At 59.8% G+C, this 113,756-nt stretch carries 109 protein-coding genes, 3 tRNA genes, 3 rRNA genes and 1 riboswitch (2 of these 116 only partly in view); of the genes, 37 read left to right on the forward strand and 78 right to left on the reverse strand.

Annotated features, from left to right (window positions below; genetic code table 11):
* Positions 1-1,089, reverse strand: partial view of a murein transglycosylase A gene (gene mltA / locus ACSOSP_RS10735; RefSeq protein ID WP_455306388.1) — the 5' portion only. Its footprint begins 78 nt before the window's first position; only the first 1,089 of its 1,167 coding nucleotides appear in the window; its start codon is at positions 1,087-1,089; its stop codon lies beyond the left edge, outside the window.
* On the opposite strand from mltA, the gene ACSOSP_RS10740 reads away from it, so the two are divergent.
* Positions 1,088-1,210: a hypothetical protein gene (locus ACSOSP_RS10740; protein ID WP_455306390.1), complete on the forward strand. Its 123-nt coding sequence runs from the start codon at positions 1,088-1,090 to the stop codon at positions 1,208-1,210. The genes mltA and ACSOSP_RS10740 overlap by 2 nt on opposite strands.
* A gap of 46 nt (positions 1,211-1,256) precedes the next feature.
* On the opposite strand, the gene apaG is transcribed toward ACSOSP_RS10740, so the two are convergent.
* Positions 1,257-1,631 (reverse strand): Co2+/Mg2+ efflux protein ApaG, encoded by a 375-nt coding sequence (gene apaG / locus ACSOSP_RS10745; RefSeq protein WP_455306392.1) that lies wholly within the window; start codon positions 1,629-1,631, stop codon positions 1,257-1,259.
* 279 nt (positions 1,632-1,910) lie between these two features.
* Between apaG and rpe the strand changes: the two genes are divergently transcribed.
* The 8 genes from rpe to ACSOSP_RS10785 all read left to right on the forward strand — a co-directional run bounded on the left by rpe (position 1,911) and on the right by ACSOSP_RS10785 (position 9,148).
* Positions 1,911-2,606, forward strand: coding sequence for a ribulose-phosphate 3-epimerase (rpe, locus tag ACSOSP_RS10750; RefSeq protein WP_455306394.1), 696 nt, complete (start codon positions 1,911-1,913; stop codon positions 2,604-2,606).
* Entirely contained in the window at positions 2,603-3,352 is a 750-nt protein-coding gene (locus ACSOSP_RS10755; RefSeq protein ID WP_455306396.1) for a phosphoglycolate phosphatase, read from the forward strand. The genes rpe and ACSOSP_RS10755 overlap by 4 nt, the downstream gene beginning before the upstream one ends.
* A 399-nt stretch (positions 3,353-3,751) precedes the next feature.
* Positions 3,752-5,248 carry an anthranilate synthase component I gene (gene trpE / locus ACSOSP_RS10760; RefSeq protein ID WP_455306397.1) on the forward strand — a complete coding sequence of 499 codons (1,497 nt, stop codon included), beginning with the start codon at positions 3,752-3,754 and terminating at the stop codon, positions 5,246-5,248.
* A gap of 14 nt (positions 5,249-5,262) precedes the next feature.
* Positions 5,263-5,847: an aminodeoxychorismate/anthranilate synthase component II gene (locus ACSOSP_RS10765; protein ID WP_455306399.1), complete on the forward strand. Its 585-nt coding sequence runs from the start codon at positions 5,263-5,265 to the stop codon at positions 5,845-5,847.
* Positions 5,848-5,861: 14 nt separating this feature from the next.
* Positions 5,862-6,893, forward strand: a complete 1,032-nt coding sequence (gene trpD, locus ACSOSP_RS10770) for an anthranilate phosphoribosyltransferase (protein ID WP_455306401.1) — start codon at positions 5,862-5,864, stop codon at positions 6,891-6,893.
* Positions 6,894-6,905: 12 nt separating this feature from the next.
* Positions 6,906-7,691, forward strand: a complete 786-nt coding sequence (trpC, locus tag ACSOSP_RS10775) for an indole-3-glycerol phosphate synthase TrpC (protein ID WP_455306403.1) — start codon at positions 6,906-6,908, stop codon at positions 7,689-7,691.
* A gap of 21 nt (positions 7,692-7,712) precedes the next feature.
* Complete coding sequence (locus ACSOSP_RS10780) at positions 7,713-8,369, forward strand: CYTH domain-containing protein (RefSeq protein WP_455306404.1); 657 nt, start codon at positions 7,713-7,715, stop codon at positions 8,367-8,369.
* Positions 8,366-9,148 (forward strand): uracil-DNA glycosylase, encoded by a 783-nt coding sequence (locus ACSOSP_RS10785; RefSeq protein ID WP_455306406.1) that lies wholly within the window; start codon positions 8,366-8,368, stop codon positions 9,146-9,148. Before ACSOSP_RS10780 ends, ACSOSP_RS10785 begins: the two co-directional genes overlap by 4 nt.
* 54 nt (positions 9,149-9,202) lie before the next feature.
* Here ACSOSP_RS10785 and ACSOSP_RS10790 read toward each other — a convergent pair whose 3' ends face one another.
* From ACSOSP_RS10790 to ACSOSP_RS10805, 4 genes are all read right to left on the reverse strand, one after another.
* Positions 9,203-9,799, reverse strand: coding sequence for an FMN-dependent NADH-azoreductase (locus tag ACSOSP_RS10790; protein WP_455306408.1), 597 nt, complete (start codon positions 9,797-9,799; stop codon positions 9,203-9,205).
* A 148-nt stretch (positions 9,800-9,947) separates the two neighbouring features.
* Complete coding sequence (locus ACSOSP_RS10795) at positions 9,948-11,747, reverse strand: M61 family metallopeptidase (protein WP_455306410.1); 1,800 nt, start codon at positions 11,745-11,747, stop codon at positions 9,948-9,950.
* 178 nt (positions 11,748-11,925) lie between these two features.
* Positions 11,926-12,657 (reverse strand): DsbC family protein, encoded by a 732-nt coding sequence (locus ACSOSP_RS10800; RefSeq protein WP_455306412.1) that lies wholly within the window; start codon positions 12,655-12,657, stop codon positions 11,926-11,928.
* Between the two features lie 47 nt (positions 12,658-12,704).
* Positions 12,705-13,877 carry a UbiH/UbiF family hydroxylase gene (locus tag ACSOSP_RS10805; protein WP_455306413.1) on the reverse strand — a complete coding sequence of 391 codons (1,173 nt, stop codon included), beginning with the start codon at positions 13,875-13,877 and terminating at the stop codon, positions 12,705-12,707.
* A 273-nt stretch (positions 13,878-14,150) separates the two neighbouring features.
* Here ACSOSP_RS10805 and ychF point away from each other — a divergent pair, with 273 nt between their 5' ends.
* From ychF to ACSOSP_RS10830, 5 genes are all read left to right on the forward strand, one after another.
* On the forward strand, positions 14,151-15,245 hold the full coding sequence (gene ychF, locus ACSOSP_RS10810; protein WP_455306415.1) for a redox-regulated ATPase YchF: 1,095 nt from the start codon (positions 14,151-14,153) through the stop codon (positions 15,243-15,245).
* Positions 15,246-15,393: 148 nt separating this feature from the next.
* Positions 15,394-16,236 (forward strand): DNA damage-inducible protein D, encoded by an 843-nt coding sequence (dinD, locus tag ACSOSP_RS10815; protein ID WP_455306417.1) that lies wholly within the window; start codon positions 15,394-15,396, stop codon positions 16,234-16,236.
* Between the two features lie 63 nt (positions 16,237-16,299).
* Positions 16,300-16,614 (forward strand): DUF3761 domain-containing protein, encoded by a 315-nt coding sequence (locus ACSOSP_RS10820; protein ID WP_455306419.1) that lies wholly within the window; start codon positions 16,300-16,302, stop codon positions 16,612-16,614.
* A gap of 209 nt (positions 16,615-16,823) precedes the next feature.
* Positions 16,824-18,491, forward strand: a complete 1,668-nt coding sequence (gene ettA, locus ACSOSP_RS10825) for an energy-dependent translational throttle protein EttA (protein ID WP_455306421.1) — start codon at positions 16,824-16,826, stop codon at positions 18,489-18,491.
* A 68-nt stretch (positions 18,492-18,559) separates the two neighbouring features.
* Positions 18,560-19,678: a DUF748 domain-containing protein gene (locus ACSOSP_RS10830; RefSeq protein ID WP_455306422.1), complete on the forward strand. Its 1,119-nt coding sequence runs from the start codon at positions 18,560-18,562 to the stop codon at positions 19,676-19,678.
* Here ACSOSP_RS10830 and ACSOSP_RS10835 read toward each other — a convergent pair whose 3' ends face one another.
* From ACSOSP_RS10835 to ACSOSP_RS10845, 3 genes are all read right to left on the reverse strand, one after another.
* Complete coding sequence (locus ACSOSP_RS10835; protein ID WP_455306424.1) at positions 19,679-20,302, reverse strand: HAD family hydrolase; 624 nt, start codon at positions 20,300-20,302, stop codon at positions 19,679-19,681.
* 16 nt (positions 20,303-20,318) lie between these two features.
* On the reverse strand, positions 20,319-22,139 hold the full coding sequence (locus ACSOSP_RS10840) for an aminopeptidase P family protein (protein WP_455306426.1): 1,821 nt from the start codon (positions 22,137-22,139) through the stop codon (positions 20,319-20,321).
* Between the two features lie 72 nt (positions 22,140-22,211).
* On the reverse strand, positions 22,212-22,475 hold the full coding sequence (locus ACSOSP_RS10845) for a hypothetical protein (RefSeq protein WP_455306428.1): 264 nt from the start codon (positions 22,473-22,475) through the stop codon (positions 22,212-22,214).
* Between the two features lie 203 nt (positions 22,476-22,678).
* Here ACSOSP_RS10845 and ACSOSP_RS10850 point away from each other — a divergent pair, with 203 nt between their 5' ends.
* The 7 genes from ACSOSP_RS10850 to ACSOSP_RS10880 all read left to right on the forward strand — a co-directional run bounded on the left by ACSOSP_RS10850 (position 22,679) and on the right by ACSOSP_RS10880 (position 28,801).
* The gene (locus ACSOSP_RS10850; protein WP_455306430.1) at positions 22,679-23,428 is read left to right on the forward strand and encodes a response regulator transcription factor; all 750 of its coding nucleotides are present in this window, start codon (positions 22,679-22,681) and stop codon (positions 23,426-23,428) included.
* Between the two features lie 51 nt (positions 23,429-23,479).
* Complete coding sequence (gene hemA / locus ACSOSP_RS10855) at positions 23,480-24,793, forward strand: glutamyl-tRNA reductase (RefSeq protein ID WP_455306432.1); 1,314 nt, start codon at positions 23,480-23,482, stop codon at positions 24,791-24,793.
* A 99-nt stretch (positions 24,794-24,892) separates the two neighbouring features.
* Positions 24,893-25,975 carry a peptide chain release factor 1 gene (gene prfA / locus ACSOSP_RS10860; protein WP_455306434.1) on the forward strand — a complete coding sequence of 361 codons (1,083 nt, stop codon included), beginning with the start codon at positions 24,893-24,895 and terminating at the stop codon, positions 25,973-25,975.
* Positions 25,972-26,808: a peptide chain release factor N(5)-glutamine methyltransferase gene (prmC, locus tag ACSOSP_RS10865; protein ID WP_455306435.1), complete on the forward strand. Its 837-nt coding sequence runs from the start codon at positions 25,972-25,974 to the stop codon at positions 26,806-26,808. Before prfA ends, prmC begins: the two co-directional genes overlap by 4 nt.
* A 182-nt stretch (positions 26,809-26,990) precedes the next feature.
* On the forward strand, positions 26,991-27,302 hold the full coding sequence (gene grxD / locus ACSOSP_RS10870; protein WP_455306437.1) for a Grx4 family monothiol glutaredoxin: 312 nt from the start codon (positions 26,991-26,993) through the stop codon (positions 27,300-27,302).
* Between the two features lie 35 nt (positions 27,303-27,337).
* Positions 27,338-27,919: a UbiX family flavin prenyltransferase gene (locus tag ACSOSP_RS10875; protein WP_455306439.1), complete on the forward strand. Its 582-nt coding sequence runs from the start codon at positions 27,338-27,340 to the stop codon at positions 27,917-27,919.
* Positions 27,920-28,015: 96 nt separating this feature from the next.
* Positions 28,016-28,801, forward strand: a complete 786-nt coding sequence (locus tag ACSOSP_RS10880) for a DODA-type extradiol aromatic ring-opening family dioxygenase (protein WP_455306441.1) — start codon at positions 28,016-28,018, stop codon at positions 28,799-28,801.
* Between the two features lie 119 nt (positions 28,802-28,920).
* Here ACSOSP_RS10880 and ACSOSP_RS10885 read toward each other — a convergent pair whose 3' ends face one another.
* Positions 28,921-30,513 carry an APC family permease gene (locus ACSOSP_RS10885; protein WP_455306443.1) on the reverse strand — a complete coding sequence of 531 codons (1,593 nt, stop codon included), beginning with the start codon at positions 30,511-30,513 and terminating at the stop codon, positions 28,921-28,923.
* Positions 30,514-30,936: 423 nt separating this feature from the next.
* Here ACSOSP_RS10885 and ACSOSP_RS10890 point away from each other — a divergent pair, with 423 nt between their 5' ends.
* Positions 30,937-31,140 carry a cold-shock protein gene (locus tag ACSOSP_RS10890; protein ID WP_455306445.1) on the forward strand — a complete coding sequence of 68 codons (204 nt, stop codon included), beginning with the start codon at positions 30,937-30,939 and terminating at the stop codon, positions 31,138-31,140.
* A gap of 131 nt (positions 31,141-31,271) precedes the next feature.
* Here the strand turns inward: ACSOSP_RS10890 and ACSOSP_RS10895 are convergent, their stop codons facing one another.
* Positions 31,272-32,522 carry an Hsp70 family protein gene (locus tag ACSOSP_RS10895; protein WP_455306446.1) on the reverse strand — a complete coding sequence of 417 codons (1,251 nt, stop codon included), beginning with the start codon at positions 32,520-32,522 and terminating at the stop codon, positions 31,272-31,274.
* Positions 32,523-32,719: 197 nt separating this feature from the next.
* On the opposite strand from ACSOSP_RS10895, the gene ACSOSP_RS10900 reads away from it, so the two are divergent.
* Positions 32,720-34,201 carry an MFS transporter gene (locus ACSOSP_RS10900; protein ID WP_455306448.1) on the forward strand — a complete coding sequence of 494 codons (1,482 nt, stop codon included), beginning with the start codon at positions 32,720-32,722 and terminating at the stop codon, positions 34,199-34,201.
* Positions 34,202-34,310: 109 nt separating this feature from the next.
* Here the strand turns inward: ACSOSP_RS10900 and ACSOSP_RS10905 are convergent, their stop codons facing one another.
* Positions 34,311-34,907: a nitroreductase family protein gene (locus tag ACSOSP_RS10905; RefSeq protein ID WP_455306450.1), complete on the reverse strand. Its 597-nt coding sequence runs from the start codon at positions 34,905-34,907 to the stop codon at positions 34,311-34,313.
* A 140-nt stretch (positions 34,908-35,047) separates the two neighbouring features.
* Entirely contained in the window at positions 35,048-36,331 is a 1,284-nt protein-coding gene (locus ACSOSP_RS10910) for an MFS transporter (RefSeq protein WP_455306452.1), read from the reverse strand.
* Between the two features lie 118 nt (positions 36,332-36,449).
* Between ACSOSP_RS10910 and ACSOSP_RS10915 the strand changes: the two genes are divergently transcribed.
* Positions 36,450-37,100, forward strand: coding sequence for a TetR/AcrR family transcriptional regulator (locus ACSOSP_RS10915; protein ID WP_455306454.1), 651 nt, complete (start codon positions 36,450-36,452; stop codon positions 37,098-37,100).
* The gene (locus ACSOSP_RS10920; RefSeq protein WP_455306456.1) at positions 37,097-37,651 is read left to right on the forward strand and encodes a DUF1415 domain-containing protein; all 555 of its coding nucleotides are present in this window, start codon (positions 37,097-37,099) and stop codon (positions 37,649-37,651) included. Before ACSOSP_RS10915 ends, ACSOSP_RS10920 begins: the two co-directional genes overlap by 4 nt.
* On the opposite strand, the gene ACSOSP_RS10925 is transcribed toward ACSOSP_RS10920, so the two are convergent.
* Entirely contained in the window at positions 37,641-38,573 is a 933-nt protein-coding gene (locus ACSOSP_RS10925) for a class I SAM-dependent methyltransferase (RefSeq protein ID WP_455306458.1), read from the reverse strand. The two genes, ACSOSP_RS10920 and ACSOSP_RS10925, sit on opposite strands and share 11 nt — an antisense overlap.
* Before the next feature lie 414 nt (positions 38,574-38,987).
* Between ACSOSP_RS10925 and ACSOSP_RS10930 the strand changes: the two genes are divergently transcribed.
* Positions 38,988-39,308 carry a DNA-binding protein gene (locus tag ACSOSP_RS10930; protein ID WP_455306460.1) on the forward strand — a complete coding sequence of 107 codons (321 nt, stop codon included), beginning with the start codon at positions 38,988-38,990 and terminating at the stop codon, positions 39,306-39,308.
* A gap of 66 nt (positions 39,309-39,374) precedes the next feature.
* On the opposite strand, the gene ACSOSP_RS10935 is transcribed toward ACSOSP_RS10930, so the two are convergent.
* Entirely contained in the window at positions 39,375-40,067 is a 693-nt protein-coding gene (locus tag ACSOSP_RS10935) for a FadR/GntR family transcriptional regulator (RefSeq protein ID WP_455310925.1), read from the reverse strand.
* A gap of 208 nt (positions 40,068-40,275) precedes the next feature.
* Here ACSOSP_RS10935 and ACSOSP_RS10940 point away from each other — a divergent pair, with 208 nt between their 5' ends.
* The 3 genes from ACSOSP_RS10940 to ACSOSP_RS10950 are packed head-to-tail and all read left to right on the forward strand — an operon-like array spanning position 40,276 to position 43,987.
* Positions 40,276-41,298: a zinc-binding alcohol dehydrogenase family protein gene (locus tag ACSOSP_RS10940; RefSeq protein WP_455306462.1), complete on the forward strand. Its 1,023-nt coding sequence runs from the start codon at positions 40,276-40,278 to the stop codon at positions 41,296-41,298.
* 16 nt (positions 41,299-41,314) lie between these two features.
* Positions 41,315-42,433, forward strand: a complete 1,119-nt coding sequence (locus ACSOSP_RS10945; RefSeq protein ID WP_455306464.1) for a mannitol dehydrogenase family protein — start codon at positions 41,315-41,317, stop codon at positions 42,431-42,433.
* 12 nt (positions 42,434-42,445) lie between these two features.
* On the forward strand, positions 42,446-43,987 hold the full coding sequence (locus tag ACSOSP_RS10950; protein WP_455306466.1) for a UxaA family hydrolase: 1,542 nt from the start codon (positions 42,446-42,448) through the stop codon (positions 43,985-43,987).
* 147 nt (positions 43,988-44,134) lie between these two features.
* Here ACSOSP_RS10950 and ACSOSP_RS10955 read toward each other — a convergent pair whose 3' ends face one another.
* The 13 genes from ACSOSP_RS10955 to ACSOSP_RS11015 all read right to left on the reverse strand — a co-directional run bounded on the left by ACSOSP_RS10955 (position 44,135) and on the right by ACSOSP_RS11015 (position 57,411).
* A complete protein-coding gene (locus ACSOSP_RS10955) occupies positions 44,135-45,748 on the reverse strand; it encodes an NAD(P)/FAD-dependent oxidoreductase (protein WP_455306468.1) in 1,614 nt (537 codons plus the stop codon).
* Between the two features lie 189 nt (positions 45,749-45,937).
* Positions 45,938-46,050: ribosomal RNA gene (gene rrf / locus ACSOSP_RS10960) — 5S ribosomal RNA — on the reverse strand.
* Between the two features lie 232 nt (positions 46,051-46,282).
* Positions 46,283-49,163: ribosomal RNA gene (locus ACSOSP_RS10965) — 23S ribosomal RNA — on the reverse strand.
* A gap of 323 nt (positions 49,164-49,486) precedes the next feature.
* A tRNA-Ala gene (locus ACSOSP_RS10970) sits at positions 49,487-49,562 on the reverse strand.
* Positions 49,563-49,640: 78 nt separating this feature from the next.
* A tRNA-Ile gene (locus ACSOSP_RS10975) sits at positions 49,641-49,717 on the reverse strand.
* 70 nt (positions 49,718-49,787) lie between these two features.
* A 16S ribosomal RNA gene (locus tag ACSOSP_RS10980) occupies positions 49,788-51,320 on the reverse strand.
* Together the 16S, 23S and 5S rRNA genes with 2 tRNA genes alongside form the textbook arrangement of a ribosomal RNA operon.
* Positions 51,321-52,292: 972 nt before the next feature.
* A tRNA-Thr gene (locus ACSOSP_RS10985) sits at positions 52,293-52,368 on the reverse strand.
* An 18-nt stretch (positions 52,369-52,386) separates the two neighbouring features.
* Positions 52,387-52,905, reverse strand: coding sequence for a ClpXP protease specificity-enhancing factor (locus ACSOSP_RS10990; RefSeq protein ID WP_455306469.1), 519 nt, complete (start codon positions 52,903-52,905; stop codon positions 52,387-52,389).
* A 64-nt stretch (positions 52,906-52,969) separates the two neighbouring features.
* On the reverse strand, positions 52,970-53,581 hold the full coding sequence (locus ACSOSP_RS10995) for a glutathione S-transferase N-terminal domain-containing protein (RefSeq protein WP_031362199.1): 612 nt from the start codon (positions 53,579-53,581) through the stop codon (positions 52,970-52,972).
* A gap of 97 nt (positions 53,582-53,678) precedes the next feature.
* Positions 53,679-54,431, reverse strand: a complete 753-nt coding sequence (locus ACSOSP_RS11000) for a cytochrome c1 (RefSeq protein ID WP_455306472.1) — start codon at positions 54,429-54,431, stop codon at positions 53,679-53,681.
* Between the two features lie 26 nt (positions 54,432-54,457).
* Positions 54,458-55,840: a cytochrome b gene (locus ACSOSP_RS11005; RefSeq protein WP_455306473.1), complete on the reverse strand. Its 1,383-nt coding sequence runs from the start codon at positions 55,838-55,840 to the stop codon at positions 54,458-54,460.
* Positions 55,840-56,460 (reverse strand): ubiquinol-cytochrome c reductase iron-sulfur subunit, encoded by a 621-nt coding sequence (gene petA, locus ACSOSP_RS11010; protein WP_455306475.1) that lies wholly within the window; start codon positions 56,458-56,460, stop codon positions 55,840-55,842. The genes ACSOSP_RS11005 and petA overlap by 1 nt, the downstream gene beginning before the upstream one ends.
* A gap of 204 nt (positions 56,461-56,664) precedes the next feature.
* On the reverse strand, positions 56,665-57,411 hold the full coding sequence (locus ACSOSP_RS11015) for a Nif3-like dinuclear metal center hexameric protein (protein WP_455306477.1): 747 nt from the start codon (positions 57,409-57,411) through the stop codon (positions 56,665-56,667).
* Between the two features lie 20 nt (positions 57,412-57,431).
* On the opposite strand from ACSOSP_RS11015, the gene ACSOSP_RS11020 reads away from it, so the two are divergent.
* Entirely contained in the window at positions 57,432-58,655 is a 1,224-nt protein-coding gene (locus ACSOSP_RS11020) for a Do family serine endopeptidase (protein ID WP_455306479.1), read from the forward strand.
* 106 nt (positions 58,656-58,761) lie between these two features.
* On the opposite strand, the gene tatC is transcribed toward ACSOSP_RS11020, so the two are convergent.
* The 29 genes from tatC to ACSOSP_RS11165 all read right to left on the reverse strand — a co-directional run bounded on the left by tatC (position 58,762) and on the right by ACSOSP_RS11165 (position 80,715).
* On the reverse strand, positions 58,762-59,562 hold the full coding sequence (tatC, locus tag ACSOSP_RS11025) for a twin-arginine translocase subunit TatC (protein ID WP_455306481.1): 801 nt from the start codon (positions 59,560-59,562) through the stop codon (positions 58,762-58,764).
* Positions 59,563-59,631: 69 nt separating this feature from the next.
* Complete coding sequence (gene tatB, locus ACSOSP_RS11030) at positions 59,632-60,177, reverse strand: Sec-independent protein translocase protein TatB (RefSeq protein ID WP_455306483.1); 546 nt, start codon at positions 60,175-60,177, stop codon at positions 59,632-59,634.
* A gap of 59 nt (positions 60,178-60,236) precedes the next feature.
* A complete protein-coding gene (gene tatA / locus ACSOSP_RS11035) occupies positions 60,237-60,467 on the reverse strand; it encodes a Sec-independent protein translocase subunit TatA (protein ID WP_455306485.1) in 231 nt (76 codons plus the stop codon).
* 171 nt (positions 60,468-60,638) lie between these two features.
* Positions 60,639-61,001 carry a histidine triad nucleotide-binding protein gene (locus ACSOSP_RS11040; protein WP_455306487.1) on the reverse strand — a complete coding sequence of 121 codons (363 nt, stop codon included), beginning with the start codon at positions 60,999-61,001 and terminating at the stop codon, positions 60,639-60,641.
* A 44-nt stretch (positions 61,002-61,045) separates the two neighbouring features.
* Positions 61,046-61,438, reverse strand: coding sequence for a DUF4870 family protein (locus ACSOSP_RS11045; RefSeq protein WP_455306489.1), 393 nt, complete (start codon positions 61,436-61,438; stop codon positions 61,046-61,048).
* A 47-nt stretch (positions 61,439-61,485) separates the two neighbouring features.
* The gene (locus ACSOSP_RS11050) at positions 61,486-61,866 is read right to left on the reverse strand and encodes a phosphoribosyl-ATP diphosphatase (RefSeq protein ID WP_031362187.1); all 381 of its coding nucleotides are present in this window, start codon (positions 61,864-61,866) and stop codon (positions 61,486-61,488) included.
* Positions 61,866-62,279, reverse strand: coding sequence for a phosphoribosyl-AMP cyclohydrolase (hisI, locus tag ACSOSP_RS11055; protein WP_455306491.1), 414 nt, complete (start codon positions 62,277-62,279; stop codon positions 61,866-61,868). The genes ACSOSP_RS11050 and hisI overlap by 1 nt, the downstream gene beginning before the upstream one ends.
* 3 nt (positions 62,280-62,282) lie before the next feature.
* The gene (hisF, locus tag ACSOSP_RS11060; RefSeq protein ID WP_455306493.1) at positions 62,283-63,056 is read right to left on the reverse strand and encodes an imidazole glycerol phosphate synthase subunit HisF; all 774 of its coding nucleotides are present in this window, start codon (positions 63,054-63,056) and stop codon (positions 62,283-62,285) included.
* Between the two features lie 244 nt (positions 63,057-63,300).
* Positions 63,301-64,053 (reverse strand): 1-(5-phosphoribosyl)-5-[(5-phosphoribosylamino)methylideneamino]imidazole-4-carboxamide isomerase, encoded by a 753-nt coding sequence (hisA, locus tag ACSOSP_RS11065; protein ID WP_455306495.1) that lies wholly within the window; start codon positions 64,051-64,053, stop codon positions 63,301-63,303.
* A 174-nt stretch (positions 64,054-64,227) separates the two neighbouring features.
* Positions 64,228-64,878, reverse strand: coding sequence for an imidazole glycerol phosphate synthase subunit HisH (gene hisH, locus ACSOSP_RS11070; protein WP_455306497.1), 651 nt, complete (start codon positions 64,876-64,878; stop codon positions 64,228-64,230).
* 31 nt (positions 64,879-64,909) lie between these two features.
* Positions 64,910-65,530 carry a MarC family protein gene (locus tag ACSOSP_RS11075; RefSeq protein WP_455306499.1) on the reverse strand — a complete coding sequence of 207 codons (621 nt, stop codon included), beginning with the start codon at positions 65,528-65,530 and terminating at the stop codon, positions 64,910-64,912.
* Positions 65,531-65,623: 93 nt separating this feature from the next.
* Positions 65,624-66,211, reverse strand: a complete 588-nt coding sequence (gene hisB, locus ACSOSP_RS11080; protein WP_455306501.1) for an imidazoleglycerol-phosphate dehydratase HisB — start codon at positions 66,209-66,211, stop codon at positions 65,624-65,626.
* A gap of 29 nt (positions 66,212-66,240) precedes the next feature.
* A complete protein-coding gene (gene hisC / locus ACSOSP_RS11085) occupies positions 66,241-67,311 on the reverse strand; it encodes a histidinol-phosphate transaminase (protein ID WP_455306503.1) in 1,071 nt (356 codons plus the stop codon).
* Between the two features lie 81 nt (positions 67,312-67,392).
* Positions 67,393-68,718: a histidinol dehydrogenase gene (gene hisD / locus ACSOSP_RS11090; RefSeq protein WP_455306505.1), complete on the reverse strand. Its 1,326-nt coding sequence runs from the start codon at positions 68,716-68,718 to the stop codon at positions 67,393-67,395.
* Between the two features lie 43 nt (positions 68,719-68,761).
* Entirely contained in the window at positions 68,762-69,454 is a 693-nt protein-coding gene (hisG, locus tag ACSOSP_RS11095) for an ATP phosphoribosyltransferase (RefSeq protein ID WP_455306507.1), read from the reverse strand.
* On the reverse strand, positions 69,451-70,719 hold the full coding sequence (murA, locus tag ACSOSP_RS11100) for a UDP-N-acetylglucosamine 1-carboxyvinyltransferase (RefSeq protein WP_455306509.1): 1,269 nt from the start codon (positions 70,717-70,719) through the stop codon (positions 69,451-69,453). Before murA ends, hisG begins: the two co-directional genes overlap by 4 nt.
* 135 nt (positions 70,720-70,854) lie before the next feature.
* Positions 70,855-71,094 carry a BolA family protein gene (locus ACSOSP_RS11105; protein WP_455306511.1) on the reverse strand — a complete coding sequence of 80 codons (240 nt, stop codon included), beginning with the start codon at positions 71,092-71,094 and terminating at the stop codon, positions 70,855-70,857.
* 53 nt (positions 71,095-71,147) lie between these two features.
* A complete protein-coding gene (locus tag ACSOSP_RS11110; RefSeq protein ID WP_455306513.1) occupies positions 71,148-71,903 on the reverse strand; it encodes an ABC transporter permease in 756 nt (251 codons plus the stop codon).
* Positions 71,900-72,826, reverse strand: coding sequence for an ABC transporter ATP-binding protein (locus ACSOSP_RS11115; RefSeq protein ID WP_455306515.1), 927 nt, complete (start codon positions 72,824-72,826; stop codon positions 71,900-71,902). The genes ACSOSP_RS11110 and ACSOSP_RS11115 overlap by 4 nt, the downstream gene beginning before the upstream one ends.
* Positions 72,827-73,045: 219 nt before the next feature.
* Positions 73,046-73,315: an STAS domain-containing protein gene (locus tag ACSOSP_RS11120; protein WP_455306517.1), complete on the reverse strand. Its 270-nt coding sequence runs from the start codon at positions 73,313-73,315 to the stop codon at positions 73,046-73,048.
* Complete coding sequence (locus tag ACSOSP_RS11125) at positions 73,312-73,941, reverse strand: MlaC/ttg2D family ABC transporter substrate-binding protein (protein ID WP_455306519.1); 630 nt, start codon at positions 73,939-73,941, stop codon at positions 73,312-73,314. The genes ACSOSP_RS11120 and ACSOSP_RS11125 overlap by 4 nt, the downstream gene beginning before the upstream one ends.
* Before the next feature lie 123 nt (positions 73,942-74,064).
* Positions 74,065-74,967, reverse strand: a complete 903-nt coding sequence (locus ACSOSP_RS11130) for an MlaA family lipoprotein (RefSeq protein WP_455306521.1) — start codon at positions 74,965-74,967, stop codon at positions 74,065-74,067.
* A 109-nt stretch (positions 74,968-75,076) separates the two neighbouring features.
* Positions 75,077-75,634 (reverse strand): outer membrane lipid asymmetry maintenance protein MlaD, encoded by a 558-nt coding sequence (gene mlaD, locus ACSOSP_RS11135; RefSeq protein ID WP_455306523.1) that lies wholly within the window; start codon positions 75,632-75,634, stop codon positions 75,077-75,079.
* Positions 75,635-75,752: 118 nt separating this feature from the next.
* Complete coding sequence (mlaE, locus tag ACSOSP_RS11140; RefSeq protein WP_455306525.1) at positions 75,753-76,520, reverse strand: lipid asymmetry maintenance ABC transporter permease subunit MlaE; 768 nt, start codon at positions 76,518-76,520, stop codon at positions 75,753-75,755.
* Entirely contained in the window at positions 76,517-77,335 is an 819-nt protein-coding gene (locus ACSOSP_RS11145; protein WP_455306527.1) for an ABC transporter ATP-binding protein, read from the reverse strand. Before ACSOSP_RS11145 ends, mlaE begins: the two co-directional genes overlap by 4 nt.
* 117 nt (positions 77,336-77,452) lie before the next feature.
* Positions 77,453-78,520 carry a thiamine phosphate synthase gene (gene thiE / locus ACSOSP_RS11150; RefSeq protein WP_455306529.1) on the reverse strand — a complete coding sequence of 356 codons (1,068 nt, stop codon included), beginning with the start codon at positions 78,518-78,520 and terminating at the stop codon, positions 77,453-77,455.
* A complete protein-coding gene (locus ACSOSP_RS11155) occupies positions 78,517-79,329 on the reverse strand; it encodes a thiazole synthase (protein WP_455306531.1) in 813 nt (270 codons plus the stop codon). Before ACSOSP_RS11155 ends, thiE begins: the two co-directional genes overlap by 4 nt.
* Positions 79,330-79,351: 22 nt before the next feature.
* Positions 79,352-79,549, reverse strand: a complete 198-nt coding sequence (thiS, locus tag ACSOSP_RS11160) for a sulfur carrier protein ThiS (RefSeq protein WP_455306533.1) — start codon at positions 79,547-79,549, stop codon at positions 79,352-79,354.
* 8 nt (positions 79,550-79,557) lie between these two features.
* Positions 79,558-80,715: an FAD-dependent oxidoreductase gene (locus ACSOSP_RS11165; protein ID WP_455306534.1), complete on the reverse strand. Its 1,158-nt coding sequence runs from the start codon at positions 80,713-80,715 to the stop codon at positions 79,558-79,560.
* Between the two features lie 212 nt (positions 80,716-80,927).
* Positions 80,928-81,058, reverse strand: a riboswitch (TPP riboswitch).
* Positions 81,059-81,449: 391 nt separating this feature from the next.
* On the opposite strand from ACSOSP_RS11165, the gene ACSOSP_RS11170 reads away from it, so the two are divergent.
* Together ACSOSP_RS11170 and ACSOSP_RS11175 are read left to right on the forward strand one after the other, a co-directional pair.
* Positions 81,450-83,201 (forward strand): ABC transporter ATP-binding protein/permease, encoded by a 1,752-nt coding sequence (locus ACSOSP_RS11170; RefSeq protein WP_455306536.1) that lies wholly within the window; start codon positions 81,450-81,452, stop codon positions 83,199-83,201.
* Positions 83,202-83,334: 133 nt separating this feature from the next.
* Positions 83,335-84,588 carry an MFS transporter gene (locus ACSOSP_RS11175; protein ID WP_455306538.1) on the forward strand — a complete coding sequence of 418 codons (1,254 nt, stop codon included), beginning with the start codon at positions 83,335-83,337 and terminating at the stop codon, positions 84,586-84,588.
* A 101-nt stretch (positions 84,589-84,689) separates the two neighbouring features.
* Here ACSOSP_RS11175 and ACSOSP_RS11180 read toward each other — a convergent pair whose 3' ends face one another.
* The 6 genes from ACSOSP_RS11180 to ACSOSP_RS11205 all read right to left on the reverse strand — a co-directional run bounded on the left by ACSOSP_RS11180 (position 84,690) and on the right by ACSOSP_RS11205 (position 93,867).
* On the reverse strand, positions 84,690-85,460 hold the full coding sequence (locus tag ACSOSP_RS11180; RefSeq protein WP_455306540.1) for a carbonic anhydrase: 771 nt from the start codon (positions 85,458-85,460) through the stop codon (positions 84,690-84,692).
* Positions 85,461-85,603: 143 nt separating this feature from the next.
* Entirely contained in the window at positions 85,604-86,104 is a 501-nt protein-coding gene (locus ACSOSP_RS11185) for a GNAT family N-acetyltransferase (protein WP_455306542.1), read from the reverse strand.
* Complete coding sequence (locus tag ACSOSP_RS11190; protein WP_455306544.1) at positions 86,101-86,382, reverse strand: type II toxin-antitoxin system TacA family antitoxin; 282 nt, start codon at positions 86,380-86,382, stop codon at positions 86,101-86,103. The genes ACSOSP_RS11185 and ACSOSP_RS11190 overlap by 4 nt, the downstream gene beginning before the upstream one ends.
* Positions 86,383-86,552: 170 nt before the next feature.
* Complete coding sequence (locus ACSOSP_RS11195; protein WP_455306546.1) at positions 86,553-88,019, reverse strand: glutamate synthase subunit beta; 1,467 nt, start codon at positions 88,017-88,019, stop codon at positions 86,553-86,555.
* Positions 88,020-88,106: 87 nt separating this feature from the next.
* Positions 88,107-92,810: a glutamate synthase-related protein gene (locus ACSOSP_RS11200; protein ID WP_455306548.1), complete on the reverse strand. Its 4,704-nt coding sequence runs from the start codon at positions 92,808-92,810 to the stop codon at positions 88,107-88,109.
* Positions 92,811-93,159: 349 nt separating this feature from the next.
* Positions 93,160-93,867 (reverse strand): transposase, encoded by a 708-nt coding sequence (locus ACSOSP_RS11205; RefSeq protein WP_299713393.1) that lies wholly within the window; start codon positions 93,865-93,867, stop codon positions 93,160-93,162.
* Between the two features lie 274 nt (positions 93,868-94,141).
* On the opposite strand from ACSOSP_RS11205, the gene ACSOSP_RS11210 reads away from it, so the two are divergent.
* Both ACSOSP_RS11210 and ACSOSP_RS11215 read left to right on the forward strand, forming a co-directional pair.
* Positions 94,142-94,867 (forward strand): OmpW/AlkL family protein, encoded by a 726-nt coding sequence (locus ACSOSP_RS11210; RefSeq protein WP_455306550.1) that lies wholly within the window; start codon positions 94,142-94,144, stop codon positions 94,865-94,867.
* Between the two features lie 338 nt (positions 94,868-95,205).
* Positions 95,206-95,583: a DUF883 family protein gene (locus tag ACSOSP_RS11215; protein WP_455306552.1), complete on the forward strand. Its 378-nt coding sequence runs from the start codon at positions 95,206-95,208 to the stop codon at positions 95,581-95,583.
* Positions 95,584-95,668: 85 nt separating this feature from the next.
* Here ACSOSP_RS11215 and ugpQ read toward each other — a convergent pair whose 3' ends face one another.
* The 13 genes from ugpQ to pilM form a co-directional block, all read right to left on the reverse strand.
* On the reverse strand, positions 95,669-96,412 hold the full coding sequence (gene ugpQ / locus ACSOSP_RS11220; RefSeq protein WP_455306554.1) for a glycerophosphodiester phosphodiesterase: 744 nt from the start codon (positions 96,410-96,412) through the stop codon (positions 95,669-95,671).
* A 23-nt stretch (positions 96,413-96,435) separates the two neighbouring features.
* Positions 96,436-97,518, reverse strand: a complete 1,083-nt coding sequence (locus tag ACSOSP_RS11225; RefSeq protein WP_455306556.1) for a sn-glycerol-3-phosphate import ATP-binding protein UgpC — start codon at positions 97,516-97,518, stop codon at positions 96,436-96,438.
* 10 nt (positions 97,519-97,528) lie between these two features.
* Positions 97,529-97,837 carry an antibiotic biosynthesis monooxygenase family protein gene (locus tag ACSOSP_RS11230; RefSeq protein ID WP_455306558.1) on the reverse strand — a complete coding sequence of 103 codons (309 nt, stop codon included), beginning with the start codon at positions 97,835-97,837 and terminating at the stop codon, positions 97,529-97,531.
* A 14-nt stretch (positions 97,838-97,851) separates the two neighbouring features.
* Positions 97,852-98,697, reverse strand: a complete 846-nt coding sequence (gene ugpE, locus ACSOSP_RS11235) for a sn-glycerol-3-phosphate ABC transporter permease UgpE (protein ID WP_455306560.1) — start codon at positions 98,695-98,697, stop codon at positions 97,852-97,854.
* Positions 98,694-99,578, reverse strand: coding sequence for a sn-glycerol-3-phosphate ABC transporter permease UgpA (ugpA, locus tag ACSOSP_RS11240; protein ID WP_455306562.1), 885 nt, complete (start codon positions 99,576-99,578; stop codon positions 98,694-98,696). The genes ugpE and ugpA overlap by 4 nt, the downstream gene beginning before the upstream one ends.
* A gap of 7 nt (positions 99,579-99,585) precedes the next feature.
* On the reverse strand, positions 99,586-100,908 hold the full coding sequence (gene ugpB, locus ACSOSP_RS11245) for a sn-glycerol-3-phosphate ABC transporter substrate-binding protein UgpB (RefSeq protein ID WP_455306564.1): 1,323 nt from the start codon (positions 100,906-100,908) through the stop codon (positions 99,586-99,588).
* A 75-nt stretch (positions 100,909-100,983) separates the two neighbouring features.
* On the reverse strand, positions 100,984-102,231 hold the full coding sequence (locus ACSOSP_RS11250) for a deoxyguanosinetriphosphate triphosphohydrolase (protein WP_455310927.1): 1,248 nt from the start codon (positions 102,229-102,231) through the stop codon (positions 100,984-100,986).
* Positions 102,232-102,591: 360 nt separating this feature from the next.
* Positions 102,592-103,668 (reverse strand): 3-dehydroquinate synthase, encoded by a 1,077-nt coding sequence (gene aroB, locus ACSOSP_RS11255; RefSeq protein WP_455310928.1) that lies wholly within the window; start codon positions 103,666-103,668, stop codon positions 102,592-102,594.
* Between the two features lie 8 nt (positions 103,669-103,676).
* Positions 103,677-104,183 carry a shikimate kinase gene (locus ACSOSP_RS11260; RefSeq protein WP_455310930.1) on the reverse strand — a complete coding sequence of 169 codons (507 nt, stop codon included), beginning with the start codon at positions 104,181-104,183 and terminating at the stop codon, positions 103,677-103,679.
* Between the two features lie 152 nt (positions 104,184-104,335).
* Positions 104,336-105,931 carry a type IV pilus secretin PilQ gene (locus ACSOSP_RS11265; RefSeq protein ID WP_455310931.1) on the reverse strand — a complete coding sequence of 532 codons (1,596 nt, stop codon included), beginning with the start codon at positions 105,929-105,931 and terminating at the stop codon, positions 104,336-104,338.
* A 35-nt stretch (positions 105,932-105,966) separates the two neighbouring features.
* Positions 105,967-106,809, reverse strand: coding sequence for a type 4a pilus biogenesis protein PilO (locus ACSOSP_RS11270; RefSeq protein ID WP_455306565.1), 843 nt, complete (start codon positions 106,807-106,809; stop codon positions 105,967-105,969).
* Positions 106,806-107,507 (reverse strand): fimbrial assembly family protein, encoded by a 702-nt coding sequence (locus ACSOSP_RS11275; RefSeq protein ID WP_455306566.1) that lies wholly within the window; start codon positions 107,505-107,507, stop codon positions 106,806-106,808. Before ACSOSP_RS11275 ends, ACSOSP_RS11270 begins: the two co-directional genes overlap by 4 nt.
* A complete protein-coding gene (gene pilM, locus ACSOSP_RS11280; protein WP_455306568.1) occupies positions 107,504-108,508 on the reverse strand; it encodes a type IV pilus biogenesis protein PilM in 1,005 nt (334 codons plus the stop codon). The genes ACSOSP_RS11275 and pilM overlap by 4 nt, the downstream gene beginning before the upstream one ends.
* Before the next feature lie 325 nt (positions 108,509-108,833).
* On the opposite strand from pilM, the gene ACSOSP_RS11285 reads away from it, so the two are divergent.
* Positions 108,834-111,242: a penicillin-binding protein 1A gene (locus ACSOSP_RS11285; RefSeq protein ID WP_455306570.1), complete on the forward strand. Its 2,409-nt coding sequence runs from the start codon at positions 108,834-108,836 to the stop codon at positions 111,240-111,242.
* A gap of 42 nt (positions 111,243-111,284) precedes the next feature.
* On the opposite strand, the gene cyaY is transcribed toward ACSOSP_RS11285, so the two are convergent.
* A complete protein-coding gene (gene cyaY / locus ACSOSP_RS11290) occupies positions 111,285-111,602 on the reverse strand; it encodes an iron donor protein CyaY (RefSeq protein WP_455306572.1) in 318 nt (105 codons plus the stop codon).
* A 35-nt stretch (positions 111,603-111,637) separates the two neighbouring features.
* On the opposite strand from cyaY, the gene lptM reads away from it, so the two are divergent.
* Together lptM and lysA are read left to right on the forward strand one after the other, a co-directional pair.
* Positions 111,638-111,952: an LPS translocon maturation chaperone LptM gene (gene lptM, locus ACSOSP_RS11295; protein WP_455306574.1), complete on the forward strand. Its 315-nt coding sequence runs from the start codon at positions 111,638-111,640 to the stop codon at positions 111,950-111,952.
* 70 nt (positions 111,953-112,022) lie between these two features.
* The gene (gene lysA, locus ACSOSP_RS11300) at positions 112,023-113,285 is read left to right on the forward strand and encodes a diaminopimelate decarboxylase (RefSeq protein ID WP_455306576.1); all 1,263 of its coding nucleotides are present in this window, start codon (positions 112,023-112,025) and stop codon (positions 113,283-113,285) included.
* Positions 113,286-113,361: 76 nt separating this feature from the next.
* Here lysA and msrQ read toward each other — a convergent pair whose 3' ends face one another.
* On the reverse strand, positions 113,362-113,756 hold the 3' portion of the coding sequence (msrQ, locus tag ACSOSP_RS11305) for a protein-methionine-sulfoxide reductase heme-binding subunit MsrQ (RefSeq protein ID WP_455306578.1). The gene runs 271 nt beyond the window's last position; the window shows 395 of its 666 coding nt (coding positions 272-666); its start codon lies off the right edge, out of view; it ends in the stop codon at positions 113,362-113,364.

Consider the following 113,756-nt stretch of genomic DNA (forward strand, 5'->3'; position numbering starts at 1 on the left):
ACCCCAGAAATAATCCGCACGCACGCCGCCCTTGATCGCGCTGCCGGTGTCCTGGGCGAACACCAGCCGGTTCATCGGCGCATTGCTCAACGGTCGAGTGGTCTGCAAGAAAACCGGCGTGCCGAGCGGGATGGAGGATGGATCCACGGCGATCGAACGTTCGGGCGTAAGCGGAACACCCAGCGCGCCTACCGGCCCGGCTCCCACACCAGCCGCCAGCGTTTCCGTGCCGGGCATCTCGCGGAAGAACACAAAGCGCGGATTGACGTCGAGCAATGCATCGACACGCGATGGATTCGCTTTCGCCCACGCCTTGATACCTTGCATCGTCGCCTGTGCGGGTGTGAGCTCACGCCGATCCAGCAACTCACGCCCAATCGATTTGTACGGCTGGTTGTTCGTCCCGCCAAACCCAACGCGCATCGTGGTCCCGTCTTCCATCACGACTTGTCCCGAGCCCTGGATCTGCAGGAAGAACGCTTCGATAGGGTCGTCAACCCACACCAGTTCGTTGCCGTTCAACACGCCCGAACTTTCGAGCTGGGCGCGCGTTGGTAGCGCGGTGCCGGCTTTGAACCGATACGGCCATCGATACAACGCGTACTGATAAGGCCCGTGACGCGTGCGCGAACCGCGCAACAGCGGCTCGTAGTAGCCGGTCACGAGACCGTCGAGCGTGCCGTCGGTGTTGGCCAACTGGAATGGCGTGAAGTACGCCTCAAAAAATTCGCGGGCGGCGTTCATGTCGAGATCGTCGAGCCTCAGCGCCGCCGCGCACGCCCGGCGCCACGCGGGCTGTTGCGCGAGACGGCTGCAGTTCTGGCGCATTGCGGCAGCCGCGCCGAGCAGCGAATCGTCCTGCCAACCAGGCACCTGCTGCCAGCTCACAGCAGTCAGGCGGTTCGCCGCGCGCTGTCCCGTGATGATCGGCGCACCGGTCGGCGGCGCAAGACTCCCGGACTTGAGAGCGCCGCCCCCACCGCACGAAGCGAGCAGGACCGCTGCTGTGATCGACGCCGCCCAACCCGCCAATCTGGCGAGCGAACGAGTGAAACGCATACAATGTTCTTTCTTGATGAGAACCGCCATGTCTGATCTATTCGACGAATACCCAATGCTTATTTTTGCGCTCGAGTCTTTCCTGGCGCTGTTTCTGCTGATCTTTATCGTCGTGTGGACGGCTTCGGGCAAGAAGAAAAACAGGCGCTAGGAGCACTTCGAGCGCCATGATCGCACGTGCTCCCAACGCCGCCAGTTCAATGCAGCGTACGCGGCATGTGCAACGAAAACTCGGCGATTGGCGCGTCGAAACGTTCGCCGTCTTCGGCGACGCAAAAATACGAGCCGCGCATGGTGCCGACGGGCGTCGCAATCACGGCCCAGCTCGTGTACTCGAATTTCTCACCCGGCGGCAGCAACGGCTGGTTACCGACCACGCCAAGCCCCTTTACTTCCTGAACCACGTCGTCGCTGTCGGTGATGATCCAGTGCCGCGAGATCAGTTGTGCCGCGACCTGGCCGGTGTTCCGGATGGTCAGGGTGTAGGCGAACGCAAACTGGTGGGCGTCCGGATCCGATTGTTCAGGGAGATATTGCGTCTGAACAGCTACGCTGAATTCATACTGGCTCATCGCTTTTCCAATTCAAAAATGTGCGGCGCGGGTTCGAACTCCTAACCCCCTCAAGGACCTAGGTCCGGCGCGGGTTGCGCGAATTTGCGTGAACGTCAGGTGACGCATTCTGCTTGATGCAGCCGGTGCCCGCAACAGAACGTCACTATGTGCAGGGGCTTTGTCGAACACGCGAAACGCCCGTGGAAGGCTGCTGGACGGGACGTAGGCCATTCGGTCAGCGGTCAAAAATGTCGTCACGCTGTAAAATGCATTTTCCGCTCGCAACCGGCCGACGTCATGACGCAATTTCGCCTGTCCCCCAGTATTTTGTCCGCCGACTTCGCCATTCTCGGCGAAGAGGTCCGCAATGTAGTCGCCGCTGGAGCAGACTGGATCCATTTCGACGTGATGGACAACCATTACGTCCCGAACCTGACAATCGGCCCCATGGTCTGCGAGGCATTGCGGCCGCATACGGATGTTCCCATCGACGTGCATCTGATGGTGCGCCCGGTTGATCGTATCGTGCCGGATTTCGCGAAAGCCGGCGCCAATGTGATCAGCTTCCATCCGCAAGGTTCGGATCATATCGATCGCACGCTTTCACTGATCCGCGATCACGGCTGCAAGGCCGGTCTTGTTTTTAATCCTGCCACGTCGCTAAATCATCTCGACCACGTGATGGACAAGGTCGACCTGGTGCTGATCATGTCGGTGAATCCGGGCTTTGGCGGACAGTCGTTCATTCCCGAAGCGCTTAACAAACTGCGCGAGGCGCGTCGGCGTATCGACGAATACAAGGAGCGGACCGGACGCGAGATTCATCTCGAAGTGGACGGCGGCGTCAAGATCGACAACATCCGCGAAATTGCGGAAGCGGGCGCGGATACGTTCGTGGCCGGGTCGGCCATTTTCGGCCACCACAATTACCACGACGTAATCGCCCAAATGCGCGCAGAGCTGGCCAAAGTGAATACCGGGGAAGCACGATGAGCGAACTCGCGGCGCAGCTTCCGGCATTCACGAACAAGACGCTGCGCGCGGCGATCATCGATCTCGACGGCACAATGATCGACACCGCCGACGATTTCGTCGCGGCGCTAAATGGCATGCTGGCGCGGATTGGCACGAAGGCCACCGATCGGGACGAAGTCATTGGCTACATAGGAAAGGGTTCGGAGAACCTGATCCGCAGCGTGCTGGCCGTGCGATTTTCAGCACTGGAAGCAACCACGAAGTTCGAGGACGCGCTGGCTATCTACCAAACCGAATATGCACGCATCAATGGACAACGCGCCACGCTCTTTCCGGAAGTCACGGAGGGCCTGAAAGCGCTGCGGGATCTCGGTTTGCCCCTGGCGTGCGTGACGAACAAGCCGCACCGGTTCGCCGTTGAACTGCTGACCAAGTTCGGTTTGGCGGAATATTTCAAGGTTGTGCTCGGCGGCGACTCGGTTGCGCAAAAGAAACCCGATCCGGCGCCTATGCTGATTGCCTGCGAGCGGCTGGACGTGCTGCCGCGCGAAGCGGTGGCCATCGGGGATTCGGAGAATGACGCGCTCGCGGGTCGCGCAGCGGGCATGGCAACGCTTACGGTACCTTACGGTTACAACCACGGCAAACCCGTGCACCTGGTGAAATCCGATGGTATAGTTTCTTCCCTGCTAGGTGCCGCACAGGCAATAGCAGCAACCATGGCCGCGCCTGTTGCACCCGGCGCGACAACATCGACTGACTAATTCAATCCTCATGTTTCTGAACAAAAAACGGAGTCTGAGCAGCATCGACCGGGGAGCTTGGCCCTGGCGTCGCTGGTCGCGCTAACCTCGCCCGAGGGTCGCTGAAGCTCGTCTTCGGCAACCGTTTTTTGTTTCGCTGCGCATGCCGCGCGCCGATCCCGCCGACTTGTTTTACCTTGATGCCTGGCCTGATCCGCATCAATCGTTGCGCCCGAAATTCGTTTTGCGGCCGTGCCGTTTCACCAAATGGCTAGCGCCCCTTACGATTGGGACAGCGTTTGACGCATCAGGCGACGTACAAACGAGAGCGAGATTCGCGCCGTGCGGTAAATTATCCGCAGCGCCCCGTGTGTGCTCGATGTCGCCAAATCCAACAAGCGGCACGTAAAGGATCAGAACATGACTGAACTCGAATTCCAATCGCTGGCGAATGAAGGTTTCAACCGCATTCCGCTGATCGCCGAGGCGCTGGCCGACCTCGAAACGCCGCTTTCGCTTTATCTCAAGCTGGCTCAAACCGAGCGCAATGGCGCCAACTCGTTCCTGCTGGAATCGGTGGTGGGTGGCGAGCGCTTCGGGCGCTACTCGTTTATCGGCTTGCCGGCCCGCACCATGATTCGGGTGCAGAACGGCGTGTCGGAAGTGGTGAAGGACGGCAATGTCATTGAAACGAGCCAAGCCGATCCGCTGACGTTTATCGAAGAATTTCAGAAGCGCTTCAAGATTGCGCAGCGTCCGGGACTACCGCGCTTTTGCGGCGGTCTGGCAGGGTATTTCGGATATGACGCTGTGCGTTATATCGAAAAGAAGCTGGCGCATACGGCTCCGCGTGACGATCTCGGCTTGCCCGACATTCAGTTATTGCTGACCGAGGAAATGGCGGTTATCGATAACCTCGCCGGCAAGCTTTATCTGATTGTCTACGCCGACCCGACCACACCCGAAGCCTATACAAAAGCCAAGCAGCGCCTGCGCGAACTGCGCGCCCGTTTGCGCACGACCGTGCAACCGCCGGTGACATCGGCGAGCGTGCGTACGGAGACGTATCGAGAGTTTGCGAAGGACGATTACCTGAACGCGGTGCGCAAGGCGAAGGAATACATCGCGGCTGGTGAATTGATGCAGGTTCAGGTCGGCCAGCGGCTCATAAAGCCGTTCCGCGATAATCCGCTCTCGCTGTATCGCGCGCTGCGTTCGCTGAATCCATCGCCGTATATGTATTACTACAACTTCGGCGGTGAGTTTCATGTGGTGGGCGCATCGCCGGAAATTCTCGTGCGGCAGGAAAAACGTGGCGACGAAAGGATCGTGACCATTCGTCCGCTCGCCGGAACGCGGCCGCGCGGCAACACGCCCGAACGCGATGCCGAACTCGCGACCGAATTGCTGAACGATCCGAAGGAAGTGGCCGAACACGTGATGCTGATCGATCTTGCGCGTAACGACGTTGGCCGGATTGCGCAGACGGGATCGGTGGTGGTGACGGACAAGCTGGCGATCGAAAAGTATTCGCATGTTCAGCACATCGTGAGTTCGGTGGAGGGCAAGCTGAAGCCCGGCACGACCAATTTCGACGTGCTGCGCGCCACCTTCCCCGCCGGCACGCTGTCGGGTGCGCCGAAAGTGCGGGCGATGGAAATCATCGACGAGTTGGAGCCGGTGAAACGCGGATTGTACGGCGGGGCTTGCGGTTATCTGTCGTTCACGGGCGAGATGGATCTCGCCATCGCGATCCGCACCGGTCTCATCCACAAGGGCAATTTGTATGTGCAGGCGGCGGCGGGTGTCGTCGCGGATTCAGTGCCCGAATCCGAATGGCAGGAGACGGAGAACAAGGCGCGAGCAGTCTTGCGCGCCGCCGAGCAAGTGCAAGACGGCCTCGATAGCGACTTCTGATCCGGAGACAGACCATGCTGTTAATGATCGACAACTACGATTCGTTCACCTATAACCTGGTCCAGTATTTCGGTGAACTGGGCGAGGACGTGCAGACGTACCGCAACGACGAAATTACCCTCGATCGAATCGCGAAGCTGAATCCCGAGCGGATTTGCCTGTCGCCGGGGCCAAGCAATCCGCAACACGCGGGCATCACGCTCGACGTGCTGCGTGAATTTTCCGGAAAGATCCCGATTCTCGGTGTTTGCCTCGGCCATCAGGCTATCGGCGAGGCGTTCGGCGGACGCGTCGTGCGGGCGCAGACCATCATGCACGGCAAGGTCAGCACGATCGAAACGGATTGCCGTGGGGTGTTTTCCGACCTGCCGAAGCATTTCAGCGTGACGCGTTATCACTCGCTTGCCATCGAGCGCGAATCGTTGCCGGATTGCCTGGAAATATCCGCGTGGACACCCGACGGCGAAATCATGGGCGTGCGTCATAAGGAACTCGCGGTCGAGGGCGTGCAATTCCACCCGGAATCGATTCTGTCCGAGCACGGCCACGCGCTGCTCGAAAACTTCGTCAAGAGCCCGGCGCAAGGCATTCGCGCGTGAACCGAGATCCAATCATGACAATTACGGCCCAGGAAGCGTTGCAACGGACGATTGAGCATCGCGAGATTTTCCACGACGAAATGCTGCACCTGATGCGCATGATCATGCGCGGGGAGATGTCGCCGGTGATGTCCTCCGCGATCATCACGGGATTGCGGGTGAAGAAGGAAACCATTGGCGAGATCGCGGCGGCGGCTACCGTAATGCGGGAGTTTGCGAATCACGTGAACGTGCCGGATAGCGAGAATCTCGTCGATATCGTCGGTACCGGTGGCGACGGTTCGCACACCTTCAACATCTCGACGGCCACCATGTTTGTTACGGCGGCCGCCGGGGCGAAGGTTGCAAAGCACGGTGGTCGCGGGGTATCGAGCAAATCGGGCAGCGCGGACGTGCTCGAGGCGCTGGGCGTGAATATCGACCTGAAGCCGGAACAAGTGGCGCTGTCCATTGCCGAAACGGGCATGGGTTTCATGTTCGCGCCGAACCATCATCCGGCGATGAAAAACATCGCGCCGGTGCGCCGCGAACTCGGCGTGCGGACGATTTTCAACATCCTCGGTCCGCTGACCAACCCGGCCGGCGCGCCGAACCAGTTGATGGGCGTGTTCCATGAGGATCTCGTCGGCATTCAGGTGCGCGTGATGCAGCGCCTTGGAGCCAAGCACGTGCTCGTGGTGTACGGCAAGGACGGCATGGACGAAGTATCGCTGGGCGCGGCAACGGTGGTCGGCGAGCTGCGCAATGGCGAAGTGCGCGAGTATGAAATTCATCCGGAGGATTTCGGGCTGCAGATGGTGTCGAACCGGACGCTGAAGGTGGCCGACGCGCAGGAATCGAAGACCATGTTGCTCGGCGCGCTGAATAACAAGCCATGTGTCGCGCGCGAAATCGTGACGCTGAACGCAGGCACGGCGCTGTACGCGGCCAACGTGGTCGAATCCATCGAAGCCGGCATGGCGCTGGCGAAAGAGGTGATCGCGAGCGGACAAGCGCGCGAAAAAGTCGATGAACTCGTGCGCTTCACGCAGCAATTCGCCAATTAACGAGGTCAGGACATGAGTGACATTCTCGATCGCATCATCGAAGTCAAACGTGGCGAAGTTCGCATCGCGCAGGAAAGCGTATCGCTCGAGGAACTGCGTTTGCAGGCAAGCACGCGCGACTCGCGCGACTTCGTCGGCGCATTGCGCGCGAAGCACGCTGAAGGGAAGCCGGCGATCATCGCGGAAGTGAAGAAAGCGAGCCCGTCGAAAGGCGTGATACGCGAGAACTTTGTCCCCGCCGATATCGCGCAATCGTATGAACGAGGCGGCGCCGCGTGTTTGTCAGTGCTGACCGACGTGCAGTTCTTCAAGGGCAGCATTGCGTATCTCGAGCAAGCGCGCGCCGCGTGCAGCCTGCCGGTTCTGCGCAAGGACTTTATCGTCGATCCTTATCAGGTCCTCGAAGCCCGTGCGATGGGCGCCGACTGCATTCTGCTGATCGCCGCCGCACTCGAGCCCTTGCAAATGCGCGATCTGGAAGCGTACGCGCACTCGCTCGGGCTGGCGGTGCTGGTCGAGGTTCACGATCGCGACGAACTCGAACAATCGCTCACCTTGAAGACGCCGTTGATCGGCGTTAATAACCGCAACCTTCGCACGTTCGAGACATCGATTGAAACGACGATCGGCATGCTGGACATGGTTCCCGAAGACCGTATAGTGGTGACCGAATCGGGCATTCTGAGCCGTGTGGATGTCGAGCGTCTGCGTGCCATGGACGTGCAGACGTTCCTGGTCGGCGAGGCGTTCATGCGCGCCGACGACCCCGGTACCGAACTGGCGCGAATGTTCTTCTGACGCTGCTGCACGGAGTTTATTTTGAGTATTGAACGCGAGATCAAGCTGGCGCTGCCGACATCGAAACATGGCGAAATAGCGAAGGACCTGACGCAACGCACCGGTCAGGAAGGCCGCAAGATTCAGCTCACCAATGTGTACTTCGATACCCCGGGTCGCGCGCTCGCCAAGGCCAAAAGCGCGGTGCGCCTGCGTGGCACGCCGGATCAGTGGCTGCAAACGTACAAGACAGCGGGTGAATCGCAGGAAGGTTTGCACAATCGGCACGAGTGGGAATTGCCGGTTGCAGGCGAGGCGCTGGAAATCCCCACCTTGCTTGCGATCTGCGACGACGAACACGCCGCCAATGCGCTCAGCAACGCCGCACCCGAATTGATCGCCCTGTTTCGCACTGATTTTTCGCGCGTGATCTGGGACGTCGAGATTGACGGAGCGAAAATCGAAGCGGCGCTGGATCTCGGCGAAGTGGCGACCGACGTGGACGGCGAGCGCCGCACTACACCGATCAGCGAACTCGAACTCGAGCTGAAATCCGGCAACGAGGAGGCACTGAACTCCCTTGCCGCGCAAATGCGGGGCGCGTTTCTCTATCTCCAGCCCGAAGACGCCAGCAAGGCACGGCGGGGCTACGATCTGTGCGAACCCAAAGTGGGTGGCCCCAACGGTGGCGTGAAATGAGTCAGGCGTCTCTGTTTGAAGCTGAGGCTGTCAAAGCGCAGTCGCATACTTCGCTGGAAAGTCAGTTCGCCGCGTTGCCGGCGGACTGGCGCAAACATCTGAAGGCTTTTGTCGAGAGCCCGCATTACGCAGCGCTGTGCGCGTTCGTCGATGCAGAACGCGCCGCCGGCAAAACCGTGTATCCCGCCGATGTCTTCCGCGCGCTGCGCCTGACTCGTTCCGGCGATGTGAAGGTCGTGATCCTCGGCCAAGATCCGTATCACGGCGAGGATCGCGGTGCGCCACAGGCTCACGGCTTGGCGTTTTCGGTGCCGGCGCCGGTTCGGCCGCCGCCATCGCTGAAAAATATCTTCAAGGAAATCAATGCGAGCCTTGGTTTTACTGCGCCCGCTCACGGTTGCCTCGACGCGTGGGCGCAGCAAGGCGTGCTGCTGTTGAACACGTCGCTAACGGTGGAACGCGATAAAGCCGGCAGTCATGCCAAACGTGGCTGGGAGCATTGCACCGACACCCTGATTCACGAACTCGCCCTTCGACACGAACATCTCGTGTTCATGCTGTGGGGAGCGCATGCACAGGCAAAACGCGGGTTGATTGCGTCGGCGGTGGCGGCTGGAAAATCACATTGCGTGCTGGAGGCGCCCCACCCCTCGCCGCTGTCAGCGCATCGCGGCTTTCTGGGCTGCGGGCATTTTGTGTCGGCGAATACGTATCTGGAACAACACGGGCGAGCGGCCATCGATTGGCGTTTGCCTGATCTGGCCGACACGCCGACGTAAAAAACCCGCCGATGTCTTCCGACACGGCGGGTTTTTTACAGCTACTTCACAAGCTTACAGCGCGGCGATCGAGTCGCGAGCGGTAGCCAAGGCGGCGCCGGCAGCGTCCGGGCCCATCGCCAGACCTTCGGCGAAGATGAAGCTGACGTCGGTCATGCCCAGGAAGCCCAGGAACGACTTCAGATACGGTGTTTGCGAGTCGTTCGGCGTGCCGCTGTATTTGCCGCCACGCGCGGACACCACGATCACCTTCTTGCCCGTCACAAGGCCTTCAGGGCCGTTCGCGCCGTACTTGAACGTGATGCCGGCGCGGGCGATCCAGTCGAAGTACGCCTTCAATTGCGACGAAATGCCGAAGTTGTACATCGGCGCTGCGATCACGACTACGTCAGCCGCTTGCAGTTCGGCGATCAGCGCTTCGCTCTTGGCGTGGATCGCGTTCTGTTCAGCAGTGCGCTGCTCGGCAGGCGTGAAGAATGCGCCGAGGGTGGCATCGTCGAGATGGGGAAGGTTGTCGGAGAGAAGGCTACGCACGACAAGCTTCGCACCCGGGTGCGCTTGCTGCAGCTTCGCCGACACTTCGTCAGCCAGCAACGTGGATTGGGCGCCTTGCGAGCGGGCTGCGGAATTGATTTGAAGAATGGTCGTCATGATGATTCCTGTGTCTAGTTGAGTTCGAGCACGGATCGCGCTCTGACAAGACGCATTCTTCATTTTTGCGACGCCGGGAACAAGCTGTGCACTTGTGAAGGATTGTTGCAACAGTAGAACAATCCGACTTTGGGCCTGCTTTAACCCCTTAACCTTTCAGCCAGCGTTCACGCCATTGCTTCGACGGGCCGCGCCCATCGGCAGTGGAAAGCACATAACGCGATACTTCCGGCGGATCGAGTTTGACCTGCGCGACGCGCAGCTCGTCGCGCCTGAATGCGTGCACTTCCACCTTCGCGCCGGGCAAATAGCGCGCAAGCAGCGTGTCCAGATTCGATCCGGTTACGCGCAGGCCATCGATAGCAACCAGCACGTCACCCGCCGATAACCCCGCCTTCTGCGCCGCGCTGTTCTCGTGCACGGCCGCGAGCACGCAATCCGCGCCATTGCGAATCCGCGCACCAAATGATGGTTTCGCCGCCGTGCCATTGGTGGCTACATCGGGCGCGAACTTGATGCCGAAGGGCTCGAACAAAGTATCGAGCGGTAGATCTCGCGTGCCGTGAACACCCTCGCGAAACAGTTTTTTCAAATCGGCGCCGGTCGCCTCGGCAAACAGCGCTTCCACTTCGCTTTCTTCGATACCTCGCGCTTTACCGTGATAAAAATCGCGGCCGTAGCGTTGCCACAGAAGCCGCATGACGTCGTCGAGTGACTTCTTGCCTTCGGTTTGCGCGCGAATCGACAGGTCGAAAGCGAGCGCGACGAGCGAACCCTTCTGGTAATAACTGACGATTGCATTCGCCGCGTTTTCGTCCTGCCGATAATATTTGACCCACGCATCGAACGAGCTTTCAGCCACGGTCTGTTTGAGCCGTCCCGACCCGCGCAATACACCGCCAAGCGTCTTGCCCAGCAGCGAAAAATACTCGCTCGCGTTGATCAGGCCGCTGCGCACGAGCATCAAATCGTCGTAGTACGACGTAAAACCTTCGAACAACCACAGCAGCGACGTGTAGTTTTCCTGCGATAAATCGTACGGCGCGAACGCAGCGGGCTTGATCCGCTTCACGTTCCAGGTATGGAAATATTCGTGGCTGCACAGGCCCAGATACGTGCGATAACCCTCCGTCACATCCGGGCGCCCAGCAACAGGCAGATCCGAGCGATTGCAGATCAGCGCAGTCGATGCACGATGTTCGAGGCCGCCGTAACCATCAGCGACGGCGACCGTCATGAACACATATCGCTCAACTGGCGCCTTCTTCGTACGCGGCTCGAACAACGCAATTTGCGCTTCGCAAACACGCTTGAGGTCAGCTTCCAGGCGGTGCATATCGAGACCGGTCACACGGCCTGAAATCACGATGTCGTGCTTCACGCCGTGGGCATCGAAGGAACCAAGCGCGAACTCGCCCAGCGTCACGGGATGATCAATCAGCGCATCGTAGTTCGGCGATTCATACACGCCAAACCCGTAGCGCTTCGTGCCGCGCGCTTCGGGCAATGCCGTCGCCACGCGCCAGTTTGCGTATTGCGTGCCGGCAGGCTTTTGAATGTCGACGATGCAGGGCGCATCCGCCTGCCCTTCCACCGCGAGGAACACGCTCGTGCCGTTGAAAAAGCCGATGGTGTCGTCGAGATGCGCGGCACGCACCGACAAGTCCCAGCCGTAGACCTCGTAGCGCAGCGTGATCGGGCCTTCGTGCGGCGCGGTTTGCCACGCGTGCTTGTCGGTTTTATCGATGGCGAGCTTGCGGCCAGCTGCGTTGAACGCCTGCAACGTGACGATATTGCGGGCAAATTCGCGAATCATGTAACTGCCCGGAATCCACACAGGCAGCACAAAACGCTGACCTGACGGGTCGGGTTGCGCGACGGTCAATGTCACTTCGAACAAATGCGCAGCGGGATTTTTCGGAACGATGGTGTAACGGATGGCGTTCATGCTTCGAGGTCCTTTTGTTCTTGTCGCCGGATCTGGCCTTTTGGCCGTGTCAGCGAGGCTTTTCGCGGTTGAACCGCTCTTTGCAGAATCAGGCAAGTGGAGGTTCATGAAAGCGAAAGAGGCGCTTCGCGCGCCTCCTTCGTCGTTGGTCGACTTATCGTCAACACAGTCAAGTCAATCAGTGAACCGCCGACAATTCCTTCTCCAGCCGATCTGCAGGCACGGCGCCAGGCAGACGGCGTCCGTCGGCTAAGAAAACGGTCGGCGTACCGGTCACGTTCATCGACTGGCCGAGCTTCAGGTTTTTGTCGATAGCGGTCGTATCGCAGCTGGCGGCCGCGGTGGGCGCGGTGTGGTCGAGCATCCAGCCTTCCCAAGCGCCAGAGCGGTCCTTCGAGCACCAGATCGACTTCGACTTGACCGACGAATCCGGCGACAAGACCGGGTACAGGAAGGTGTAGACGGTGACGTTATCGACGGACTTGAGCGTGGTTTCCAACTGCTTGCAGTACGGGCAATTCGGATCGGAGAACACCGCGATCTTGCGCGCGCCCGTGCCCTTCACCACCTTCACCGCGTTCTCGAACGGCAGCTTCGCGAAATCGATCTTGTTCGTTTCCGCCAGACGCGCTTCGGTGATGTTCGTGCGCGTGCGGGTATCGACGAGATCGCCCATCAGCAGATAGTTGCCGGTCGCGTCGGTGTAGACGATCTGCGACCCGAGGTTGACTTCGTATAGCCCCGGAACCGGCGACTTTTCCACGCTTTTGATGTCGGCGTCACCGATGCGCGTTTGCAGCGTGGCCTTGATCTTGTCGGTGGTCTGATCGGCTTGCGCCGCGATGCCGATGCCAAACACCGCGGCCAGCGTGGCAGCAGCGACCAGGGCGCGGCGAAGAGTGATTTTCATTCGAGTTTCCGTCAATCTGAAGTAGGTGGGGTGTTCTTAACCAAGTCTCATCCAAGCGCCGCGGACACAAGCCAGCGTTTGACAAGCGGTTGTGCACCCACGAGCGCCATGCCTGTGTTGCGCAGCCCGCGAGCGAGCGTGCCGGGCATGGCGAAGAGTTTCTGCAGGCCATCGCAGGCGAGCGTCAGTTTCTGGATGTCTTCGCGACGGGCGCGTTCGTATCGGCGCAATAAAACCGGGTCGCCGGCCGTTCGGAACGCTTCCTTGTTGGCGAGGGTTTCGGCCAGCGCGGCCACATCGCGCAGACCCAGGTTCATGCCTTGTCCCGCCAGCGGGTGGATCAGATGTGCAGCGTCGCCGACCAGCGCCACGCGTGGACCAATCAGCCGGTCCACGGTTTGCAGCGCGAGCGGAAAACCCTGCGCCGGCGTTACGCATTCGAGCGCGCCGAGCATGTTTTGCGTGGCCTTTTCAACTTCCGCCGCGAGTTGGGCGGGATCGAGTTTCAGGAGGGCATCGGCGTGCTCGGTTTTAGCCGACCACACGAGCGAGGCGTGATCGCCGGGCAACGGCAATAACGCGATGATCTCGCCATCGCGAAACCATTGATAAGCCGTCTCGCCATGCGCCTTTTCGCACTTGAAGTTCGCGACAACACCCGTTTGCCGATAATCCCGGCGCTGCATCTTAGCGCCCGTCTGCGCTCGGACCCACGAATGGGCGCCGTCCGCGCCGACCACCAGGTCAGCTTCGAGCGTGTCGCCGTTTGCGAGGGTCAGGTGCGCTGCGTCATCGTGAATGGTCAGGCCCTGGGCGCGCGAATCGATCCACGTGAGGTTCGGCTGAAAACGCAGCGCGGCATCGAGCGATCGTTCAATCAACGACGACTCCACGATCCAAGCCAATTGCGGCACGGCAGCCTGGAATGCGGAGAAATGCAGCTCGGCGAAAGCATCGCCGAAAACGCGCATGTCCAGCACCGGTCCAAGCTTGTCGTGCTCGAGTGCCTGCCAGACGCGCAGCCGTTCCAGCAGCGCCTGCGAGCTCGACGACAGCGCGTAGATGCGGGAATCGAAGCTGTCGGCGGCGGGCGCTGCCGCAGCGGGCGTGGCCAGCAGCGCCGTGCGCAGGCCGGATTGCGTCAGCGCAAGCGCCGCCGTCTTGCCGACGAGTCCGCCGCCAACCACAACCGCGTGAAAATTTCGTGAGTGGAAAGTCATACGTCCATTATAGCTGTCGGGGTATGTCGAGATTCGATGTGCATGCGGCATTCCAGCGGGTGCGACGCCCTGAAGCGACCCTGCAGCGGACTTGTAGCTACCCTCCCGCCCGCCCAGCCGACCCGGCCGTGGCGCTACAATAGCGGTTTTTCCGGCCCCGTACGACGTGGCCGCCCGCTCAGCGCGTGGCTCCCGGGGGTTGTGAAACCCGCGACACGCGCATCCAGCGTTGACCCACGCGGCGCACGCCGTTTCACCAGTTCGAAGGATTCCATGAGCCTCCAATGCGGCATCGTCGGCTTGCCTAACGTCGGCAAGTCCACACTGTTCAATGCACTGACCAAGGCCGGCATCGCCGCCGAAAACTACCCGTTCTGCACGATCGAGCCGAATGTCGGTGTGGTCGAAGTGCCGGACCCGCGGCTGGCGGCGCTCTCGGGAATCGTCACGCCCGAGCGCGTGGTTCCGGCCATTGTTGAATTCGTCGATATCGCGGGCCTCGTCGCCGGTGCGAGCAAGGGCGAAGGGCTGGGCAACAAGTTCCTCGCGAACATTCGCGAAACCGATGCCATCACGCACGTCGTGCGCTGCTTCGAAGACGAAAACGTGATCCACGTTGCGAACAAGATCGACCCGCTCGCCGACATCGAAGTCATCAACACGGAACTGGCGCTGGCGGATCTGGCTACGGTAGAAAAGGCTCACCATCGTTACGCCAAGTCGGCGCGCTCGGGCAACGACAAGGAAGCGGCGAAGCTCGTCCCCTTGCTGGAAAAGATCCAGGCGCAACTCGATCAGGCGAAGCCTGTGCGCGCGCTGGACCTGAGCGAAGACGAACTCGCGCTGATCAAGCCGCTGTGCCTGATCACGGCCAAGCCGACCATGTACGTGGCAAACGTGAAGGACGACGGGTTCGAGAACAATCCCCATCTGGACGCGGTGCGCAAGCACGCGGACGCCGAGGGCGCGCCGGTGGTCGCGGTATGCGCGGCGATCGAAGCGGAAATCGCGGATCTCGACGATGCCGACAAGCAGGAGTTTCTCGCCGATATCGGCATGGAAGAGCCGGGCCTGGATCGCGTGATTCGCGCAGGGTACAAGCTGCTCGGCTTGCAGACGTATTTCACGGCGGGCGTGAAGGAAGTGCGGGCGTGGACGATTCATATCGGCGACACCGCGCCTCAGGCCGCCGGCGCCATTCACACGGACTTCGAGCGCGGCTTTATTCGCGCGCAAACCATTGCCTTCGATGACTTCGTCGCGTTCAAGGGCGAGCAAGGCGCGAAGGAAGCCGGGAAGATGCGGGCGGAAGGGAAGGAATATGTCGTGCACGACGGCGACGTGATGAATTTCCTGTTTAACGTCTGATGTAATATTTTGTCGTCCTAGGCTGTTCGGTGATTGTCATTAAAAGCGGAGTCCCTGATAAAGGAGATTCCGCTTTTTTTATTGCACCGTACTGGCGGTGCCGGCCGCGCTGCTTGCCCATCGCGCGCCACCACCTTGGACGCCGACCATGAAGACCGAACTGATTTACTCGTTGACCGAGCATTTCGAAGCGCACGCTCAGCAGACCAGCAGCGGTGTCGAATTCTGGCTTGCCCGCGACTTGCAGCACCTGCTTGGCTATGCGAAGTGGGAGAACTTCGTCAAAGTGGTGAACAAAGCCGAGATTGCCTGCGAAACATCGGGGCATGCAGCAGCAGACCATTTTCCTGACGTCAGGAAAATGGTCGACCTCGGTTCAGGCAGCCAGCGCGAAGTCGATGACATCATGCTCACCCGCTACGCCTGCTATCTGGTCGCGCAAAATGGAGACCCCAAAAAGCACGAGATTGCGTTTGCACAGACCTATTTCGCCGTCCAGACCCGGCGCGCCGAGTTGATCGAGCAACGGCTGCTCGACTCGGAACGTCTGGTCGCCCGCATGAAACTGACAAGTACAGAGAAGGAGCTATCCGAAGTGATTTTCGAACAAACCGGTGGAAACGATGATTTCGGCATGATTCGCAGCAAAGGCGATCACGCCTTGTTCGAAAAAACGACCCAGCAAATGAAGTCGCATTGGAAGGTCCCAGCCAAGCGCCCGTTGGCCGACTTCGCGCCCACGATCATTCTCAAGGCAAAGGACTTCGCGGCGGAAATCACCATCTTCAATTCCCGCGAAAACAAGCTTGGAAGCGAAGAAGAGATCTCGAAGGAACATATCAACAACAATCGCGCGGTTCGTAAGACCCTGCTTGAACGCGGCATCCGGCCGGAAACACTTCCTGCGGCGGAGGACGTAAAAAAGGTCGCGCGCCGGCTGGCATCGGAAGATAAAACGCACGCGAAGAATCCGGCAGCGCTTGATTCCTGATTGCTCCGAGATGACAGCCGCGACCGGTGGTGCGGCGACCCGAAACGACCTGCGCAAGCTTTCATGTTCCTCGCGCCCAAAGCAAAAACAATGACGACACGTTTGTATCGCCGCATCGCCTCGATCCTCCTCGCCGCCCTCGCGCTCCATTGCTCCAGCTCATTCGCTTACAGCTATTCCGCCCCGAACGAAGCCGACCTCGATAACCACCAGACCTACCGCAATCACGACGGCGAAACCGTCCACTCGCCCGCGCATTCACGTTCGGGCGAAGCCCCCGACGGCGCCACCGCCCAATGCCGCGACGGCACGTGGAGCTTCAGCCGGCATCGCAGCGGCACGTGTTCGCGCCACGGCGGCGTCGCGGCCTGGCGCTGAGAATGCTTGGGGCGCCGGCATCGAAGCAGATAAACGGCCGCCGAACAGCCATATTCATCGAAGTACAATGTCGTCACTTCCCGCGCGCTGCGGGAGACGCACCTTCGCGTACTGAATCCATGGGCTTCCCGGCAGAGGCTTAAAAACCGACGTCCGCCCGGCCGAAGCCCGCCGTAAAACCGAAAACCTCAAGACAACCAAATCCGCAAATGGCCCAATACGTCTTCACCATGAACCGCGTCGGCAAGATCGTGCCGCCCAAGCGCCAGATCCTGAAAGACATCTCGCTGTCGTTTTTCCCCGGCGCCAAAATCGGCCTGCTCGGCCTGAACGGCTCCGGCAAGTCGACCCTGATCCGCATCATGGCGGGCGTCGACAAGGAAATCGAAGGCGAAGCCACGCCGATGCCGAACCTGAACATCGGCTATCTGCCGCAAGAACCGCAACTCGATCCGCAGCAAACCGTGCGCGAAGCCGTTGAAGACGGCCTCGGCGAAGTCTTCAGCGCGCAGAAAAAGCTCGATGCCATCTACGCGGCCTACGCGGAACCGGACGCCGACTTCGACGCCCTCGCCGCCGAGCAAGCCAAATACGAAGCCATCCTCGCGACCAGCGACGGCGGCACGCCCGAACAACAGCTCGAAGTCGCCGCCGACGCGCTGCGCCTGCCTGCATGGGACGCGAAGATAGAACACTTGTCGGGCGGCGAAAAGCGTCGCGTGGCGCTGTGCAAATTGCTGCTGCAAAAACCCGACATGCTGCTGCTCGACGAACCGACCAACCACCTGGACGCGGAATCGGTGGACTGGCTTGAACAGTTCCTGACGCGCTATCCGGGCACGGTCGTGGCGGTCACCCACGATCGTTATTTCCTCGATAACGCCGCCGAATGGATTCTCGAGCTTGATCGCGGCCACGGCATTCCGTGGAAGGGCAACTACAGCAGCTGGCTTGACCAGAAGCAGGATCGGCTGAAGCAGGAAGAATCGACGGAATCCGCGCGTCAGAAAGCGCTGAAGAAAGAACTGGAATGGGTGCGCCAGAATCCGAAGGGACGCCAGGCGAAGTCGAAGGCGCGGATTGCGCGCTTCGAGGAACTCAACAGCCAGGAATATCAGAAGCGCAATGAAACGCAGGAAATCTTCATCCCTGTCGGCGACCGGCTGGGCAATGAAGTGATCGAGTTCAAGAACGTAAGCAAGGCTTACGGCGACCGCCTCTTGATCGATAACCTCAACATGAAGATCCCGGCAGGCGCGATTGTCGGAATTATCGGGCCAAATGGCGCGGGGAAATCCACGCTATTCCGCATGCTGACGGGTAAGGAACAACCGGATACGGGCGAGATAGTCACCGGTCCGACGGTGAAGCTGGCGTACGTGGATCAAAGCCGCGACGCGCTCAACGCCGGCAAGACCGTGTTCGAAGAGATTTCGGGCGGCGCGGACGTGCTGACGGTCGGCAAGTACGAAACGCCGTCCCGGGCGTATATCGGCCGCTTCAACTTCAAGGGCGGCGATCAGCAAAAGACTGTCGGCGCGTTGTCAGGCGGTGAACGTGGCCGGCTGCATCTGGCGAAGACGCTGATTGAAGGCGGCAACGTGCTACTGCTGGACGAACCGTCGAACGACCTGGATGTTGAAACGCTGCGCGCGCTGGAAGACGCGTTGCTGGAATTCGCGGGATCGGTGATGGTGATTTCGCACGATCGCTGGTTCCTCGACCGGATCGCAACGCACATCATTGCGTTTGAAGGCGATTCCCAAGTGACGTTCTTCGACGGCAACTATCAAGAGTACGAAGCCGACAAGCGCAATCGTCTCGGCGAGGAAGCGGCGAAGCCTAAACGCCTGCGCTACAAGCCGATCGTCCGGTAAGCACGGCGAGGGCCGACAACAACAGACCGGATCGCCGCCCGCGCGCGGCTTGGATGGGGGACATCGGGATGGCGGGTACAAGGGCGCGACGCGTGGCGCTGTGGGCGGGCGCAGTCATCGTGGTGCTGGTGGCGGCGGCTGTCGGCGGCGGCTATTTCGTAGCGCACGAAATGAAGGCGCGCGTGCTCGAAGCGCTCGGGCCGCTTGGCTCGGTGGAAGATATCGATGTGGGTTATGCACGCATCACGCTGAGCCACCTGCGTCTGCGGGGACCGCAAGGCTGGCCGACCGAAGACACGCTGCGCGCCGAGCGCGTGACACTGAATGTTGATATGCGCGCCATGCTGAGCAACCGCGTGCATCTGCAACACGTGACGGTGGATGGTTTTTATCTCTCCGTTGCCCGTTTCGCCGATGGCCGCATCGAATTGCTACCCAATCTCCAGCAGTCGACGCGCGAGGCTCAGGCCGCCTCGAGCGAAGCCGCGGCGCACGCGCAAGAAGACCGGCGGATCGATCACGTCACATTTGAGCGCGGCGCGATGGAATTCTTCGATCAATCCGTGCAAACGCCGCCCTACAGGATTCTGATCGCTGACGCGCGTGCCAACGTCGACAACCTGCACCTTCCCGCGCTCACCGATCCGACCAAGCTCGACATGACCGGGACGATCAAGGGGCCGTCCCACACAGGCACGGTCGCATTCAACGGGTGGATGAAAATAGCGAACAAGGATTCGCAGACGCACACGACCTTGCGCAATGTCGACATCGCTACGCTCGATCCGTATCTGCTGAGGAAAGCGGGCGCCAAGACAAGCATTTCGGGCGGCACGCTCGACCTGACGCTAGACGCCACCGTGCGCGACTACCATATCCACGCGCCAGGTTCGGTCGTGCTGAACCACCTGCAGTTAGCGGATAACGGCAACGCGCTCGACACCTTCCTCACCATTCCGACCAAGATCGCGATTGCCGCACTGAAGAATCACGATCAAATCAAACTGGACTTCGAACTCGACGGCGATCTGCGCGACCCGAAATTCTCGCTCAACGAGAGCTTGATGAAAAAGCTCGCGACGGGCTTCGCGAAAGTGGTTGGCGTGAACACCGAAGGCGTGGCTAAAAACGCCGGAGGCGTGGTGAAAAGCATCGGCGACACGCTCAAGAATCTGTTCGGAAAGTGATCACACAGGCAAACCGAGCGTCCTCAAGCGCGCTTCGGTTTGCTTGGCATTCGTGTGATGTACGGCGTTCCAGCCAAGTACCGTAGCGGCCTGGATGTTCTTCGCGTTGTCATCGATAAAAACAACTTCCTCCGGCTGAATGCCCGGAAGATGCTTTTCAATCTCAGTCCACATCAACGCGAAAATCGCCGGATCGGGTTTCGCGACCAGCACGCGCCCCGACACCACCACTTCGCGGAACCGCTGCAGCACCGGAAACCGCTCCCACGCCCAGGGGAACGTTTCAGCCGACCAGTTGGTGAGGCCGAAGAGCGGCACTTGCGCGGCTTCGAGCTTGTCGACCAGGGCGACGCCGTCTTCCAGCACGCCTCCCAACATTTCCTGCCAGCGCTCGTAAAACGCCCGGATCAGCGCTTCGTGTTCAGGGAATCTGGCGATCAGTTCAGCGGTGCCGTCGGCGATGGTTTGCCCTGCGTCCTGCTGCAGCACCCAGTCGCCCGCGACGACGTTCTCCATGAACCAGCGCCGCTCGGTGGCATCGGGAATCAGCTGGCTGTACACGTACTCGGGATTCCAGTCGATCAGCACGCCACCGAAATCGAATACCACCGCCTTGATCGCCATTCGTTTAGATCTCCACTCAGATTGCTTGAGTGCGTTTTTCGAGCCACGTTTTCGCCGCGCCGGACACATGCGGCGAGACGCGTTCGAGGACCATTGCGTGATAGCCGTTGAGCCACGCGCGTTCGTCGTCGCGCAGTAGAGCCAGGTCGATACAGCGCGCATCGATAGGACACAGCGTCAGCGTTTCGAACTTGAGGAAATCGCCGAATTCGGTTTTGCCGGCGGGCTCGTTCATGACCAGGTTTTCGATCCGGATGCCCCATTTCCCCGGCCGATAAAGCCCCGGCTCAATCGACGTGATCATGCCGTCCTCCATTGCCGTGTACGGCTCGGCCGGCGCGTAGTGCGAGATGACCTGCGGGCCTTCGTGCACGTTGAGGAAATAACCGACGCCATGCCCCGTGCCATGTCCGTAATCCGCGCCGGCTTCCCAGATTGGCGCGCGAGCGATGGCATCGAGCATGGGTGAGCGAATGCCGCGCGGGAAATGCGCCCGCGACAACGCGATCGTCCCTTTCAGCACGATGGTGAAATCGCGTTTGTGCTCGGCCGTAATCGTGCCGATGGGTACAACGCGCGTGATGTCCGTCGTGCCGCTCAGGTATTGGCCGCCGGAATCGATCAGCAGCAAACCATTGCCTTCGATCACCGAATGCGACGCTTCGGTTGCGCGGTAATGCGGCATCGCACCGTTCGAGTTGAAGCCGGCGATGGTCGCGAAACTCAGCGTCACGAAACCCGGCCGGCGCGCACGCGCAGCGGTCAGTTTTTCATCGATGGTGAGTTCCGTGATCGTCTCGCGCCCAAGTGCGTCTTCGAACCACGCGAAGAACTCGGCGAGCGCCGCGCCGTCCTGTTCCATGGTCGCGCGGATGTGCGCGGCGTCGGCGGCGGTCTTGCGCGACTTGGCGAACGTCGACGGGTTCACCGCTTCCACGATCTTCACTTCGGCCGGCACTTTCTCGAGCGAGCCGAACGTGATTCGACGCGGATCGATAAGCAGCGTAGAACCGGCGGGCAACGCGGCAAGCGCATTGGCAACGGCGGAGTACGGCTCGACCCGCACGTCCTCCTTCGCCAGCGACGCCTTGAGATCGGCGGAAATCTTGCCATCGCCGACGAACAATGCGGCGTCGTCCAGACCGATCAACGCATGTGCGACGAATACGGGGTTATAGGTGACATCGGCGCCGCGCAAGTTGAACAGCCACGCGAGATCGTCGAGCGTCGAGATGAAATGCCACTGCGCGCCTTTCTCGCGCATCACGCGGCGCACTTCAGCCAGCTTTTCGGGACGCGTGACGCTCGCCTGAGGCGCGACGTGTTCGTACACACTCTCCGATGGCAAACCCGGCCGCTCCGGCCAGACGGCATCGAGCAAGTCCAGGTCCGTGCGCAAGACGATCCCGCGCTCCGTCAGCGCATCCTTCAGCGTCCGGGCCGCCGCCACGCCGAGCACGGCGCCATCGACGGCCACCGTGTCGCCGGCCGCCGCGTTCTCCGCGAGCCAGTCCACGTGCGGCGCGGATTGCTGCCCCGCCATCATCTTCATCAATTCGATGCCCGTTCCGGCCAGTTGCGCCTCGGCCATCGTCCAGTAACGGCTGTCGACCCACACGCCGGCGAAATCGGCGGTCACGACAAGCGTTCCGACCGAGCCGGTAAATCCCGACAGCCACTGCCTGCCCTGCCAGTGCTCCGGCAGGTATTCGGAGATGTGCGGATCCGACGACGGCACCAGCACGGCAGCGAGCGCCTCGCGCGCCATCGCGCCACGCAGCAATTCGATGCGCCGGGCGAAAGTCTGGCCATTTGGGGTATTCAATCGATCGTTCATGGAATCACCTGCAGAATTTTTTTGTTACGTAGAACCAGTCGAACCATAAGGTCAGCAGCGGTCAACGGCGAGTCAGCGCCGCGCCGCCATCCCTACCGTCACGGTCACCGCGACCAGCGCCAACAGCGCACAAGAGAGCCATTCGAGGGAGTCACCATCATGGAATGCCGCGGTGATATTGCCGAGCATTTTCGCGACTGCGGCCGCCACGATACCTACGAGACCCGCCGCCCATAGCCGGCCGAAAGGCTTTGAGACCGAACGCCTCAACGGATGTAACCACCCGCCGGCCAGCCCGATCACCAAACCGAGAAACACAATCCCTGGCCACCCCATTAGCGGGGCATTCCAGCGAAATTAAGACTAAACCTATGGGTTGAATCGGATTGGTCAACTAGCATTTTCGATTCTGTAAACCTATAGAAGGTCTGGAAGGCGCTTGCAGCGTAGCGAAGGAGTTTAGGGGGCCGCAAAGGCGATGGCAAGCAAGCGCCGCGCCGCCCGGCCAGCTCTCAGCGCGCGTGAAGGCGTCGGAAATCATGCGAATCGCCATTATCGACGCGGACGTCCAGCACGCCGCACTCATCCGCCGGACGCTCGTCCTGGACGGCCATTTCTGCCATTTCTTCCCAACGGCGCCCGTGTTGCTGGATCGAATGAGGTACGACACATTTGACTTGCTGATTGCCGCCAATGAAACGCGCGACATGATCGGCGCGGAAATCATCGAACGTGTGAGGCAACTGGCGCCGCAACTTCCCATCGTGTTGATCGCCGCGAGCCAGAGCGAGTCCGATATGGTCGCGTGCCTGAAAGCGGGTGCCGATGATTGCGTCGCCAAACCCGTCCGCTGCACCGAACTGGCCGCCCGTGTGGAAGTGCTGGCGCGCCGAAGCGCGGTTCGTACGCCCGCTGCCGAGCATTTCGGCGAGTATCGGTTCAATATGTCGGAATTGAGCGTCAGTTTTTTGGATCAGCGGGTTTTGCTCACGCCGAAGGAATTCCGCTTCGCCCGCTTGCTGTTCACGAATCTGTCGCGCGCCGTGTCCCGTGCGCACATCATGGAAGTGGTGTGGCCGCGCGGGAGCGACATGGCGTCGCGGACTTTGGACACCCACGCGTCTCGCCTGCGCACGAAATTGCTTCTGCGGCCGGACAACGGTTATCGGCTGACGCCGCTGTACGGTTACGGCTACCAACTGGACCGGATTGAAACGGATTTCATGCCGGGGGGCTTGTCTGGCATGGGTTTGCCAGCTGGAACTGAAGAAATTCACGAAAGGCTATAATATCGGGCTAAATTCAAAGGCATCTCAAGGCCATCGGATCAGGCCCAAAACATGCAGCTCCTCGCGATCGGAATCAATCACCACACTGCGCCTGTCGCCTTGCGCGAACGCGTGGCGTTTCCGCTCGAACAGATCAAACCAGCGCTCGGCGCGCTGAAGGATCTGTGGCTGGGGCCGCTGGGGAAGGCTGCGCCGGAAGCCGCGATCCTGTCCACGTGCAACCGCACGGAGCTGTATTGCGCTACCGACGACAAAGCCGCTCGGGACGCCGCGATCCATTGGCTGTCCAAGTATCACAACCTGCCGGTCTCCGAGCTCGCGCCTCACGTCTACGCGCTGCCGCAGTCCGAAGCGGTGCGGCATGCGTTTCGGGTCGCGTCCGGGCTTGATTCCATGGTGCTTGGCGAGACGCAGATCGTAGGTCAGATGAAAGATGCGGTGCGCACCGCGTCCGAAGCCGGCGCGCTCGGCACGTATCTCAACCAGTTGTTCCAGCGGACCTTCGCCGTCGCGAAGGAAGTCCGCACCACCACCGAAATTGGGGCTCAATCTGTTTCCATGGCCGCTGCTGCCGTGCGTCTAGCGCAGCGCATATTCGAAAACATTTCAGGCCAGCGCGTGCTGTTCATTGGCGCGGGCGAGATGATCGAGTTGTGCGCGACGCATTTTGCCGCGCAGAAGCCGCGGGAACTCGTAGTCGCAAATCGCACTGCGGAACGCGGTGAAAAGCTCGCCGAACGCTTCAACGGCCGCTCCATTCCCCTCTCCGAGCTGCCCGCGCGCATGCACGAGTTCGACATCATCGTGTCGTGCACGGCATCCACCTTGCCAATCATCGGGCTTGGCGCGGTCGAGCGGGCCGTCAAGGCGCGCCGCCATCGGCCGATTTTCATGGTCGATCTCGCCGTGCCGCGCGATATCGAACCCGAAGTGGGCAAGCTGCAGGACGTATTCCTCTATACCGTCGATGACCTCGGCGCCATCGTGCGCGAAGGCAGCGCGTCCCGGCAAGCGGCGGTGGCGCAGGCGGAATCGATCATCGACACGCGGGTGCAGAACTTCATGCAATGGCTCGATGCACGCAGCATCGTGCCGGTGATCCGTCACATGCACACGCAAGCCGACGCCATGCGCCGCGCCGAAGTCGAACGCGCCCGCAAGATGCTCGCGCGCGGCGACGACCCGGCGGCGGTGCTCGAAGCGCTGTCGCAGTCGCTGACCAACAAGCTGATCCACGGCCCCACGCACGCGCTCAGCCGTGCCAGCCGCGAGAATCGCGACCAGCTTATCGACCTGATGGGCGGGCTTTACAAGCACGGCCATCCGTCGGGATCGAACGATCCGACCGATCCGTCGGAAACTTAGCGCCCCTCTCTCGTCTTTTCTTCAGTTGCGCCGCATGCGAGCATCTTTGCGGTCGCGTTCCTGATCGCTGTCCACTCCGGAGCTTCGCTCCAGCCTTCCATGAAAACGAGCATGCAAAACAAGCTCGACCAGCTGACTACCCGGCTGGCCGAACTCAATGACCTGATGAGCCGCGAAGATGTGACCGCCGATATGGACCAGTATCGGAAGATCACGCGGGAAAACGCCGAAATCGGGCCGGTCGTGGAGCAATACGCGTTGTGGCGGCAAGCGTCGAACGACGAAACCACCGCCATGGAGCTGCTCGCCGATCCCTCCATGCGCGATTTCGCCGAAGAAGAAATTGGCGAGGCGCGCGAGCGGATGCTGGCTATCGAGCGTGATCTGCAAGCCATGTTGCTGCCGAAAGATCCGAACGATGACCGCAATATCTTCATCGAAATTCGCGCGGGTACGGGTGGAGATGAATCCGCGCTGTTCGCGGGCGACCTGCTGCGCATGTATCTTCGATACGCCGAGCGCAATCGCTGGACGGTCGAGATGATGTCGGAAAGTGTCTCCGACCTTGGCGGTTATAAGGAAGTGATCGTGCGGATCGCGGGCCTGAACGTGTACTCGAAGCTGAAGTTCGAGTCGGGCGGGCATCGGGTGCAGCGGGTGCCGGCGACTGAGACGCAGGGGCGTATCCACACGTCGGCGTGCACGGTCGCGGTGATGCCCGAAGCCGATGAAATTGGCGAGGTGGTGATCAATCCGGCAGATTTGCGTATCGATACTTTCCGCGCTTCCGGCGCCGGCGGCCAGCACATCAACAAAACCGATTCGGCCGTGCGCGTCACGCATTTGCCGACGGGAATTGTCGTGGAGTGCCAGGACGATCGCTCGCAGCACAAGAACAAGGATCGTGCGCTGAAGGTGCTCGCCGCGCGGATCATGGACAAGCAGTATCACGAGCAGCACGCGAAGGAAGCGGCCACGCGCAAGAGTCTGATCGGCTCGGGCGATCGGTCGGAACGGATTCGCACGTATAACTTTCCGCAGGGGCGGATGACCGATCACCGGATCAACCTGACGCTGTACAAACTCGACGCGATCATGGATGGCGATATCGACGATCTGGTTGGCGCGCTCGTCAGCGAACATCAGGCCGAGTTGCTGGCCGCGCTGGGCGATTCGGAATGACGACAGTTGCCGGATTGTTGCGCGCGTCTACGCTGCCCGCGCTCGAAACGCGCATTCTGCTCGAACATGTGCTCGGCTGGCGGCGCACCGAATTGATCACGCGCGACGACGAGGAGCTGGCGGTGGAAAGTGTCGATCGCTTCGACGCGCTGGCGCAACGGCGCGCGGCGGGTGAACCGATTGCGCAGCTCGTGGGAACGCGGGAGTTTTTTGGTCTCGCGTTCGAGGTCACGCCGGATGTGCTGATTCCACGGCCGGAGACTGAATTGCTCGTGGAAATCGCGCTTGAACAACTGGCGGGAATTGGAGCGCCGCGGGTGCTCGATCTGGGCACGGGCACCGGTGCAATCGCGGTGGGAATCGCTTTCGCTACTCCGAACGCGCGTGTCTGGGCAGTCGACCGCTCCGCACAAGCGCTGGCGGTTGCCGCGCGAAACGCAGCGAAACTCCTTGACGCAGGCAGGCCGAGCGGTGAAATCGCGCTGCTGGAAAGCGACTGGACAGCCGCTCTCGATCCCGAGCTGCGCTTCGACGTGATCGTGAGCAATCCGCCGTACATCGCGCAGAACGATCCTCATCTTTCGGAAGGCGATCTGCGATTCGAACCGCGCACCGCCCTCACCGATGAAGCCGATGGGCTCGCCGCGATCCGCACAATCGTCCAGACGGCGCCATTTTTCCTCGCAACCGGCGGCTCACTCTGGCTGGAGCACGGCTACGATCAGGCCGCAGACGTACGCGCCCTGTTGAGCGCGCGCGGCTTTTCCGACGTACGCTCGGAGCGCGATCTGGCTGGTATCGAACGTGTCAGTGGCGGGTTTTTCACGGCTTGATAACCCTTGGCGTCCACGACAACCGGCCATAAGCCATCCCGGCCGGCTCAAGCCGCTCCGATTGAAATCCGCTATCATTTCACATCATTAGCGTGTGAAATTTCGCTTGAAGTAGAAGTGGCGCGTGCCTCACCGCTCGACCCAAAATTAACCCCGCATTACAACGCCTCGCAGGAAAGACCATGGATACGCAAGAACGCATCAAGCAAATTGTCGACGGAGCACCGGTCGTGCTGTTCATGAAGGGCACCGCTCAGTTCCCCATGTGCGGTTTTTCCGGTCGCGCCATCCAGGTGCTGAAGGCGTGCGGCGTGACCGAGATCAAGACGGTCAACGTCCTCGAAGACGATGGCGTGCGCCAGGGCATCAAGGAATTTTCCAACTGGCCGACCATTCCGCAGCTTTACGTGAACGGCGAGTTCATCGGCGGCTCGGACATCATGATGGAAATGTACGAATCGGGTGAACTGCAACAATTGTTCGCCGCTGCCTGAGATTGTCCGCCGCACGTTCTTCGCCTCCAGCGCCCGTGCCGCGACGGTTGATCGTCGCCATTACGGGTGCATCGGGTTCAATCTACGGCGTCCGGCTGCTGGAAACGCTGCGCCGCCTGGGTGGCGTTGAAACGCACTTGCTGATCTCAAGCGCCGGCTGGCTGAACATCCAGCATGAACTGGATCTCGATAAAACCGCCGTCCAGGCGCTTGCCGATGTCGTGCATAACGTACGCGATGTCGGTTCGAGCATTGCATCGGGATCCTTTGCCACCGACGGCATGATCGTCGCCCCTTGTTCGATGAAAACGCTGGCGAGCATCGCGCTCGGGCTATCGGACAATCTGATTACCCGCGCCGCCGATGTCGTGCTGAAAGAACGTCGCCGCCTGGTGTTAATGGTGCGCGAAACGCCGCTCAACCTCGCGCATCTTCGCAATATGACCTCGGTCACCGAGATGGGCGGGATCATTTTTCCGGCACTGCCGGCGTTTTATCATCGCCCTGCGTCCATCGATGAAATGGTGGATCAGACGGTCGATCGCGTGATCGACATGTTTGCGCTCGGAAGCCCGACCGCCGCCGCTTGGTCAGGGTTGAGAGACACGGATAATTAACAACACTGGCGACACAATTCATTGCCTCGCCGGCTGTTTATTAACCGGTCGACTATCTCTATATTCGTGGTAACTACTCTTTCCGAGGTTGCTGCGATGTCCCGCCTTCCGTCTGTTTTCATTTCCCACGGCGCTCCGACGCTGCCCATCGATCCATCGATGCCGTCCGCCGAATTCGCCTCCTTCGCCACGCGCTTCGAACGCCCGCGTTCGATACTCATGCTTTCCGCACACTGGGGCACGGCCCAACCCGTTGCGAGTGTGGCCGAGCAACCAGAGACCATCCACGATTTCTACGGTTTTCCGCGTGCGCTTTACGAGATCCACTACCGCGCGCCGGGTGCGCCGGAACTCGGTAAGCAAGCCGCGACGCTGCTGACCCAGGCGGGCATTCCGTCGGCGATCACCGAACACGGTCTTGACCACGGCGCCTGGGTGCCGCTGCTGCTGATGTTTCCGGATGCGGGGATTCCGGTCGCTCAATTGTCCATACAGCCACATCTGGACCCGGCTCACCACTATCGCGTAGGCCATGCGCTGCGAGCGCTAAGGGACGATGGCGTGATGATCGTGGGCTCGGGGCAGATCACGCATAACCTGCGGACAGCGGATTTCAGCGCACGGCCGGAAGATGGGGACCCCCGCGTGACTGAATTCACGGATTGGTTCGAAGACAAGCTGGCGAAAAGGGACATCGAAGCGTTACTCGACTACCGGAAACAGGCGCCGCACGCCGTATTAATGCATCCGACCGATGAACATTTGCTGCCGATTTTCGGTGCGCTGGGCGCCGCCGACGATGATTTTGAACTCGGGATTCAATCGCTCGGTACATTTCAGAAAACGTTGGCCATGACAAATTACGTTTTCGGCGATGCCTAAATCCCCACAAAATGCGGCGATTTGCCACGGGCGGTATGCCACGAACGGAAACAAAAAACCCGCTTGATTGCTCAAGCGGGTTTTTTTAATTGAAATAGCGGAGTTTTACGAGCGGGTTATCACGCGCCAACTTCGGCGAGGATATCGTCGTGGCTTTCGCGTTCATCGAGATATTGCGACCGATATCCGGTTTGCACGCCCCAAAAATAAAACGCCAGCGCCATGACGGCCACCAACGCCATATCCCAGCCGTACGGCAATAATCCGCGTCCGCCAAATTCCTTGCTGCCGATGAGCGAAACAACGGCCATCGCCGGCAAATATACGATTAGCCACCACGCCGCCCTCAGGTCGTCGCTCCACTCGTGAAAACCGGTCTTGGACTGATAGTAGAAATACACCGGCAACGCGACCACCATCAGCAGGATGATTTCGCCGGTCAGCGGCCACTTTGCCCAGTACAACACCTCGGATGCACACACGAATGCGAACGGCGCGATGATCGACATGCCTTTGATCATCAACGGCCGATGCAGGTCCGTGGCCGCGCGGCGCAACGCCATCAGGCTCACGGGGCCAGTGAGGTAAGAAATCACTGTGGCTACCGAAATCACGGCCGCCAGCGAGCTCCAGCCGCGGAAGAAGAACATGAAGACGAACGCGACGCCCAGGTTGAAGAACATGGCCGGACGCGGCACGCCGTAGAGCGGATGAACGTGGCCGAGGATCTTCGGCAGCGTGTTGTTGCGCTCCATTGCGTAGATCATGCGTGACGTCGTGGCCATGTAGGTCGTGCCGGTACCGCTCGGGCTGACGAATGCATCGACGTAAAGCAGGAACGCGAGCCAGTTCAGGTTAAGCGCCAGCGCGAGTTCGGCGAAGGGTGATGCAAAGTTGAAGTTGCTCCAGCCTTTCAGCACATCGCCGGGACTCACTGCGCCGATATAAGCCACTTGCAACAGCACGTAAATGACGAGTGCCATGAGAATTGAGCCGATCACCGCAAATGGAATACTTTTCGACGGATTACGCGCCTCTCCGGCCAGATTAACAGGGCTCTGAAACCCGTTAAAACTGAATACGATACCGCTAGTAGCAACCGCGGTCAGGACTGCGGACCAGCCATAAGGTGCAAAACTCGAACTCGTACCAAAGTTCTCACTATGAAATCCGGTCAGCATAAGGCCGAGAATGGTTGCACCGGGAATAATGAACTTGAATACGGTAATGGCGGAATTGGCGCGGGCAAATAATTTAACACCCCAGTAATTCAGCAGGAAATACACGATCACCAATAAAGCCGATAAACCTAGTCCGACGGGCGTAAGTGATCCGTCGACAAAAAGTGCATGGGCCCATGAATATGGCCAGGTACTCATATATTGAATCGATGCTTCCGCTTCAATTGGTATCACCGAGACAATCGCAATCCAGTTTGCCCATGCACTGACGAATCCGACCAGCGCGCCATGTGAATAGCGTGCGTACCGGACCATTCCGCCAGACTCCGGGAACATGGCGCCGAGTTCAGCATAAGTCAGCGCGATGGCCAGTATGACGACCGCGCCAATAACCCACGCGACGATAGCCGCAGGACCTGCAATCTTGGCCGCTTTCCAGGCGCCGAACAGCCAGCCCGAGCCGATGATCGAACCCAGGCCTGTCAGCAGAAGCGCCACTGGCCCAATGTTCCGTTGAATAGAACTTTTCACTACGTCTCCTTCAGTCAGAAAACTTTCAAATACCTTATGCGGATTAATGCACAACCTTCAGATCAATTCATGCCGTGCCCCAACATGGCGCGTAGTTTAACGGGTGTGCCCGCTTCACGCTCCAACTGTTACGACTGAGCTTTGGACCGGTTCGACTGATGTAAAAAATATTAATCGAAAGATTTGTAATGTGACGATTGATGTCACTAAATCGCCTCAAAAAAACCCCTGTTTACAGTCGGATATTATTTGACCTCCAGTTTGATTCGCCGTATAAACCTTCTTGCAGGAATTCAAGTGGCGAGTGAATTGGTCTTTCGTAGTTCGCCCATCACGGTACTCCGGTTGGTCCCATTGCCCCTTCCTTGATTTTCATGCACATTCGGGCTTCGGCCTTATTCAACATCTTTAGGAACACGTAACATGGAAACCGGTACCGTCAAGTGGTTCAATGACGCAAAGGGCTTTGGCTTCATCACGCCGGACGGCGGTGGCGAAGACCTTTTCGCACATTTCTCTGAAATCCGCGTGGAAGGCTTCAAGACGCTTCAGGAAAACCAGAAAGTTACCTTCGAAGTGAAGACCGGCCCGAAGGGTAAGCAAGCTGCAGACATCAAGCCGGCTTAAGTTTATTGCCCGTTTGAATACAGAAAAACCCCGCACTCGCGGGGTTTTTCTTTTTGTGTCACGGATTTATCAGCAGTTAATGAGAAATTACTTTAAATGATTGGTCGAATGATAATTGCAATTAATACCGGTCAACCGAATAGCCGGCGCGCATAAATACCGAGTCCGGTCGCCACGCTGGCCAGCCGGTCGCCAAACACCGGTTCAGCCTCCGGGAACGCGTCGGAGAGCGATTGCGACAGAAAACCGAGTCCGGTCGATCCGCCCGTGAAATAGATCGCGCCTACGTCCTGCGGCGTAACCCCCGCGCGGTGCACTGTTTCCCGCGCGGCCGCCACGATCCGCCGCGTCTCTTCCAGCCCCGCGTCGATGAGCTGCTGCTCGCTGAAGCCGATACGCAGCGCGTCTTCCACCTCCTCCATGCCAATAGTGGTCTCACCGCCCGCAGCCACTTCGATCTTGGCGGTCTCCGCGTGCGAAGCCAGCGCGTGTCCGAGACGGCGTTCGACCACTCGCATCAGGCGATCGTGGTGCTTCGAGTCGCTGTAGAGATGCCGCATCAACTGGAGTTCGTTGACGCGTTTCGGCCCGTAGACGGTGTTGATCAGATGCCAGGTGGCCAGGTCGAAATAGACGCGATTGGGCACTTCGCGGCCTTCCGGCGCCATCGACTGGTAGCCGAGTTCGCGCAGGATTGTCGCGAGCTCCACACGCCGGTCGAAATCCGTTCCGGCCACGTGGACGCCGTAATGCGCGAGCACGTCGTCTTTTCGCGACAACAGCTTGGCGCGCGCTGGCCCGACCCGCACCAGCGAGAAGTCCGACGTGCCGCCGCCAATATCCGCGACGAGCACCAGCCCCTCTTCCGTCAGACGTGCTTCATAGTCGAAAGCGGCGGCGATCGGTTCGTATTGGAAATGAATATCTGTCAGACCAATGGCCTGGGCTGCGGCCTGAAGCTGGTTCTGGGCGAGCTGATCGGCACGCGGATCGTCATCGACGAAAAATACCGGGCGGCCCAGCACCGCCCGAGTGATGGGCGTGCTGGACACTGCCTGCGCCTTCTGCTTCAGATGCTGCAGGAACAGCGTGATGACGTCGACGTAGCGGATCGCGGAACCGTCGCCCAGGTCCGTGCTCGTCTCAGCCAGCGGCGAGCCGAGGATGCTCTTCATGGAGCGCATCAGACGGCCGTCGAAGCCGTCGATGTAAGACTCGAGCGCAGCCCGCCCGTAGGCTTGCTCGTCCTCGTCCGTGTTGAAAAAGACAGCGGTCGGCAGCGTGGTGGCGGTGCCTTCGACCGGTGCGAGCCGGATCGACGCCCCGTCGGGCAATGCGACCGCTGAATTCGACGTGCCGAAATCGATCGCGCAATAGGTCATGAGGTGAGCGTCGGCAGCGTAAACGCCGACGACGTCGCAAACAAAAAGTGGAGCGCGTTTTTAGCACGTAACGCGCAGTACATCAACAGCGAATCAAAAACAACGCCGGGGGAACGGATTTTGCTCGAAAACCCGGTAATTAATGCTCTCTGCCGGAGGCGCGTGCAGCCGGTTATTCCCAATTACCGGCCGAACGTATGAACAACACCACGACGATCCGCGCTGTTGAAGCAGAGAAGGAGGCGCCAGCGAGGATCATTGAAACCGATCTGCCGGGAAGGCTCGACAGGCTGCCGTGGGGCCGCTTTCATACGCTGATCGTGCTGGCGCTCGGGATCACGTGGCTGCTCGACGGGCTCGAAGTGACGCTCGCCGGCGCGGTGGCCAGCGCGTTGAAAACCAGTCACGTGCTCAAGTTTTCGAACGCCGACGTGGGTTTTGCGGGCAGCGCCTACATTGCGGGCGCTGTGATCGGCGCGTTGGGCTTCGGCTGGCTTACGGACCGGCTCGGGCGCCGCAAGCTCTTTTTCATCACCCTGTTTTTGTACGTGGTGGCCACGGCGGCGACGGCTTTTTCATGGAATCTCGCGAGTTTTGTGCTGTTTCGCTTCCTGACCGGCGCGGGGATCGGGGGCGAATACACCGCCATCAATTCCACGATCCAGGAGTTCACCCCCGCCCGCGTGCGCGGCTGGACCGACCTCGCGATCAACGGCACATTCTGGGTGGGCGCGGGGCTGGGGGCAGCGGGTTCGATCGTGCTGCTCGATCCGGGCTTGCTGCCGCCCGATTACGGCTGGCGCGCGTGTTTTCTGATCGGCGCAATTTTGGGTTTGCTGATCCTGTTCATGCGCATGTGGGTGCCGGAAAGTCCGCGCTGGCTGATTACGCATGACCGTGTGGACGAGGCGAAGGAAATTGTGGAGGGCATCGAAGGGAAGTTTCGCGAACATGGCGTGACATTGCCTACCGATCCCGTCAAACCGCTGCGCCTCCACGCCCGCGATCACACAAAGCTCAGCGAAGTGTTCCACTCGCTGTTTCATTCGCATCGCCGGCGCTCGCTGGTCGGGTTGACGCTGATGACCGCCCAGGCGTTCTTCTATAACGCGATCTTTTTCACCTACGCGCTGGTGCTGACCGATTTCTACGGCGTGCCGGGGGATCATATCGGCTGGTATGTATTACCGTTCGCCGCGGGCAATTTCCTCGGGCCGATCATGCTAGGCAAGCTCTTCGATGTCCTCGGCCGGCGCAAGATGATCGCCTTCACTTACGCCATGTCGGGGGTGTTGCTGACCATCAGCGGGTACATGTTCGAGCAGGGTTGGCTGACGAGCACCACGCAGACTATTTCCTGGATGGTGATCTTCTTCTTTGCATCGTCGGCGGCGAGTTCAGCGTATCTCACCGTCAGCGAAACCTTTCCGCTCGAGATTCGAGCACTGGCCATCGCGATTTTCTATGCCTTTGGGACGGCGCTAGGCGGCATTGCGGGGCCTGCGCTGTTCGGCCGACTCATAGACACACATGAGCGCGGCGCGGTGTTTACGGGCTATCTGATCGGTTCTGCGCTCATGCTGCTGGCGGCGGTCGTCGCCGGCATATGGGGGGTATCGGCAGAACGCAAGTCGCTGGAGGACGTGGCACGGCCGTTGTCATCGGCGGAGGGGGATTGAGCGTTTCCTGCGCGATTCCTACGCGGTTTCAGCCGCGCATGGAAAAATCCCCGAAACCTTCAGCTCCGGGGATTCAGGTCAAGGATTTTCTCGCAGACAGTCAAAACCCTTACTTAAACGCCTTGCCCCAAGCGCCATCGAACGCAATTTCACCGATCGCCGAGCGCGAGCGCGGTGCGTTTTCGCGTTCCAGCAGAGTTCCGTTGAGCGAAGCCGGATCGCCATGATGTCCGAGCGAGATCATCGCGATCACCTCGACATCGTCCGGCAACGAGAACGCCTCACGGAACGCGTTCGTGTCGAAACCAGCCATTTGATGGGCCAACAGACCGAGCGCATGCGCCTGAAGCACCAGCGACATCGCCGCGGCGCCCGTATCGTACAGAGCCAGGCGGTTCACTTCGCCCTTAGGCGTCACAGTCGACGCCAGCGCACAAATCAGCACGGGCACGTTGGCATTCCAGCCTTGGTTGAACGGCACCAGCGTAGCGAAAGCCTTCTGGAAAGCGGCTTCGTCATGGTTCCGATCAAAGGTCAGGAAACGCCACGGCTGCAGGTTCGACGCAGACGGCGCCCAACGTGCGGCTTCCAGCACGCTATGCAATTGCTCGCGGCTCACCGCCTTGTTCGATATCGCCCGCGGGCTCCAGCGGCCGGCCAGCAGCGCATCGATTTCGATTTCAGTAGGTGCGATTTTTTTGGTCATGCAGCAGTCCCTGGTTGGTTGATCCGGACAGCGTGCATCCACAGGCACGCTGCAAGACCATAAGAATAACCAAGGCTGCAAACCCTCGCTGCGGTAACACGTTCGCTGCTTGGCCGGCACGCCGGCGAGCGGGTGTTCTGTCAGGTCGCCACGGCCTGCATGGCACGCGGCGCCTTGTTGATCCGCAGGACCATTACCGCGGCGAGAATACACAGGCTCCCGGAAATCATCGTCGCGACGGTGTAGGTGCCGAGACTCGCGCGCAGCATGCCCCCGCCAAGCGCCGCGAACGCGGCTCCGAACTGATGCGCCGCCACGACCCAGCCAAAGACGATGGGCGCCGACTCCTTGCCATAGACGTCTGTAGCGAGCCGGACGGTCGGCGGCACGGTCGCCACCCAATCCAGCCCGTAGAAAACCGCGAAGACCGGCAAGCCATAGAAATCGATACCAAACGCGTGCGGCAGGAACATCAGCGACAACCCGCGCAAGCCGTAGTACCAGAACAGCAGCACGCGCGCGTTGAAGCGGTCGGACAGCCAACCGGACAGCGTCGTGCCAAAGAGATCGAAAATACCCATGGCAGCAAGAAGACCCGCGCCCTGCACTTCGGTCATGCCGTGATCGGCGCACATGGCGATCAGATGCGTACCGATATAACCATTCGTGCTCGCGCCGCAGATAAAAAAACTGCCCGCCAGCAACCAGAAATCGCGCGTCTTGCTCGCCATGCCCAGCGTGCCGAACGCGAGCGCGATCGGATTCTTCTGTGCAACGGGAATGGGCTGCGGCGAGTCGGGCGCTTCGCCAAACGGACGCAGCACGAGATCGGCGGGACGCTCGGGCAGCAGCCACGCTACCAAGGGCAACACGACAGCCGCAGCCGCCGCGACCACCAGCACCATGGGACGCCAGCCGAAGCGCTCGGTGATCGCCGCGAGCATGGGCAGGAACACTAGCTGACCGGTGGCCGAACTGGCTGTAAGAATCCCCATCGCCAATCCGCGATGCGACGTGAACCAGCGATTCACCACCGTCGCCGCCAGCGTGATGGCGGCCACGCCGGTGGCTCCGCCGACCAGCACGCCCCACACCAGGATCATCTGCCACGGTGCGCTCATCAGCGTCGACAACCCCACGCCTGTCGCCAGCGCCCCCAGCGCGACAAGCAGCGTGGGACGCACGCCGAAACGCTGCATCGCGGCCGCAGCGAACGGGCCAGTCAGGCCATATAGCGCCAAATTGATGGAGATCGCGAGCGAGATGGTCGCGCGGCTCCAGCCGAACTCCTGTTCAAGCGGCAACATCATGACGCTGGGCGTCGCACGCGTGCCGGCCGCCGCGAGCAATACAAGAAACACAACGCCTACCGATAACCACGCGTAATGCACGCGGCCCGAAAGCCGCCTGGCTGCCCAATTCATCCTTCGCTCCGATTTCTTCTGATTATCTTTCGACGAACGTTACCGCTCAGTCACATTTAGGTTGCGAGCTTAGTGACTGCTCGGTAACATGTCAAGAATCCCTTCGAAAATTAAGGACATGGCCGTGGTACGCGTATCGAATGAAGACCCCGTTGCCGATAAAAAACCCGTCCGCCGGCACATGGACGGCGCCACCGCGCAGGAGCAACTGCTCGACGCCGCGGAACAGCTGTTTTATCGCGATGGGATTCGGGCGATCAGCGTGGACGCGGTCGTCGAACGCGCGGGCGTGAACAAGATGAGCGTGTACCGGCAGTTTTCGTCGAAGGACGATCTGGTGGTGGCGTATCTCACGCGCATGGACGCGCGCTTCCGGGAGCGGATCGAACGCAGTATCGCGAAACATCCGGATCAACCGGCGAAGGCGCTCGTGCAGAGCATGACTGATCTTGTCGAACGGGCGTCGAACCCGGATTATCGCGGCTGTCCGTTCGTGAATGTGGCCTGCGAATTCGCGGATCGGGAACATCCGGCGCGGGTATCGGTGGCGAACAACAAGCAGTATCTGATCAGCCGGTTGCTGGAATTGTCGACCGCGGCGGGCGCGGCCGATCCTCAACTTCTCGCCGATTCCCTCGTGTTGCTGGTCGAGGGCGTATATGCCGCGAGCCAGACCTTCGGCCCAGGCTGCGGACCGATGCGTACGGCGCCCGCCACGGCCGCGCTGCTCGTGAAAGCGGCGTGCGGTGAAGACAGGATTGAACTGTGAACGAAGAGATTATCAATTCAACGCGACACTGGCTTACGCGCGCCGTCATTGGCCTGAACCTGTGCCCGTTCGCCAAAGCCGTGTATGTGAAGGACCAGATCCGCTACGCCGTCAGCGAAGCGCGCACGTTTGAAGACGTGCTCGCGGATATCGAAACCGAACTGAAACACCTGGCCGATACCGATCCGGAACAAACCGACACCACGCTGCTGATCGTCCCGCACGCACTCGCTGATTTCGCCGACTACAACGACGCTCTGCATTTCGCCGATACCCTGCTGAAACAGTTGAAGCTGGAAGGTGAACTACAAATAGCGAGCTTTCATCCGAACTATCAATTTGATGACGCCGATCCCGACGACATCGAAAATTTCACGAACCGCGCGCCGTACCCGATCTTCCATTTGTTGCGCGAGGCGAGCATTGAACGGGCGGCAGAAGCGTTCCCCGACGCCGCCGATATCTACGAGCGCAACATGGCCACGCTGCGCCGTCTCGGCCACGCCGGCTGGATCGATCACATGAAGCGTGACGCCGGGGTCAAGCCGTAAAGAAGCGCTCGCGCATCTCTTCCAGACCGAGCGTTTCCAGCACATCGGACAAACGCTGCGCGGGTTTCCCACGCGGCAAGTCCTTGAACTGCGCGATGATCAACTCGTTTTTCATCGAGTGCTCCCAGCCGACGAGCTCCGTCACGCTGACCTGATACCCGTGCGATTCCAGTTGCATGCAACGCAGCACATTCGTGATCTGGCTGCCGAATTCGCGCGTGTGCAGCGGATGCCGCCACATTTCCGTCAGCACATTCTTCGACAACGAATGCCCTTTGTTCTTGCGTAGAACCGACGCCACTTCGGCCTGGCAACACGGCACCACCACAATGGTTTTCGCTTTCTTCTGCAAAGCGAAATGAATCGCGTCGTCGGTGGCGGTATTGCACGCATGCAATGCCGTGACGACATCAACGGTGTCCGGCAAACGGTCTGACGTAGTCGATTCAGCCACCGACAGATTCAGGAACGACATGCCCTCGAATCCCAACCGCGCGGCCAATTCCTCGGATTTTTCAACCAGCTCCGATCGTGTCTCAATACCAAAGATATGTGACCGATCGCGCAGAGCTTTGAAGTAGAGATCGTAGAGAATGAACCCAAGGTAAGACTTGCCCGCTCCATGATCGACCAGCGTCACCGAACCCTCTTTTGCATGGATTTCCGCAAGCAAGGGCTCGATGAACTGAAACAGGTGATAGACCTGTTTCAACTTTCGGCGGCTGTCTTGATTCATCTTGCCGTCGCGCGTCAAGATGTGCAGTTCCTTCAGGAGTTCGAGGGACTGGCCGGGACGGATGTCGTGCTTGGCCGAGGTTTCAGGCGTTTTATCGGACGAATCCGTTGATGCAATGGGCGCGTTCGGCGCCCGGGACTTCTTGGCCATCGTCTGGATACCGTAGTGATTCTGTAGGCGGGTCATGCGGAATTTTTCGGCGCGAAGTGTGCGCTAACCGCTGGTTCTATCGACTGTAAATGGGCAAGTTTACCCAAAAGCGCATAGACGCTCCCGCATGACGCAGCATCGGGAACTGTCAGAGGGTTCGGGTCTCCTCGATGCAGCACTGAGGAACACGGGTTTCAGATGGAATATTTCGTGCACCGAGGACGGGAAAATCAACGGGATGGACGCAAATTACGGCGGCAGTAGGCCGCGGCCTTTATAGCAGGACGCCTTGGTAGCAAAGCCCAAGCGCGACGAATTGATGACCTCGGCGGCACGTGAGGTTATGGCGGGTGAAGCGCACCAGCCGACGTCGACGCAAGGTCTGTTACGCAATACCTAACGAACACGGCGTTTTCCCGCGGGGAATACGCAAACAAAATGAGGACGGCGATGGACCCAATCCGAGACAGTAAAGCCGAACAGCAATTTCAGGAAATGCTTGCAAAGCTCACGTCAATGCCTGAGTGGAGCGAAAAACAGCAACTTGAACTCGAAATGGCTAGAGAGATTTCCGGCGAAATGTTGCGGCTCGCGGAAGTCATGCGCGATGGCAGCACCGACATGGAAACGTGCCTGACCATGCTCAAGTACGCGAAAGTGATGGATTTCGTGTTGACCACCCTCGCCTCGCGGCGCGAGATTGCACCGCAGACGCTGCGCGTGATCTTCAAGCTCGCCGGGCTGAAAGTGGACGAGGCTTATCCCGGTTGAACGCTGCTTGTACGCTCTTCGACAGACCAGTCCGGATTGATCGCGGGCTGGCCTGAAGATCCCTGTTCAATGCTTGCGGCGCGTCATCAGCCGCTCGTACGACGCCTTCAAATGGCGCTGCATGGAAGCCTGGGCCTGAATGGCATCGCGCGCTTCGAGCGCGTCCAGTATGTCTTTGTGCTCGCTCAACGCGGCCGCCCACGTTTCATCCCCCTCAAAATGCACCCGCAGTTTGGATGACAGCGGGCTATGCCGTTCGTCGAAAAGACTCGTTACCGTGCGCACCAGCACATCGTTTCCTGACATCTGAGCAACGGCCAAGTGAAACGCGCGATCCGCCGCCAGCGGAATTTGCCCGTTCGCCACTTCCCGCGCCATGCTTTCGTAGATCTCGCGCAACGCCTTGAGCGCCTTCGGCTTGCCGAACGCAGCCACATTCGCCGCGATAGCCCCCTCGATCACCATTCGCGCAGTCATGATTTCCAGCAGGCTGTCGCCGAATTCCGCTTCGGGCGGGAGATTCGGACGTGATCCGGCCGCGGACGGTGCGCAGATATAAACGCCCGATCCCATCCGGATTTCGACACGCCCCTCCAACTCCAGTGCGACCAGCGCCTCTCTCACCGACGGCCGCGATACCCCGAGCATCAGCGCCAACTCACGCTCCGACGGCAAGCGGCTGTTCGGCGCGAAGCCTTGTTCTTCGATCAACGCGCGCAGTTTGTCGGCGATCTGAAGGTAGAGACGACGCGTCTCCATGGGTTTTACGGCCACAAAGGCTCCTTGGTTAGGCAGGATGGTTGCATTGGCAGCACGTTTGCCGAAATGCTCGCGGGAGCCTAAATTCTATACAACGATGTCGCCAGTGGTCAGGCCAAACCCCTACCAGAGGCAAATTGGCTTGACCAGTTGCGTTTTAGGAAACTAACATGCGTTCTGGTAAGGCCAAAAAATCAATCCTATCCCCATGAAAACTGTCATCTGCGAACAACCCGGCTCGCTCGTTCTGATTGATCGCCCGTCACCCGAACCCGGTGTCGACGATGTCCTGATCCGCATCAAGCGTGTTGGAGTGTGCGGTACGGACCTGCATATCTACACCGGGAATCAGCCGTATCTATCGTATCCGCGGGTGATGGGGCACGAGTTGTCGGGAATCGTGGAATCGGCGCCGGCCGGCGCACGCGTTGCGAAAGGCGATCAGGTGTACGTGATGCCCTATCTTGCGTGTGGGAAATGTATCGCGTGCAGGGCCAGGAAGCCGAATTGCTGCATGAATATTCGCGTCCTGGGCGTGCATACCGACGGCGGCCTGGTCGAGCAACTCGCCGTGCCGCAGGAATTTGTGTTCAAAGCCGATGGCGTGACCCTCGATCAAGCCGCGATGATCGAATTTCTGGCGATCGGCGCGCACGCTGTCGCGCGAGCCGATGTGCAACCGAAGCAGCGAGCGCTGGTGGTGGGCGCCGGGCCGATCGGAATGGCGGCGGCGATCTTCGCCAAACTGCGCGGCGCGGCAGTAACGGTGCTGGACGGCCGCGAGGACCGGTTGCGGTTCTGTGAAACGCTGCTGGACGTGGACCATGTCGTACGTCTGGATACGACCGGCGCCGCAGCGGATGCAAAACAGCTCGCGGAACTCACCGGCAATGAGTTTTTCGATATCGTCTTCGACGCCACCGGCAACGTGAAAGCAATGGAACGCGGCTTGGAGTTCGTCGCACATGGCGGAAAATATGTGCTGATATCGATTGTTGCCGACCGGATCTCGTTCGCCGATCCTGAGTTTCACAAGCGCGAGACCACGCTGCTTGCAAGCCGCAACGCTACGCCGGACGACTTTGAAACCGTGCTTTCCGCGATGCGCGCGGGTCTCATTCCTACGGCGGCGCTCAATACGCACACACTCAAGTTAAGCGATTTGCCGAGCGAATTTGCCAAGCTGCTCGACCCGTCTGCGGGCGTGATCAAGGCACTGGTCGAGTGCTGACACGCCCATATCGACGATGAGCAATCCGATTCTCCAGTTCGGCACGAGCCGCTTTCTCCAGGCGCATGTTGATTTCTTCGTCGCCGAGGCCGCGCGACATGACCCGTCGAAAGCGCTTGGACGGATTACCGTCGTGCAAAGCACATCGAATGCGCAAAGCCGTGCGCGAATCGACGCATTGCGCGCCTCGAGCGCGTACCCGGTGCGCATCCGTGGCCGGCGAGGCGATGCGACCATCGATGTCACCGTTCAATGCGACGCGATCACCGAAGCCCTCAACGCCACCGATGACTGGTCAACGCTACGTGAGCGCGTGCGGCGCGACGTCAAGGTGATCGTGTCGAACACGGGTGACACGGGCTACACCTGCTTTGATGACGACCTTGCTCGAAGCCTTGAGGAAGACTCCGTCCCGCGCAGTTTTCCCGCCAAGTTGGCGGTCTTGCTGCATGACCGGTTTCGCGCGGATGCCGAACCGATAACCCTGCTCCCCTGCGAACTGGTATCGCGTAATGGCGACACATTGCGCGACCTGGTCATCGGCATGGCGAAGGCGTGGCAAGCAGACGACGCTTTCATCCGCTATCTGCAGCGCGATTGCATATGGGTGAACTCTCTGGTCGACCGTATTGTCTCCGAGCCGATTCATCCTGTTGGCGCCATCGCCGAGCCTTACGCGTTGTGGGCAATCGAGCGTCAAGCCGGCATGGTCCTGCCGTGTGAACACGAGGACATCGTGCTCACCGACAACCTCGCCCGCTACGAGCGCCTCAAACTTCTGCTGCTCAACCTCGGCCATACGATGCTCGCCGAACTCTGGCTCGCCGACCAGGCCCCCGCCGACACCAACGTCCGCGACGCCATGCGCAACGAAACCTGGCGTGCGACACTGGAATCGACATGGCGTGACGAAGTGCTGCCCGTCTTCGATGCTTTAGGAGAGCAAGACGCCGCGCGCGCGTATCTCGTCGATGTCCGCGACCGCTTCGAGAATCCGTTTCTGGATCATCGGCTCTCCGACATCGCGCATAACCACGCAGAGAAAAAACAACGCCGCTTTAAACCGGCTGTCGAGCTGGCGCATCAACTCGGCTTGAATATTGAACAGCGACGGCTTGTCTCGGCGCTATCCTGAGGAATACTTGCCATGCCTATCGATCACACCGTTATCCGCCTTCATCCCAACGACGACGTCGTGATCGCGACGCGCCAACTGATGTCGGGCGCGCGCATTACCTCCGAAGTCGAGCCGCTTGTGGTGAGCGGGCTCATTCCGCCGGGCCACAAGATCGCCACGCGCGACATCGCCAAAGGTGAACCCGTGCGGCGCTACAATCAGATTATCGGCGTGGCGCTGGATGCCATCTCGCGCGGTCAGCACGTTCATGTCCACAACCTTGGCATGGCGAATTTCGAGCGCGAACATGAGTTCGGCGTCGATATACGTGAAACCCATTTCGCCGATAAACCCGCCACATTCATGGGTATTCGTCGCGACGATGGTCGCGTGGCGACGCGCAATTACATCGGCATCCTGACGAGCGTGAATTGCTCGGCGACGGTGGCGCGTGCCATCGCCGATTACTTTCGCCACGATGTTCGTCCTGAAGCGCTCGCCGATTATCCGAACGTGGATGGCGTGATCGCATTGACGCATGGACTGGGCTGCGGCATCGACTCTCTCGGCGACGGCATCGCAATCCTGCGTCGCACCCTCGCGGGTTACGCGGTCCATCCGAATTTTCATTCGGTGCTGTTTATCGGTTTGGGCTGCGAGACGAATCAGATTTCGGGCATCCTCGGTTCGGCTGGCTTGAAAGATAACGGCGCGAAACTGCGCAGCTTCACGATCCAGGACAGCGGCGGCACGCGCAAGACGATCGAACGCGGCATCGCGATGGTGAAAGAACTGCTCGCCGATGCCAACCGCGTCAAACGCGAACCCGTGCCGGCGTCGCACCTGGTGGTTGGATTGCAATGCGGAGGCTCGGATGGTTATTCGGGGATCTCGGCGAATCCCGCGCTAGGTGCCGCTGTCGACCGTTTGGTTCAGCATGGCGGTACAGCGATTCTCTCCGAGACACCCGAGGTCTACGGCGCGGAGCATCTGCTGACGCGACGCGCAGTAAGCCGGGAAGTCGGCGAAAAACTACTGACACGTATCAAGTGGTGGGAAGACTATTGCGCGCGAAACGGTGCGGCGATGGACAACAATCCATCGGCCGGAAACAAGGTCGGCGGCCTCACGACGATTCTCGAAAAGTCGCTGGGCGCGGTGGCGAAAGGTGGCACGACGAAACTCGTGGAAGTCTATGAGTACGCTCAACCTATCGACGCGAAGGGGTTTGTGTTCATGGACTCGCCTGGGTACGACCCTGTCTCGGCGACAGGCCAGGTTGCGTCCGGTGCGAATTTGATCTGCTTCACGACCGGGCGCGGCTCGGCTTACGGCTGTGCGCCCTCGCCCTCGTTGAAGCTTGCCACGAACACAGCGCTGTGGGAGCGGCAGGAAGAAGACATAGATATCAACTGCGGAGGGGTTATCGATGGAACCGCATCAATCGATCAGCTCGGAGAAGCGATTTTCCAGATGATGCTGGACTGCGCGTCGGGAGTGGCGTCGAAGAGCGAAGCGCACGGTTACGGGCAGAACGAGTTCGTGCCGTGGCAGGTGGGGGTGATTACTTGAAGCGGTGAAGCGGTAATTGTTTAGTTGGTTGGCAGCGGCAGTTCTGTTTGGCAGCGGCATCTCAGCTTTTGACACCTCGGCTGCCGATCGCGAGCGAAAAACTGCCGCCTTCGTTGGCCGCGTACTCGTTGCGGCCGACGACACGTCCTAACTCGCCATCATCTTCAACGCCAGCGCTTCGGCCACTTCGATCCCATCGATGGCGGCCGAATAAATACCGCCAGCGTATCCCGCGCCTTCCCCCGCGGGGTAAAGCCCGTCGACGTTCACGCTCTGATAATCGTCTTTCCGGCGAACTCGTATTGGCGACGATGTACGCGTCTCGACGCCCGTCAGCACAGCGTCGTGCATGGCGAAACCGGGTATCTTCTTGTCGATCTGCGGCAATGCTTCACGAATCGCCTCGACCACATACTCCGGCAATGCGCTGGTCAGGTCGGTCATACGAACGCCCGGTTTGTACGACGGTTCGACCGTCCCAAGCGCGGTAGACGGTCGTCTCGCGATAAAGTCACCGACCAACTGCGCCGGTGCGCAGTAGTCACTGCCGCCAAGTTCGAACGCCCGCTCTTCCCACTGCCTTTGAAACGCAATTCCTGCTAGCGGGCCACCGGGGAAATCGTCCGGCGTAATTCCGACGACAATACCCGCGTTGGCATTACGCTCGTTGCGCGAATATTGGCTCATCCCGTTCGTGACGACGCGTCCCGGTTCAGACGTCGCCGCCACTACCGTTCCGCCCGGGCACATGCAAAAGCTATAGACCGCGCGACCGTTGCTGCAGTGATGGACGACTTTGTAATCGGCCGCGCCGAGCAGCTTATGTCCCGCGAATTTGCCGAACCGGCTCCGATCAATCAGCCCTTGAGGATGTTCGATCCGGAATCCGAGTGAAAACGGTTTTGCTTCCATGTAGACGCCGCGATCGTGCAGCATCTCAAAAGTATCTCGCGCGCTGTGTCCCACCGACAGCACGACATGATCGCAGCGCAGCGTTTCACCGTTGGAAAGCGTAAGACTACGCACTTTGCCGGCTTCAATCTCAATATCTTCGACGCGCGCTTCGAAGCGTACTTCGCCGCCGAGTTGATGAATCGTCGCGCGCATTTTCTCGACCATCCCTACCAGTCGAAACGTACCGATGTGCGGCCGGCTCAGATACAGAATGTCTTCGGGCGCACCGGCGAGCACGAACTCTTCGAGCACCTTGCGGCCGTAGTGCTTCGGGTCCTTGATCTGGCTGTAAAGCTTGCCATCTGAAAACGTCCCGGCGCCACCCTCGCCAAACTGCACGTTCGACTCGGGATTCAGCACGTTTTTCCGCCACAGGCCCCAGGTGTCTTTGGTCCGTTCGCGAACAGCCTTGCCCCGTTCCAGGATGATGGGACGAAATCCCATCTGCGCGAGGATCAAGCCGGCGAATAATCCGCACGGGCCCATGCCAATCACGACCGGCCTCGGCGATGTCATTTGCGCCGGCGCCTTCGCGACGAACTTGTACGCCATGTCCGGCGTCACAGTGCAATGCGGTTGGTCGTCCAGATAACGAAGCGCGGAAGCTTCGTCCTTCACATCGACATCAACGATGTACGTAAGTTTGATGTCGGAGCGCTTACGCGCGTCGTGCGCGCGACGAAATACCGTATAGCGGATCAGGCCATCGGCGGGGACATGGATAAGCGCGAGACGTGAGCGAATCGCCGACTCGAGTTCGTTTTCCGAATGCTCAAGCGGCAGCTTGATTTCGCTTAGACGTAGCATGGGGACCTGTTTTGCAAAAGCCGTGAAGACATCCGGCTAAAGCACTATTTTAGCGTGTTGACGAAAGCGCAAGCCGGAGTGTTGGGTGTTTGGCGCGAGTGGTCTGAAAGGTGTGGCCCGAAACGCAAAAACCCCACCTTTGCGGGGTGGGGTTTTTGTTTAGCTGCGGTGGCTTGCAGCGCATAAGGAGCCTGACGATTACCTACTTTCACACGGGTATCCGCACTATCATTGGCGTGGAGTCGTTTCACGGTCCTGTTCGGGATGGGAAGGGGTGGTACCAACTCGCTATGGTCATCAGGCATGAGGGGGTGTTGTAGCGCTTGAGGGCGCTACAACCAATCTGGGGAAGAAGTAGTCGAGAGTGTCTCTCGTTATTACTGGTGTTGCTTTGGGTTGTGTTTGTTACTAGGCACAACATGATCTCAACCTTGGCGTGTGTGAGCCTTTCGCTCATCAAGACCCCGCGCTTCGCGCGGGATGGGGCATCCATAAGTGCTAAAGCACTAACGGCTGCCGACACACACTGGTTATAGGATCAAGCCTTACGGGCAATTAGTATCAGTTAGCTTAATGCATTACTGCACTTCCACACCTGACCTATCAACGTCCTGGTCTAGAACGACCCTTCAAGGAGCTCGAAGCTCCAGGGATATCTCATCTCAAGGCGAGTTTCCCGCTTAGATGCTTTCAGCGGTTATCTCTTCCGAACATAGCTACCCGGCGATGCCACTGGCGTGACAACCGGTACACCAGAGGTTCGTCCACTCCGGTCCTCTCGTACTAGGAGCAGCCCCCTTCAAATATCCAACGCCCACGGCAGATAGGGACCAAACTGTCTCACGACGTTTTAAACCCAGCTCACGTACCTCTTTAAATGGCGAACAGCCATACCCTTGGGACCGGCTACAGCCCCAGGATGAGATGAGCCGACATCGAGGTGCCAAACACCGCCGTCGATATGAACTCTTGGGCGGTATCAGCCTGTTATCCCCAGAGTACCTTTTATCCGTTGAGCGATGGCCCTTCCATACAGAACCACCGGATCACTATGACCTGCTTTCGCACCTGCTCGACTTGTCGGTCTCGCAGTTAAGCACGCTTATGCCATTGCACTATCAGCACGATTTCCGACCGTACCTAGCGTACCTTCGTACTCCTCCGTTACACTTTGGGAGGAGACCGCCCCAGTCAAACTGCCTACCATGCACTGTCCCCGATCCGGATCACGGACCAAGGTTAGAACCTCAAACAAACCAGGGTGGTATTTCAAGGACGGCTCCACCGAAACTAGCGTTCCGGTTTCATAGCCTCCCACCTATCCTACACAGATCGGTTCAAAGTCCAATGCAAAGCTACAGTAAAGGTTCATGGGGTCTTTCCGTCTAGCCGCGGGGAGATTGCATCATCACAAACACTTCAACTTCGCTGAGTCTCGGGAGGAGACAGTGTGGCCATCGTTACGCCATTCGTGCAGGTCGGAACTTACCCGACAAGGAATTTCGCTACCTTAGGACCGTTATAGTTACGGCCGCCGTTTACCGGGACTTCAATCAAGAGCTTGCACCCCATCATTTAATCTTCCGGCACCGGGCAGGCGTCACACCCTATACGTCCACTTTCGTGTTTGCAGAGTGCTGTGTTTTTATTAAACAGTCGCAGCCACCAGTTTATTGCAACCCCTTCACCCTTTGCGCGCAGGCGCATCAAGCTACAGGGGCGTACCTTATCCCGAAGTTACGGTACCAATTTGCCGAGTTCCTTCTCCCGAGTTCTCTCAAGCGCCTTAGAATACTCATCTCGCCCACCTGTGTCGGTTTGCGGTACGGTCTTGTTAAACTGAAGCTTAGAGGCTTTTCTTGGAACCACTTCCGATTGCTTCTTCGCCTAAGCGAATGGCCTCACACCCTTGAATTCCGCGCCCGGATTTGCCTAAGCGCCTTCTCCAATGCAAGGACCGGGACTTCCAACACCCGGACAACCTTCCGCGATCCGTCCCCCCATCGCATTTAACAATGGTGCAGGAATATTAACCTGCTTCCCATCAGCTACGCATTTCTGCCTCGCCTTAGGGGCCGACTCACCCTACGCCGATGAACGTTGCGTAGGAAACCTTGGGCTTACGGCGAGGGGGCTTTTCACCCCCTTTATCGCTACTCATGTCAGCATTCGCACTTCCGATACCTCCAGCACACTTTTCAATGCACCTTCACAGGCTTACGGAACGCTCTCCTACCATGCGAGATAAATCTCGCATCCGCAGCTTCGGTATATTGCTTAGCCCCGTTACATCTTCCGCGCAGGACGACTCGATCAGTGAGCTATTACGCTTTCTTTAAAGGGTGGCTGCTTCTAAGCCAACCTCCTGACTGTTTTAGCCTTCCCACTTCGTTTCCCACTTAGCAATATTTGGGGACCTTAGCTGGCGGTCTGGGTTGTTTCCCTCTTGACACCGGACGTTAGCACCCGATGTCTGTCTCCCGTGATTGCACTCTTCGGTATTCGGAGTTTGCTATGGCGTAGTAATCCGCAATGGACCCCACAACCATGACAGTGCTCTACCCCCGAAGGTGATACACGAGGCACTACCTAAATAGTTTTCGGAGAGAACCAGCTATTTCCAAGTTTGTTTAGCCTTTCACCCCTATCCACAGCTCATCCCCTAATTTTTCAACATTAGTGGGTTCGGTCCTCCAGTACGTGTTACCGCACCTTCAACCTGGCCATGGATAGATCACTTGGTTTCGGGTCTACGCCCAGCAACTGAACGCCCTATTCGGACTCGCTTTCGCTACGCCTGCCTTAATCAGTTAAGCTTGCTACTGAACGTAAGTCGCTGACCCATTATACAAAAGGTACGCCGTCACCCCTTGCGAGGCTCCGACTGTTTGTATGCATGCGGTTTCAGGATCTATTTCACTCCCCTCCCGGGGTTCTTTTCGCCTTTCCCTCACGGTACTGGTTCACTATCGGTCGATCACGAGTATTTAGCCTTGGAGGATGGTCCCCCCATCTTCAGACAGGATTTCACGTGTCCCGCCCTACTTGTCGTACACCTAGTTCCACACATCCGCTTTCGCCTACAGGGCTATCACCTGCTATGGCCACACTTTCCAGAGTGTTCGGCTAACGGTCGTGCTAAAGAGTACAGGCTGATCCCATTTCGCTCGCCACTACTTTGGGAATCTCGGTTGATTTCTTTTCCTGCGGTTACTTAGATGTTTCAGTTCACCGCGTTCGCTTCACGTAACCTATGTATTCAGTTACGGATGACCCAGAAGGGCCGGGTTTCCCCATTCGGACATCGACGGATCAAAGCTCGTTTGCCAGCTCCCCGTCGCTTTTCGCAGGCTACCGCGTCCTTCATCGCCTGTGATCGCCAAGGCATCCACCACATGCACTTGTTCGCTTGACCCTATAACGAGTGTGTCTCTCCAAACACCACCCAGGTTGCCCCGGACCGTGTTTTTCTTCACCCCGCTATAGGTTGAGTATTCGTGTTGCGCCGTATTCCAAAGCGATCTTTCGATCACCTTTTCATACATTGATACAATCACAACCCTGATCAATCTACTCACACCCATCTCTAAGTGCTTTCACATTGACCTTTACTACTTCTTCCAGATTGTTAAAGAACGACAGCATCATTTAAAGCGCCATGCCTTAAATGATTTACTGACTGGCTCAATCGCCAATGCGTAATCACTCTCTTTACAAAGAATGCTATGCATTGATGATTGGTGGAGGATGACGGGATCGAACCGACGACCCCCTGCTTGCAAAGCAGGTGCTCTCCCAGCTGAGCTAATCCCCCAGTACCTTGATGCTGAAGGGTCCGTAATTCCTCTTTTATGACGCTTAACGCATTCGTTAATCATCACTCAAGGAATCATGGTGGGTCTGGTTGGATTCGAACCAACGACCCCCGCCTTATCAAGACGGTGCTCTAACCAACTGAGCTACAGACCCTTAGCCTGTCTTCTTACAGCCGATAAGCGTGAGCGCTTTAGCACTTCACTTTAATACGTTTGAGCTCGAGAAAGGAGGTGATCCAGCCGCACCTTCCGATACGGCTACCTTGTTACGACTTCACCCCAGTCATGAATCCTACCGTGGTGACCGTCCTCCTTGCGGTTAGACTAGCCACTTCTGGTAAAACCCACTCCCATGGTGTGACGGGCGGTGTGTACAAGACCCGGGAACGTATTCACCGCGGCATGCTGATCCGCGATTACTAGCGATTCCAGCTTCACGTAGTCGAGTTGCAGACTACGATCCGGACTACGATCGGTTTTCTGGGATTAGCTCCCCCTCACGGGTTGGCAGCCCTCTGTTCCGACCATTGTATGACGTGTGAAGCCCTACCCATAAGGGCCATGAGGACTTGACGTCATCCCCACCTTCCTCCGGTTTGTCACCGGCAGTCTCCTTAGAGTGCTCTTGCGTAGCAACTAAGGACAAGGGTTGCGCTCGTTGCGGGACTTAACCCAACATCTCACGACACGAGCTGACGACAGCCATGCAGCACCTGTGTATCGGTTCTCTTTCGAGCACCCCCACCTTTCAGCAGGGTTCCGACCATGTCAAGGGTAGGTAAGGTTTTTCGCGTTGCATCGAATTAATCCACATCATCCACCGCTTGTGCGGGTCCCCGTCAATTCCTTTGAGTTTTAATCTTGCGACCGTACTCCCCAGGCGGTCAACTTCACGCGTTAGCTACGTTACTAAGTCAATGAAGACCCAACAACTAGTTGACATCGTTTAGGGCGTGGACTACCAGGGTATCTAATCCTGTTTGCTCCCCACGCTTTCGTGCATGAGCGTCAGTATTGGCCCAGGGGGCTGCCTTCGCCATCGGTATTCCTCCACATCTCTACGCATTTCACTGCTACACGTGGAATTCTACCCCCCTCTGCCATACTCTAGCTCGCCAGTCACAAATGCAGTTCCCAGGTTAAGCCCGGGGATTTCACATCTGTCTTAACGAACCGCCTGCGCACGCTTTACGCCCAGTAATTCCGATTAACGCTCGCACCCTACGTATTACCGCGGCTGCTGGCACGTAGTTAGCCGGTGCTTATTCTTCCGGTACCGTCATCCCCCCACTGTATTAGAGCGAAGGTTTTCTTTCCGGACAAAAGTGCTTTACAACCCGAAGGCCTTCTTCACACACGCGGCATTGCTGGATCAGGGTTTCCCCCATTGTCCAAAATTCCCCACTGCTGCCTCCCGTAGGAGTCTGGGCCGTGTCTCAGTCCCAGTGTGGCTGGTCGTCCTCTCAGACCAGCTACAGATCGTCGCCTTGGTAGGCCTTTACCCCACCAACTAGCTAATCTGCCATCGGCCGCCCCTATAGCGCGAGGTCCCGAAGGATCCCCCGCTTTCTTCCGTAGATCGTATGCGGTATTAATCCGGCTTTCGCCGGGCTATCCCCCACTACAGGACACGTTCCGATGTATTACTCACCCGTTCGCCACTCGCCACCAGGGTTGCCCCCGTGCTGCCGTTCGACTTGCATGTGTAAGGCATGCCGCCAGCGTTCAATCTGAGCCAGGATCAAACTCTTCAGTTCAATGCCTGTTACTGTTTTCTATTCTTGCGAATAGGTCGCTCACTCAACGTACTGACAAGTTCCTCCCATCTTTCCTTTGACAGAAAGACGCTCAAAACCTACCTTAATACTAGTGTGAGACTTGATACTTTCGCTTCACGGCAGCATCTGCCGAGTTACCCCGGAAAACACCACCACGCTTTAAAGCCAAGCACCAAGCGCCCACACTTATCGGCTGTTAGTTTTTAAAGAACATTCGCTACCCACCGCACGATTCCCAACCCTCAGAACCCTGCCGCTTTCGCGTCGCTGCATCTGCAGCACAGAAACGAGATTATGTCCTGCGTTTCGCTTTTCGTCAACAGGTTTTTTACCGCTTCGTGACAAACATCATCTCGACCACCTGGACTTTCCAATTCCGCCAGAGCGCCGTCCTGCTTGGCTTTCCGTCTACCGAAATCGAACAGCTAACGCCTTACTTCCCGCTTCTCTTCGCCTCATCCAGAAGCGAAGAGGCCGAATTCTAGTGCCCCCTCAGACGTTGCGCAAGGGGTTTGTGAAAAGATTATTAAGAGCACGTGAAGAAACGTCGATTGATCTGGCGAAATGCGGGGAAGGATCGGACGTGCGTTCGATCATCCGTCGACAGGAGCGCCCGCCGGGACGCGCAGATCGAAGCGGAAGCCGCTCACAAACGTGCAATTCGCGAGCGACAGTCCCGAAGCATTTCTCAGTCCCCGGGAACACGCAGTTTTCCGAAGTCCACGGCAGCGATGTGTAAAAAATTGGCTCATCGACGCCGTCTTGAAAATCCATCCGCCCATTGGGCGACGTGATCCTTCGACAAGGCCACCGACGCAAAACCCTCGTCGGAAGCAGCTCCAACCACGTTTTTCAACGCCACGAGTTTGGCGTTCGCCAAAAACAAAAACCCCGCGAACCGTTACCGGGCGCGGGGTTTAATACATCTTGGTACTTCGTGAAAAGCCAAACTGGTGCCGGCTGCAGGACTCGAACCCGCCACCTTCTGATTACAAATCAACTGCTCTACCTGATGAGCTAAGCCGGCGAAGTCAGCGATTTTACTTCATTTGACGACCTTGAGGTGGCCTCGACCGGATGATTTCGAGCCATCGTCGTCAGGAGGCGACTCATCGTCATCTTGTGCGTCTCGCGCAGATGCCGTCGTCTCACGGTGCTCGATCCGCTCAGAGCCACTTTCTTCCGGTCCCAGCTCCGACGAACGCGGCCCGCCGCCCTCGCCCGACACGTCCGGCGCCGCGCCGATCGCAGCGGGATCGACGGGAAAGGCCATGCCTTGGCCATTCTCTCGGGCATAGATAGCCAGCACGTTGGTGACCTGCACCTCGATCTTGTGCGACTTGCCAGAAAAGCGCGCACTGAACTCGATCCACTCGTTACCCATCTGCAGCTGGCTCGTGGCCTCGAAGCTGATGTTCAGCACGATCTCGTCATTGCGTACGAACTGGCGCGGCACGCGCGTGCCGTTGTCGACCCGCACCGCGATATGCGGCGTAAAGCCGTTATCCGTGCACCACTCATAGAGCGCGCGCAGTAGATAAGGCTTGGTGGATATTTCTTGCATCGACTTGCCCTCTATCGAAAGGGAGCGTGGCCGGTCGAACCGGCACGCCCGCCAATCGAAAATATTAGCGACGCATCACTTTTTCCGAAGGCGTCAGCGCTTCGATGTAAGCCGGCCGGCTGAAAATCCGCTCGGCGTACTTCATCAACGGCGCAGCGTTCTTCGACAGCTCGATGCCATAGTGATCCAGGCGCCACAGCAGCGGCGCGATGGCGACGTCGAGCATGGAAAACTCTTCGCCGAGCATGTACTTGTTCTTCAGGAAAATAGGGGCGAGTTGCGTCAGGCGATCGCGGATGGCGTTGCGCGCCTTCTCGTGATTCTTTTCCGCTGCCTTGCCCTTTTCGTTTTCCAGCGTGCCGACGTGCACGAACAGCTCTTTCTCGAAGTTCAGCAGGAACAGGCGAGCGCGGGCGCGCTGCACCGGATCGGCCGGCATGAGTTGCGGATGCGGAAAACGCTCGTCGATGTATTCGTTGATGATGTTCGATTCGTACAGGATCAGGTCGCGTTCGACCAGAATGGGAACCTGGCCGTACGGATTCATCACCGCGATGTCTTCCGGCTTGTTGAACAGGTCAACGTCGCGGATTTCGAAGTCCATGCCCTTTTCGAACAACACCAGCCGGCAGCGCTGGGAGAACGGGCAGGTAGTGCCGGAGTACAAAACCATCATGATTAAAAGTCCCTTCAGAAAAACATAAGGGCCAGCGTGCGAAAAGCGCCTTCTATGAGGCGCTTTGTCCACGCTGACCCACACCGATCGCGGCGTGTTATTTAATTTGCTTCCAGTATGCCGCGTTGAGGCGCCACGCCAAAAAGCTCAAAACTCCCAAGAACATCAGGACCCAGACGCCCAGCTGCTTGCGCTCCTGCTGGGCCGGTTCCGCCATCCACGAAAGGTACGAAACCAGATCGGCCATAGCCGAATCATAATCTACTGGCGACATTGTCCCCGGAGTCACTTGGGTAAAACCCGCGAAATGTTTGACCTTTTCACCGGTTTTTTCGTCGACTTCGGTTTCGAACTTCGCCGTCCGGACACCCTGCAACTCCCACAGCACATGCGGCATGGCGACGTTTTCATACACGATATTGTTCCAGCCGGTCGGCCGGGTATCGTCGCGATAAAAACTCCGCAGGTACGTGTAGATCCAGTCCTTGCCCCGCGCCCTCGCCTCCACCGACAAATCCGGCGGCGCCGCTCCAAACCACGTTTTCGCGTCTTCGGGACGCATGGCGATGGTCATCGTGTTGCCGACCTTGTCGGTCGTGAAGAGCAAATTCTCCTGGATCTCTTTCGGATCGATGCCGATATCCGTCAGCCGGTTGTAACGCATCAAACTCGCGCTGTGGCAATTCAGGCAATAGTTTACAAACAATTTTGCGCCATGTTGAAGCGAAGCAAAATTTTCTGAGCTATCGGGCGCGGCGTCCAGCGGCGCTTCCTGCGCGTGCGCCGGCGTCAAGCCGAACGACAGCAGCGCCGCGCCAATCACCGCGAGGGTAGAAAACCATTTTTTCATCGTCGTGTCTCCTATGGGCGCGGGGGTCAATGCGGCGTGTACCGCACGCGGTCGGGCGGCTGCTTGAAGCGGCCGCGCGTCGTCCAGAAGGGCATGCCGAGGAAAAACGCGAAATAAATCAACGCACAGATCTGCGCGATCAGCGTGCTGGCCGGCGACGGCGGTTTCGTGCCGAGATAGCCGAGCACCAGGAACGCGAATACGAAGATCCCGTAGAAGACCTTGTGGAACAACGGGCGGTACCGGATGGATTTGACCGGACTTCGGTCAAGCCACGGCAGGAAGAACAGCGACACCACCGCTGTACCCATCACCACCACGCCCCAGAACTTCGATTCGGTCAGCGCCATGAACACCACCACCAGCAAAGCCAGCACCGGCAGACCTAACCGCCATTTGCCACGCGCCCGCAGCAACGCCAGCACGCCCAGCAAGGCGACCACGATCATCAACACGATCTTGAACGGGTCGGTTGTGGCCCGCAGCATGGCGTAGAAGGCGGTGAAGTACCACACCGGCGCGATCTCGTTCGGTGTCTGCAGCGGGTTCGCCGGCACGAAGTTATTGGCTTCGAGGAAATAACCGCCCATTTCCGGCGCAAAGAAAATGATCGCGGCAAAGATGAACAGGAATACGCACACGCCCATGAAGTCGTGGACGGAGTAGTACGGATGGAACGGGATGCCGTCGAGCGGAATGCCCTTCTCGTCCTTCTTGGCCTTGATTTCGATGCCGTCCGGGTTATTCGACCCCACTTCATGCAGCGCGACCAGGTGGGCGACGACCAGACCGATCAGCACGAGCGGAATGGCGATCACATGAAACGCGAAAAAGCGGTTGAGCGTCACGTCCGACACCACGTAATCGCCGCGAATCCAGAGCGACAAATCCGGGCCGATGAACGGAATGGCCGAGAACAGGTTCACGATCACCTGCGCGCCCCAGAACGACATCTGGCCCCACGGCAGCAGGTAACCGAAGAACGCCTCGGCCATCAGGCACAGGAAAATGGCGCAGCCGAAGATCCACACGAGTTCGCGCGGCTTGCGATACGAGCCGTACAACAATCCGCGGAACATGTGCAGATACACGACGACGAAGAACATCGACGCGCCCGTCGAGTGCATATAGCGGATCAGCCAGCCCCACGGCACTTCCCGCATGATGTATTCGACCGATGCGAACGCGAGCGTCGCATCGGGCTTGTAGTTCATCGTGAGGAAGATGCCGGTGACGATCTGGTTCACCAGCACTAGCAACGCCAGTGAGCCGAAGATGTACCAGAAGTTGAAATTCTTCGGCGCGTAGTACTCGGAAACGTGTGCCTTCCAGGTCGATGTCAGCGGAAAGCGCCGGTCGATCCAGCCCAGAAAACCTGTTGTTTCCACTTCCTTGTCGGTAGCCGCCATTACGCCTCTCCCTTTTCGTCCTTGCCAATCACGAGTGACGTCGCCGATGTGAACATATATGGCGGAATGTCCAGGTTATCCGGCGCGGGCTTGTTTTTAAAGACGCGGCCAGACAGGTCATAGGTCGAGCCATGGCACGGGCAGAGAAAACCGCCGGGCCAGTCGTCAGGGAGATTGGGTTGGGCGCCTTCCTGGAAGCGCGGCGTGGGGGTGCAGCCGAGATGCGTGCAGACGGCCACGGCAACGAGCAGGTTCTTGTGATCGGTGCGCGAACGGTATTCGTTATTGCAGTATTCCGGCAGCGGCATGCTGAATGCCTTCTTCGACTGCGGATCGGCGAGCTCGGGATCGGCCTTTTTTACGTCGGCGAGCATTTCGTCGGTACGGTTAAGAATCCAGACTGGCTTACCGCGCCAGGCAACTGTCATCAGGTCGCCAGGCTTCAGACCTGATATATCGACTTCGACCGGCGCGCCCGCTGCCTTGGCTTTCTCCGACGGTGCAAACGACCCGACGAACGGGACGCAAGCCGCTACGCCACCAATTCCGCCCATTACGGTCGTCGTGATCAGCCAGGTTCGGCGGCTGCCGTCGACGCGTTGATCTTCGTTGTCTCGCATCACACGCCCCACTTCTGAGTTGGTTTAAACCGTCAGTTCGTTCTACCGACGCTAGTGTGCGCGAATGGAGTCGTCATTTACAAGAGTTGAATAGCAAAAAACGCTCGAAGTCCTTCATTCTTAAGGGTTTCCCCGCACTTAAACGGGTGTATCGAATGAAGGGGTTATTTAAGCCAATCGATTATTTATTGCACTGCAAGATAATCAGGCCGGATTATCGATATCGATAAAGACGTGTTCGATATCGAAATGCTCGGCCACATGGGCGCCAAGCGCCTGGACGCCGTACCGTTCAGTGGCATGGTGCCCCGCCGCAACATAGGCCACGCCGCTTTCTGCTGAAATGTGCATGGTCTGTTCCGACACTTCGCCGCTGATGTAGACATCTGCGCCGGCGGCAATGGCTTCGTCGAAGAAACCTTGCGCGCCGCCCGTGCACCACGCCACGCGGCGCAATTCCCAATCCGGATTACCGAACACGAGCGGCTTGCGCCCGACTTCGTTTTCGACCGTCGCGGTGAAGTGCTCGAGCGACAACGGCACAGGCAACGACGCAATCCAGCCGAGATCCTGGTCGCCGAAACGGTTGTCCGCGATCAAGCCGAGCCGCGCACCAAGCTGCGCGTTATTGCCGAACTCGGGATGCGAATCGAGCGACAGGTGGTACGCGAACAGGTTGATGTCGTGGTCCAGCAACGTCTTCAGCCGGCGATATTTGCGGCCCGTGACCTGCGGCGCTTCGTTCTTCCAGAAGTAGCCGTGATGCACGAGCACGGCGTCGGCGCCCCACTCGATGGCCGCATCCAGGAACGCCTGCGACGCCGTTACACCGGTCGCCAGCTTGCCCACGCGACGCGATCCTTCAACCTGCAGACCATTCGGGCAATAGTCCTTGAAGCGCCCGATTTCCAGCAGATTGTTCAGATACAATTCCAGTTCGATCCGATCCATGAATTCCTCTATTCCATCAAATGCTTAGACGCTTCTGGCTGTTTTTTGCCCAAGCGGTGACCGTGCTTTTGGCGCTGATGTTCATCGTCGCGACCTTGAAACCGCAGTGGCTTCAACGCCAGGGAACGTTCGGCAAGCAACTCGCCGAACCGATCGTCGCGTTGCAGGAAGTTGCGCCGAGCATCGGTTCCCGACCCGCCCAGTCGTCGTATGCGGATGGCGCGCAGAAAGCGATGCCCGCCGTGGTCAACGTGTTTTCGAGCAAGGACGGCACGTTACCGCCCGATCCGCGCGCGAAAGACCCGCTGTTCCGCTATTTTTTCGGCGACAAGAACAAGCGCAAGGGCGACGAAACACCGGCATCGAATCTCGGCTCAGGCGTGATTGTCAGCTCCGAAGGCTACATTCTAACGAACCAACATGTCGTCGATGGGGCTGATCAGATCGAAGTTGCGTTGGCGGACGGACGGACGTCGTCGGCGAAAGTGATCGGCGTGGATCCGGAAACCGATCTCGCCGTGCTGAAGATCAACATGACCAACCTGCCGACCATCACGCTCGGCCGCATGGACCAGACGCGCGTGGGCGACGTCGTGCTGGCGATCGGTAATCCGTTTGGTGTCGGGCAAACTGTGACCATGGGGATTGTCAGCGCGCTCGGGCGCAATCACCTCGGCATCAATACCTTCGAGAATTTCATCCAGACCGACGCGGCCATCAACCCGGGTAATTCGGGCGGTGCGCTGGTGGACGTGAACGGTAATCTGCTCGGCATCAACACCGCAATCTATTCGCGCAGCGGCGGCTCGCTTGGGATTGGCTTTGCCATTCCTGTGTCGACCGCGCGCAGCGTGCTGGAAAGCATCATCACCACAGGCACGGTGACGCGTGGCTGGATCGGCGTGGAGCCGCAGGACGTGACGCCGGAGATCGCGGAATCGTTCGGACTCGAGCAAAAGTCCGGCGCGATCGTGGCGGGCGTGTTGCAAGGCGGACCGGCCGATAAAGCCGGCATCAAGCCCGGCGACATCCTGATCAGCATCAACGACGACACCATCACCGACACCACGCGTCTGCTGAATGTGGTCGCACAGATCAAGCCGGGGACGTCGGTGAAGGTGCATCTGATGCGCAAGAGCCGCGAGCTGGACTTGAGCGTGGTGATCGGCAAACGGCCGATGCAGCCCAAGCAGCCCCAGCCACCTGACGATGACAACGGCGGTGGAGACCAAAACGACGAGTAAGCTGCTCTTCAACTCGCCGTGACCTGCCCAATAAAAAGGGGCCGTTCCCACTCATGTTTGGAACGGCCCCTTTATTTTCATACCCCTCATCCAGCGTCCGAAACCCTCAATCCGCTTCCCGCTTTACGTCTTCCGCGGCTTCCACTTCCTGCTCCGCGATCTTGTCCTTGCCCACGATCAACCGTGCCGCAATGATGCCGACCTCGTAGAGAATGATCAGCGGCACGGCCAGGATCAGTTGCGAGAACACGTCAGGCGGCGTCACCACGGCCGAAATCACGAACGCGCCGACAATCACGTACGGCCGGATCTGCCGCAGTTTCTTGATGGTGACGAATCCCATCCGCGCCAAAATCACCACGATGATCGGGACCTCGAAGGTCACGCCGAACGCCAAGAACATGGTGAGGACGAAGCTCAGGTAATTATCGATATCCGTCGTCATTTCCGCGCCGAGCGGCGCGTTGTAATGCGCCATCACGCGGAAAATGGTGGGAAATACGACGAAATACGCGAACGCCATGCCGCACAGGAACAGCAAATAGCTGCTCCCGACCAGCGGCACGACCAGCTTCTTCTCGTGCTGATACAGCCCTGGCGCGATAAACGCCCAGATCTGATACAGCACAACGGGCAGCGCTATGACCAGCGCGACCATCATGGTCACTTTCATCGGCACGAAGAACGAGCCGGTGACGTCGGTGACAATCATCTTGCCGTCCTTCGGCAAGTTCTCCATCAACGGACGCGCGAGCAACCGGAAGATATTCGGCGCCCAATAAACCAGTCCGATGAACACGACGATGACTGAAGCGCCTGCGCGAATAATGCGGTCACGCAGTTCGACCAGGTGCGAGATAAACGTCTCTTCGACGGGCTCGTCTTTAATCTGTTGCGGGTCGCTCACGCCGGCCCTCTGCTGGGATTCATCGATGGAAGGGAAGTGGGTGTTCGCGCAATGAACGCGGGGCAAACATCAGAAAAACCGCGTGGGACGACGCAGCGTCTCAGGCGTGTGCCGCGCCACGCGCGCCGCGCCCGATTGAACACGCGTCTTGCGCAACGTGGTGCGCTTGTACCAGTTCGGAATGGCGGACTGCTTGACGCGCCAGTTCTTGCGTTTCCCGCCTGACGCGCTGCTGCTGAACGTGTTGTCCGGGCTCGAACGCCAAGTATCGCCGGAAACGTGGGTCAGATTCGGGTCACCGCCGCCCGCCACACTGTCCGAGACCGATGTGCCTTGGTTCCACGCGTCGTTGAGTTCGTTTTCGTGCTGGCGCAGATTGTCGTGAATCTTGTTCTCGACATTCGATGCCGCCGTTTCAAACTCGGTGCGCATCTTCTTCAACTCGTCGAGTTCCATCTCACGCGAGACTTCGGCCTTGACGTCGTTGATATACCGCTGTGCGCGCCCAAACAGCGCGCCTGCCGTCCGTGCCACGCCGGGCAAGCGTTCCGGCCCGAGCACTACCAGCGCGACGACGCCGATCAGCGCCATTTTGGTCAGACCAAGGTCGAGCATGGAATCGAAGATCCTGAGGGTGGCAAGTGGAGGTGGCCGGTGCCGGGCTTAACCGTTGATTAGCGGTAGTCGCCGGAACGGGTCTTGTCCTTCGCTTCCACGTCGACCGTGCCGTTGCGCGGCAATTCACGCTGCTCGGTCGGCGTACCTTCGCCTTCCTTCATCCCTTCCTTGAAACCTTTTACCGCGCCGCCCAGATCACCGCCAATGTTGCGCAGTTTCTTCGTGCCGAAAACCAGCGCCACGATCAACAGAACGATCAACCAATGCCAAATACTCAACGAACCCATGACTGAAAACTCTCCTTGGCTTCGCCACGCGAGTTGCCTGCGACGAAGAATGTCGGCCTTGCGGCCCGAGTCGGAGCGATGACGCTCCGATGATTAAACCTATAGTGTGCGCGCCTAATATTGCGATGGAAAGACGCTTTCGTTTTCATTACACATCATACGAATACTCGTTCAACCCATCCGGCGCCACGGGCGCTCCCCGGCGAGAATATGCGCGTGGATGTGATACACCTCTTGCCCGCCGCCCGGCCCGGTATTAATGACCGTCCGGAAACCGGTATCGCCACCGGTGTACGCCACGCCCAGCTCATCGGCAAGACGCGCCGTCAAGCTCAGCATTCTACCAAGCAGCGGCGCATCGGCTTCGGTGCAGTTCGACAGCGTCTCGATATGTTTACGCGGGATCACCAGCACGTGGACCGGTGCGGCCGGGTTGATATCGTGAAAAGCAACGAACTCATCGTCTTCGTGAACTTTCTTACTCGGAATTTCTCCCGCAGCGATCTTACAGAAAATGCAGTTCTCTTGGCTCATGTGTGTCGCGGGATATCCCGGTATGAAAGCAAGTTAAGTTGATCCTAAACCCAGGCGCCCGATTCCAGCGGCTTGTTCTCGTACAAGAACAACCAGCCCTTTATAACGCGATAAAGCGTCCAGATGCCGACCACGAACAAAATGGGGAAGCCGATAAACACCCAGATCAGTGCTATGCCGATCACATGCCCGAGCAGCGCGAACCAGACGGTGCGGATCTGCCATCGGAAATGCGCTTCGTAAGGCGTTCCGGCGACGTCATCGCGTTTCAGGTAGTTAATGATGACCGCGATCAGAACGGTCAGTCCGCCGGTGAGCCAGTACGCGGCGTAGAGCGCGTAAAGCACATGGGTCAGCGTGCGCAAGCTGCGCAGGCGTTCGGAGTCGGGCGAGTTTTGATAAACAGGCGGCGGATAAGGCTCGTAAGACTGATTCATTTCATCCTCCTCGGCGACCGTTGTTGGATCGCGACCCGACCCAGAGCTTAGCCGCCGTTTTCGTTTTGCTCGCGATCGCGGGATTTGCGCAACGCCTTTTCTTCGATTCCCGACATCCCTTCCCGTCGCTCCAGTTCGGCAATGACCTCTGCCGGACCGAGATCGAAGTGGGACAGCATCACGAGACAATGGAACCACAAGTCGGCTACTTCGCCGACAAGCGCCTTGGGTGCACCACCGTGTCGCGTGTCCTTGGCGGCCAGCACGACTTCAGTTGCTTCCTCGCCGATCTTCTTGAGAACGGCGTCATCACCTTTATGAAAGAGTCGGGAAACGTAGGATTGTTCCGGGTCTCCACCCTTACGGCTATCGATAATCGCTGCGAGCCGCAGCAGCGTGTCTTGCGTGGAAAGCGTGGCTTGAGTCATTACTTATAGATATGTTCGGGGTCCATCAAGACCGGTTCAACCGCGACCCAGTCGCCTGTTTCCACCGATCCCTCGAATTTCTGGAAAAAGCACGAATGGCGGCCGGTGTGGCACGCAATGCCCGACACCTGCTCCACTTTCAGCAATACGACGTCTTCGTCGCAATCAAGCCGCACTTCGTGCACGTGCTGGACGTGTCCCGATTCCTCGCCCTTGAACCACAGGCGCTGGCGCGAACGCGAGTAATACACCGCGCGCTTCAATTCGATGGTCTTCGCCAATGCTTCGCGGTTCATCCACGCGAACATCAGCACGTCGCCGGTTGTGGATTCCTGCGCGATAACCGGCACTAAGCCGTTCGCGTCCCACTTGACCTTGTCGAGCCAACTCGCTTCTTCCGTTTGTGCAGTCACCGCTTAAATCCTCACCGAGATGCCCTGATCGGCCATGAAGCGTTTCGCCTCGCCGACCGTGTGTTCGCCATAGTGGAAGATGCTCGCGGCAAGCACCGCATCGGCGTGACCTTCGGTGATGCCATCAGCGAGATGCGCAAGCGAACCCACGCCGCCCGATGCAATCACCGGAATGGAAATAGCGTCCGAGACCGCGCGCGTCAGCGCAAGGTCGAAGCCGCTTTTCGTGCCGTCGCGATCCATGCTGGTCAGCAGGATTTCACCGGCGCCAAATTCCGCCATCTTGCGCGCCCACTCGATCACGTCGAGCCCGGTGTTCTTGCGGCCGCCGTGCGTGAACACTTCCCATCGCGGAGTTTCGCCGGCTGCGCTGACGCGCTTCGCGTCGATAGCCACCACAATGCACTGCGAGCCGTGTTTATCCGACGCGTCACGCACGAGCTGCGGATTCGTTACCGCCGATGAATTCATGCTGATCTTGTCGGCGCCCGCGTTGAGCAACCGGCGCACGTCTTCGACCGCGCGCACGCCGCCGCCAACCGTCAGCGGGATAAAGACCTGCGACGCCACTTGCTCGATGATCGGCAGGATCAGATCGCGCTGGTCGGAGGTCGCGGTGATATCGAGGAACGTGAGTTCGTCGGCGCCCTGGTCGTCGTATCGGCGAGCGATTTCGACGGGATCGCCCGCGTCGCGCAATTCGAGGAAATTGACGCCCTTGACCACGCGGCCAGCGGTGACGTCGAGACACGGGATGATGCGTTTTGCGAGAGCCATGTTGGTGCGAATGCCGTTGCGCTGCGAGTGAGTGCTTAGGATAAGCGAGGCGGTTTTATCGAAAATGACCGTCGCGGAAAGAAACGCAGCGCGCCTGAACCGACCTGCGACGCGGCCTCGATAAAGCTGCGCACGAGGCCGTCCAGAAGCACATAAGGCGCTTAAAACACGTGCGCTGAAAAAGTCGCCGCGTCGTCAGGTTACCCACCCACGACTGCGCGGCGCCCTTGCAACAAGCGTCGGATCAGGCGTCGTCGGCTTCGCGCAGCTTGTCGGCGCGCGCTTGCGCGGCGGCGAAATCCAGATCGCCCGAATAGATCGCACGCCCGCAGATCACGCCGGAAATGCCTTCGTCTTCCACTTCGCACAGGGAGTCGATGTCGCCTAGGTTCGACAATCCGCCACTCGCGATCACCGGAATCTTGACGGCCTGCGCGAGGCGCACAGTGGCTTCAATGTTGATGCCCTGCAACATGCCGTCGCGGCCGATATCCGTGTAAATAATCGCCTCGCAGCCGTAGTCTTCGAACTTGCGGCCGAGGTCGATCACTTCGTGCCCCGTCAGCTTGCTCCAGCCGTCGGTGGCGACTTTACCGTCCTTCGCGTCCAGTCCCACGATGATATGACCCGCGAACGCGGTGCACGCATCTTGCAGGAAGCCCGGATTTTTCACCGCCGCCGTGCCGATGATCACGTACTCCAGGCCGTCGTCCAGATACCGCTCGATGGTATTCAGATCGCGAATGCCTCCGCCGAGCTGCACCGGGATGTCGCTCCCGACTTCCTGGATGATCGCGCGAATAGCTTCTTCGTTTTTCGGCTTGCCGGCGAATGCGCCGTTCAGGTCGACGAGATGAAGCCGCCGTGCGCCCCGATCGACCCATAGCCGGGCCATTGCCGCCGGATCTTCGGAAAAAATGGTCGCCTGGTCCATATCGCCTTGTTTGAGGCGTACGCACTGACCGTCTTTTAGATCGATGGCCGGAATGAGCAACATAGAAATAGCGTTATCGGATAAGGGTTAATCGAACGGTTGCAAACCTGGCGCGAAGCGCCTTTGTTTTGCTTGCCGTCTCGCTAGTGTAGTACAAGTGATGCAAGGCTCGTTCGCTGCAAACGGCATAAGCCAAAACGTCAAACCATCGCTAAAACAGCACCAGAAACGCGAACCTTACGGTTTCCAGTGTACGAAGTTTCGATACAGCCGCAAGCCCGCGTCTGCACTCTTCTCCGGGTGAAACTGGGTCGCGAACAAATTGTCCCGGGCGATGGCCGAGGTAAACGGCGCGCCGTACAGGGTTTCGCCGGACGTATGCGCCGGATTGTCCGGGACACCGTAATAACTGTGCACGAAATAGAAAAACGATTCGTCCGGCACACCATCCCACAGCGCATGCCGCTGCGTCTGGCGCACGCGGTTCCAGCCCATCTGCGGGACTTTGAAACGCGAGCCGTCATCTTGCAACTGGCCTTCCAGATCGAAGCGCAGGACCTTGCCAGGTATCAGGCCCAGGCCGTTCGTGCCCTTCTCGCCCCCTTCCTCGCTCCAGTCGAACAGCATCTGCTCACCAACGCAAACGCCCAGCATGGGTTTGTCGCGAGCGGCTTCCATGACGGCTTGCTGCAAGCCCGACGCGCCGAGGTGCGCCATGCAGTCGCGCATGGCGCCCTGTCCCGGCAGCACGACACGCTCCGCTGCGCGGATTGCTTCGGGCTGCTCGACGATCGCCACGTCCGCGTCGGGCGCGGCTTTGCGCAGCGCCTGATACACGGAGCGCAGGTTGCCCATGCCGTAATCCACGATTGCTATCGAAGTTTTCATCGAAGTTTTCAATTCAGCACGTTCCAGAACGCTATTTCAAGGAGGGCAACAACGCCTTCAATCCATTGACGATAAATTCCACCGCCAGCGCCGACAACATCAAACCCATCAACCGCGTACCAATGTTAATGCCGGTGCGTCCAACCCAGCGCGCAATCGGTTCGGCGAGCATCAACGAGCCGAAACACAGTCCCGCCAAAACCGCCCCGATCACGACCAGCCCGAGACGCTCATACCAGTGCACCACACTTGCAGAATAGACGATCACCGTGCTGATGGAGCCCGGCCCCGTCAGCAGCGGAATGGCGAGCGGCACGACCGCGATGCTGTTCTTCATCTCGGCTTCGTGGCGCTCTTCCGGCGTGGAGCGCGTGTTGCCGACCTGCGCATTCAACATGTTGATCGCCATCAGCAACATGATGATGCCGCCGCCCACTTCAAGGGAGCCCACGGAAATCCCGAAGAACGCGATGATCTGCTGCCCGAGCAGCGCCGTCACGGCAATCACGCAGAAGACCGAAATGGACGCGATCCGGATCGTGCCGGCCTTTTCCGAGCTCGACATATCGGTCGTCAGGCTCAGGAAAAACGGGATCGCGCCAACCGGATTGATCAGCGCGAGCAGCGAAATAAACGATTTGAGTAGATTCATCGCAGGCCGACGTGGCTCGTATCGACGCGGACGGCCCGGACGCGCCTGAGAGCACGTCCTGCGTTTGCCGGTTTCGCGTTATTTAGAAGGCGCTTAAAGGCTGCCCTTGGTCGATGGAATCTGCCCTGCGGCGCGCTCGTCCAGCTCAACCGCCATGCGCAACGCGCGGCCGAATGCCTTGAAGACGGTTTCCACCTGATGATGCGCGTTGATGCCGCGCAAATTATCGATATGCAGCGTCACGCCCGCATGATTCACGAAGCCGCGGAAGAATTCGATGGTGAGATCGACGTCGAACGTACCAATGCGAGCACGCGTGAACGGGACATGAAACTCCAGTCCCGGCCGGCCCGAAAAATCGATCACCACGCGCGACAGCGCTTCGTCGAGCGGCACGTAGGAATGGCCGTAGCGGCGAATGCCCTTGCGGTCGCCAATGGCCTTCGCCACCGCTTGGCCCAGCGTGATGCCCGTGTCTTCCACCGTATGGTGGTCATCGATATGAAGGTCGCCATGCGCTTCGACTTCGAGGTCGAAGAGGCCGTGACGCGCGATCTGGTCGAGCATGTGGTCGAGAAACGGCACACCGGTGGCAAGCTTTTGCTTGCCGGTGCCATCCAGGTCGAGCTTCACACGGATCTGCGTTTCGCTGGTGTTGCGAACGACTTCCGCTTGGCGCATGGTATTTCCTTCGAGACTTTTAAGAGATTTCAGTGCAGCGCGAGTTTCAGTGCGGCGATCATTTGCGCATTCTCTTCTGCCGATCCGACCGTCAAACGCACGCAATTTGCCAATAACGGATGCATTTTACTCACGTTTTTGATCAAAACCCGCGATGTCAGCAGGGTTTCGAAGACGACAGCGGCATCGGGAACACGAACAAGCAGGAAGTTTCCGGCGCTCGGGAAAACAGTCGCGCCGGGCAGCGCCTTGATTGCTTGTTCCAGACGCGTGCGCTCGGCACGAAGTTCGGTGGCTTGCGCATCCAGCACATCGAGGTGATCGAGCATGAAATCCGCAGCCGCTTGCGTCAGCACGTTGACGTTGTACGGGGGGCGCACTTTATCGAATTCGGTGGTCCACGACGCCTTGCCCGCCAGATAACCCAGCCGGATACCCGCCAGACCCAGCTTCGACATCGTCCGCATCACGACCACGTTGTCGAAATCTGCCGCGCGCGGCAGCCAGCTTTGCTGGGCGAACGGTTGGTACGCTTCATCGATTACCACCAGGCTATTCGATGCCGCCGCGATCACGCATTCAATGTCGGCGTCGTCGTAAAGCGTGCCCGTCGGATTGTTCGGATATGCGAGGTACACCAGCGCCGGGTTGTGCGTTTCGATCGCAGCGATCAACCTATCGACATCGAGCGTGAAATCCTCGTTCAACGGCACGCCGATAAACTCAAGCCCCGCGAATTTCGCCGACATCTCGTACATCACGAAGCCGGGAACCGGCGCAACCACTGCGGCGCCGGGTTTCGCGCACGCCATCGACATCATGCTGATCAATTCATCCGAACCGTTGCCGAGCAGCACCTCGCACGCGGCGGGCACCTGCATGACGCGCTTGATCTTCTCGAGCAGCGCGGTCGGGCGGGGTTCGGGGTATCGGTTCAACGCGACGTCCGACAGCCGCTCACCCAATTCAGCAGCCAGCTTCGCCGGTAACCGATACGGATTTTCCATCGCGTCGAGCTTCACGAGGCCGGTTGAGTTCGGCACGGGATAACACGTCATTGCAAGGACGTCGGGGCGGAGAATGTCTTGTGGTCTTGTCATGGGATTGCCGGACTCCAGCGCCGGACATTGGGCGGCTCTAAGGCCGCCTCGGTGTTTAACTCGGTTTGCGTCTTTACTTGATTACTGGGACGTATTTTTCATCCGGTATTCAGCGCTGCGCGCATGCGCTTGCAGGCCTTCGCCATACGCCAGTTCGGCTGCAATCTCGCCGAGCGTCTGCGCGCCTTCCGCACTGACTTCAATCACGCTCGAGCGCTTCAAGAAGTCGTACACACCCAGCGGCGATGAGAACCGCGCAGTCCGTGACGTCGGCAGCACGTGGTTCGGTCCCGCGCAGTAATCGCCAAGGCTTTCGCTCGTGTAGCGGCCAAGGAAAATCGCGCCCGCGTGACGGATAAGCGCCGCCCAGTGATGCGGATCGAGCGCGGAGATTTCGAGATGTTCCGGCGCGATGTCGTTGGCGATCGCGCAGGCTTCGTTCATGTCCGCGACCTTGATCAGCGCGCCACGATCTTCCAGCGAGCGCTGGATCACATCGCGACGAGGCAACGTGGGCAGTAATTCGTTGATCGCGTCTTCCACGCGCTGGATGAACGTGGCGTCCGGACACAGCAAGATGGATTGCGCGAGTTCGTCGTGTTCGGCTTGCGAGAACAGGTCCATCGCGACCCAGCGCGGGTCCGTGGTGGCGTCGCAAATGATCAGGATTTCCGACGGTCCCGCAATCATGTCGATACCGACCGTGCCGAACACGCGCCGTTTCGCCGATGCCACATACGCGTTGCCTGGGCCGCAGATTTTATCGACGGCGGGAATGGATTGCGTGCCGTAAGCCAGCGCGCCAATAGCCTGCGCGCCGCCGATCGTGAACACACGATCCACGCCGCCCAGCAACGCGGCCGCGAGCACCAGCGGATTTTTCACGCCGTCCGGCGTGGGCACGACCATCACGATTTCCTTCACGCCGGCAACACGTGCAGGAATTGCGTTCATCAGCACTGACGACGGATACGCCGCCTTGCCGCCCGGCACGTAGATACCGGCGCGATCCAGCGGCGTGACTTTCTGGCCAAGCACCGTGCCGTCCGCTTCCGTGTACTGCCAGCTATGGCTGCCGCATTCGATCCGCTGCTTCTCGTGATAACCGCGCACGCGTGCTGCCGCTGCTTCCAGCGCGGCGCGGCGTTTCGGTTCGAGACCTTCGAGCGCCGCTTCCAGTTCAGCCTGCGGCAATTCCAGCGACGCGACGCTTTCAGCCGTCAACCGATCGAACTTGTTCGTGTAGTCCAGGACGGCGTCGTCGCCACGCTTTTTGACATCGGCGAGAATTTGCGCGACCGAGCGCTCGATGGCTTCGTCCTCGCTCGCCTCGAACGCGAGCACCGCGTGCAGCGCCGTGTGAAAACCGTTGGCGCTGGAATCGAGTTTGCGAATCTTGATAGACATGCTGGTATCCGTTTGTTTGCCCTGCTTGGGCTCGACGCTACTTTTACGCGCTCACCGACGCGCGTTCGAACGCGTCGAGATACGGCTTCAACGCGGCGCGCTTGAGCTTCAGCGCAGCCTGGTTGACGACCAGACGCGACGATATTTCCATGATTTCTTCGACTTCAACCAAATCATTCGCACGCAACGTATTACCGGAGCTGACCAGGTCGACAATGGCGTCGGCCAGACCGACCAGCGGCGCGAGCTCCATCGATCCATACAGCTTGATCAGATCGACGTGAACGCCCTTCGCCGCGAAATGCTCACGTGCCACTTCAACATATTTTGTCGCGACGCGTAGCCGCGCACCCTGGCGCACGGCGGTTTCGTAATCGAAGCCGTTTTTCACCGCCACCGACATCCGGCAGCGTGCAATGTTCAGATCGATCGGTTGATACAACCCGCCGCCGCCATGCTCGATCAACACGTCCTTGCCCGCCACGCCGAAGTCGGCTGCGCCGTATTCAACGTAGGTCGGGACATCGGTTGCACGCACGATGATCACGCGCAAATTCGGGTTCGTGGTCGGCAGGATCAGCTTGCGCGACGTTTCGGGGTCTTCGGTCACCTCAACACCGGCTGCGGCGAGGAGCGGCAGGGTTTCATCGAAAATGCGTCCCTTCGATAACGCCAGCGTCAACATCGCGCTCGACGGCACCGAACGCAACGACTGGGAAGTTTGTAGCGAACTCATTGCTCGCCTCCGCTACCCTTGATGCGCCGCACGTTGGCGCCCACCGCCGTGAGTTTGCTTTCCATCCGGTCGTAGCCGCGGTCGAGGTGATAAATACGATCAATCAGCGTTTCGCCTTCCGCGCACATGGCCGCGATCACCAGACTTGCCGATGCCCGCAGGTCAGTCGCCATCACCTTCGCGCCCGACAGTTTCTGCACGCCGTTCACGAGCGCCGTGTTCCCATCGATCGTAATGCTGGCGCCGAGACGGTTCAGTTCCTGCACGTGCATGAAGCGGTTCTCGAAGATGGTTTCCACCGCTTGCGACGTGCCGGTCGCAAGCGTGTTGAGCGCCATGAATTGCGCCTGCATATCGGTGGGGAACGCCGGATATTCCGATGTCCGGAAGCTGACCGCCGTCGGACGTTTGTTCATCCGCACGCGAAGCCAGTTCTCGCCTTCTTCAATTGATACACCCGCTTCGTGCAGCTTTTCAATCACTGCTTCGAGCAACGAAGGATTCACGTGGCGCAACGTGACGTCGCCGCCGGTCGCCGCGACCGCGCACAGAAACGTGCCCGCTTCAATGCGATCCGGTACAACCGAATGTCGCGCGCCGTGCAACTTGTCAACGCCGTGAATCACCAGCCGGTCTGAACCGATGCCATCGATCTTCGCGCCCATCGCGACGAGCAGATTCGCGAGATCGCTGACTTCCGGCTCGCGCGCCGCGTTCTCGATCACCGTTTCGCCTTCCGCCAGCACCGCCGCCATCAGCAGGTTTTCCGTGCCGGTGACGGTGATCATGTCGGTGACAATGCGCGCGCCCTTCAGCCGCTTCGCCCGCGCTTCGATGAAACCATGCTCGATCGTGATCTCGGCGCCCATCGCCTGAAGGCCCTTGATGTGCTGGTCGACGGGACGCGCGCCGATCGCGCAGCCGCCCGGCAACGACACCTTCGCTTCGCCGAAACGCGCGAGCAGCGGCCCGAGCACGAGAATGGACGCGCGCATGGTCTTGACCATTTCATACGGCGCAACAAGATTGTCGACCTTCGATGCGTTCAGCCAGACCTTTCCGTCCGCCGATTCCGAACGCAGGCCCATCTGGTTGAGCAATTTGAGCATCGTGCGCACGTCTTGCAGGTTGGGCACGTTTTCCAGATGCACGTCGTCCGCCGTGAGCAGACTGGCGCAAAGAATGGGCAGCGCCGCGTTCTTCGCACCCGATACGACGATTTCGCCCGAGAGCTTCGCGCCCCCGACAATCACGAGTTTGTCCATGCTTGGCGTTCCTTCTACGGAGCTTCCTGCTGCGGCGCCGTTATCGGCGTCGCGGTTGTCTTGAGTGAATCGCACTAAATTTTCAGCCAGTCGGTTACGGGTGATGCGGTGACATCATCAAATGTTTGGGAACGCTCAGACGGGTTTCCACTCGGCCGGCGTCAGCGTTTTCATGCTCAGCGCGTGGATTTCTGCACGCATACGGTCGCCGAGCGCCGCGTAGACGAGTTGATGGCGAGCGATGGGTCGCTTGCCTTCGAATGCGTCGCTCACGATGGTCGCGAAGAAATGCTGGCCGTCGCCTTCTACTTCGACATGCTGGCAAGCAAGGCCGCCAGCAATGTATTGCTTCACTTGTTCCGGAGTCGGCAACATGGAAGTCTCCTGAAAATTAAGCGAATTGATGGAGGACGCTATCAATGACGCGACTAATGACGCAGTTTGTAACCACTTGCCAGCAAGCGCACGGCAATCGCGGCCAGCACGATGAAAAACCCGCCGACGATGCCAAGGCTCACGAGCGGATTGATATCGGACATGCCGAAGAAGCCGTATCGGAAGCCGTCGATCATGTAGAAGAACGGATTCAGCCGCGACACTTCGCGCCAGAGTGGCGGCAGCGTATGGGTGGAGTAAAACACGCCGGAGAGGAAAGTCAGCGGCATGATCAAAAAGTTTTGGAATGCCGCAAGCTGGTCGAATTTATCGGCCCAGACGCCGGCGATCAATCCGAGCGTTCCTAGAATTGCAGAACCGAGAATCGCAAAGCCGAGAATGTAGAACGGCGCGGCGAAGCTCATGGGTATGAACCACACCGTGACGATAAACACGCCGAAACCGACCGCAATCCCTCGCACGACGGACGCGAGCACATACGCGAAATACATCTCCCAGTGCGATAACGGCGGCAGCAGCACGAACACGAGGTTGCCCGTGATCTTCGACTGGATCAGCGACGACGAACTGTTTGCGAACGCGTTCTGCAACACGCTCATCATCACGAGGCCCGGCACGAGGAAGCTGGTGTAGGCCACGCCCGGATAAACCTCGACGTGATTCGTAAGCGCATGTCCGAAGATCATCAGGTACAAAAGCGCCGTGATGACCGGCGCGAGCACCGTTTGAAACGCAACCTTGTAGAAGCGCAGGATTTCTTTATAGAACAGGGTACGAAAGCCGCTCATGAAAGGCCCTCGATGACTTCCGGCTCGTTCATCACCTGCACGAACACATCCTCCAGATCGGCTTTGCGCACATCGATTTCATCGAACGTGCAGCCCGCCGCGCGGCATTTCGCGAGAATTGGCTCGACGTCGTCGTAGCTGGCGAGCCGCAACAAATGATTGGTCCCGGAGGCCGCGCGCGGATCGACCTCCAGCGCGCGCAACTCGACGGGCAGCACGCCCTGCGAGAAACGCAGCGAAAGCTGCATGCCGGCGAAACGCTGCAGCAGCGTGCTCGTTCGCTCGAGCGCAACGACTTCACCCCGGCGCAGCATGGCGAGCCGGTCGCACAGCGCCTCGGCCTCTTCCAGATAGTGCGTGGTCAGCACGATGGTGTGGCCTTCGCGATTCAGCCGGGAGATGAACTTCCAGAGCGTCTGGCGCAATTCGACATCGACGCCTGCGGTCGGCTCGTCGAGCACGATCACCGGCGGCTTGTGGACCAGTGCCTGAGCCACCAGCACTCGACGTTTCATGCCACCCGACAGCGCGCGCGTGTTGACGTCGGCTTTCTCGGTGAGATCGAGATTCGCCATGATTTCGTCGATCCAGTCGTCGTTCTTGCGCAGGCCGAAATAACCGGACTGGATGCGCAGTGACTCACGGACGGTGAAAAACGGATCGAAGACGAGCTCCTGCGGCACCACGCCCAGCGCGCGGCGCGCCTGGCGAAAGTCTGTCACCACGTCGTGGCCGAGCACGGAGATAGCTCCGCTATCGGCGCGCGCGAGGCCCGCGAGGATGCTGATGAGGGTCGTTTTACCGGCCCCGTTGGGGCCGAGCAGGCCGAAAAACTCGCCTTCTTCTACGACGAGGTTCACGCCTTTGAGCGCTTGCAGCTCTTTGTAGCGCTTCTTGACGTTGCGTATTTCTATGGCTGACATGACAGTGCGCGCGCCGGCGGGGGCTGCGCCTCGATGTGTGCGGATCGGAACCGGAACCGGCCTTTACAAAATGAAAGGCGAGTAGCAGGCCGAAAAAACGGTTGATTATAGGCCAAACGCGGCAGAGGTTCGCCGCTAGAGAGTCCGTGACAACCCTGCGAACCCTGCAAGGCGCGTTCGATCGATATCGAAACGCGCCGGTGCTTCAGCAGGACAGGGTCAATGTCGGAAGGTGAGGAGCGTGTCTACGCCATAGGCTTGCGCGAGACTGGCAAGCCCGGAGGGGAGGTTGACGACAGTGAGCGCCGCGCCGCGAGCCGCTGCGGCGCGTTGCCACGCGAGCAGCACGGCGAGCGCCGACGAGTCGAATTGCGTGAGCGACGCGCAATCGACGTCGGTCGCGCCCGCGGCGATCCGCGACAAACCCGCGTCGAGCGCGCTTCTTGCGCTCTCGTGCGTGAGCGTCGCGGCGGTTTCGAAGCGACTCACGATGCCTTGCCGTTCGCCAGTTGCTGGTTACGCTGCGTGAGGAACTGGACCAGTCCGTCCACGCCGTGTTGCTGGATCTGCTCGTTGAACTGCTGCTGGTAAGCCTGGATCAGCCACGCGCCGAGCACGTTGATGTCATAGACTTTCCAGCCCTGCGGCGTCTTGTACAGACGGTAGTCGAGTTCGATCGGCGAACCGTTGTTCAGCACCACCGAACGCACGACCACGTCTGTATCGCTAGGATCTGCGCGGAACGGCTTGTATTGCACTTGCTGGTCGCGAACCTGCGCCAGGGCACCCGAATACGTGCGGATCAGCAGCATCTTGAACTGCTCGACGATGTCTTTCTGCTGTTGCGGCGTGGCCGTATTCCAGTTGCGTCCCATGACGAGACGCGTGGTACGCGTGAAGTCCGTGTACGGCAGGATCTTCTCGTTCACCAGTTGCGTGATGCGCGTGATGTTGCCCGACTGGATCTGCTTGTCGGCCTTGATCTGGTCGAGCACTTGCGACGTGACCGTCTTGACCAGCCCGTCCGGGGTGGACATGTCGGCGGCTTGCGCGAATGCGCCGCTACAAAACGCCATCAGCACAGCAAACAGGGGAAGTAGAAATAGTTTTTTCATTACGGACTCTGCAAAAAAAGTGGCCTGAGTTTGAGCGCGGTGGTCAGCATGAGTTCATCTTCCGCGCCCATTCAGCCATCAAAGTACTTTCGTTATGTTACCGGGTCGTCGTCCTGCACGCTTTTAACGCAGCCTGAACGACGGGAATGACGGAATCCGCGGGGGCACCATCTGGTCCGGCCGTACCGAAGTCTCGCCGGGCTGGCTCGCGGCAGCCGCTTCCGATCCCGACGCCGCTGCAGCCGGCGCCGCGCTGGTTGCTGAAGCAGGCGCCGCGCCTGCTGCCGCGCCACTGTCTACATCCTCGTACTTCGGCAGGGAATCGTTGCTATCGCTCGCGCTGTTGTCGCCGCCGATAAGATACTGGCGCCGCTGCAGATACGCGTTACGCACGAACGAATACTTGTCGAGCGCAGCGCCCGACAGCACATCGCCTGCGCCAAGCAGGTTGGCCCGTGTGTTGACCAGCTGCACGCCAAACAGCGTGGTGCGGAACCAGGTCGGATCCACATAGCTTGTCACGCTGCCGAAATAGTCGACAACCGTGCCCGCCGTATCACGTACGGTGCTCGGCCCCAACAGCGGCAGCACCACATACGGACCCGCCGGCACGCCGTAATGGCCCAGCGTCAGGCCGAAATCCTGGGTGTGCTTCGGCAACCCGGCAACGCTCGCGACGTCGAACAAACCGGCCACGCCGAAGATCGAGTTCATCACGACACGCATGATGTCGGACACGCCATCCGCAATCTTCAACTGCACCAGATTGTTCGCAGCAGTATAAATATCGCCGATATTGCCGAAGAAGTTCGTAACGCTGTCGCGCACCGGTTGCGGTGTAACGTACACGTAGCCCTTCGCAATCGGCTTGAGCGCGACTTCATCGATCTTGTCGTTGATCGTGAACATCGTCCGGTTGTAACTCTCGAACGGATCGCCCTTGGTTGGTGTCGTGACGGTTGCACACCCGGCAAGCACCGCCACAGCCACCATCACAGCCGCGCTACTTACGCGCATTGCCTGCATTTCTTTTTCTCCTTATTGATGCCGACCCGAAGGCAGGCCCGTACTGCGAGATCGGCCCGTCTTCGACTGCCTGGAATTTCCCGGCTCACTGCGAGGCTCACTTAGCAACTCACTTAGCGGCCGCGCTCGCGCCCATCGCACTCGCGGCGCCCGGGAATGCCGGCGCGGCTGGCGCTGCGGCAGAGCTTGCCGGACTCTTGGACGCGCCCGAATCCGCCGCCTTGTTGTACAGGAACTGCCCGATCAAATTCTCAAGAACCACCGCCGATTGCGTCATCGAAATGGTGTCGCCAGCCTTGAGCATCTGGTCGTCGCCGCCCGGCTCCAGGCCGATGTACTGCTCGCCGAGCAGGCCCGACGTCAGGATCTTCGCCGACGAATCCTTCGGAAACTGGTATTGCTTGTCGAGATCGATCGTCACCAACGCCTGATACGTGTTCTGGTCAAAGCCAATGGAATCCACGCGGCCCACCGTCACACCCGCGCTCTTCACCGGCGCACGCGGTTTCAGCCCGCCGATATTGTCGAATTTCAGCTTGACCGCGTAGGTCGGCTGAAACGACAGCGAGCTCATGTTGCCCGCTTTCAACGCGAGGAATAACAGCGCCACGAAGCCCAGCACCACGAAGAGGCCGACCCAAAAGTCGAGAGCAGCAGTCTTTTTCATCGTCTTCCCAAAGAATCTTGTCGCAGTTTTTTGTGTGAAGGACTGTGCCCTTCACAACGTCCACGAACCGGTGAGCAGAATCGCCACGCAAACAGCGTCGCGGTCCCGACCGGAGTAGTCAGTTGAACATCAGCGCGGTCAGCAGGAAATCCAGCCCGAGCACGGCAAGCGACCCGTACACCACCGTTTTCGTGGTCGCGCGCGAAACGCCTTCCGGCGTCGGCTGGGCTTCATAACCCTGGAACAACGCGATGAACGTGACAGCAAAGCCGAACACCAGGCTCTTGACCACGCCGTTACCTACGTCGCTCCATACGTCGATGCCGCCTTGCATCTGGGACCAGAACGCGCCCGAATCCACGCCGATCATCAGCACGCCGACCACATAACCGCCGAAAATGCCGACCGCACTGAAAATGGCCGCGAGCGCCGGCATCGCGATGATGCCCGCCCAGAAGCGCGGCGCCACCACCACCTTGAGCGGATCGACCGCCATCATTTCCATGGCGGTGAGCTGCTCGCCGGCTTTCATCAAGCCGATCTCCGCCGTCAGCGACGTCCCCGCGCGGCCCGCGAACAGCAGCGCGGTCACCACCGGCCCGAGTTCGCGCACCAGCGACAAAGCGACGAGAAGGCCGAGCGCTTGCTCGGAGCCGTATCGGTTAAGGGTGAGATACCCCTGCAAACCGAGCACAAAACCCACGAACAAGCCCGAAACCGCAATGATCAGCAGCGAATAGTTACCGACGAACAGGATCTGTTTCGTGACAAGGCGCGGCCGCCGCATTAACGGAAAGAATTCGACGACCAGGCGCAGGAACATGCGCGTGGCGTAACCAATCGTGCCGAAGCTGCCAAGCACCGTACGTCCGATGGCGCTGATCATGCCTTTGCTCCGAGTCCAAAGTCCGCCGCCAAGGGCGTCGTGCTTGGATAGTGAAATTTGAACGGGCCGTCCGGCGTGCCGTCGATGAACTGCCGGATCGACGGTTCCTGGGACGCCCGCAATTGTGCCGGCGTGCCTTCAGCCAGAACGCCGCCGTTCGCGATGAAATACACGTAGTCAGCAATGGCGAACGATTCCGGCACGTCATGCGTCACCAGAATGGACGTGGCGCCCAGCGCGCTGTTCAGCGTGCGGATCAAATTCGCCGTGATGCCGAGCGAAATGGGATCGAGGCCGGCGAACGGCTCGTCGTACATCATCAGTTCGGGATCCAGCGCGATGGCGCGGGCCAGCGCCACGCGGCGAGCCATGCCGCCGGATATTTCCGACGGCGCGAGGTCGCGCGCGCCACGCAAACCGACCGCGTTGAGCTTCATCAGCACGAGGTCGCGCAGGAGTTCGTCGGGGAGGTCGGTGTGTTCCCGCAGCGGGAACGCGACGTTATCGAATACGGACTGGTCGGTGAACAGCGCTCCGAACTGGAACAGCATGCCCATCTTGCGGCGGAGCTCGTACAGGCCTTCGCGCGTCTGGGTGCCGACATCCTTGCCGCCGAACAACACCTGGCCGCGTTTGGCCTTCACCAACCCGCCGATCAGGCGCAGCACGGTCGTCTTGCCACAGCCGGAACCGCCCATGACAGCCACGACCTGACCGCGCTTGAAGCGCATGTTCAGGTTCGACAGAATGAGCCGGTCGCCGTAGCCGAAATCGACGTCGCGAAGCTCTAGCAAGGTCTCGGGAGAAGCTGACACGGAGGCTGACAATCCTTTTACGCGAGAGGCCGAATTATAGGGCCTCTGCATGACAGGTGTCGTAGCGGCCCCTTTCGGCTGGTTTTACAAGCTGAACTTTTTTCCGAATCCGGGGCATTATCGCCCGAATTCGTGTTGCAGCGCAGAAATGGCCGCAGCCAGATCCGGTGCTTCTGTAACCGCCCGCACGACTGCTGCGCTTCCGACGCCAGTTGAAATAATTTGTCGCAAAACCTGGCCGTTGATGCCGCCGATTGCAACTAGCGGCACGATCCCGTCAAGCAAGCGCACATAACGCGTCAAACGCGACAAACCTTGTGGGGCCGTCGGCATGACTTTCGTCGTGGTCGGGAACACCGCGCCGAGCGCGAGATAGCTCGGCTTGAAATGCAGCGCCTTCAGCATTTCGTAGTAGCCATGCGTCGATAGTCCGAGGCGCAGCCCCGCTTCGGCGATCGCATTCAGGTCGGCCGTTTCCACGTCCTCCTGCCCGAGATGCACGCCGTACGCGCCGGCCTTGATGGCTTCCTGCCAATGATCGTTGATAAAAAGCTGCGCCTCGTGCTTCGCGCCCGCCGCCACCGAACGCTCTATTTCCTGCTTGAGATCGCCGAAATCGGTGGTTTTGCGGCGTAATTGCGCTGTCCGAACGCCTTGGTCAAGCGCCCGTTCGACCCATTCCGCGCTCGGAAGGACCGGGTACAAGCCCAATCTGTCCGGGCATGGGGGAAACGGCTTTGAAGGCGCCGCCGGCAAATTCGCGACCTTCGGGAACGTGGAAAAATCGACGGGCCACGCGTCGAGTTCATCCAGATTGGCCGGACGCCACGCAAGCGCCAGAACGAGCGCATCGTGCGGCTCAAAACCGCAATCGAGGAACGCGGCCAGTGCGGCCGGCCAATCATCGGACCATTCGCCTTCCAGCACGTACTCGACGTTGTTCAGGTACAACGTTGCGCGCCCCGTTTTTACTTCCAGGCGCCCGACGCCCTCCGGCAGAGGCTCAACGCCGCCGTCCACGATCAAATCGCCCGAGCGCGGATGATCCGGTGCGCTCAGGCAAATGCGCCATTGCTTCGATCCCGCCGGCCAGTCGCCCAGCCGCCGCCGGATTCGCTCGGCGGCTTCCAGCAATTCGTCAGCGGGCGGCCAAAATACTTCCTTATCCAGCAACACCGCGCTCATACCGCACTCCCGTCTTGATGCCAGAACGGCATGCCGACCACCGGCGTGCTCGCTTGTGCGCTATCGCGCTCGGCCATTGGCCCGGCGAGATAGGCCATCCGCCCCGCCTCGACGCCCAGCGCAAACGCGCGCGCCATCTGCGGCGGAAACGTTGCCTGTGAGACGGCCGTGTTCAGCAACACGCCATCGAAACCCCATTCCATCACCTGGCACGCGTGCGACGGCACGCCAAGACCGGCATCGACGATAAGCGGCACATCCGGCAAGCGCTCACGCAACGTGCGCAATCCGTAGGGATTCGTCACACCTTTTCCCGTTCCGATAGGCGCCCCCCACGGCATCAACGCCTCGCAGCCGACATCGAGCAGACGCCGGCCAATCACCAGATCCTCCGTGCAGTACGGCAGCACCTTGAACCCCTCGCGGATCAGTATTCCAGCCGCTTCCACGAGGCCGATCGGATCGGGCTGCAGCGTGTAGTCGTCGCCGATGAGTTCGAGTTTCAGCCACGGGGTATCGAACAGTTCACGCGCCATGCGCGCCGTGTTCAGCACTTCGTCCACGGTCTGGCAGCCCGCCGTGTTGGGCAGCAAGGCGACGCCGTGACGCTTGAGGACATCGAAAAAACCGGCTTCGCCCGTACTCGATTGCCGCCGCAACGCGACGGTGACCATGCCGGGACGGGCGGCGTCGATGGAATCCGACAGCGACTGCAGCGACGGATAGCGCGACGTCCCCAGCAACACGCGGCTCGGGAATGACGTGCCGTAGAGCGTGAGGGTATCGGCTGTGGTGATGGTGGAAGCCATGATTCGATTCCTTTAATGGAGCTCAGCCGCCGGCGACCGGCGAGACGATGTCGAGTTTGTCACCGGCGGCAAGCGCCTTCGATGCGTGTTCACCACGCGCCACGAATTGCCCGTTCAGCGCTACGGCGAACGGCGGTTTTGCGCCGAAGGCCGCGAGGGCGTCGGTGATGGTCGCCACGTCGGGCACGGAGAAAGACTTCCGATTGATGTGAATATTCATGATGAAAGTCAAAGCACGGGCGCCGCGTGTTCGCAGCGCAGCAAGGCTGACCAGCGGGCTTGGCGGCGCCAGTCGTCGAAGGAATCGGGGTCGGTGATCGCGCCGCCGAGCAGGGCTTCGGCAAGGGCGCGGGTGGAATCGGCGACTTCGGGCGCGATCATATAACCGTGTCGGTACAGCCCGTTTACGCGCAAGGTTCGTGCGCCGTCCCAGACAATCGCCGGACGATGATCGGGCAAAGTCGGCCGGCATTGCGAATTGAGCTCGAGAATGCGCGCCTCGCCGAAACCCGGATGCACCGCGAACGCCGCGCTCAGGAGTTCGAGCGCTGAGCGCACGGTCATTGGCGACATGTCTTCGCCTTCCACCTCGGTTGCGCCGATCACATAAAGATCGTCCTGTTTCGGCGCGATGTAGAGCGGATAACGCGGATGCAGCAAGCGCACCGGCCGCGTCAGCCCGATACCCGGCGCATGCACCCGCGCTACTTCACCGCGAATGCCTCTTAATGCCGGCCACGCCGGCTTTCCGCCGAGACCGCGGCAATCGATAACGAAATGCGCGTCCGGCGGGGTATCGGTATCGATCGTCGTATTCCAGTGGAGGTCAACGTTACGTTCGGCCAATCCCGCTGCCAGCGCGTTCAGCACTTGCCGGTTGTCGAGCTGGCCTTCGTTCGGCAGCAGCCAGCCTTGCGGAAAACGCGTGCCCAGAGCCGGTTCCGCTGCCGCAACTTGCGCGCCGGAGAGTTTGACGAAGCCATCTCGGAAAAGCTCGGAAGGCGCGTTCGCGCGCAAACGGCGCTCGAACAGCGGCGCTTCGGCGCGGTCGCCGGCATGCCAGACGACCAGCGTGCCATTGCGCTGGAAAAACACCGGTTCCGGCATCTCGGCGATAAAACCCGGCCAGCGCGCGAGCGATGCCGCCCCGAGTTCAGTGATCAGCAATTCCGCACTGGCCGCCTCGGCGAGCGGCGCGAGCATTGCCGCCGCGACCCACGCCGCCGATTGCGTGCCGGGCGCATCGCCGCGGTCGTACAGCGCCACACGGTGCCCCGCACCCGCCAACAGCCAGGCGACCAGCCGCCCGCACAAGCCGCCGCCCACCACGGCAAAATCGTCTCGCCCGGACGCACTGGAGTGAGTGGAATGCACAACGGTGTTCACGATGACGATGCCTCCTCAGCAGACGCTGCAGAACGCACGGAGCACAGCACGGAAATCGAGATCGGGAGGAATGCCCGTTTCGAACCCTGTTGCACGCGCGGCGCACGAACATATTTCAGGGACGAAACCACGGCGAGAGATCGGAGAGAGCGGCTTGGGAGCGCAATGCATGCGGCTCATGGGCCAGCCAATACTGGAAGAAACTGGAAACGCGGCGGTTTCCGGAAACTTCCCTCGCCGGTATTACCCGGATCGGGTGCAAAGGGACTCTCTCAGCCTCGCCGCGCGTTTCTCCATTGTTTCAAGGAGGCAGACGCGTGCCGAAGCACCCCTGTTTCGTCATCGATCATTAAAGCATAAAAGCGAAACGACCAGCAAACGGGGCGACCCGCGTAGGGCGCCCTCGCACTTAGAGGAAAAGCTTGGGGCTCGGCGCGGACAAAACCCGTCAGCCTTCCCTTTCGTTCACCGTGCGCGCACTCTGGCACAATGCCGCGAACGCCGGGTGCATCTGCAGCGCACGCATACAGAAAGCGCCTGGCTGTTGCATTGCATCGGCGGGTCAGTCGTCAGCCGGGCAAGGATTAAGGAACAATTAAGTCACGCCCGAAACAATGCTCCGACGCGCGCCCTCTTTAATGGTCTCTTAGGATCGTTGAGACGGAGCAGGACCATCCGCATCGATACCGCCAAGTTACAACCTGCCGCAGAGCCGGCACGTCTTCAGGAAGCTCATGACCACCACACCTCCCGGCAACACAGAACAAGACGCCGACAAAGTGTCGGCGTGGAGTCTTATCAAGCCTTACTGGGTATCGGAAGAACGCGGCATTGCATGGCTTTTGCTGATCGCGATCATCGCGATCAATATGGCGGTCGTGTACATCAACGTCCGCCTGAACACCTGGAGCGCGGACTTCTACAACACGCTGCAGGCCAAGAGGGTCGCCGAGTTTCCGCGCCTGCTGCTGATCTTCGCGGGCCTCGCGTTCGCGTACATCCTGCTCGCCGTGTATGGCCGGTACCTGCGCCAGATGCTCGGCTTCCGGTGGCGCCAATGGCTCACCCACCGATACCTCGAACAATGGCTCGGCGATAAAGCCTTCTACCGCATAGAACGCGATCGCCTCGCCGATAACCCCGACCAGCGGATCAGCGACGACCTGCAGTCCTTCGCCACGACCACGCTGTCGTTGTCGCTGGACTTGTTATCGACGCTCGTCACGCTCGTGACCTTCATCACGATCCTGTGGACGCTTGCCGGGGCGCTGAGCTTCTCGCTGTTCGGTACGCCGATCACCATTCCGGGCTACATGGTCTGGGCGGCAGCACTGTACGCGGTGCTCGGCTCGCTCCTGATCCAGCGTTTCGGCCATCCGTTGGTATCGATTAATTACCAGGCGCAGAAGGTGGAAGCCAACTTCCGTTTCGGCCTGATCCGCATTCGTGAGAACGCCGAGCAGATCGCGTTTTATGACGGCATCGCGACGGAAAACCGCAACGCCAGGACCATCTTCGAAACGATCCGCCAGAACTACTGGCAGATCATGAAGTACACGCGGCGCATGACCTTCGTGCTGTCTTTCTACGGTCAGATCGCGATTATTTTCCCGATCATGGTCGCGGCTCCCCGCTACTTCGCAGGCGCGTTCACGTTCGGCGTGCTGATGCAGATCAGTTCGGCATTCGGCACGGTCAGCGACTCGTTTTCCTGGTTCATCAATAGTTACTCGACCTTGGTCGAATGGCGCGCCACCGTGAACCGGTTGCGCGAATTCAAGCGTGTGATGAGCTCCACGCACATCAAGGAAGCGATTTCGCCGGCGACTGCCCACGGCGGCATCAACCTGCATTACACGAGCACCGACGCACTGACCACGACCGGACTGAAGCTCGCGTTGCCGAACGGCACGCCGCTCGCGAACGTCGCGGATGTGGTGGTGAAGCCGGGTTCGCGCTGGCTCGTGCAAGGTCCGTCCGGTTCGGGGAAGAGTACGCTGATGCGCGCGCTGGCCGGCTTGTGGCCGTTCGGTGACGGCACGATCGACGCGCCGGTCGACGCCAAGCTGATGTTCATTCCGCAGCAAAGTTACTTGCCGATCGGCACATTGAAGGCGGCGTTGAGTTATCCGTCGACTGCGGATGTCTTCTCCGATGACGACTGCCGCGAAGCCTTGCGTGCCTGCAACCTGAACGCGTACGGTCCGCGTCTGGAGGAGTCGGGACACTGGGCAAAGATGATGTCACCGGGCGAGCAACAGCGGCTGGCGGCTGCCCGCGTATTGCTGCACAAGCCGGACTTCATGTTCCTCGATGAGGCCACCAGCGCGCTCGATGCCGAGAACGAGATGCTGATCTATACGGCCATCATCGATGCGTTGCCGAACGCCGCGATCGTCAGCGTCGCGCATCGCGAGTCGGTGACCGGCTTCCACGAGAGCCGGATCGAGATTGAACGTGCGGGGGCGGAAAGCGTGGTGGTTTGAGATGGTTTGAGGTCAAAGCGCTCGTTCGATGCCCGGTGACCACGGGCATCATTTTGACCTGCTTTTCCCGCTGAACGACGCACCGTAGAATGCTCCTGCGCCTGCACGGCAGGCTTTGAACGGGAGACGGGATTTGCGAGCGTTCGAGTGGTTCACCGAGCTGACGACGCGCGAGCGCCGCACGCTTTACGCGGGTTTCGGCGGTTACGCCGTCGATGCCTTCGACTTCATGATCTACTCGTTCCTCATTCCCACGCTGATCACCGCGTGGGGCATGACGAAGAGTGAAGCCGGGATGATCGCGACGAGTTCGCTGATTTCATCGGCTATCGGCGGCTGGCTCGCCGGCATTCTCTCCGACCGATATGGCCGCGTCCGCGTATTGCAGTGGACGATCGGCACGTTTGCCTTCTTCACATTTCTCTCGGGCTTCACGCACTCGTTCGGGCAGTTGCTGGCCACGCGCACGCTGCAAGGCGTGGGCTTCGGCGGCGAATGGTCCGTGGTCACCGTGATGATGGCGGAGACCATTCGTTCGCCGCAGCATCGCGCTAAAGCCGTGGGTACGGTGCAGAGCAGCTGGTCATTCGGATGGGGCGCGGCGGCAATCCTGTACTGGGCGTTTTTTGCTTTGTTGCCCGAAGACACTGCGTGGCGCGCGTGCTTCTGGATCGGTATCTTGCCGGCGCTGTGGATCCTCTACATCCGCCGCAATGTCAGCGACCCGGAAATCTATCTCGCCACCCGCCGTGCGCGCGATGCCGGCACTGAAACCGCCACTTTCGCCGATATCTTCAAAGGCTCCCACCTCAAGACAACCATACTGGGCAGCGCGTTGTGCACCGGCATGCTCGGCGGTTATTACGCCATCACCACGTGGCTGCCGACTTATCTCAAGACCGAGCGGCATTTGTCCGTGTTCAATACGAGCGGTTATCTCGTGGTGCTGATCGTCGGCTCGTTTCTGGGGTATGTGTTCGGGGCCATTCTCTGCGACAGGATCGGGCGGCGTGCGTCGTTCGTACTATTTGCTATCGGCTCGTTTTTGCTCGGGATGATCTACACGATGATCCCCGTCACCGATCACACCATGCTGCTGCTCGGCTTTCCGCTCGGTATTGTCGTACAGGGGATTTTTGCGGGCGTGGGGGCGTATTTATCGGAGCTGTACCCGAACGCGATACGCGGCTCGGGTCAGGGGTTTTGCTACAACCTCGGGCGCGGGCTCGGCTCGTTTTTTCCGATTCTTGTAGGCGTGCTTTCGCAAGGAATGTCGCTTGTCAAAGCGATTGGCATGGTGGCGGGGACCGGGTATTTGTTGGTGATCGTCGCGGCGTTGTTGTTGCCGGAAACGCGAGGGAAGGCGTTTGGTGTAGTGACACGGTGACTTGCTTGATGAGGAAAACGAGGCGGTTTTAACTTGCGTTAAACCGCCTGTCGTCTCACAGCACGTCGCCTTTCAACAGGCGATCTCTTAGCGCTGTCAGATCACTCTACTTCCCAGATTTCACGTCCGTTCAACGCTTGCACCGGGCGTTGATTGCCGTGATAGAAGCGCTGCATGGCATCGAGTTGGTGCTGGGTAATGCTCACCCGCTCCTTGAACTCGATCCACGTCACGCCTTCCGAACAAGGCGGCGTCGTCAGCGAACCGCTGTACGTGTAATAGCTCATTTGTTTAGGCAACAGGTCGAGCGGATTCACCATCACAGCATTCACCTTGAACTCGGCCCCCTTCTCCTTCGGGATGCGGTCAAGCATCGTCTGGATGACCGGGTTGGGTTGATCGCCTATCTGGAATTGAACGGCCAAAACGAGAAGCTTGCCGTCTTCTGAACGGTGGACGAGGTGAGCGTCCATCACGCTGTCTTTGCCGGCAAAGCGCTCTTCACCCGGCGAATGGAAGTGGAACTGAACGAGTTGATAAGCTTGATCGCCGAGGGTGATGCTCTCGGTACCCGGCGTCGCGTTGAATTGAACGGCGTGACCGGTGTTGATGATATCGATGGGAAGGGGCTGGTACTTGATCTTCAGGCGGGGCATGTCGGCGGGCGCTTTCTTTGCCTTCTCGATGTCGATTGGCGACTCGGCGCGGCCGCTTTCGCAAGCGTGGAAGGCTTCGCCCATGGCGCCCCAGTGGGCAGGTCCGTGTTCGCCTTCGTAGGTCCACCCGTGACCGGTGGTTTCAGCCGACGCGGTGAGTGAAACGAACGCCGCAAATAAGAACGCGCCGCTGGACAATCGCTTGATCTTGGTCATTCCATGCCCCTGAAAATGTGAGGGCATGAGCATGCGCTGAGGGCTATGGCGAGGCTATCGGAGAAGTCGCAATAGCGGGGGATGGGAACGGAAACAGTAAGTGCATCGAGGAAGGTCCCGAGACTATTGCTCCCCCACAAGCGTTACATCACTCGGCGTGCGGTTGCAAGTGGCAGAAACAAGCACAATGGACTGCTGGGTAAAGCCACGAATCCATGATGCAAGTAGAACCTTGCAGCCAATTCATGTTTAGCGTCCACAACCAGTGCGAACGCCGCAATCTCCGATCGAACAGATCGTGCGAAGGCATCGGCCAGCAAAGCACCGCCAAGGCCCTGTCTCTGAAACGCTTGATCGACCGCCAAGCGCCCCATTCTGATAGCTGGCACGCTGGGATAGCGAGGCAGTTTCTTCCCGACATTCGCCGGCAATTCAGCCAGAAGCAGACTTGTTGCCGCGAGGGTGTAGTAGCCAGCAACTTGTTGCTCATCAGTAATCGCCACAAAGCAAGCAGCAACTCTGCGGCGGATATCCTGAGTAACCTGCTGTTGAAAGTAGCGATTCAGCGGTTCCGATTCGCTGCTGAAAGATGCTCGCTCGTGAACTGCATCAAGCGCCATAACGCTGTAGGGTGCGGAACTCATTCAGTTCGCAAAAGTTTCTGACGCCGGGCGAATGCTCGTCGGAGCGCAGGAACAGGTTCTGGCGGTGAGAGCAGCGCCAGAGCGAAACACTCTTGATCAGCAAGTGAGAGTCGCATGACATCCGCTTGCTCGATCGCGCGCTGGGCAGCGTCTTGTACGGCCGATACAACGAAGTCGGTCATTGTGCGCCCCTGCAACTCTGCCGCACGCTTGAGCATTGCGTGCAAATCAGTACTGATTCGGGCTTCGAGGCGAGCAGTAGAAATGGCAGTGGGCATGATAAAAACCTCCAAGATTACTCATGATACGGCAATCTGCCGTACAAATCAATTATGCACTTTCATGGCCCTCTAGGATTTTCGTCCCGTCGTCGGTATCGATCCACCATTAAAAAACCGGGCTCAAACTTCAAGCCCGGTTTTTCAACAATCATCCATGCAAAAAAATCCTATCGCGGCAAATCGCTACACCCCATCAAAAACGCATCCACCGACCGTGCGCATTGCCGTCCTTCACGAATCGCCCACACAACCAGCGACTGCCCACGCCGCATATCGCCTGCGGTGAACACCTTCGGCACCGATGTGAAATAAGCCTTCTCCCCTTCGGTCGATGCCTTCACATTCCCGCGCGCGTCTTTATCCACGCCGAACGCTTCAAGAACCGGCGATGTCGGTTGCGTAAAGCCCATCGCGAGCAGCACCAGATCGGCTTTCATTTCAAACTCCGATCCCGCCACTTCCTGCATCTTCCCGTCCTTCCACTCCACGCGCACGGCGATCAGTTTTTCAACCTTGCCGTTCTTGCCTTCGAAGCGCTTGGTCGCCACCGACCAATCGCGCTCGCAGCCTTCCTCATGCGACGACGATGTACGCAACTTGATCGGCCAGTACGGCCAGACGAGCGGCTTGTTCTCGACTTCAGGCGGCTGCGACAGCAACTCGAACTGCGTCACACTCTTCGCACCATGCCGATTCGACGTCCCTACACAATCCGAACCCGTATCGCCACCACCGATCACCACAACATGCTTGCCCTTCGCAATCAACTGATCAACGACCGTATCACCGGCATTGACCTTGTTCTGCAGCGGCAGGAATTCCATCGCGTAGTGGATGCCTTGCATTTCACGTCCAGGCACTGGCAAATCACGCGGCGTTTCCGAACCGCCCGCGATCACGACAGCGTCGAATTGCTCACGCAACTCATCGGGTGAAATGGTTTCACGCGATGAATTCGCAATATGCCCCGGCAACGGATCTTTACCGATAAACACATTCGTCCGGAACGCCACGCCTTCGGCTTCCATCTGCCGCATGCGGCGATCGATCAGCCACTTTTCGAGCTTGAAATCGGGGATGCCATAACGCAGCAATCCGCCAATCCGATCGTTCTTCTCGAACACCGTCACGTCATGCCCAGCGCGCGCGAGTTGCTGCGCAGCGGCCAATCCGGCAGGGCCCGATCCAACCACAGCCACCTTCTTCCCGGTCTTGTGCTTCGACGGCAACGGCGCGACCCAGCCTTCGGCCCAGGCTTTATCGATGATCGCGTGTTCGATCGACTTGATGCCGACCGGATCATCGTTGATGCCAAGCGTGCACGCGGTTTCACACGGCGCCGGACAAATGCGTCCGGTGAACTCCGGGAAGTTGTTCGTCGAATGCAACACGTCAATGGCCGTCTTCCAGTTTTGCTGGAACACCAGATCGTTGAAGTCCGGAATGATGTTGTTCACCGGACAGCCGTTGTTGCAGAACGGAATGCCGCAATCCATGCAGCGCGCGCCCTGGATCTTCGCGTTCTCGTCCGACAGTGCGTGAACGAATTCCTTGTAATGCTTGACGCGAGCGAGCGGCGCTTCGTACGTCTCATGCTGGCGCTCGAACTCGAGAAAACCGGTTGCCTTGCCCATATGGTTCTCTTTCTCTGTATTGGGGGTTAATCCACCCTTCGACGTTTGACGCCGAAGGGCCGTACTAGATCAGGTTCAGCGGAAGACTCAAGCCGCTATCGCATCCTTCGATTTCTTCGCGCCCAACTCGCCAAGCGCACGCTTGTACTCAGTCGGGAATACCTTCACGAATTGACGACGCGACGCATCCCAGTTCTCGAGCAACGCCTTCGCACGCGGCGACCCGGTGGACTGGAAGTGCTGCTCGATCAAGTCCTTGAGCAACGCTTCGTCAGTCTTGCCGGTGTGCCACAAAGCCCGATCCACTGTGCGTTCCTGTTCTGCCTGCTGCAAGACAGGATCGAGCGCGACCATCGCCTTGTTGCACTTGCCGCCGAAGGTGCCGTCAGCATCGAAGACAAACGCCACGCCGCCCGACATGCCCGCCGCGAAGTTGCGCCCGGTTTCGCCGAGCACGACCACCGTGCCGCCGGTCATGTATTCGCAGCCGTGGTCCCCGGTGCCTTCCACGACCGCCGTTGCGCCCGAGTTACGCACGGCGAAACGCTCGCCCGCCACGCCCCGGAAATACGCTTCGCCTTCAATCGCGCCGTACAACACCGTGTTGCCGCAGATGATGTTTTCCTCCGACTTGCCGCGGAAGTCGTTAGTCGGGCGAATGATGATGCGCCCGCCCGACAAGCCCTTGCCGACGTAGTCGTTGCCATCGCCGACGAGATCCAGCGTGATGCCCTTCGCCAGGAACGCGCCGAAACTCTGCCCGGCCGTACCCTTCAACTGGATATGAATCGAGTCGTCGGGCAAGCCGTCGTGACCGTACTTCCGTGCGATCAAGCCGGACAACATCGCGCCGACCGTGCGGTTCACGTTGCGCACCGGCTGGATGAACGAGACGTGCTCGCCCTTCTCGATAGCCGCCGCCGACTTCTCGATCAGTACATGATCCAGCGCCTTCTCGAGCGCATGATCTTGCGTTTCAACGTGCTTCGTCGCAATGCTGCCGTCGTTCGGGACTTGATAGAACACCTTCGAGAAATCGAGCCCCTTCGCCTTCCAGTGCTCGACGCCCTTCTTCGTATCGAGCAATTCGGCGTGACCGATCAGATCATCGAACTTTCGGATGCCCAGTTGCGCCATGATTTCGCGCACTTCTTCGGCGATGAAGAAGAAGAAGTTCACCACATGTTCCGGTTGTCCCGTGAACTTGGCGCGCAGCACCGGATCTTGCGTCGCGACGCCGACCGGGCACGTGTTCAGGTGACACTTGCGCATCATGATGCAACCCTGCACGACGAGCGGCGCGGTCGCGAAACCGAATTCATCGGCGCCGAGCAGCGCACCGATCACGACGTCGCGGCCGGTCTTCATCTGGCCATCGGCCTGCACGCGGATACGGCCGCGAAGGCGGTTGAGGACCAGCGTTTGCTGCGTTTCGGCCAGACCCAGTTCCCACGGCGTTCCCGCGTGCTTCAACGACGACAACGGCGACGCGCCCGTGCCGCCATCGTGGCCCGCGATCACGACGTGATCGGCCTTCGCCTTGGCAACGCCGGCGGCAACGGTGCCAACGCCCACTTCCGACACCAGCTTCACCGACACGCTCGACGACGAGTTCACGTTCTTCAGATCGTGAATAAGCTGCGCGAGATCTTCGATCGAATAAATATCGTGATGCGGCGGCGGCGAAATAAGGCCCACGCCTGGCACCGAGTACCGCAGCTTGCCGATGTACTCGCTGACCTTGTGACCCGGCAGTTGTCCGCCTTCGCCCGGCTTCGCGCCCTGCGCCATCTTGATCTGGATCTGATCAGCGGAAGACAGGTACTCCGCCGTCACGCCGAAGCGTCCGGACGCCACTTGCTTGATCTTCGAGCGCAGCGAGTCACCGTCTTTCAACGGAATGTCCGTGACGACTTCCTCGCCGATCACGGACTTCATCGTGTCGCCGTTCTTGATCGGAATGCCGCGCAATTCGTTGCGATACCGGTTCGCATCCTCGCCGCCTTCACCCGTGTTCGACTTCCCGCCGATACGGTTCATGGCCACAGCCAGCGTGGCATGAGCTTCGGTGCTGATCGAACCCAGCGACATCGCGCCGGTTGCAAAACGCTTGACGATTTCCTTCGCCGGTTCCACTTCGTCCAGGGGAATCGCCTTCGTGGGATCGACCTTGAACTCGAACAAACCACGGAACGTCATGTGACGCTTCGTCTGGTCGTTGATCAGGTGCGCGTATTCCTTGTACGTCTGATACGAGTTGCTGCGCGTGGAATGCTGCAACTTGGCGATGGCATCCGGCGTCCACATATGCTCTTCACCACGCACGCGATACGCGTATTCACCGCCGGCATCGAGCATGGTCGCGAGCACGGGGTTCTCGCCAAACGCCTCACGATGCAGACGAATCGCTTCCTCGGCCACTTCGAAAATGCTGATCCCACCCACCTTCGATGCCGTGCCCTTGAAGTACTTCTCCACGAGTTCGCTGGAGAGCCCGACTGCTTCGAAAATCTGCGCGCCGGTATACGACATGTACGTGGAAATGCCCATCTTCGACATGACCTTGTACAAGCCCTTGCCCACCGCCTTCGTGTAGTTGTAGATGGCTTTATCGGCGGAAAGATCGCCCTTCAGGCCTTCGGCCATTTGAGCGAGCGTTTCCAGCGCGAGGTACGGATGCACGGCTTCCGCGCCGTACGCCGCGAGCAACGCGAAGTGATGCGTCTCGCGCGCCGAGCCCGTTTCCACGACCAGGCCGGTACTCGTGCGCAGACCGTGCTGCACGAGGTGCGTATGAATGGCGGACGTGGCGAGCAGCGCCGGAATGGCGAGGTTGGCGCGATCCATTTTGCGATCGGAGACGATCAGCATGTTGTAGCCGGACTTGACCGCATCCACGGCTTCCGCGCACAGCGAAGCGAGGCGCGCCTCGACGCCTTCATTGCCCCACGCCACCGGATAGCAGATGCTCAGTTCATACGAGCTGAACTTGCCGCCGGTGTATTTATCGATAGCGCGAATCTTCGCGATGTCCTTGAAGTCGAGCACGGGCTGCGAGACTTCGAGACGCATCGTCGGGTTGATGTTGGTCGTGTCGAGCAGGTTCGGCTTGGGACCGACGAACGACACCAGCGACATCACCATGTTCTCGCGGATCGGGTCGATCGGCGGGTTCGTGACCTGCGCGAAGAGTTGCTTGAAGTAGTGATACAGCGTCTTGTTCTTGTTCGACATCACCGCGAGGGGCGAGTCGTTCCCCATCGAGCCGACGGCTTCTTCGCCGAGCTGAGCCATGGGCGCCATCAGGAACTTGACGTCTTCCTGCGTGTAGCCGAACGCCTGCTGACGGTCCAGCAAAGCGGCCGCTTCGCGACGCTGCGTGTCGACTTCCTCGGCCTTCGGCTCGATCTCGTCGAGCTTGATGCGCACAGCGTCAATCCAGCTCTTGTACGGCTTGCCGTTCGCGAGGTTGTCCTTGAGTTCCTTGTCGTCGATGATCCGGCCTTGCTCCATATCGATCAGGAACATCTTGCCCGGCTGCAGACGCCACTTCTTCACGATCTTCGATTCCGGCACCGGCAATACGCCCGATTCCGATGCGAGGATCACGAGGTCGTCGTCGGTGATGACGTAGCGCGCCGGACGCAGGCCGTTACGGTCGAGCGTGGCGCCGATCTGACGGCCATCGGTAAACGCGATCGCGGCGGGGCCGTCCCACGGCTCCATCATGGCAGCGTGATATTCGTAGAACGCGCGGCGGTTGTCGTCCATCAGCGTGTGCTGTTCCCATGCTTCGGGAATCATCATCATCATTGCGTGGACGAGCGGATAACCCGCCATGACCAGGAGTTCGAGGCAGTTATCGAACGATGCCGTATCCGACTGACCCGGATAGATCAGCGGCCAGAGCTTCGGCAGGTCATCACCCAGCACGTAGCTGGCGATCGCGCCGGTCCGCGCGTTCAGCCAGTTGACGTTGCCCTTCACCGTGTTGATTTCGCCGTTGTGCGCAATCATCCGGTACGGGTGCGCGAGTTCCCACGCGGGGAACGTGTTCGTCGAGAAGCGCTGATGCACGAGCGCGAGTGCGGAGACGGCGCGTTCGTCCTGCAGGTCGCGGTAATACACGCCAACCTGACCGGCCAGCAGCAGGCCCTTATAGACGACCGTACGCGCCGACATCGACGGCACGAAGTATTCCTTGCCGTGCTTGAGCTTGAGCGCCTGAATCCGATGGCTGGCCGTCTTGCGGATCACGTACAGCTTCCGCTCGAGCGCATCGGTCACAACAATGTCCTTGCCCCGGCCGATAAAAATCTGCCGGATCAGCGGCTCGCTGGCCTTGACCGTCGGCGAAATGGGCATGGTGGCGTCGACGGGCACATCGCGCCAGCCGAGCACGAGCTGACCTTCGGCCTTCACCGTGCGCTCGAGCTCCTGCTCGCACGCGAGACGCGACGCGTTTTCCTTCGGCAAGAAGATCATGCCGACGCCGTACTCGCCTTCCGGCGGCAGCGTCACGCCCTGCTTCGCCATTTCCTCACGATAAAACCCGTCAGGGATCTGGATCAGGATGCCCGCGCCGTCGCCCATCAGCTTGTCGGCGCCGACAGCGCCGCGATGGTCGAGGTTTTCGAGGATCTTCAGACCCTGCTGGATGATTTCATGGCGCTTCTTGCCCTTGATGTGCGCAACGAAGCCGACGCCACAAGAGTCGTGTTCGTTCTCGGGGTCGTACATGCCCTGCGCGGCGGGAGCGGAACCGAGAGTCGGCGGCAATTGATCGTTCATGGGTCACCGTGTTCTGTGGGGGGCCGCGGGCGGCCGTTGAACATGTTGTTGCGTTGTTATGTGCGTTGCTCGCGCCTCCGGCAGGCCAAGACCTTGAACCCGGGAGGAAAACGCGACGCCGGCCAAGCAAAATTGACGCAACGCGTCACGAACTGCCGGAAAACGAAATATACGCGATGAATCAAAAAGTTGGCAATCAAAACCCGATGATCTGACACCTATTATCGAGTTGGTGCACGAATGCCCCATTTTATTAGTTCCACATCAAATTCAGCAAAAAATAAACGGCATGACGATTTTTGTTGTCATGCCGTTTCGGTCATTCTTCAGTTCCGGCGCGAAAACGCCGTTAACGGGTCTGTGGAGTCTCGCGAATCTTGCGAGGACGGCCACGAGGCAACGGTGAGACGCGCCGGTTGGCGGCGCGCCCGGCCCACTCCCTGTAGGAGTCGCTGCCAAGCACCCAGCCCTTGAGCGTCGCCTGAAGCAGCCGGTTGGCTTCGCGCTCGTCGAGCGGCTGCTCACATAGCTCCGTATAGGCGCGCTGGCGTTCGAACGGCGTGTTGCCGAGCTTCCAGTACAGCGGGTGATCGGTAATGAGGCTGTCGAGCGTCAAGCCGATGTGATGGCGGTAGCTCGACCATTTGTAGTCTTGCGGGAGGGCCGCGAGTTCGGCATGCACCGGCGCCATCTCGACTACGCGGCTCGCGAGCAGGAAGTAGGTTTCACCTTCGATCACCGTCGCCCGGTAGCGGCCTTCCCATAGGGTGCCGCGACGCGCATACCGGCGATTGAAATGCGCGACGTAGCGCCGGCCGACCGCCTGCATGGCTTTCGGGAGACTGGCTTCATCGCGGGGAGTGACGAGGAGATGCACCGCGCCTGGCATCAGCGCATAAGCGTGGATGGCGAGATGGTGATCGCGGGAGGCCGTGCGCAGGCATTCGATGAAAAGCTCGTAGTCCGGAGCTTCGACGAAAGCGGGCTGCTGGTCCAGACCGCGCAAGATGACATGCTGCGGCTGTTCGGGAACGTAGAGTCGTGCTAGCCGTGCCATGCTGGATTGTCCGTTGGTCGAGCGTTGGTCGGGTATTCCGGCGGTCCGTCAAAGCCACATTCTGGGCCACCTTGAAATTTTTCGTTCAAGTCGTGCGAAGGGATGTGTGAACCCATGCATCAACCCGTGTATTCAGCCGGGGAAATCAGGGGCCTGGCACTGCGCTAACCCAATTAGAGCCAGCATTCCTCTTAGGGAAAACGCTCTGAGTCGAAGCATGGTTTGTTTCAAATGTTCTGTTCATAATTAGCGTGCTTTTTCGGAGGAGCACTCAATGAAAATAAAACGGGTTGTTACGGGGGTCGCCGCATTCGCGTGCATGTCTGGCGCAGCACATGCACAGTCGGCTAACACTTTCTTCGTTACCGGCGGCTGGTTCCATTTCGCTCCCCTTTCCAGTAGCGGCCCGCTCAAGGAAACGAGCGTAGGTGGATCGCCAGTCGGCATTGACATACCCAACAGCGGTGCGAGCCTCTCAAACGCCGACACCGCCGGTTTCACTGCAGGCTACTTTGTCACGGACCATATTGCCGGTGAATTCGTTCTCGGCATCCCGCCCTCGTTCGACTTGAAGGGTGAAAAGTCATATTCGCAATACGGCACGCTCGGTTCAGCCAAACAGTGGAGCCCTACTCTGCTGCTGAAGTACTACTTCATGCAACCGCAGTCGAAGATCCGTCCATACGTGGGCATTGGCGTCACGCACGTGTCGTTCACCGACGCAAAGATCACGAATACCGACTTCGAAACTAACGTGCTGCATGGTCCGACCGACGTATCGACGGATAGTTCGTGGGCTCCCGTGTTTAATGCAGGCCTTACATACGCGTTCACCGATCATTGGTTTGCAGGTTTTTCCATCTCGTTCATACCGCTTCACGCCACCGCCAAGCTGACAACCCAGGCGCAGACGCCGGTCGGCCAGCTCACCGTGAATTCGGAAGCGAAGCTGAAGCTGAACCCGATCGTGACGTATTTGAACGTGGGATATCGGTTCTAGACTTGAACGCGGCGGTAATAAGCACCGCCCGCCCTCCGTTGTTCTCTATGTTGTTCCGTCAAAGCAAGACACGAAACTAACGCCGTTGTGAGGAATCCTCGCAACGGCGTTTGTCTTTTCAGTGCTTGTAAATATGACGCGCTGCACACATTTTTCCGAGTCTGTCCTGGCAGTTTCTACTTTTCCTGATTTTCTGCTTTTCTCTGAAAAGCTTGCGCTGCAACGCTCGGACGGGCAATGTTGAACGCCGCGGATGAACCGGCATCCAACTTGCTCAACTAGTATTTTTCCGCAACTTCGCGGCCCATCCACGATTCATCCATCGACGGAGCGATCCTATGAACGCATTCCCCAATACGCGAGATGCCCTCGGAGATTCATGGAACTCCACCAGCCGCCGTGCACGCCGCATTTCGCGTCACAGCCGCGACGCGGCGCAGGACATCGGCGGCGAATTGCGCACGCTGATTTCGGAGATTGAAGAAACGCTGTCGAAAGGCACGTCAGCCGACGTCGCCGCGCTGCGGGCTCAGTTGAGCAAGAGCGTGGATTCGGCACGCGCACGTTTGAACGACACGCACGACGCGTTACGCGCTCGCGCGAATACGGCCCTGGCCGATGCGGACACCTACATTCACGACAAACCGTGGCAAACCATCGCCCTGGTGGGCGGCTTGGCGCTGGTGGCGGGCGTACTACTGGCCCGAGCCCGATAAGCAGCTTGCTTGTATCGATGAAAAACGCGCGCCGGAATTGCTTCCGGCGCGCGTTTTTTACATGTTCGCTCGTGCCTGTTCCCGCTCAGTCCAGAAAATCGGCACCGATTACATCGATTCGGTCCGTACAGATCGCATCCACACCCCATTCGGCGAGTTCACGCGCCCGCTCGGGGTCATTGACGGTGTAGGCCAGGATCCGCAAGCCGGAATCCTTGATCTCCGCGACCAGACGCTCGTCCAGCGTCTTGTGATCGGCATGCAGCGATACACACGACAACGCCGCGGTCTGGGCGCGCCAGTCGCCGGGAACGGCTCCGTAGAGCAAACCGCGCGGCAGATCGGACGCGGCCCCGGCGGCGGCCTCAAGCGCAGCGTAGGAAAACGACGACAACAACGGCGCCGGTTCTGTGCCCGTCCATAGCCGCGCCGCCTCCTGCGCCACTAAAACGCCCGTTTCAACATCACGCCCCGCGCACGGCTTGATTTCGATATTCGCCGCCAATCCGTGTGCAAAACACCGTTCCGCGACCTGAGCGAGCGTTGGCATGCGGGCGCCGGCGAAGCTCGGATCGAACCAGCGTCCGGCATCGAGTTGCTCGAGTTCCTCGTAGCGAAGGTTTTTTGCGAGGCCACGCCCGTTCGATGTACGGTCGACGAGGTCATCGTGTAGCAAAAACACAACGTTATCCGCCGATAATTTCGCATCGAATTCGATCATTTTCAGACCGAGCCGCGCACCGGTATCAATACCATCGAGCGTATTCTCCGGCGCGACTTTTCCGCCGCCACGATGCGCGACGATGCGCGGATAAGGCCAGATTTTCATGTCTTGGGACCCTCTTTCAGCCTCTAATTAACGCGCAAGCCCGTCGCCGGATCGAAGATGTGCAGCCGATGCGCCGGCAGCGCCACTTCCACCGCCTCGCCGCGCGCCGGACGATGCTCGTGCGGCAAACGCGCAGCAACGTCGTGTTTGCCCCAACGGCCATGCGCCAGATTATCCGCGCCGAGGAGTTCGCAGGAATCGACCGTCAACGTGACATGCGCGCCCTGCTGCTCCGGGAGCATGTGTTCCGGCCGAATGCCCAGCACCCACTCGCGGCCCTTCAGATCCTGCTGCAACGACTGCATGCCCGTGAGCGGCAAGCGTGGGCCGTTACCCGCGACATCGAAGGTCGAACCGTCGTCCGAAACACGGCCTTCCAGCAGATTCATCGCCGGCGAGCCGATAAAACTCGCCACGAACACCGTCGCCGGCCGCTCGTAGACTTCGGTCGGCGGCCCGATCTGCTCGGCCCGGCCACGATTCATCACGATCACGCGCTGCGCGAGCGTCATTGCCTCGATCTGGTCGTGCGTGACATACAGGCTCGTGGTTGCAAGACGCGCGTGCAGCCGCTGGATTTCCAGGCGCATTTGCACGCGCAGCTTGGCGTCGAGGTTCGACAGCGGTTCGTCGAACAGGAACACGGCCGGTTCGCGCACGATTGCGCGGCCCATCGCCACGCGTTGCCGCTGGCCGCCGGACAACTCGCGCGGCTTGCGGGCGAGCAACGGTTCGAGCTCCAGGATCTTCGCGGCATTCTGAACGCGCTGGTCGATTTCCGATTTGCTGACACCGCCGATCTTCAACGCGTACGCCATGTTCTGCGCGACGCTCATGTGCGGATACAGCGCATAGTTCTGGAACACCATCGCGATGTCCCGGTCCTTCGGCTCGAGCGTGTTCACCACTTTCTCGCCGATGGAAATCTTCCCTTCGGACACGCTTTCCAGCCCCGCGACCATGCGCAGCAAAGTCGATTTCCCGCAGCCGGACGGACCGACCATCACGACGAATTCGCCGTCCGTCACTTCCACGTCGATGCCGTGCAAGACGAACTGCTTGCTGTCGTAGGTTTTCTTGACGCCCTGAAGGCTTAGTGCAGCCATCGACCCGCCTTCATTTAAGGGCGCCCGCGACCGTCGCAAAATGCGCGACCGCGACACCCGGTTCATAGAATTTATGCAGCAACTCGCGCCACGTCTGGTAGTCGGCCGAGCCGCGGAAACCTTCCTCATGCGCCGCGACCGTCTCCCACCGAACCAGCAGCACGTAGCGCGAACCATTGTCCGCGTCGGCGCCACGCACCAGTTCGTGCGAAAGAAAGCCCGGCTGCGCCGAGATGATCTTTTCGGCTTCAGCGAACGCCGCTTCGAACGCGGCCTCTTCGCCCGCCTTCACCGGCAATTGAGCAACTTCAAGGATCATTGAATGAGCCTCCGTTATTTTTCGGAATCGACGAGACCGCGCACGAACCAGCGCTGCATCGTCAGTACAACCGCGAGCGGCGGCAACATTGCCAGCAGCGTTGCAGTCATGACCAGATGCCATTCGGTCGCGGTGTCGCCGGAAGCGATCATGCTCTTGATGCCGACCACCGCCGTTTGCAGCGACTGGTCGCTGGTGATCAGGATCGGCCACAAATACTGGTTCCAGCCGTAGATGAACGTGATCACGAACAGCGCCGCAATGTTCGTCTTCGACAGCGGCAGCACTACGTCCCACAAGAACCGCAATGCTCCGGCGCCGTCGATGCGCGCCGCCTCCATCAGCTCATCGGGCAGCGTCATGAAGAACTGGCGGAACAGGAACGTCGCCGTCGCCGACGCAATCAGCGGCAACGTCAGGCCGGCGTACGTGTTGCTGAGGTGCATCGATGAGACGACCTGGACCGTCGGAAAAATCCGCACTTCCACCGGCAGCATCAGCGTGATGAAGATTAGCCAGAAGGCCAGGTTTTTAAACGGGAAGCGGAAGAACACAATGGCGTAGGCCGACAGCATCGAGATAGCGATCTTGCCGATCGAAATCACGAGCGCCATGACCAGGCTGTTCAGCAGCATATGGCCGAACGGCGCCGCCGCGTTGCCGCTGCCGTGCGTCCAGATGTTCGTAACGTTTTCGAACAAGTGCGTGCTCGGAATCAGTGAAAGCGGCACTCTGAATACTTCCGCTTCGCTCATCGTGGCCGCGCAGAAAGCGATGTACACCGGAAACACGACCAGCACCACGCCAAGTATCAGCACCGCGTGGCAAAACAGGTCAAAACCGCGACGGTTCTCGATCATGAGTACTGCACCCGACGTTCAATGAAGCGGAATTGCACGACCGTCAGCGCCACCACGATCACCATCAGGACGACCGACTGCGCGCCGGAACTGCCGATATCGAGACCCTGGAAGCCTTCGGCGAAGATTTTGTAGATGAGCGTTTTCGTGGACTGCGCGGGACCGCCGCCGGTGGCCGCATCGATGACCGGGAAGGTGTCGAAGAAGGCGTAGACCAGGTTCACGGTCAGCAGGAAGAAGCTGGTCGGCGAGAGCAACGGCAGTGCGATCCCGAAGAACCGCCGCACCGGCCCGGCGCCGTCAATGGCCGCCGCCTCGATCAGCGAACGCGGAATAGCCTGCAGTCCGGCGAAGAAGAACAGGAAGTTGTAGCTGACCTGCTTCCACACTGACGCCAATACGACCAGGAACATGGCCTGGGAACCATTCAGCGCGTGGTTCCAGACAATGCCGTATTTCGCGAGCGCGTAGGTTACCAAACCGATGCTCGGATTGAACAGGAACGACCAGAGCACAGCGGCAATCGCCGGCGCAACCGCGTACGGCCAGATCAACAGCGTCTGATAGACCTTCCTGCCCCGTGTCACCCGATCGGCACACGCGGCGAGCAGCAGCGAGATCACCAGGCCCGACACGGTGACGAGCGTGCAGAAGATGATGGTCGTATTGAACGACGAGAGGTAAAGCGGATCGGTGAAGATCTGCTTGAAATTCGCCAGTCCGACAAACTCGCTCGATGTACCGAACGCGTCCTGGGTCTGCGTGGCCTGCCACAGCGCCTCGCCGGCCGGCCACAGGAAAAAGAGCGCGGTGATGGCGAGTTGCGGCGCGACCAGCAGATAAGGCAGCAGGCTCGTATTGAACCGCGATCGTTTTTCCATGGCGAGTTTAGTTCCCAGCCTTTTCGAAGCGGCGCAGCAGCTCGTCGCCGCGCGATGCTGCCGAGTCAAGCGCGTCCTTCGGCGTTTTCTTGCCCGCCCAGACCTGCTCGAGCTCTTCATCAACAATCGTGCGGATCTGCGGCATGTTGCCCAGACGCAAGCCCTTCGTGAACGGCAGAGGCGGCTTGTTCAGCATCTGTTTGATGGCGGTATCGGCGCCGGGATTCTTTTCATAGAAGCCCTGCTTTTGCGTCAACTCGTAAGCGGCGGTCGTGACCGGCAGATAACCCGTGTCCTGATGCCACTTGGCGGCAACTGCCGGCGAGCTCAGGTAAGCCAGGAACTTGGCGACACCCTTGTACGTAGCCGGATCCTTGCCCGACAGAACCCAAAGACTCGCGCCGCCGATGATCGCGTTTTGCGGTGCGCCCTTCACGCTCTGGTCGTACGGCATCATGCCCGTGCCGAAATTGAACTTCGCGTATTTCTTGATGTTGGCAAGCGAGCCCGACGAGTTCGTCAGGATGGCGCAATCGCCGCTGTAGAACTTCGATACCGGTTCGTCCTTCCGGCCGACATACGTGAAGGTGCCGTCCTTCGCCATGTTCTGCAGGCGCTCGATGTGCGCGACCTGCAGCGGCTTGTTGAATTCGAGCACTGCGTTGGTGCCATCGAAACCGTTATTCTCCGATGCAAACGGCTGGCCGTGCCATGCGCTGTAGTTCTCCAACTGAATCCAGCTCTGCCAGCCCGACGTATAACCGCAAATGCCCGCCGCCTTCAGCTTTTTCGCATCGGCTTCGAGTTCGTCCCAGGTTTTCGGCGGCTGGGTCGGATCAATGCCGGCTTTCTTGAACGCGTCCTTGTTGTAATAGAGGACAGGCGTCGAGCTGTTGAACGGCATCGAAATCAGGTGGCCAGTCTTCGAGTCGCTGTAATAACTCGCGATGGTCGGCACGAACGCCTTTTCGTCGAGCGGCTCGCCGGCTTGCTTGAACACGTCCGAAACCGGGACGACAGCCTTCTTGGCCTGGATCATCGTGGCCGTGCCCACTTCGTACACCTGCAGGATGGCCGGCGCGTTGCCGCTTCGATACGCGGCAATGCCTGCAGCCATCGTCTGGTCATAGCTGCCCTTGAAGACCGGCACGATCTTGTAGTCGCTTTGCGACGCGTTGAAATCGTTTGCGATGTCGTTCACGCGTTCACCGAGCGCAGATTCCATCGCGTGCCAGAACTGGATTTCAGTGGCGGCCTGTGCCTGACTGGCGCCAAAGGCGAATACAGCGGCAATGGAAAAGGCGCTGACCAACAACTTGCGACTACTCATGAGTAACCTCTCCTTGAACCCCGGCGGAGTTTTTCTGATTGGGACAAACGCGAAACGCGTCTGGAACGCGGGATTCTAATTGTCGTCTATGACGAATAGACGACCATATTCTTTTAATGCGTAACGATCGGTCATGCCCGCGATGTAATGCGCGATCAGGCGCGCCTGGGTGCTGCCGGATGCGCTCTCGCTGCCGCGGGGGTCGTTGGCGGACTCCTCCGCGATCGGCCCACGCGCCTGATAGGCCGGCGGCAACAGGCGCGGGTCGTCGTTGAACGCCTTGAAAAGGCCGCTCACCACGCGCCCCGCTTTGTTAGCCATCCGCATGACCTGGTAATGGCGATACAGGTTCTTGTAGAGAAAGCGCTTGAGTTCAGTCGCCTGGGCGGCGACTGCCGCGCTGTGCATGACCAGCGCCGGTGCATCGCGCACGTCGTCGACCGATTGCGGATTCAACCGCCCCAGGTTCTCGCTTGTCGACTCGATCAGATCCACGATCAGCGTATTGATGATCCGGCGGATAGTCTCGTGAATCAGTCTTCGCCCTTCAATATGCGGATATTCGCCGCGCGCCGCTTCGTAGTGCGTCTGCCACAACGCGACATCGGCCAGTTGGTCGAGCGTGATCAGGCCGGAGCGCAGGCCGTCGTCGACGTCGTGATTGTTGTAGGCGATTTCGTCTGCTACGTTCGCAATCTGGGCTTCTATCGACGGCTGCTTGCGATTCAGGAACCGCTCGCCCAGCGCGCCAAGCTTCAGCGCGTTTTCATGTGAACAGTGTTTGAGAATGCCTTCGCGGGTTTCGAAGCAGAGATTCAGGCCATCGAACGCACCGTAGTGTTCTTCGAGCTGATCGACAACCACAAGACTCTGCAGGTTGTGCTCGAAGCCGCCGTGATCGTGCATGCATTCATTCAGTGCATCCTGTCCGGCATGGCCGAACGGCGTATGGCCAAGATCGTGCGCCAGCGAAATGGCTTCGACCAGATCCTCGTTCACGCGCAGGTTGCGCGCGACGGAACGGGCGATCTGCGCGACTTCCAGGCTGTGCGTGAGGCGCGTGCGGAACAGGTCGCCCTCGTGATTCACGAAAACCTGCGTCTTGTATTCGAGCCGGCGGAACGCGGTGGAATGAACAATACGATCACGGTCGCGCTGGAACTCGGTGCGCGCAACCGGCGGTTTTTCTTCAAAGCGGCGGCCACGCGACTCGGCCGAATGCGCGGCATACGGGGCGAGATGTGCCTCGAGCGCGAAGGACGTCGGCGTGATGCTGGAAAACTCGAATGTCTTGTCGCTCACCGGCTGCTCCGAATCATCGATGCTTCGTTGTTTTTGCTTGAGTCTTGGCTTGGTCGTATTTTCCGTGGCAACGGCTTTGCTTCGGTGCAGCGCCAGGGGGCCAAGGGGTGTCAGCGCGATGCCAGGATCTTTCATCTCTCTCGGCTTGGCACCTGCTCCGAATCACCGTCGCCTTTTTCATGGCGACGGCCGCGCCTTATAAGAGCGTCGAAAAAGCCACCGCGAGTGGCTTCCACATCTGGAATCTATTGCAGCTCACCTGTTGCCGTAAGCGATGGTGTTCTTCGCTTCCGTGATCGCGGACGACGTTTGGAGCATTGATGAACCGGGACGCCTCGCGACTCAACTTCGTCGCAACGGTCTTCTGCCGACCTCAGAAGCTCAGACGCTGGCCGCTAGCGTTGCGCGCACTGCCTCGTCCGGTGCACCCGTGATCTTTGTTTGACCGAATCGCTCGAGCAGGATGAATTTGATCTCACCTGCTTCGGCTTTCTTGTCGACCTTCATCAAGTCGATATACCGGTCCGCGCCAAGTGCCGGCGCCTTGACTGGAAGCTTCGCCGCGGCGATCGACCGCGTCAGGCGCTCACGTGAGGCTTCATCGAGCCGGCCGAGCCGCACCGACAGATCCGCCGCCATCACCATGCCGCAACCGACTGCCTCGCCATGCAGCCATTCCCCGTAACCCAGGCCGGCCTCGATTGCATGACCAAACGTGTGGCCGAAATTGAGAATGGCGCGCAAACCGCCTTCGCGTTCGTCGGCAGCGACTACCGAAGCCTTCACCTCGCACGAGCGCTTCACCGCATGCGTGAGCGCGGTCGGATCGCAATCGTTCAGAGCCGGGATGTTCGCCTCGATCCAGTCGAAGAATTCGCTGTCGGCAATGGCGCCCGTCTTGATCACTTCCGCGATACCCGCGGCGAGTTCACGCGGCGGCAGCGTCTGAAGCGCTGCAATATCGGCGATAACTGCCTGTGGCTGATAAAACGCGCCAATCATGTTCTTGCCGAGCGGATGATTGATGCCCGTCTTCCCGCCCACCGACGAATCGACCTGCGCGAGCAGCGTGGTCGGCACCTGGATAAAGGGCACGCCGCGCATGTAACTCGCTGCGGCAAAACCCGTCATGTCGCCGATCACCCCGCCGCCCAGCGCAATCAGCGTGGTCTTGCGGTCGGCGCGCTCGGCGAGCAGCGCGGTGAAAATCTGGTTGAGCGTCTCGAGGTTCTTGTGCGCCTCGCCATCGGGCAGAACGATGGTCGTGACTTTCTTGCCGAGCGGCGCGAGGGCGGCGCGGAGCGCGTCGCCATAGAGCGGGTCGACGGTCGTGTTGGTGACAATGGCCACCGACGAGCCCGCAATATGTGGTGCGTACAGTTCGGTCCGGCCAATCAAGCCGGCGCCGATATGGATGGGGTAGGCGCGATCGCCCAGTTCGACGTTGACGGTAATCATGGCGGACATTATGACGTAGCCGGCTTGGCGATGCCGGCCATCTCCAGTTGCATCAACACCATGTTGACGAGGTTATTTACGGTCGGCCGGCCGGTTTCCACGATGAAATGCGCGCACTCCTGATACAGCGGATCACGCGTCTTGTAGAGCGATTCCAGCTTGCCGCGCGGGTCGTCGGTCTGCAGCAGCGGCCGGTTTTTATCGCGCCGCGTGCGCTGCCACAATTCGTGCGGCGTAGCGCGCAGGTAGATCACCAGCCCGCGACTCTTCAGATGTTCCCGGTTCTCCGGCCGAAGAATCGCACCACCGCCGGTTGCCAGCACGATATTCTCGCGCCGCGACAGCTCATCGATCACATCCGCTTCGCGCTGCCGGAAGCCTTCCTCGCCTTCGACCTCCCAGATGATTGGGATGCGCGCACCTGTGCGCGCCTCGATTTCGTGGTCGGAATCGATGAAAGAACGCTGTAACCGGCGCGCGACCGCCCGCCCCACGGTGGTCTTGCCTGCCCCCATGAGTCCGACAAAAAATACGTTCACGTTCGCTTGCCCGGCTTCCAACTCGCTTCCTTGTGCATTGATTCCGGTCCCGATTCTGGCCCCGTTCGTGCGGGAGCTTAAGGGCAAAAGGGCCGCTTTGTCGAGTCGGGAAGGCTTGCCGGCGGCCTTCACAGACGCGCCGGAACGATATGCGGGGTAATGAAAATGACCAGTTCGCTGCGCGAATTGCGGCGCGCGGTGTGACGAAAAAGCCAGCCCAATACCGGGATTTTACCGAGCAGCGGGACCCTCGTGACATCGTCGCGCTCATCGGAGGAATATATCCCGCCGATTGCCACCGTGCCGCCGTCCTCCACCTCCACGCGCGTCTGGACGTGCTTGGTGTTGATCGCCGGACCGGCTGCCGTCTGCTCCCCGACGCTGTCCTTCGATACATCGAGATCGAGGATGACGTGGCCATGCGGCGTAATCTGGGGTTCGACTTCCAGTTTCAGCGCGGCCCGGCGGAACTGGACGCCCGACACGCCATTGCCGACTTTCGCCTGATACGGCAATTCCGTGCCCTGCTCGACCACCGCCTTCACGCGACCCGCCGTGATCACGCGGGGACTCGACACTATCTCGCCACGGCCCTCGTTTTCGAGCGCGCTCAGCTCGACGTTCAGCAAGCGAGTAGCCTGTGCGGCAAATAGCGTCAGTCCGGCGGTCGCGGCGTCGAATCCGCCAATCGGCCGCGCCGATAAATCGAATACCGCGCCGTCTGCGCCCGCAACAAGGCCACGCGCGGTGGTGTCGCCAGTGGGCGTCATCGATAGTTTCACACCCAGATTCCGCGAAAAACCGGTATCGCCTTCCACAATGCGCGCCTCGATCATCACCTGAGGCGTCGGCTGGTCGATCCGCGTGATCAGCTCTGCGATCTGCGCAATGCGGGCCTCCAGGTCAGTGACGAACAGCAGGTTGGTGCGGGCATCGGCCATGACAGAACCGCGCTTCGATAACACCCGCTGACTGCCCGAACCTGTCAGGAGCTTGCGAACGTCGTCGGCGCGCGGATAGCGCAGAACGAACGTGCGGCTGCCGAGCGGCTCGAGATCGGCTGCACGGGCGTGCGCTTCGTAGCGAAGGCGCTCGCGCGCCGCCAGTTCGCCAAGCGGCGCAACCCAGATGACCTCGCCATGGCGTTCCATTGCCAGGCCATGGACGTCGAGCAGCGTGTCGAACGCGCGCCGCCACGGCACATCGACGAGATTCAGCGAGACCACCCCGCGGATCTTCTCGCTCGCGACAATGTTGACGCCCGAAAACTTCGCGAAGGTTTGCAGCACGGCGCTCAAGTCGGCATTTTTCAGGTTCAGCGAGATCGGTTTGCCGTCGTCGAGCGGCGTGGCTGCAGGCTCCGCCGACGCTCTGCTCATACGCTCGATCGGCGGCAAAGGCGTCGGCGGCCCTTCCAGCGCAGGCGTGGTTTCAGGTGCGGGCGCTGGAGCGGGCGTAGCGGACGTTGTGGCTGGTGTCAGCCAGCCCGTGTCCTCATCGGGCGCTTGCGCAACTACGGCCTCGGGAACCTCAACTGCGAACTGGTCCGTGGGCAGCGTCTCGGGAAACGGCTCGGGCAAGGGCGGCAAAGGCGCGATTGCCGCTTGGGCCGTGACAGCCCTCAGCAGTAAGGCGGTCGTGATGCCACACACGCAAACTCGCCAGCGCAACGAGAACCGGCCCGCGATCGCGGCCTCAGGCGCAACTCGAACCACCACGCTCATCGAACGGCTTAACAACCGCATAAAAAACAGCGTCCTCATGGCCGGTCATCCACGAAGCCTATCGTCCGCACGGCCCCGCCAGGGCGACCGAGCTCGATCGAACGCGAACGGACATTGCCAAGCCGCTCGCCGCCAATCATCTGACCCGGCAGAAATCCATCGACGCCCGCCGCCGTCTCTACCAGCGCCATCGCACGTCGCCGAGCACGCAAAGTGCCGACGAGAAGCATCGCGCCGCCATCACCCACGCTGGTGCCGTTCTTCACACCAAACGGGTCGATAGCAAACGCGTCCCGGCGCGACGGCTCCGGTCGCGCGATCGCCGGAAGGTCCTCGAAAACTCGGAGCGTCGCTTCCAGTGAGAGCGCATTCGCTACTCGTTTCAATTGCACATCTGCCGGAACGACGAGTCTCGGCAGCCCTTCCAGCGCGTCGAGAAACCGCAGGATCTCGCCGAACGAACCTTCGGCGCGAAATTTCAGCGGACGCTCGATCTCGAGCCCTTCGCCCTTCTGTGCCGACGGTTCGATCGTGCCGATCCGCAAACCGCTCCGAGCGGCGAGCGCGGTCAGCTCGTGAAGTGCGTCCGCGACGGTCCAACGTGCTAGCGGCGCACCATCGCCTGAACTCGCGCGCATTGCGGGTAACTCGGCAGCCATCGTTCGCGCCCGATCCAGGCGTTGCTGCACGTCGTGCAGTGCCGAACGGCTCGCCTCCGTGCCGCTTAGATCGGAGGAACGCCACAGCCACACGCCCGCGGTAAACACGAGCGCGGCGACCACGATGCCCGTAACTGCGATCCGATAACTGCTCCAGGCATCGAGAGGCTGAAGCAGCGTCGATTGCAACCCACGGGAGGATTTGGTGAACGGGTTCATCGCGTGCTCCGGCTGGTGGCTTTCGGCTTCGACGACGCTTCACGTCTGGCGCCTTTCGGCAGCTTGGCCGCCATTTCCCCGGCGCCGCTTTGCGTCCAACGCACGACCGCGATGAAATCGTAAGGGCTCGTCTTGGCTGGCAAATTCACCGTGCCGGATGGCGGAACTGCCTTGGCCGCGGGCTGCACAGCAACCACCCGCCGGCGCATTTCCACGATCTCCACGGCTCGCACGCCCGTCACGCTCTCAAGCGCTTTAAGCCACGCGGCAGCGGTATGCGAATCCGGCGCGCTGGCGGCGAGTTCAACCTCGCTCGCGCGCTGCGTCACCCGCTGCAAACCGACATTCCCCTGCGACGTACCTCGAGCGAGCGCGTCGAGCAGACCAAGAAACCGTGCACGCGGCTCGGCAATCGGCACGGCGGCGCTCTGTGCTCGCCGCTCCAGCGCCTGGCGCTCGACCAGACGCGCATGCTCTGCGACCGGCGCAGTCAATTTCCGCAGCGCCACGTCGAGCGAGTCTCGCTTCTCTTCTATATGCAGCCGCTCCAGCGCGTCCCAGCCCGCCACTGCGCCGACCGCAGCGCATCCGGCCAGTCCCGCGCCCGCAAGCACCGCCAGCGCCCGGTTGCGAGCCCGACGACGCGCACCCGACCGGTACGGCAGCAGATTGAATGCATGCAAACTGACCGCGCTCATGGCATCACCTCGCGCAGTGCAAGTCCCATTGCCACAGCAAACAGCGGCGAATGCGCGAGACGCTCATCCACCCGTTGCGCGCCGTTGCAGAACGGCGCGCACTCAAACGGCATGACCGGGCAGCCAAACAGCCCGGCCAGCATGGACATGGAAACACCTGCGCGATCGAGCAGGTCAATGTCTCCACCGATATAAATCCATTGCACGTCTGGATCGTCGCCGGCCAGATCGGTCAGCGCTTCAGTCGCGCTCGAATACTCCGGCGCCGGATAACGCACCTCGTTCTCCACGCCGTCCTCACCCACAAGCCACGCATGCAGCCCCGCGCTTTCCACCCAGCAAGCGACGAAACGTTCCTGCGGATCAATCTCCATGGCGGCCGAATAACGCAAGGCGCGCAGCGCCGCGCACGGTTCACCCTCGATTGCGCTCAACACAATGTTCGCGCTCGCTGCCGTCTCCATGCGCGCCTCCACGTATTGCCGCCCAGTGGCCGCAATCGTTACCTCAGCGCCGCCGTCCTCGAGCGCCTGGATAGACCAGTCGACCGCCAGCGCGCCACGTTCGATGCCCGACACGCGTTCAGCTTCAGCCAGCACCGCCGGCTCGAGCAAACCGCGCAGATCGCGCCCCGCCACTCCGGAAATGGACACTTGGCCTGTCTGAGTGAGCCGGGCGAGCGGCACTCGTGCGATGAGCGTAGCCGACGCCGGCAGCGCCATTGCACAGCGCAGCGAGCGCAGTGCGCCTCGCGCGGGCAGCCGTGAAAACACTTCTTGCAACGCCGCCGAGATAGCCATCCGGTCGATCAAATCTCCGCCTATTACCGCGCCCGGTTCCAGCAGAACCTCCTCCAGCCGCTCGACGCAGACTGGCCGGTTCGCGTGCAACCGCTTGCTGACAACGGCCAGCCTCAACGCCCCTTCGGTAATGTCGATACCCGCCGCGAACCGGCGCGTAACGGTCAAGACCGATCCGCGCAAAAGTGTTTCCGTACCCATGCTCACCCTCTCTTTTTCAGGCCGCGCGCCGAACCGTTCGGGCGCTGGCAATGAAACGATTGTGAGCAGCGGCGCCAGTTGCCACCATTCGTCCAAGTGGCTAACGTAAAGGAGAACGGGCTTAAAAAACGCCGATGCGGGCGGGCATGAAACAAGCGTGGAAAGGGTTCAAAAGAAGCGATGCAAACGTTCGCCGTCTCAGTCCGTCAACGCTTATCGTGACGAAAGAGGTGCCGCCGAACCCTGCGCGCAACACCCCAAGTAAGCCAGACGAAAGCCGTAAAGTTGGGCAGCTATAATCGCGGGACCGTTTTTTGGTGGTGCCATGCAATCTCAGTCTCCGTCGTCCCCTCCGTCGCGTCGTCCCGAGTCCCCGAAGCGTGTTCGCCCGCTCTGGATCAGGCTTCTGCTCGGATTGTTAATTTGTATTGTCGGGCTGATTATCAGCGCGGGGCTCGTGCTCGGTTACGCACTGGTGGTGGCCCAGCCCAATCTGCCGTCGCTCGAAGCGCTCACCGACTACCGCCCGAAAGTACCGCTGCGCGTCTACACCGCGGACCACGTGCTGATTGGTGAATTCGGCGAAGAACGGCGCAGCGTCGTGCGGATCCAGGACGTCCCGGATTACCTCAAGAAGGCGGTGCTCGCCATTGAAGACGCGCGTTTCTACGATCACGGCGGTGTCGACCTGACCGGCATCCTTCGCGCCGGCACCGTGGCGTTGACGAACGGCCATGCTTCCCAGGGCGCAAGCACGATCACGATGCAGGTCGCGCGAAATTTCTTCTTGTCGAGTGAGAAGACCTACACCCGCAAGATCTACGAGATGCTGCTCGCCTACAAGATCGAGCGCGCGCTCACGAAAGACCAGATTCTCGAGGTCTATATGAACCAGATTTATCTGGGACAGCGCGCCTATGGATTCGCGAGCGCCGCGCGTGTCTATTTCGGCAAGGACCTGAAGGACATCACGCTTGCCGAAGCCGCCATGCTCGCCGGCTTGCCGAAAGCGCCCTCCGCGTACAACCCGGTCGTCAATCCCAAACGCGCGAAAGTGCGCCAGCAGTACATCCTCGAACGGATGCTGGAACTGCATTACATCACGCAGCAGCAATATGACGACGCAGCGAAACAACCGCTGGTGGTGAAAGGCGCCGGGCGCGAGTTCAGCGTGCACGCCGAGTACGTGGCGGAAATGGTGCGCCAGATGATGTACACGCAATATCGCGAGGAGGCTTATACGCTGGGCCTGAACGTGGTGACGACCATCGATTCCGCCGATCAGGACGCGGCGTATCGCGCCGTGCGCAAGGGCCTGATGGACTATGAACACCGCCACGGGTATCGCGGGCCGGAAGCGTATATCGATCTGCCTGCGGACCCCGACGATCGCGAGCAGGCTATCGACGACGCCCTGGTTGACCATCCCGACAACGGCGAGATCGTCGCAGCCGTCGTCACCGAGGCGAACCCCAAGCAAGTGAAGGCCAGTTTCATCGATGGCAACGTGGCGGTCGTTCAAGGCAACGATCTGCGTTTTGTCGCGAGCGCGCTAAGCACGCGGGCGCAGCCGAACCAGCGCATCCGGCCGGGCGCGATCGTGCGCCTGATGAAAAACGACGACGACACCTGGGTCATCACGCAACTGCCGCAAGTGGAAGGCGCGTTTGTTTCCGTCGTGCCGCAGGACGGCGCGATCCGCGCGCTGGTGGGCGGCTTCGACTTCAACAAGAACAAGTTCAACCACGTCACGCAGGCGTGGCGCCAGCCGGGTTCGAGCTTCAAGCCGTTCATCTATTCGGCGTCGCTGGAAAAGGGCTTGTCCCCCGCGACCATCATCAACGACGCGCCGCTGTTCTTCAGCGCCGCCGAAACCGGCGGCCAGGCATGGGAGCCGAAGAACTACGGCGGCGGTTTCGACGGCCCCATGCCCATGCGCACCGCGCTGATGAAATCGAAGAACCTGGTCTCCATCCGGATCCTGAACAACATCGGTCCGAAGTATGCGCAAGGCTATGTGACGAAGTTCGGCTTCGATGCCTCGCGTCAGCCCGCCTATCTGCCGATGGCGCTCGGGGCAGGCCAGGTCACGCCGCTGCAAATGGCGACGGGCTATTCGGTGTTCGCGAACGGCGGATACCGCGTGAACCCCTACCTGATCGCCGATATCACCGACCCGCGCGGCGCCGTGGTCTCGCATCCGCAGCCGCTGATCGCCGCAGACACCGCGCCGCTCGCCATTACGCCGCGCAACGCCTACGTGATGAACAGCCTGCTGCAAAGCGTGGCGCAACGCGGAACGGGCGCGCGAACGAACCAGCTGAAGCGGACCGATCTTGCTGGCAAGACCGGCACGACGAACGACTCACACGACGCGTGGTTCGCCGGATACCAGCATTCGCTGGTAGCTATCGCATGGATTGGGTACGACTCGCCGCGCACTCTCGGTGACAAGGAAACGGGCGGCGGTCTCGCGTTGCCGGTGTGGATGGACTACATGAGCCGGGCGTTGCGCGGCGTGCCGGAATACAAGTCGACCATGCCGCCCGATGTGGTCTCGCTAGGCGGTGAACTCTATTTCGACGACATGACGCCGGGTCACGGATTCGTGGCAACGATCGGTGTGAGTCAGGCCGTGCCGGAAGACGTCAGCGGCGGGACGCCTTCTGCGCCCGCGCCGCAGGTCGGCGAGCAGGAAAAGCAGGACATCATGAATCTGTTCAAAGGACAGTAAGTCTTGATTCGGGCTCCTGCGGCGCGGGGCCCGAAGGGCAAATCAAGCCGAAAAGCTGATCGGCTCGCCGGCTTGTTCGCTTGCGTACTGGCTGAGCGCTTCGAAAAACTCGCTGCCATCGCGCGTGTTGCGCCACGCGCCATCCACATACTTATAGTGAAAACCACCTGCCTTTGCTGCGAGCCAGAGCTCGTGCATTGGCGGCTGCAAGTTGATGATCAGCTTCGTCCGGTTCTCGAATTCGAGCGTTAAAACATTACCGCTGCGTTCGAATTCAACATCAGCTTCAAGACCGTCCACGTCCCGCTCGATGGCCGCCAGCGCAGCCTCGGCGAGGGTCAGGTATTCGTTGTCGGTCATGCTAAACTCCATCGATTAATTAGTCAGGGACAGCAATGCAAGTCGTCTTCCGGATGAGCGCGATTGTAGCGGCTTTGGCCATTTCCGCCGGCACGCTGCTCGCCGCCTGTGGTCAGCGTGGACCGCTCTATATGCCTGTCGCACCGCCACTCCCGGTTCGTCCCGCCAGCATGCCGCCGTTGCCGGAAAGTGCTGCGAGCGTGCCTGCTGCGGCGTCGTCCGCCTCGTCTGTTGAAAGTACCGGCGACATTCCAGACACGTCCGGCACGCCGCTTTCGCTCTCCCCTGACGACAACATGAAATCGCCCGAGTCGGCATCGGCGCCCAAAGCCGCTTCCTCCGGCGAATAATCGTTGCGCTAAGTTGCCTTTCCGCGCTTATGGCCAACCGGCCGAGCGCGTCAGTAAAACCAGAAAACTCATGACTCAATCCGCATTCTCGCGCGCCGAAGGCGTGCTGCAGGTCGAAGGCGTTTCGGCCTCGTCGCTGGCCGAGCAATTCGGCACACCACTCTACGTGTATTCGCGCAGTGCGTTGACCGACGCATATAAAGCTTACGCCGATGCATGCAACGGCCGCCGCGCCACTATCCACGTAGCAGTGAAAGCCAACAGCAATCTTGCGGTGCTGAACGTATTCGCGCGGCTGGGCGCGGGCTTTGACATCGTCTCGTCGGGTGAACTCGCTCGTGTGCTGGCCGCGGGCGGCAAGGCGGAAAACACCGTGTTCTCCGGCGTCGGCAAGACCGCAGCGGAAATGCGCGAGGCACTCGATGCCGGCGTGAAATGCTTTAACGTCGAATCGATTCCCGAATTGCTCGCGCTGAACGAAGTCGCCAAGGCTGCGGGCAAGCAAGCGCCGGTGTCGCTGCGCGTGAATCCCGACGTCGATGCCAAGACGCATCCGTATATTTCCACGGGCCTCAAGTCGAACAAGTTCGGCGTGGCTTTCGCCGATGCCCGCGCGACCTACGCGCAAGCTGCGGCGATGTCGAATCTCGACGTGATCGGGATCGACTGCCATATCGGCTCGCAGATCACCGAAGTGAGCCCGTATCTCGACGCAGTCGACAAATTGCTCGACCTCGTCGAGCAAATCGAAGCGGACGGGACGAATATTCATCACGTCGATGTCGGCGGTGGTCTCGGCATTACGTACGATGACGAAACGCCGCCGGCTATCGGAGAGTTCGTGCGTGCGGTGTTCGCGCATATCGATGAACGCGGGCACGGTCATCGCGAAGTTTATTTCGAGCCGGGCCGCTCGCTGGTCGGCAATGCGGGCGTGCTGCTGACGCGCGTGGAGTACCTGAAGCCGGGTGAAGAGAAAAATTTCGCCATCGTCGACGCCGGCATGAACGACCTTGCGCGTCCCGCGATGTATCAGGCGTTTCATCGCATGGAAGCAGTGGAAGAGCGCGCGACGAAGGCGCAGGTGTACGACGTGGTCGGCCCTGTTTGCGAAAGCGGCGACTGGCTCGGAAAGGATCGAGAGCTCGCCATCGAGCAAGGTGATCTGATCGCGATTTTCTCGGCGGGCGCTTATGGTTTCGTGATGAGTTCGAACTACAACACGCGTCCGCGCGCCGCCGAAGTGATGGTCGATCGCGAACGTGCGCGTCGAGTGCGTGAACGCGAAGAAGTGCAGCAGTTGTTCGCGGGTGAATCGATTTTCCCGGACTGATTTCGGTCGGTTTGATTGGCATGAAAAAGGCGACGCCATTCAAGCGTCGCTTTTTTCATGAGTGTCCCGGTTAAAGCTAAACCGCGCGAGTCCTCGTCATCCGCGATCGCAGCCAGACAACCACGCGCCACGCCAGCAACACCACCACGATCGCGCCATAGATCTTCGGCAAGATGAGATCGTGCTTGCCCGCTTTCATCCACCAGAAGTGCAGGATCGCAAGCACGGCGATCGGATAGATCAGCTTATGCAGCGTTTGCCAGCGCCGGCCGAGTTTCCTGACCATCGCTTTCGGTGATGTCACGGCGAGCGGGACAAGCAGCACGAACGCCGAGAAACCAACCAGGATAAACGGCCGCTTGACGATATCTTTCAGGATCGCGAAGACATCGAACCATTTGTCGAACCAGATGTACGTGGTGAAGTGCAGCACGACATAGAAGAACGCAAATAGCCCGAGCATCCGTCGAA

The organism is Caballeronia sp. KNU42 (assembly GCF_053760385.1).

Bases quoted from the DNA above. Each gene is read 5' to 3' on its own strand.
- ACSOSP_RS10740 (WP_455306390.1), top strand. From the start codon at position 1,088: ATGTCTGATCTATTCGACGAATACCCAATGCTTATTTTTGCGCTCGAG.
- apaG (WP_455306392.1), bottom strand. From the start codon at position 1,631: ATGAGCCAGTATGAATTCAGCGTAGCTGTTCAGACGCAATATCTCCCT.
- rpe (WP_455306394.1), top strand. From the start codon at position 1,911: ATGACGCAATTTCGCCTGTCCCCCAGTATTTTGTCCGCCGACTTCGCC.
- ACSOSP_RS10755 (WP_455306396.1), top strand. From the start codon at position 2,603: ATGAGCGAACTCGCGGCGCAGCTTCCGGCATTCACGAACAAGACGCTG.
- trpE (WP_455306397.1), top strand. From the start codon at position 3,752: ATGACTGAACTCGAATTCCAATCGCTGGCGAATGAAGGTTTCAACCGC.
- ACSOSP_RS10765 (WP_455306399.1), top strand. From the start codon at position 5,263: ATGCTGTTAATGATCGACAACTACGATTCGTTCACCTATAACCTGGTC.
- trpD (WP_455306401.1), top strand. From the start codon at position 5,862: ATGACAATTACGGCCCAGGAAGCGTTGCAACGGACGATTGAGCATCGC.
- trpC (WP_455306403.1), top strand. From the start codon at position 6,906: ATGAGTGACATTCTCGATCGCATCATCGAAGTCAAACGTGGCGAAGTT.
- ACSOSP_RS10785 (WP_455306406.1), top strand. From the start codon at position 8,366: ATGAGTCAGGCGTCTCTGTTTGAAGCTGAGGCTGTCAAAGCGCAGTCG.
- ACSOSP_RS10790 (WP_455306408.1), bottom strand. From the start codon at position 9,799: ATGACGACCATTCTTCAAATCAATTCCGCAGCCCGCTCGCAAGGCGCC.
- ACSOSP_RS10795 (WP_455306410.1), bottom strand. From the start codon at position 11,747: ATGAACGCCATCCGTTACACCATCGTTCCGAAAAATCCCGCTGCGCAT.
- ACSOSP_RS10800 (WP_455306412.1), bottom strand. From the start codon at position 12,657: ATGAAAATCACTCTTCGCCGCGCCCTGGTCGCTGCTGCCACGCTGGCC.
- ACSOSP_RS10805 (WP_455306413.1), bottom strand. From the start codon at position 13,877: ATGACTTTCCACTCACGAAATTTTCACGCGGTTGTGGTTGGCGGCGGA.
- ychF (WP_455306415.1), top strand. From the start codon at position 14,151: ATGAGCCTCCAATGCGGCATCGTCGGCTTGCCTAACGTCGGCAAGTCC.
- dinD (WP_455306417.1), top strand. From the start codon at position 15,394: ATGAAGACCGAACTGATTTACTCGTTGACCGAGCATTTCGAAGCGCAC.
- ACSOSP_RS10820 (WP_455306419.1), top strand. From the start codon at position 16,300: ATGTTCCTCGCGCCCAAAGCAAAAACAATGACGACACGTTTGTATCGC.
- ettA (WP_455306421.1), top strand. From the start codon at position 16,824: ATGGCCCAATACGTCTTCACCATGAACCGCGTCGGCAAGATCGTGCCG.
- ACSOSP_RS10830 (WP_455306422.1), top strand. From the start codon at position 18,560: ATGGCGGGTACAAGGGCGCGACGCGTGGCGCTGTGGGCGGGCGCAGTC.
- ACSOSP_RS10835 (WP_455306424.1), bottom strand. From the start codon at position 20,302: ATGGCGATCAAGGCGGTGGTATTCGATTTCGGTGGCGTGCTGATCGAC.
- ACSOSP_RS10840 (WP_455306426.1), bottom strand. From the start codon at position 22,139: ATGAACGATCGATTGAATACCCCAAATGGCCAGACTTTCGCCCGGCGC.
- ACSOSP_RS10845 (WP_455306428.1), bottom strand. From the start codon at position 22,475: ATGGGGTGGCCAGGGATTGTGTTTCTCGGTTTGGTGATCGGGCTGGCC.
- ACSOSP_RS10850 (WP_455306430.1), top strand. From the start codon at position 22,679: ATGCGAATCGCCATTATCGACGCGGACGTCCAGCACGCCGCACTCATC.
- hemA (WP_455306432.1), top strand. From the start codon at position 23,480: ATGCAGCTCCTCGCGATCGGAATCAATCACCACACTGCGCCTGTCGCC.
- prfA (WP_455306434.1), top strand. From the start codon at position 24,893: ATGAAAACGAGCATGCAAAACAAGCTCGACCAGCTGACTACCCGGCTG.
- prmC (WP_455306435.1), top strand. From the start codon at position 25,972: ATGACGACAGTTGCCGGATTGTTGCGCGCGTCTACGCTGCCCGCGCTC.
- grxD (WP_455306437.1), top strand. From the start codon at position 26,991: ATGGATACGCAAGAACGCATCAAGCAAATTGTCGACGGAGCACCGGTC.
- ACSOSP_RS10880 (WP_455306441.1), top strand. From the start codon at position 28,016: ATGTCCCGCCTTCCGTCTGTTTTCATTTCCCACGGCGCTCCGACGCTG.
- ACSOSP_RS10890 (WP_455306445.1), top strand. From the start codon at position 30,937: ATGGAAACCGGTACCGTCAAGTGGTTCAATGACGCAAAGGGCTTTGGC.
- ACSOSP_RS10895 (WP_455306446.1), bottom strand. From the start codon at position 32,522: ATGACCTATTGCGCGATCGATTTCGGCACGTCGAATTCAGCGGTCGCA.
- ACSOSP_RS10900 (WP_455306448.1), top strand. From the start codon at position 32,720: ATGAACAACACCACGACGATCCGCGCTGTTGAAGCAGAGAAGGAGGCG.
- ACSOSP_RS10905 (WP_455306450.1), bottom strand. From the start codon at position 34,907: ATGACCAAAAAAATCGCACCTACTGAAATCGAAATCGATGCGCTGCTG.
- ACSOSP_RS10910 (WP_455306452.1), bottom strand. From the start codon at position 36,331: ATGAATTGGGCAGCCAGGCGGCTTTCGGGCCGCGTGCATTACGCGTGG.
- ACSOSP_RS10915 (WP_455306454.1), top strand. From the start codon at position 36,450: ATGGCCGTGGTACGCGTATCGAATGAAGACCCCGTTGCCGATAAAAAA.
- ACSOSP_RS10925 (WP_455306458.1), bottom strand. From the start codon at position 38,573: ATGACCCGCCTACAGAATCACTACGGTATCCAGACGATGGCCAAGAAG.
- ACSOSP_RS10930 (WP_455306460.1), top strand. From the start codon at position 38,988: ATGGACCCAATCCGAGACAGTAAAGCCGAACAGCAATTTCAGGAAATG.
- ACSOSP_RS10935 (WP_455310925.1), bottom strand. From the start codon at position 40,067: ATGGAGACGCGTCGTCTCTACCTTCAGATCGCCGACAAACTGCGCGCG.
- ACSOSP_RS10940 (WP_455306462.1), top strand. From the start codon at position 40,276: ATGAAAACTGTCATCTGCGAACAACCCGGCTCGCTCGTTCTGATTGAT.
- ACSOSP_RS10945 (WP_455306464.1), top strand. From the start codon at position 41,315: ATGAGCAATCCGATTCTCCAGTTCGGCACGAGCCGCTTTCTCCAGGCG.
- ACSOSP_RS10950 (WP_455306466.1), top strand. From the start codon at position 42,446: ATGCCTATCGATCACACCGTTATCCGCCTTCATCCCAACGACGACGTC.
- ACSOSP_RS10955 (WP_455306468.1), bottom strand. From the start codon at position 45,748: ATGCTACGTCTAAGCGAAATCAAGCTGCCGCTTGAGCATTCGGAAAAC.
- ACSOSP_RS10990 (WP_455306469.1), bottom strand. From the start codon at position 52,905: ATGCAAGAAATATCCACCAAGCCTTATCTACTGCGCGCGCTCTATGAG.
- ACSOSP_RS10995 (WP_031362199.1), bottom strand. From the start codon at position 53,581: ATGATGGTTTTGTACTCCGGCACTACCTGCCCGTTCTCCCAGCGCTGC.
- ACSOSP_RS11000 (WP_455306472.1), bottom strand. From the start codon at position 54,431: ATGAAAAAATGGTTTTCTACCCTCGCGGTGATTGGCGCGGCGCTGCTG.
- ACSOSP_RS11005 (WP_455306473.1), bottom strand. From the start codon at position 55,840: ATGGCGGCTACCGACAAGGAAGTGGAAACAACAGGTTTTCTGGGCTGG.
- petA (WP_455306475.1), bottom strand. From the start codon at position 56,460: ATGCGAGACAACGAAGATCAACGCGTCGACGGCAGCCGCCGAACCTGG.
- ACSOSP_RS11015 (WP_455306477.1), bottom strand. From the start codon at position 57,411: ATGGATCGGATCGAACTGGAATTGTATCTGAACAATCTGCTGGAAATC.
- ACSOSP_RS11020 (WP_455306479.1), top strand. From the start codon at position 57,432: ATGCTTAGACGCTTCTGGCTGTTTTTTGCCCAAGCGGTGACCGTGCTT.
- tatB (WP_455306483.1), bottom strand. From the start codon at position 60,177: ATGCTCGACCTTGGTCTGACCAAAATGGCGCTGATCGGCGTCGTCGCG.
- tatA (WP_455306485.1), bottom strand. From the start codon at position 60,467: ATGGGTTCGTTGAGTATTTGGCATTGGTTGATCGTTCTGTTGATCGTG.
- ACSOSP_RS11040 (WP_455306487.1), bottom strand. From the start codon at position 61,001: ATGAGCCAAGAGAACTGCATTTTCTGTAAGATCGCTGCGGGAGAAATT.
- ACSOSP_RS11045 (WP_455306489.1), bottom strand. From the start codon at position 61,438: ATGAATCAGTCTTACGAGCCTTATCCGCCGCCTGTTTATCAAAACTCG.
- ACSOSP_RS11050 (WP_031362187.1), bottom strand. From the start codon at position 61,866: ATGACTCAAGCCACGCTTTCCACGCAAGACACGCTGCTGCGGCTCGCA.
- hisF (WP_455306493.1), bottom strand. From the start codon at position 63,056: ATGGCTCTCGCAAAACGCATCATCCCGTGTCTCGACGTCACCGCTGGC.
- hisA (WP_455306495.1), bottom strand. From the start codon at position 64,053: ATGTTGCTCATTCCGGCCATCGATCTAAAAGACGGTCAGTGCGTACGC.
- hisH (WP_455306497.1), bottom strand. From the start codon at position 64,878: ATGAAAACTTCGATAGCAATCGTGGATTACGGCATGGGCAACCTGCGC.
- ACSOSP_RS11075 (WP_455306499.1), bottom strand. From the start codon at position 65,530: ATGAATCTACTCAAATCGTTTATTTCGCTGCTCGCGCTGATCAATCCG.
- hisB (WP_455306501.1), bottom strand. From the start codon at position 66,211: ATGCGCCAAGCGGAAGTCGTTCGCAACACCAGCGAAACGCAGATCCGT.
- hisC (WP_455306503.1), bottom strand. From the start codon at position 67,311: ATGACAAGACCACAAGACATTCTCCGCCCCGACGTCCTTGCAATGACG.
- hisD (WP_455306505.1), bottom strand. From the start codon at position 68,718: ATGTCTATCAAGATTCGCAAACTCGATTCCAGCGCCAACGGTTTTCAC.
- hisG (WP_455306507.1), bottom strand. From the start codon at position 69,454: ATGAGTTCGCTACAAACTTCCCAGTCGTTGCGTTCGGTGCCGTCGAGC.
- murA (WP_455306509.1), bottom strand. From the start codon at position 70,719: ATGGACAAACTCGTGATTGTCGGGGGCGCGAAGCTCTCGGGCGAAATC.
- ACSOSP_RS11105 (WP_455306511.1), bottom strand. From the start codon at position 71,094: ATGTTGCCGACTCCGGAACAAGTGAAGCAATACATTGCTGGCGGCCTT.
- ACSOSP_RS11110 (WP_455306513.1), bottom strand. From the start codon at position 71,903: ATGAGCGGCTTTCGTACCCTGTTCTATAAAGAAATCCTGCGCTTCTAC.
- ACSOSP_RS11115 (WP_455306515.1), bottom strand. From the start codon at position 72,826: ATGTCAGCCATAGAAATACGCAACGTCAAGAAGCGCTACAAAGAGCTG.
- ACSOSP_RS11125 (WP_455306519.1), bottom strand. From the start codon at position 73,941: ATGAAAAAACTATTTCTACTTCCCCTGTTTGCTGTGCTGATGGCGTTT.
- ACSOSP_RS11130 (WP_455306521.1), bottom strand. From the start codon at position 74,967: ATGCAGGCAATGCGCGTAAGTAGCGCGGCTGTGATGGTGGCTGTGGCG.
- mlaD (WP_455306523.1), bottom strand. From the start codon at position 75,634: ATGAAAAAGACTGCTGCTCTCGACTTTTGGGTCGGCCTCTTCGTGGTG.
- mlaE (WP_455306525.1), bottom strand. From the start codon at position 76,520: ATGATCAGCGCCATCGGACGTACGGTGCTTGGCAGCTTCGGCACGATT.
- thiE (WP_455306529.1), bottom strand. From the start codon at position 78,520: ATGAGCGCGGTGTTGCTGGATAAGGAAGTATTTTGGCCGCCCGCTGAC.
- ACSOSP_RS11155 (WP_455306531.1), bottom strand. From the start codon at position 79,329: ATGGCTTCCACCATCACCACAGCCGATACCCTCACGCTCTACGGCACG.
- thiS (WP_455306533.1), bottom strand. From the start codon at position 79,549: ATGAATATTCACATCAATCGGAAGTCTTTCTCCGTGCCCGACGTGGCG.
- ACSOSP_RS11170 (WP_455306536.1), top strand. From the start codon at position 81,450: ATGACCACCACACCTCCCGGCAACACAGAACAAGACGCCGACAAAGTG.
- ACSOSP_RS11180 (WP_455306540.1), bottom strand. From the start codon at position 85,460: ATGACCAAGATCAAGCGATTGTCCAGCGGCGCGTTCTTATTTGCGGCG.
- ACSOSP_RS11185 (WP_455306542.1), bottom strand. From the start codon at position 86,104: ATGAGTTCCGCACCCTACAGCGTTATGGCGCTTGATGCAGTTCACGAG.
- ACSOSP_RS11190 (WP_455306544.1), bottom strand. From the start codon at position 86,382: ATGCCCACTGCCATTTCTACTGCTCGCCTCGAAGCCCGAATCAGTACT.
- ACSOSP_RS11195 (WP_455306546.1), bottom strand. From the start codon at position 88,019: ATGGGCAAGGCAACCGGTTTTCTCGAGTTCGAGCGCCAGCATGAGACG.
- ACSOSP_RS11200 (WP_455306548.1), bottom strand. From the start codon at position 92,810: ATGAACGATCAATTGCCGCCGACTCTCGGTTCCGCTCCCGCCGCGCAG.
- ACSOSP_RS11205 (WP_299713393.1), bottom strand. From the start codon at position 93,867: ATGGCACGGCTAGCACGACTCTACGTTCCCGAACAGCCGCAGCATGTC.
- ACSOSP_RS11210 (WP_455306550.1), top strand. From the start codon at position 94,142: ATGAAAATAAAACGGGTTGTTACGGGGGTCGCCGCATTCGCGTGCATG.
- ACSOSP_RS11215 (WP_455306552.1), top strand. From the start codon at position 95,206: ATGAACGCATTCCCCAATACGCGAGATGCCCTCGGAGATTCATGGAAC.
- ugpQ (WP_455306554.1), bottom strand. From the start codon at position 96,412: ATGAAAATCTGGCCTTATCCGCGCATCGTCGCGCATCGTGGCGGCGGA.
- ACSOSP_RS11225 (WP_455306556.1), bottom strand. From the start codon at position 97,518: ATGGCTGCACTAAGCCTTCAGGGCGTCAAGAAAACCTACGACAGCAAG.
- ACSOSP_RS11230 (WP_455306558.1), bottom strand. From the start codon at position 97,837: ATGATCCTTGAAGTTGCTCAATTGCCGGTGAAGGCGGGCGAAGAGGCC.
- ugpE (WP_455306560.1), bottom strand. From the start codon at position 98,697: ATGATCGAGAACCGTCGCGGTTTTGACCTGTTTTGCCACGCGGTGCTG.
- ugpA (WP_455306562.1), bottom strand. From the start codon at position 99,578: ATGGAAAAACGATCGCGGTTCAATACGAGCCTGCTGCCTTATCTGCTG.
- ugpB (WP_455306564.1), bottom strand. From the start codon at position 100,908: ATGAGTAGTCGCAAGTTGTTGGTCAGCGCCTTTTCCATTGCCGCTGTA.
- aroB (WP_455310928.1), bottom strand. From the start codon at position 103,668: ATGATTACCGTCAACGTCGAACTGGGCGATCGCGCCTACCCCATCCAT.
- ACSOSP_RS11260 (WP_455310930.1), bottom strand. From the start codon at position 104,183: ATGGGGGCAGGCAAGACCACCGTGGGGCGGGCGGTCGCGCGCCGGTTA.
- ACSOSP_RS11265 (WP_455310931.1), bottom strand. From the start codon at position 105,931: ATGAGCGTGGTGGTTCGAGTTGCGCCTGAGGCCGCGATCGCGGGCCGG.
- ACSOSP_RS11270 (WP_455306565.1), bottom strand. From the start codon at position 106,809: ATGAACCCGTTCACCAAATCCTCCCGTGGGTTGCAATCGACGCTGCTT.
- ACSOSP_RS11275 (WP_455306566.1), bottom strand. From the start codon at position 107,507: ATGAGCGCGGTCAGTTTGCATGCATTCAATCTGCTGCCGTACCGGTCG.
- pilM (WP_455306568.1), bottom strand. From the start codon at position 108,508: ATGGGTACGGAAACACTTTTGCGCGGATCGGTCTTGACCGTTACGCGC.
- ACSOSP_RS11285 (WP_455306570.1), top strand. From the start codon at position 108,834: ATGCAATCTCAGTCTCCGTCGTCCCCTCCGTCGCGTCGTCCCGAGTCC.
- cyaY (WP_455306572.1), bottom strand. From the start codon at position 111,602: ATGACCGACAACGAATACCTGACCCTCGCCGAGGCTGCGCTGGCGGCC.
- lptM (WP_455306574.1), top strand. From the start codon at position 111,638: ATGCAAGTCGTCTTCCGGATGAGCGCGATTGTAGCGGCTTTGGCCATT.
- lysA (WP_455306576.1), top strand. From the start codon at position 112,023: ATGACTCAATCCGCATTCTCGCGCGCCGAAGGCGTGCTGCAGGTCGAA.